The sequence below is a fragment of the Kitasatospora sp. NPDC056184 genome, assembly GCF_042268405.1.
Lineage (GTDB): Bacteria > Actinomycetota > Actinomycetes > Streptomycetales > Streptomycetaceae > Kitasatospora.
On record NZ_JBHJUI010000001.1, the window covers coordinates 471,488 to 583,571 of the forward strand.

98 protein-coding genes (2 of these 98 cut by a window edge) are annotated in these 112,084 nt (G+C 75.6%); 53 read left to right on the forward strand and 45 right to left on the reverse strand.

Features of this window, described 5'->3' with window-relative positions; genetic code table 11:
• The 7 genes from ACFC0B_RS01525 to ACFC0B_RS01555 all read left to right on the forward strand — a co-directional run.
• A protein-coding gene (locus ACFC0B_RS01525; RefSeq protein ID WP_376080574.1) for an ROK family transcriptional regulator crosses the window boundary here: on the forward strand, window positions 1–451 show its 3' end. Its footprint begins 758 nt before the window's first position; 451 of the gene's 1,209 nt are visible here — the last part of the coding sequence; its start codon lies off the left edge, out of view; it ends in the stop codon at window positions 449–451.
• Window positions 452–574: 123 nt separating this feature from the next.
• Window positions 575–991, forward strand: coding sequence for a molybdopterin-binding protein (locus ACFC0B_RS01530; protein WP_376080577.1), 417 nt, complete (start codon window positions 575–577; stop codon window positions 989–991).
• Between the two features lie 37 nt (window positions 992–1,028).
• Complete coding sequence (locus tag ACFC0B_RS01535) at window positions 1,029–1,478, forward strand: hypothetical protein (protein ID WP_376080579.1); 450 nt, start codon at window positions 1,029–1,031, stop codon at window positions 1,476–1,478.
• A gap of 57 nt (window positions 1,479–1,535) precedes the next feature.
• The gene (locus ACFC0B_RS01540; RefSeq protein ID WP_376080581.1) at window positions 1,536–2,264 is read left to right on the forward strand and encodes a glycerophosphodiester phosphodiesterase; all 729 of its coding nucleotides are present in this window, start codon (window positions 1,536–1,538) and stop codon (window positions 2,262–2,264) included.
• Complete coding sequence (locus tag ACFC0B_RS01545; protein ID WP_376080583.1) at window positions 2,261–3,385, forward strand: winged helix DNA-binding domain-containing protein; 1,125 nt, start codon at window positions 2,261–2,263, stop codon at window positions 3,383–3,385. The genes ACFC0B_RS01540 and ACFC0B_RS01545 overlap by 4 nt, the downstream gene beginning before the upstream one ends.
• Window positions 3,386–3,566: 181 nt before the next feature.
• Window positions 3,567–3,995 carry a hypothetical protein gene (locus ACFC0B_RS01550; protein ID WP_376080585.1) on the forward strand — a complete coding sequence of 143 codons (429 nt, stop codon included), beginning with the start codon at window positions 3,567–3,569 and terminating at the stop codon, window positions 3,993–3,995.
• A 136-nt stretch (window positions 3,996–4,131) separates the two neighbouring features.
• Complete coding sequence (locus ACFC0B_RS01555; RefSeq protein ID WP_376080588.1) at window positions 4,132–5,271, forward strand: AI-2E family transporter; 1,140 nt, start codon at window positions 4,132–4,134, stop codon at window positions 5,269–5,271.
• Here ACFC0B_RS01555 and ACFC0B_RS01560 read toward each other — a convergent pair.
• A complete protein-coding gene (locus ACFC0B_RS01560; RefSeq protein WP_376080591.1) occupies window positions 5,262–5,834 on the reverse strand; it encodes a hypothetical protein in 573 nt (190 codons plus the stop codon). The two genes, ACFC0B_RS01555 and ACFC0B_RS01560, sit on opposite strands and share 10 nt — an antisense overlap.
• 116 nt (window positions 5,835–5,950) lie before the next feature.
• Here ACFC0B_RS01560 and ACFC0B_RS01565 point away from each other — a divergent pair, with 116 nt between their 5' ends.
• The gene (locus ACFC0B_RS01565) at window positions 5,951–6,817 is read left to right on the forward strand and encodes a virginiamycin B lyase (protein ID WP_376080593.1); all 867 of its coding nucleotides are present in this window, start codon (window positions 5,951–5,953) and stop codon (window positions 6,815–6,817) included.
• Window positions 6,818–6,823: 6 nt separating this feature from the next.
• On the opposite strand, the gene ACFC0B_RS01570 is transcribed toward ACFC0B_RS01565, so the two are convergent.
• Window positions 6,824–7,573: a helix-turn-helix transcriptional regulator gene (locus ACFC0B_RS01570; protein WP_376080596.1), complete on the reverse strand. Its 750-nt coding sequence runs from the start codon at window positions 7,571–7,573 to the stop codon at window positions 6,824–6,826.
• Between the two features lie 54 nt (window positions 7,574–7,627).
• Here ACFC0B_RS01570 and ACFC0B_RS01575 point away from each other — a divergent pair, with 54 nt between their 5' ends.
• Window positions 7,628–8,878, forward strand: coding sequence for an MFS transporter (locus tag ACFC0B_RS01575; RefSeq protein ID WP_376080598.1), 1,251 nt, complete (start codon window positions 7,628–7,630; stop codon window positions 8,876–8,878).
• Between the two features lie 61 nt (window positions 8,879–8,939).
• Here ACFC0B_RS01575 and ACFC0B_RS01580 read toward each other — a convergent pair whose 3' ends face one another.
• The 4 genes from ACFC0B_RS01580 to ACFC0B_RS01595 all read right to left on the reverse strand — a co-directional run bounded on the left by ACFC0B_RS01580 (window position 8,940) and on the right by ACFC0B_RS01595 (window position 16,784).
• Window positions 8,940–11,954, reverse strand: a complete 3,015-nt coding sequence (locus ACFC0B_RS01580; RefSeq protein ID WP_376080601.1) for an AAA family ATPase — start codon at window positions 11,952–11,954, stop codon at window positions 8,940–8,942.
• 218 nt (window positions 11,955–12,172) lie between these two features.
• Window positions 12,173–12,364 (reverse strand): hypothetical protein, encoded by a 192-nt coding sequence (locus ACFC0B_RS01585; RefSeq protein WP_376080602.1) that lies wholly within the window; start codon window positions 12,362–12,364, stop codon window positions 12,173–12,175.
• 206 nt (window positions 12,365–12,570) lie between these two features.
• The gene (locus tag ACFC0B_RS01590) at window positions 12,571–15,591 is read right to left on the reverse strand and encodes a type 2 lanthipeptide synthetase LanM family protein (protein ID WP_376080604.1); all 3,021 of its coding nucleotides are present in this window, start codon (window positions 15,589–15,591) and stop codon (window positions 12,571–12,573) included.
• 548 nt (window positions 15,592–16,139) lie between these two features.
• A complete protein-coding gene (locus ACFC0B_RS01595; protein ID WP_376080607.1) occupies window positions 16,140–16,784 on the reverse strand; it encodes a class I SAM-dependent methyltransferase in 645 nt (214 codons plus the stop codon).
• Window positions 16,785–17,003: 219 nt separating this feature from the next.
• On the opposite strand from ACFC0B_RS01595, the gene ACFC0B_RS01600 reads away from it, so the two are divergent.
• From ACFC0B_RS01600 to ACFC0B_RS01630, 7 genes are all read left to right on the forward strand, one after another.
• Window positions 17,004–17,816, forward strand: a complete 813-nt coding sequence (locus ACFC0B_RS01600) for a sigma 54 modulation/S30EA ribosomal C-terminal domain-containing protein (protein WP_376080610.1) — start codon at window positions 17,004–17,006, stop codon at window positions 17,814–17,816.
• 53 nt (window positions 17,817–17,869) lie between these two features.
• A complete protein-coding gene (locus tag ACFC0B_RS01605) occupies window positions 17,870–18,355 on the forward strand; it encodes a pyridoxamine 5'-phosphate oxidase family protein (protein ID WP_376082341.1) in 486 nt (161 codons plus the stop codon).
• Window positions 18,356–18,853: 498 nt separating this feature from the next.
• Window positions 18,854–20,524, forward strand: a complete 1,671-nt coding sequence (gene ctaD, locus ACFC0B_RS01610; protein ID WP_376082344.1) for a cytochrome c oxidase subunit I — start codon at window positions 18,854–18,856, stop codon at window positions 20,522–20,524.
• Window positions 20,525–20,705: 181 nt separating this feature from the next.
• Window positions 20,706–21,236, forward strand: a complete 531-nt coding sequence (locus ACFC0B_RS01615; protein ID WP_376080613.1) for a hypothetical protein — start codon at window positions 20,706–20,708, stop codon at window positions 21,234–21,236.
• 149 nt (window positions 21,237–21,385) lie between these two features.
• A complete protein-coding gene (locus tag ACFC0B_RS01620) occupies window positions 21,386–21,826 on the forward strand; it encodes a nuclear transport factor 2 family protein (protein ID WP_376080614.1) in 441 nt (146 codons plus the stop codon).
• Window positions 21,827–21,996: 170 nt separating this feature from the next.
• Window positions 21,997–22,722, forward strand: a complete 726-nt coding sequence (locus ACFC0B_RS01625; RefSeq protein ID WP_376080617.1) for a response regulator — start codon at window positions 21,997–21,999, stop codon at window positions 22,720–22,722.
• A 222-nt stretch (window positions 22,723–22,944) separates the two neighbouring features.
• Complete coding sequence (locus ACFC0B_RS01630; protein WP_376080620.1) at window positions 22,945–23,403, forward strand: pyridoxamine 5'-phosphate oxidase family protein; 459 nt, start codon at window positions 22,945–22,947, stop codon at window positions 23,401–23,403.
• 126 nt (window positions 23,404–23,529) lie between these two features.
• On the opposite strand, the gene ACFC0B_RS01635 is transcribed toward ACFC0B_RS01630, so the two are convergent.
• Window positions 23,530–25,266, reverse strand: coding sequence for a GAF domain-containing protein (locus ACFC0B_RS01635; protein WP_376082347.1), 1,737 nt, complete (start codon window positions 25,264–25,266; stop codon window positions 23,530–23,532).
• Between the two features lie 586 nt (window positions 25,267–25,852).
• Between ACFC0B_RS01635 and ACFC0B_RS01640 the strand changes: the two genes are divergently transcribed.
• Together ACFC0B_RS01640 and ACFC0B_RS01645 are read left to right on the forward strand one after the other, a co-directional pair.
• Window positions 25,853–26,761: a universal stress protein gene (locus ACFC0B_RS01640; RefSeq protein WP_376080622.1), complete on the forward strand. Its 909-nt coding sequence runs from the start codon at window positions 25,853–25,855 to the stop codon at window positions 26,759–26,761.
• A gap of 195 nt (window positions 26,762–26,956) precedes the next feature.
• Window positions 26,957–27,991, forward strand: coding sequence for an Acg family FMN-binding oxidoreductase (locus tag ACFC0B_RS01645; RefSeq protein WP_376080625.1), 1,035 nt, complete (start codon window positions 26,957–26,959; stop codon window positions 27,989–27,991).
• A 292-nt stretch (window positions 27,992–28,283) separates the two neighbouring features.
• Here the strand turns inward: ACFC0B_RS01645 and ACFC0B_RS01650 are convergent, their stop codons facing one another.
• The 8 genes from ACFC0B_RS01650 to ACFC0B_RS01685 all read right to left on the reverse strand — a co-directional run bounded on the left by ACFC0B_RS01650 (window position 28,284) and on the right by ACFC0B_RS01685 (window position 40,171).
• Window positions 28,284–29,525, reverse strand: coding sequence for a hypothetical protein (locus tag ACFC0B_RS01650; RefSeq protein ID WP_376080628.1), 1,242 nt, complete (start codon window positions 29,523–29,525; stop codon window positions 28,284–28,286).
• 202 nt (window positions 29,526–29,727) lie between these two features.
• Entirely contained in the window at window positions 29,728–30,225 is a 498-nt protein-coding gene (locus ACFC0B_RS01655) for a copper chaperone PCu(A)C (RefSeq protein ID WP_376080631.1), read from the reverse strand.
• 56 nt (window positions 30,226–30,281) lie between these two features.
• Complete coding sequence (locus tag ACFC0B_RS01660) at window positions 30,282–32,597, reverse strand: heavy metal translocating P-type ATPase (protein ID WP_376082350.1); 2,316 nt, start codon at window positions 32,595–32,597, stop codon at window positions 30,282–30,284.
• A gap of 80 nt (window positions 32,598–32,677) precedes the next feature.
• Window positions 32,678–32,836 (reverse strand): hypothetical protein, encoded by a 159-nt coding sequence (locus ACFC0B_RS01665; protein WP_376080634.1) that lies wholly within the window; start codon window positions 32,834–32,836, stop codon window positions 32,678–32,680.
• A 280-nt stretch (window positions 32,837–33,116) separates the two neighbouring features.
• Window positions 33,117–35,240: a TerD family protein gene (locus tag ACFC0B_RS01670; RefSeq protein ID WP_376082352.1), complete on the reverse strand. Its 2,124-nt coding sequence runs from the start codon at window positions 35,238–35,240 to the stop codon at window positions 33,117–33,119.
• Between the two features lie 207 nt (window positions 35,241–35,447).
• Window positions 35,448–37,811 carry a lamin tail domain-containing protein gene (locus tag ACFC0B_RS01675; RefSeq protein WP_376080637.1) on the reverse strand — a complete coding sequence of 788 codons (2,364 nt, stop codon included), beginning with the start codon at window positions 37,809–37,811 and terminating at the stop codon, window positions 35,448–35,450.
• 274 nt (window positions 37,812–38,085) lie between these two features.
• Window positions 38,086–38,514, reverse strand: coding sequence for a PPOX class F420-dependent oxidoreductase (locus ACFC0B_RS01680; protein ID WP_376080639.1), 429 nt, complete (start codon window positions 38,512–38,514; stop codon window positions 38,086–38,088).
• Between the two features lie 31 nt (window positions 38,515–38,545).
• On the reverse strand, window positions 38,546–40,171 hold the full coding sequence (locus ACFC0B_RS01685) for a D-alanyl-D-alanine carboxypeptidase family protein (protein WP_376080642.1): 1,626 nt from the start codon (window positions 40,169–40,171) through the stop codon (window positions 38,546–38,548).
• Between the two features lie 246 nt (window positions 40,172–40,417).
• Here ACFC0B_RS01685 and ACFC0B_RS01690 point away from each other — a divergent pair, with 246 nt between their 5' ends.
• Window positions 40,418–41,749, forward strand: coding sequence for an MFS transporter (locus ACFC0B_RS01690; RefSeq protein ID WP_376080645.1), 1,332 nt, complete (start codon window positions 40,418–40,420; stop codon window positions 41,747–41,749).
• A 10-nt stretch (window positions 41,750–41,759) separates the two neighbouring features.
• Window positions 41,760–41,975, forward strand: a complete 216-nt coding sequence (locus ACFC0B_RS01695) for a hypothetical protein (RefSeq protein WP_376080648.1) — start codon at window positions 41,760–41,762, stop codon at window positions 41,973–41,975.
• Between the two features lie 10 nt (window positions 41,976–41,985).
• Here the strand turns inward: ACFC0B_RS01695 and ACFC0B_RS01700 are convergent, their stop codons facing one another.
• Window positions 41,986–42,834: a TetR/AcrR family transcriptional regulator C-terminal domain-containing protein gene (locus ACFC0B_RS01700; RefSeq protein ID WP_376080651.1), complete on the reverse strand. Its 849-nt coding sequence runs from the start codon at window positions 42,832–42,834 to the stop codon at window positions 41,986–41,988.
• Between the two features lie 92 nt (window positions 42,835–42,926).
• Here ACFC0B_RS01700 and ACFC0B_RS01705 point away from each other — a divergent pair, with 92 nt between their 5' ends.
• The gene (locus ACFC0B_RS01705; protein WP_376080653.1) at window positions 42,927–43,799 is read left to right on the forward strand and encodes a siderophore-interacting protein; all 873 of its coding nucleotides are present in this window, start codon (window positions 42,927–42,929) and stop codon (window positions 43,797–43,799) included.
• A gap of 192 nt (window positions 43,800–43,991) precedes the next feature.
• Here ACFC0B_RS01705 and ACFC0B_RS01710 read toward each other — a convergent pair whose 3' ends face one another.
• Window positions 43,992–44,813, reverse strand: coding sequence for a hypothetical protein (locus tag ACFC0B_RS01710; protein ID WP_376080655.1), 822 nt, complete (start codon window positions 44,811–44,813; stop codon window positions 43,992–43,994).
• A 45-nt stretch (window positions 44,814–44,858) separates the two neighbouring features.
• Window positions 44,859–45,392 (reverse strand): SigE family RNA polymerase sigma factor, encoded by a 534-nt coding sequence (locus ACFC0B_RS01715; RefSeq protein ID WP_376080658.1) that lies wholly within the window; start codon window positions 45,390–45,392, stop codon window positions 44,859–44,861.
• Window positions 45,393–45,748: 356 nt separating this feature from the next.
• Between ACFC0B_RS01715 and ACFC0B_RS01720 the strand changes: the two genes are divergently transcribed.
• Entirely contained in the window at window positions 45,749–49,072 is a 3,324-nt protein-coding gene (locus ACFC0B_RS01720) for a S8 family serine peptidase (protein ID WP_376080661.1), read from the forward strand.
• 152 nt (window positions 49,073–49,224) lie between these two features.
• A complete protein-coding gene (locus ACFC0B_RS01725) occupies window positions 49,225–50,220 on the forward strand; it encodes an alpha/beta fold hydrolase (protein WP_376080663.1) in 996 nt (331 codons plus the stop codon).
• A gap of 81 nt (window positions 50,221–50,301) precedes the next feature.
• Here the strand turns inward: ACFC0B_RS01725 and ACFC0B_RS01730 are convergent, their stop codons facing one another.
• From ACFC0B_RS01730 to ACFC0B_RS01745, 4 genes are all read right to left on the reverse strand, one after another.
• Window positions 50,302–50,763, reverse strand: coding sequence for a hypothetical protein (locus ACFC0B_RS01730; protein WP_376080666.1), 462 nt, complete (start codon window positions 50,761–50,763; stop codon window positions 50,302–50,304).
• A gap of 41 nt (window positions 50,764–50,804) precedes the next feature.
• Window positions 50,805–52,397, reverse strand: a complete 1,593-nt coding sequence (locus ACFC0B_RS01735) for a VWA domain-containing protein (RefSeq protein WP_376080668.1) — start codon at window positions 52,395–52,397, stop codon at window positions 50,805–50,807.
• Window positions 52,394–53,266 carry an AAA family ATPase gene (locus ACFC0B_RS01740; RefSeq protein WP_376080671.1) on the reverse strand — a complete coding sequence of 291 codons (873 nt, stop codon included), beginning with the start codon at window positions 53,264–53,266 and terminating at the stop codon, window positions 52,394–52,396. Before ACFC0B_RS01740 ends, ACFC0B_RS01735 begins: the two co-directional genes overlap by 4 nt.
• 205 nt (window positions 53,267–53,471) lie before the next feature.
• Window positions 53,472–54,179, reverse strand: coding sequence for a Tat pathway signal sequence domain protein (locus tag ACFC0B_RS01745; RefSeq protein ID WP_376080674.1), 708 nt, complete (start codon window positions 54,177–54,179; stop codon window positions 53,472–53,474).
• A 483-nt stretch (window positions 54,180–54,662) separates the two neighbouring features.
• Between ACFC0B_RS01745 and ACFC0B_RS01750 the strand changes: the two genes are divergently transcribed.
• The 3 genes from ACFC0B_RS01750 to ACFC0B_RS01760 all read left to right on the forward strand — a co-directional run bounded on the left by ACFC0B_RS01750 (window position 54,663) and on the right by ACFC0B_RS01760 (window position 56,872).
• The gene (locus ACFC0B_RS01750) at window positions 54,663–55,373 is read left to right on the forward strand and encodes a TetR/AcrR family transcriptional regulator (RefSeq protein WP_376080677.1); all 711 of its coding nucleotides are present in this window, start codon (window positions 54,663–54,665) and stop codon (window positions 55,371–55,373) included.
• Window positions 55,374–55,640: 267 nt separating this feature from the next.
• Window positions 55,641–56,297 (forward strand): DUF6230 family protein, encoded by a 657-nt coding sequence (locus ACFC0B_RS01755; RefSeq protein WP_376080680.1) that lies wholly within the window; start codon window positions 55,641–55,643, stop codon window positions 56,295–56,297.
• Between the two features lie 2 nt (window positions 56,298–56,299).
• On the forward strand, window positions 56,300–56,872 hold the full coding sequence (locus tag ACFC0B_RS01760; RefSeq protein ID WP_376080682.1) for a DUF6114 domain-containing protein: 573 nt from the start codon (window positions 56,300–56,302) through the stop codon (window positions 56,870–56,872).
• A 233-nt stretch (window positions 56,873–57,105) separates the two neighbouring features.
• Here the strand turns inward: ACFC0B_RS01760 and ACFC0B_RS01765 are convergent, their stop codons facing one another.
• A complete protein-coding gene (locus tag ACFC0B_RS01765; protein ID WP_376080685.1) occupies window positions 57,106–58,272 on the reverse strand; it encodes an NAD(P)-dependent alcohol dehydrogenase in 1,167 nt (388 codons plus the stop codon).
• 128 nt (window positions 58,273–58,400) lie between these two features.
• Between ACFC0B_RS01765 and ACFC0B_RS01770 the strand changes: the two genes are divergently transcribed.
• Window positions 58,401–59,333: a helix-turn-helix domain-containing protein gene (locus tag ACFC0B_RS01770; RefSeq protein WP_376080686.1), complete on the forward strand. Its 933-nt coding sequence runs from the start codon at window positions 58,401–58,403 to the stop codon at window positions 59,331–59,333.
• Window positions 59,334–59,532: 199 nt separating this feature from the next.
• Window positions 59,533–60,882, forward strand: coding sequence for a globin domain-containing protein (locus ACFC0B_RS01775; protein ID WP_376080689.1), 1,350 nt, complete (start codon window positions 59,533–59,535; stop codon window positions 60,880–60,882).
• Window positions 60,883–60,993: 111 nt separating this feature from the next.
• Here ACFC0B_RS01775 and ACFC0B_RS01780 read toward each other — a convergent pair whose 3' ends face one another.
• Both ACFC0B_RS01780 and ACFC0B_RS01785 read right to left on the reverse strand, forming a co-directional pair.
• A complete protein-coding gene (locus ACFC0B_RS01780; RefSeq protein WP_376080692.1) occupies window positions 60,994–62,427 on the reverse strand; it encodes a selenium-binding protein SBP56-related protein in 1,434 nt (477 codons plus the stop codon).
• 183 nt (window positions 62,428–62,610) lie between these two features.
• Window positions 62,611–63,570, reverse strand: coding sequence for an alpha/beta hydrolase (locus ACFC0B_RS01785; RefSeq protein ID WP_376080695.1), 960 nt, complete (start codon window positions 63,568–63,570; stop codon window positions 62,611–62,613).
• A 121-nt stretch (window positions 63,571–63,691) separates the two neighbouring features.
• Between ACFC0B_RS01785 and ACFC0B_RS01790 the strand changes: the two genes are divergently transcribed.
• A complete protein-coding gene (locus ACFC0B_RS01790) occupies window positions 63,692–64,648 on the forward strand; it encodes a spermidine synthase (protein WP_376080697.1) in 957 nt (318 codons plus the stop codon).
• Between the two features lie 146 nt (window positions 64,649–64,794).
• Window positions 64,795–65,634, forward strand: a complete 840-nt coding sequence (locus ACFC0B_RS01795) for a class I SAM-dependent methyltransferase (RefSeq protein WP_376080700.1) — start codon at window positions 64,795–64,797, stop codon at window positions 65,632–65,634.
• 153 nt (window positions 65,635–65,787) lie between these two features.
• Here the strand turns inward: ACFC0B_RS01795 and ACFC0B_RS01800 are convergent, their stop codons facing one another.
• A complete protein-coding gene (locus tag ACFC0B_RS01800; protein ID WP_376080702.1) occupies window positions 65,788–67,587 on the reverse strand; it encodes a hypothetical protein in 1,800 nt (599 codons plus the stop codon).
• A 420-nt stretch (window positions 67,588–68,007) separates the two neighbouring features.
• On the opposite strand from ACFC0B_RS01800, the gene ACFC0B_RS01805 reads away from it, so the two are divergent.
• The gene (locus ACFC0B_RS01805) at window positions 68,008–68,688 is read left to right on the forward strand and encodes a DedA family protein (RefSeq protein ID WP_376082355.1); all 681 of its coding nucleotides are present in this window, start codon (window positions 68,008–68,010) and stop codon (window positions 68,686–68,688) included.
• Window positions 68,689–68,840: 152 nt separating this feature from the next.
• Window positions 68,841–69,740: a Gfo/Idh/MocA family protein gene (locus tag ACFC0B_RS01810; protein WP_376080704.1), complete on the forward strand. Its 900-nt coding sequence runs from the start codon at window positions 68,841–68,843 to the stop codon at window positions 69,738–69,740.
• Between the two features lie 64 nt (window positions 69,741–69,804).
• Here the strand turns inward: ACFC0B_RS01810 and ACFC0B_RS01815 are convergent, their stop codons facing one another.
• Window positions 69,805–70,311 carry a DUF2199 domain-containing protein gene (locus ACFC0B_RS01815; protein WP_376080706.1) on the reverse strand — a complete coding sequence of 169 codons (507 nt, stop codon included), beginning with the start codon at window positions 70,309–70,311 and terminating at the stop codon, window positions 69,805–69,807.
• Between the two features lie 61 nt (window positions 70,312–70,372).
• On the opposite strand from ACFC0B_RS01815, the gene ACFC0B_RS01820 reads away from it, so the two are divergent.
• The gene (locus ACFC0B_RS01820) at window positions 70,373–70,798 is read left to right on the forward strand and encodes a helix-turn-helix domain-containing protein (RefSeq protein WP_376082357.1); all 426 of its coding nucleotides are present in this window, start codon (window positions 70,373–70,375) and stop codon (window positions 70,796–70,798) included.
• Window positions 70,799–70,803: 5 nt separating this feature from the next.
• The gene (locus tag ACFC0B_RS01825) at window positions 70,804–71,220 is read left to right on the forward strand and encodes a VOC family protein (RefSeq protein WP_376080708.1); all 417 of its coding nucleotides are present in this window, start codon (window positions 70,804–70,806) and stop codon (window positions 71,218–71,220) included.
• 74 nt (window positions 71,221–71,294) lie between these two features.
• On the opposite strand, the gene ACFC0B_RS01830 is transcribed toward ACFC0B_RS01825, so the two are convergent.
• Window positions 71,295–72,392 (reverse strand): hypothetical protein, encoded by a 1,098-nt coding sequence (locus ACFC0B_RS01830; RefSeq protein WP_376080711.1) that lies wholly within the window; start codon window positions 72,390–72,392, stop codon window positions 71,295–71,297.
• Between the two features lie 173 nt (window positions 72,393–72,565).
• Between ACFC0B_RS01830 and ACFC0B_RS01835 the strand changes: the two genes are divergently transcribed.
• The 3 genes from ACFC0B_RS01835 (at window position 72,566) to ACFC0B_RS01845 (ending at window position 76,361) form a co-directional block, all read left to right on the forward strand.
• Window positions 72,566–73,648 (forward strand): phosphotransferase family protein, encoded by a 1,083-nt coding sequence (locus ACFC0B_RS01835; protein ID WP_376082360.1) that lies wholly within the window; start codon window positions 72,566–72,568, stop codon window positions 73,646–73,648.
• Between the two features lie 3 nt (window positions 73,649–73,651).
• The gene (locus ACFC0B_RS01840) at window positions 73,652–74,863 is read left to right on the forward strand and encodes an acyl-CoA dehydrogenase family protein (protein WP_376080712.1); all 1,212 of its coding nucleotides are present in this window, start codon (window positions 73,652–73,654) and stop codon (window positions 74,861–74,863) included.
• A gap of 178 nt (window positions 74,864–75,041) precedes the next feature.
• Window positions 75,042–76,361, forward strand: coding sequence for an alpha/beta hydrolase family protein (locus ACFC0B_RS01845; protein WP_376080715.1), 1,320 nt, complete (start codon window positions 75,042–75,044; stop codon window positions 76,359–76,361).
• 7 nt (window positions 76,362–76,368) lie between these two features.
• Here ACFC0B_RS01845 and ACFC0B_RS01850 read toward each other — a convergent pair whose 3' ends face one another.
• Window positions 76,369–76,797, reverse strand: coding sequence for a winged helix-turn-helix transcriptional regulator (locus tag ACFC0B_RS01850; protein ID WP_376080717.1), 429 nt, complete (start codon window positions 76,795–76,797; stop codon window positions 76,369–76,371).
• Window positions 76,798–76,893: 96 nt separating this feature from the next.
• Here ACFC0B_RS01850 and ACFC0B_RS01855 point away from each other — a divergent pair, with 96 nt between their 5' ends.
• Complete coding sequence (locus tag ACFC0B_RS01855; protein WP_376080720.1) at window positions 76,894–77,760, forward strand: NAD(P)H-binding protein; 867 nt, start codon at window positions 76,894–76,896, stop codon at window positions 77,758–77,760.
• 18 nt (window positions 77,761–77,778) lie between these two features.
• On the opposite strand, the gene ACFC0B_RS01860 is transcribed toward ACFC0B_RS01855, so the two are convergent.
• Window positions 77,779–78,537 (reverse strand): SDR family oxidoreductase, encoded by a 759-nt coding sequence (locus tag ACFC0B_RS01860; protein WP_376080722.1) that lies wholly within the window; start codon window positions 78,535–78,537, stop codon window positions 77,779–77,781.
• Window positions 78,538–78,715: 178 nt separating this feature from the next.
• On the opposite strand from ACFC0B_RS01860, the gene ACFC0B_RS01865 reads away from it, so the two are divergent.
• Window positions 78,716–79,345 (forward strand): TetR/AcrR family transcriptional regulator, encoded by a 630-nt coding sequence (locus tag ACFC0B_RS01865; protein ID WP_376080725.1) that lies wholly within the window; start codon window positions 78,716–78,718, stop codon window positions 79,343–79,345.
• A 12-nt stretch (window positions 79,346–79,357) separates the two neighbouring features.
• On the opposite strand, the gene ACFC0B_RS01870 is transcribed toward ACFC0B_RS01865, so the two are convergent.
• Both ACFC0B_RS01870 and ACFC0B_RS01875 read right to left on the reverse strand, forming a co-directional pair.
• Window positions 79,358–80,215 carry a class I SAM-dependent methyltransferase gene (locus tag ACFC0B_RS01870; RefSeq protein WP_376080728.1) on the reverse strand — a complete coding sequence of 286 codons (858 nt, stop codon included), beginning with the start codon at window positions 80,213–80,215 and terminating at the stop codon, window positions 79,358–79,360.
• A 155-nt stretch (window positions 80,216–80,370) separates the two neighbouring features.
• On the reverse strand, window positions 80,371–80,703 hold the full coding sequence (locus ACFC0B_RS01875; RefSeq protein WP_376080730.1) for an ArsR/SmtB family transcription factor: 333 nt from the start codon (window positions 80,701–80,703) through the stop codon (window positions 80,371–80,373).
• Between the two features lie 188 nt (window positions 80,704–80,891).
• On the opposite strand from ACFC0B_RS01875, the gene ACFC0B_RS01880 reads away from it, so the two are divergent.
• A complete protein-coding gene (locus tag ACFC0B_RS01880) occupies window positions 80,892–82,091 on the forward strand; it encodes an MFS transporter (protein WP_376080732.1) in 1,200 nt (399 codons plus the stop codon).
• A gap of 70 nt (window positions 82,092–82,161) precedes the next feature.
• On the opposite strand, the gene ACFC0B_RS01885 is transcribed toward ACFC0B_RS01880, so the two are convergent.
• A complete protein-coding gene (locus ACFC0B_RS01885; protein ID WP_376080735.1) occupies window positions 82,162–82,821 on the reverse strand; it encodes a ScbR family autoregulator-binding transcription factor in 660 nt (219 codons plus the stop codon).
• A gap of 194 nt (window positions 82,822–83,015) precedes the next feature.
• Between ACFC0B_RS01885 and ACFC0B_RS01890 the strand changes: the two genes are divergently transcribed.
• The 3 genes from ACFC0B_RS01890 to ACFC0B_RS01900 all read left to right on the forward strand — a co-directional run bounded on the left by ACFC0B_RS01890 (window position 83,016) and on the right by ACFC0B_RS01900 (window position 85,970).
• Window positions 83,016–84,062, forward strand: coding sequence for a ScbA/BarX family gamma-butyrolactone biosynthesis protein (locus ACFC0B_RS01890; protein WP_376080737.1), 1,047 nt, complete (start codon window positions 83,016–83,018; stop codon window positions 84,060–84,062).
• Complete coding sequence (locus ACFC0B_RS01895) at window positions 84,056–85,189, forward strand: oxidoreductase (protein WP_376080739.1); 1,134 nt, start codon at window positions 84,056–84,058, stop codon at window positions 85,187–85,189. The genes ACFC0B_RS01890 and ACFC0B_RS01895 overlap by 7 nt, the downstream gene beginning before the upstream one ends.
• A gap of 118 nt (window positions 85,190–85,307) precedes the next feature.
• On the forward strand, window positions 85,308–85,970 hold the full coding sequence (locus ACFC0B_RS01900; RefSeq protein WP_376080742.1) for a TetR family transcriptional regulator: 663 nt from the start codon (window positions 85,308–85,310) through the stop codon (window positions 85,968–85,970).
• On the opposite strand, the gene ACFC0B_RS01905 is transcribed toward ACFC0B_RS01900, so the two are convergent.
• Window positions 85,945–87,900, reverse strand: coding sequence for a hypothetical protein (locus ACFC0B_RS01905; RefSeq protein WP_376080744.1), 1,956 nt, complete (start codon window positions 87,898–87,900; stop codon window positions 85,945–85,947). The two genes, ACFC0B_RS01900 and ACFC0B_RS01905, sit on opposite strands and share 26 nt — an antisense overlap.
• Before the next feature lie 182 nt (window positions 87,901–88,082).
• Window positions 88,083–89,399: a BTAD domain-containing putative transcriptional regulator gene (locus tag ACFC0B_RS01910; RefSeq protein WP_376080747.1), complete on the reverse strand. Its 1,317-nt coding sequence runs from the start codon at window positions 89,397–89,399 to the stop codon at window positions 88,083–88,085.
• A gap of 170 nt (window positions 89,400–89,569) precedes the next feature.
• Here ACFC0B_RS01910 and ACFC0B_RS01915 point away from each other — a divergent pair, with 170 nt between their 5' ends.
• On the forward strand, window positions 89,570–90,532 hold the full coding sequence (locus tag ACFC0B_RS01915) for a GNAT family N-acetyltransferase (RefSeq protein WP_376080750.1): 963 nt from the start codon (window positions 89,570–89,572) through the stop codon (window positions 90,530–90,532).
• A 165-nt stretch (window positions 90,533–90,697) separates the two neighbouring features.
• On the opposite strand, the gene ACFC0B_RS01920 is transcribed toward ACFC0B_RS01915, so the two are convergent.
• Together ACFC0B_RS01920 and aroA are read right to left on the reverse strand one after the other, a co-directional pair.
• Window positions 90,698–92,257: a hypothetical protein gene (locus ACFC0B_RS01920; protein ID WP_376080753.1), complete on the reverse strand. Its 1,560-nt coding sequence runs from the start codon at window positions 92,255–92,257 to the stop codon at window positions 90,698–90,700.
• Window positions 92,258–92,568: 311 nt separating this feature from the next.
• Window positions 92,569–93,813, reverse strand: coding sequence for a 3-phosphoshikimate 1-carboxyvinyltransferase (gene aroA / locus ACFC0B_RS01925; protein ID WP_376080756.1), 1,245 nt, complete (start codon window positions 93,811–93,813; stop codon window positions 92,569–92,571).
• Window positions 93,814–94,099: 286 nt separating this feature from the next.
• On the opposite strand from aroA, the gene ACFC0B_RS01930 reads away from it, so the two are divergent.
• The 3 genes from ACFC0B_RS01930 (at window position 94,100) to ACFC0B_RS01940 (ending at window position 98,983) form a co-directional block, all read left to right on the forward strand.
• Window positions 94,100–94,675 carry a GNAT family N-acetyltransferase gene (locus tag ACFC0B_RS01930; protein WP_376080759.1) on the forward strand — a complete coding sequence of 192 codons (576 nt, stop codon included), beginning with the start codon at window positions 94,100–94,102 and terminating at the stop codon, window positions 94,673–94,675.
• A gap of 164 nt (window positions 94,676–94,839) precedes the next feature.
• Window positions 94,840–96,603, forward strand: coding sequence for a glycosyltransferase family 2 protein (locus ACFC0B_RS01935; RefSeq protein ID WP_376080762.1), 1,764 nt, complete (start codon window positions 94,840–94,842; stop codon window positions 96,601–96,603).
• A 139-nt stretch (window positions 96,604–96,742) separates the two neighbouring features.
• On the forward strand, window positions 96,743–98,983 hold the full coding sequence (locus ACFC0B_RS01940; protein WP_376080765.1) for an acyltransferase family protein: 2,241 nt from the start codon (window positions 96,743–96,745) through the stop codon (window positions 98,981–98,983).
• A gap of 156 nt (window positions 98,984–99,139) precedes the next feature.
• Here the strand turns inward: ACFC0B_RS01940 and ACFC0B_RS01945 are convergent, their stop codons facing one another.
• Together ACFC0B_RS01945 and ACFC0B_RS01950 are read right to left on the reverse strand one after the other, a co-directional pair.
• Window positions 99,140–99,580, reverse strand: coding sequence for an NUDIX domain-containing protein (locus ACFC0B_RS01945; protein WP_376080766.1), 441 nt, complete (start codon window positions 99,578–99,580; stop codon window positions 99,140–99,142).
• Between the two features lie 164 nt (window positions 99,581–99,744).
• Window positions 99,745–100,401, reverse strand: a complete 657-nt coding sequence (locus ACFC0B_RS01950) for a hypothetical protein (RefSeq protein ID WP_376080769.1) — start codon at window positions 100,399–100,401, stop codon at window positions 99,745–99,747.
• Between the two features lie 506 nt (window positions 100,402–100,907).
• On the opposite strand from ACFC0B_RS01950, the gene ACFC0B_RS01955 reads away from it, so the two are divergent.
• The gene (locus tag ACFC0B_RS01955; protein WP_376080772.1) at window positions 100,908–101,147 is read left to right on the forward strand and encodes a hypothetical protein; all 240 of its coding nucleotides are present in this window, start codon (window positions 100,908–100,910) and stop codon (window positions 101,145–101,147) included.
• Between the two features lie 88 nt (window positions 101,148–101,235).
• Entirely contained in the window at window positions 101,236–101,856 is a 621-nt protein-coding gene (locus tag ACFC0B_RS01960; protein ID WP_376080775.1) for a class I SAM-dependent methyltransferase, read from the forward strand.
• Here the strand turns inward: ACFC0B_RS01960 and ACFC0B_RS01965 are convergent.
• On the reverse strand, window positions 101,846–102,634 hold the full coding sequence (locus tag ACFC0B_RS01965) for an SDR family oxidoreductase (RefSeq protein WP_376080777.1): 789 nt from the start codon (window positions 102,632–102,634) through the stop codon (window positions 101,846–101,848). The two genes, ACFC0B_RS01960 and ACFC0B_RS01965, sit on opposite strands and share 11 nt — an antisense overlap.
• Window positions 102,635–102,811: 177 nt before the next feature.
• Window positions 102,812–104,296 (reverse strand): tyrosinase family protein, encoded by a 1,485-nt coding sequence (locus ACFC0B_RS01970; protein ID WP_376080779.1) that lies wholly within the window; start codon window positions 104,294–104,296, stop codon window positions 102,812–102,814.
• 208 nt (window positions 104,297–104,504) lie between these two features.
• On the opposite strand from ACFC0B_RS01970, the gene ACFC0B_RS01975 reads away from it, so the two are divergent.
• Window positions 104,505–104,927 (forward strand): hypothetical protein, encoded by a 423-nt coding sequence (locus ACFC0B_RS01975; protein WP_376080782.1) that lies wholly within the window; start codon window positions 104,505–104,507, stop codon window positions 104,925–104,927.
• A gap of 330 nt (window positions 104,928–105,257) precedes the next feature.
• Here the strand turns inward: ACFC0B_RS01975 and ACFC0B_RS01980 are convergent, their stop codons facing one another.
• Complete coding sequence (locus ACFC0B_RS01980) at window positions 105,258–105,866, reverse strand: DUF5134 domain-containing protein (protein ID WP_376080785.1); 609 nt, start codon at window positions 105,864–105,866, stop codon at window positions 105,258–105,260.
• A gap of 79 nt (window positions 105,867–105,945) precedes the next feature.
• Window positions 105,946–106,626 carry a DUF1775 domain-containing protein gene (locus ACFC0B_RS01985; RefSeq protein ID WP_376080788.1) on the reverse strand — a complete coding sequence of 227 codons (681 nt, stop codon included), beginning with the start codon at window positions 106,624–106,626 and terminating at the stop codon, window positions 105,946–105,948.
• 375 nt (window positions 106,627–107,001) lie between these two features.
• On the opposite strand from ACFC0B_RS01985, the gene ACFC0B_RS01990 reads away from it, so the two are divergent.
• Window positions 107,002–107,373, forward strand: coding sequence for a hypothetical protein (locus ACFC0B_RS01990; protein WP_376080790.1), 372 nt, complete (start codon window positions 107,002–107,004; stop codon window positions 107,371–107,373).
• A gap of 348 nt (window positions 107,374–107,721) precedes the next feature.
• On the opposite strand, the gene ACFC0B_RS01995 is transcribed toward ACFC0B_RS01990, so the two are convergent.
• Both ACFC0B_RS01995 and ACFC0B_RS02000 read right to left on the reverse strand, forming a co-directional pair.
• Window positions 107,722–109,329 carry an SDR family oxidoreductase gene (locus tag ACFC0B_RS01995; protein ID WP_376080792.1) on the reverse strand — a complete coding sequence of 536 codons (1,608 nt, stop codon included), beginning with the start codon at window positions 109,327–109,329 and terminating at the stop codon, window positions 107,722–107,724.
• Window positions 109,330–109,551: 222 nt separating this feature from the next.
• Window positions 109,552–110,154: a TetR/AcrR family transcriptional regulator gene (locus ACFC0B_RS02000; RefSeq protein ID WP_376080795.1), complete on the reverse strand. Its 603-nt coding sequence runs from the start codon at window positions 110,152–110,154 to the stop codon at window positions 109,552–109,554.
• Between the two features lie 110 nt (window positions 110,155–110,264).
• On the opposite strand from ACFC0B_RS02000, the gene ACFC0B_RS02005 reads away from it, so the two are divergent.
• Together ACFC0B_RS02005 and ACFC0B_RS02010 are read left to right on the forward strand one after the other, a co-directional pair.
• Window positions 110,265–111,773, forward strand: a complete 1,509-nt coding sequence (locus ACFC0B_RS02005) for a glycerophosphodiester phosphodiesterase (RefSeq protein ID WP_376080798.1) — start codon at window positions 110,265–110,267, stop codon at window positions 111,771–111,773.
• Between the two features lie 150 nt (window positions 111,774–111,923).
• On the forward strand, window positions 111,924–112,084 hold the 5' end (the start) of the coding sequence (locus tag ACFC0B_RS02010) for a hypothetical protein (protein WP_376080801.1). It continues 223 nt past the right edge of the window; only the first 161 of its 384 coding nucleotides appear in the window; the start codon lies at window positions 111,924–111,926; its stop codon lies off the right edge, out of view.

Here is a 112,084-nt window from a genome sequence, read left to right on the forward strand (position 1 = left end):
CACCACCGCCCTGCCCTCCGGGACCAGCTGCGAGGGCGGCTTCCACGACCTGGCCGGCAGCGCCGCCGTCTGCGCGCTGGCCCGCGACCACGGGCTGCCCGCCGGCCCGGCCGACGACGCCCCCGCCGCCGAGGCCGCCGTCCGCGCCGCCCTCGACGCGCTCGGCGAGGGGCAGCCCGGCGGACCGTTCCTGGACGCGCTCGCCGAGCGGGTCGCCGTCGGCGTCTCGGCGGTCTGCGTGGTCCTCGACCCCGGCTGCGTCGTGCTCGGCGGCGAGATCGGCCGGGCCGGCGGAGCCGAACTCGCCGCCAGGGTCGAACGGCGGCTGGCCGACCTCTCCCCGCTGCGCACCGAGGTCCGCGCCGGCGAGGCGGGCGGCGGGGCGGTGCTCAGCGGCGCCGTGCTCACCGCCGGGGACGCCGTCCGCCGTGACCTCTTCGGCGAACCGTAAGGGCGTGTGCGCCCCCGGCGGGGCGGTACGGCAGGATGGGCCGCGGGGCCGGGACCGGGCGGGGGCGAACCACGGCCGTCCCTCCCCGGCCGACCGATCGCACCACCGTCAGGAGTCGCAACCATGGGCCAGCCCGGGGCACCGGCCAACCCGTACCGCATCGGCGAGGCCGCGGCGCTGCTCGGCGTGAGCGCCGACACCATGCGGCGCTGGGTGGACGCCGGCCGGATCGCCGCCGAGCGCGACGAGCACGGCCACCGGATCATCGCCGGCGCCGAGCTGGCCGGCTTCGCGCGCGAGCTGGCCCGCCCCGAGACCGCCGCCGCCGAGGGCCGCCCCTCCTCGGCCCGCAACCGCTTCCCGGGCATCGTCACCGACGTGGTGCTCGGTGACGTCGCCGCCCAGGTGGAGATCCAGGCCGGGCCGTTCCGGGTGGTCTCGCTGATCAGCCGGGAGTCGGCGGAGGAGCTGGAGCTGGTGCCCGGGGCACCCGCCACGGCCGTCATCAAGTCCACCAATGTGATGATCGAACGGCGCTGAACGCTGCCAGAGCCGAGCGCCGACGAGAGGACCGCCGATGCCCCACGACCCGCTGCCGTCCACCCAGAGCGCTGTCCTCGCCGTCGAGGCGATGGCCGCCCGGCACGGCCGCTCCGTGCGCACCAGCCACGACATCGGCCGTGACCAGACCTTCGCCGGCCTGGTCGGCAGCGACGCCCCCGGCACCGACGAACTGGCCGCGATACCGCACGAGGCGCTGATCGAGATCGCCGGACCGCCCGAGGTGACCGTCCGTCTCTTCGTCCACGACGAGGCCGTGGTCACCGTCGACACCATCGCCTTCGACGTGCTGCGCGACAGCGTCCCGGCCTTCCTGAACGCGGTGTGGACCGGCCTGGTCCACCTCAAGCAGCGGGTCTTCCCGCCCTCCTGCACCATGATCGTCACCGTGCCGGGCGAGTCGAGCTACCGTGAGGCCGTCACCCTGTACACCCTGACCCCGTGGCTGGCCGGCCGGCTCCGCTGACCACGGCCCCGCGAAGACCGCCGCTCCGACCCGATGAACGGACCGAAGAACGGACCGATGAACGGACCGATGACCGCCTCCGCCGCCCGCCGCCCCGTCCTCGCCGTCGCCCACCGCGGCGACCCCTACCGCCACCGCGAGAACACCCTGCCCTCCGTGGAGTCCGCGTTCGCCGCCGGCGCCGACGCCGTCGAGGTGGACGTCCGGCTGACCCGCGACCGGGTCCCGGTCCTGCTGCACGACGCCACCCTGGAACGCCTCTGGGGCGACCCGCGCCCGCTCGCCCGGCTCACCGCCGAGCAGCTCGACGCCTTCGACGACGGCCACCACCGCGTCCCGACCCTCGCCGAGGCGCTCAAGGCCACCGCCGCCGCCGCTCCCGGCGCCAAGCTCCTCATCGACCTCGACGACGCGGGCCCGGCCGCCGCCACCTGGGAGGTCGTCACCGGACTCGGCGCCGAGCGGCGGGTCGGCTTCTGCGGCCCCGCCACCGCGATGCTGGCCGTCCGGGCGCTCGCCCCCGAGGCCGAGATCGCGCTCACCTGGAAGCAGCCCCGGCTGCCCGTGCGCGCCCTGCTCGACGACCTGCGCCCGCAGTACATCAACCCGCCGTTCGGCCTGGCCACCCCCGGGTTCACCGCCGCCGCCCACCAGGCCGGGCTGGCCGTCTCCACCTGGACCGCCGACCTGCGCCGCACCATGCGCAAGCTGAGCGAGGCGGGCGTCGACTCGATCACCAGCAACCGGATCGCCCTGCTGCGCGCGGTCCTGGACGGCCGCCGGTGACCGAGGGCACGCGGGGGGAGGACGGCGGGGTGCTGGGTCCGCGGGCGCTCGGCCGCGCGCTGCTGGCCCGTCAGCACCTGCTGGAGCGCACCGCCGCCACCCCGGCCGCGATGATCGGGCACCTCGGCGGCCTCCAGGCGCAGGCCGCCCCGCAGCCGCCCTACCTCGGGCTGCTCGCCCGCCTCGGCGACTTCACCCCCGAGGCGCTCACCGAGCTGATCGAGACCCGGCGGGCGGTGCGGATCGCCCTCCAGCGCGGCACCATCCACCTCGTCACCGCCGAGGACTGCCTGGCCCTGCGGCCCCTGCTGCAGCCGCTGCTGGACCAGCAGCTGCGCACCACCTACGGCAAGCGGCTGGCCGGCCTCGACCTCGACGCGCTCGCCGCCGAGGCCCGCGCCCTGGTCGAGGCGGAGCCGCGCACCTTCCAGCGGCTGGGCGCCGAACTGGCCGCCACCCGCCCCGACCGCGACCCGGCCGCCCTCGCCCAGGCCGCGCGCTGCCTGCTGCCGCTGGTGCAGGTCCCGCCGCGCGGCCTGTGGGGGCGCGGCGGTCCCGCCGCGCACACCACCGCCGAGGCCTGGCTCGGCCGGCCGCTCGACCCGGCGCCCCCGCCCGACGGCCTCGCGCTGCGCTACCTCGCCGCCTTCGGCCCGGCCACCGCCGCCGACCTGCAGAAGTGGTGCGGCCTCAGCCGGCTCGCCCCGGTGCTGAAACGGCTCGCCCCGGGCCTGGTCACCTTCCGCGACGAGCGGGGCCGGCTGCTGTACGACCTGCCCGACGCGCCCCGGCCCGACCCGGACACCCCGGCTCCGGTCCGGCTGGTCGCGCCGTTCGACAACCTGCTGCTCTCGCACGCCGACCGCACCCGGGTGCTGCCCGAGGCGTACCGGCCGCGGGTGATGACCCAGAACGGCATCGTGCTCGGGTCCCTGCTGGTGGACGGTCTGGTCGCCGGGAGCTGGCAGCTGGCCGAGGAGGGTGCCGGGGCGCGGTCGGTGACGGTCCGCCCGTTCGCGCCGCTCGCCCGGGCCGACCGGGACGCGGCGCGGGCCGAGGCCGAACGGGTGCTCGCCTTCGCGGGCGGCGGTGGCGAGGTCCGCTTCGAGGAGGCCGGGTAGGAGCGCGTTCGACGGCCGGACGGACGTGCGGGGCGCCGTGACTCGTTGGGGTGGTCCCACGGCGGTGCTCTGCGCCCGTACCGCCGCGGCTGGCTTGAATCGACCCACCCTTGCGGAGGGCGGCGCCGGCTGCGGCGGCCGCCCCCGTTCACCAGCGTTCCGCATCGAAGTGGAGTCGGCCGTGGCCCCTGTGAACAATGGCGTCTACGCGATCGCCAAGCCCGAGGAGCAACTGCTCACCCTCCAGACCGCCAAGGAGTTCGTGGTGGTGCTGACCCCGACCGGCGAGCCCGGCGAGCAGGAGTGGGAGGTGACCGGCTGCGACAACGGAAACGTCGTCATCAGGAACCTCCGGCACGGCTCCTACGTCGGACTGGACGGTCCGCCGGAGGTGGACCAGCAGGTCAGGGGCACCGCCGAGCCGTTCGAATGGGCCCTGTACCAGGCCGCCGAGCCGTTCTCCTTCCATGTGGTCCTCCCGGGGGGTCCGGTCGACGGCCAGGAACTGGCGCTGGACCTGAGCGTGCTGGACATCTTCCCGCAGCGCACCGCGCTGCGGCCGCTGGAGCGGGACGGGCAGCAGGCCTGGCTGTTCCAGTTCCACGAGTGAGGGGCGGGTGCGCCCGCGCCGGTCGTGCCCGTGGCCGCCGGGGCGGGCGCGCCCGAAAGCCAACAAGCCGGGCATATGATCACACCATCTGCTGAGATAGGGCAGACCTGGACCGATCGACCGGACGGAGGAACGGATGCCGGGGGAGACTCCACCCGAACGGCGACCCGCCGACCACCGACGCCCCTACCTCATGCTGCCGGCGCCGGTCCGGGCCGCGGCCGCCTGGTCGGCGGCGCTCGTACTGCTCATCACCGTCGCCTCGCTGATCGTCTTCGCGCTCGTCGAACTGCGGGCCGCCACCGTCCCGGTGATCCTGGCCCTGCTCGGCACCTCACTGCTCCAGCCCGTGATGCCGTGGATGGTCCGACGCGGGGTCAGCCGCTCGGTCGCCGCCGGGCTCACCTGCGCCGTGCTGGTGGCCGCCGTCAGCACGGTGATCGCCCTGCTGGTCAACTCCCTGGTGCACAGCGCCCCGCAGATCGCCTTCGCCCTCCAGGAGGCCGGCGACCGGCTCGCCGAATGGCTCGGGCCCTTCGGCGAGAAGCTGCGGCACGTGCTGGACAACGCCCAGGGCGAGACCAACACGCTGGTGACGACCCTCACCGACAGCGTGCTCTCCGGCCTCGGCCTCGCCACCCAGATCGCCACCGGCAGCGTGCTCGCGCTCGCCCTGGTCTTCTTCTTCCTGCGCGACGGCCACCGCACCGGCGAGGTCGTCCACTCCTACCTGCCCCGCCGTAGCGCCGACATGGTGGTGGCCTGCGGCGAGCGGGCCTTCGAGGCGATGGCCGGCTTCATGCGCGGCACCACCCTGATCGCCCTCATCGACGCCTTCTTCATCACCGTCGGCCTGCTCGTCCTCAGCGTCCCCGGCGCGCCCGGCCTCGGCGCGCTGGTCTTCATGGGCGCCTACATCCCGTTCGTCGGCGCCTTCCTCTCCGGTACCGTCGCCGTGCTGGTCGCCCTCGCCGACGGCGGCCTGGGCACGGCGCTGTGGGCGCTCGGCGTGGTGGTCGCCGTCCAGGTCATCGAGGGCAACGTCCTCCAGCCGCTGATCCAGAGCCGGACGGTGGAACTCCACCCGGCCACCATCATGGTCGCCGTGGTGGCCGGCTCCGGGATCGCCGGCATCATCGGCGCGCTGCTGGCCGTCCCGGTCTGCGCCGCCGGGCTCGGGGTGGTCTCCGTGCTGCGCGGCGACCCCGGCCGACGGCGCCGCGCCGACCGGAACGGCGGCGGGCCCGCGGCCCTCGCCGACGCGGCTCAGGAGTAGGCGAGCGGGCGGCCGCGCCGCAGCGTGTACTCGGCGGCGCGCAGGAAGAGCGCGGCGTAGAAGGCGACGTCCAGGTCCTCCGTCCACCGGCCCGGTGAGGCGGCCGCCGCGGCGGCCGCGTGCCGGTCGAACCAGAGGCCGATCTCCAGGTTGTCGCAGTGCACGGGTATCCCGGGCGGCAGCGCGAGCAGCTCCGCCACGCGCCGGGCGGCGGCCAGCGTCCGGTGCACGTCGCCGACCGCCGTCACGTCGTTGTAGGCGCACTCCACCGGCAGCACCAGCGGCGCGTCCAGCTCGACGGGCAGCAGCACGTCCCAGCCGAGCAGCGCCTCCACCGTCCCGTCGGCCAACGCGTCGCAGAACCGCTCGAAGCCGGAGATCGGGCGGTACAGCTTCTCCTCGAAGTGCAGCCCCGAGCCCGCCCGGAACGCCGTCACCGGCGGGCAGGCGAACGGCGGCAGCCCGCGCCCCGCCAACGCGGCGTCGATCGCCCGCCCGACCGGCCCGAGCACCTCGTCGTCGAGCCATTCGTCGGCCTCGACACTCACCAGATACACACCCATGCCGGGGACGTTAGACGACCGCACTGACAATTCCTCGGCCCGAAAACCGGTTGCCGTCGCGGGACCGGTGGGGGAGAGTGCCGCTGGTGCGGAGCGGGGCGGAGCGGAGGACGACGATGGAGCGGATCGCGGTGGCGGATGCGGCGGCCGGGCCGTACGGGATCACCGTCGGGCCTGACGGCGCCCTCTGGTTCACCCTGGTGCACGCCGGGGAGATCGGGCGGCTGGCGGCCGACGGGACCGTCACCCGGTACGGGCTGGACGCGCCCGGCTGCGGGCCCTCGGTGATCGCGGCGGGCCCCGACGGCGCGCTCTGGTTCACCTGGATGCGCGACCACCGGATCGGCCGGATCACCGTCGACGGCACGGCCACCTCCTACGCCCTGCCCGACGGGTCCGGGCCGTACGGGATCGCGGCGGGCCCCGACGGCGCGCTCTGGTTCACCGAGCTGAACGCCGACCGGATCGGACGGATCACGGTGGACGGCGAGGTGACCGGGTACCCGCTGCCGGTCTCCGGCGGCTACCCGTCGATGATCGCGGCCGGGCCGGACGGCGCCCTCTGGTTCACCCTCAACCAGGCCCACGCGGTCGGCCGGATCACTGTCGACGGCGAGGTCGCCCTGCACCCGCTGCCCACCGAGGGCGCCGCGCCGGTCGGCATCACCCGCGGCGGCGACGCGCTCTGGTTCGTCGAGATCGGGGCCGGCCAGGTCGGCCGGATCACCCCGGACGGCGAGGTGACGGAGTACCCGCTGCCCGATCGCGGCGCCCGCCCGCACGCCGTCGCCGCCGGCCCGGACGGCCGGATCTGGTTCACCGAGTGGGCGGCCGGCCGGATCGGCTCCCTCACCCCCGACGGCGACTACGCCGCGCACCCGCTCCCGGTCGAGGGCGCCGAGCCGCACGGCATCACCGTCGGCCCGGACGGCGCGGTCCACGCGGCGCTGGAGATCGGCGAGATCGTCCGCTTGCGGCCGTAGGGCCCGTCACCGCCGGTGGTGGGCCGCCGGGGTGTGGCCGAAGGTGCGGCGGAAGACGTCGATGAACGCGCTGGCCGAGGCCCAGCCGCAGCGGTGGGCCACCGCGGTGACCGGGACGTCCTCGGCCAGCAGGCGCAGGGCGTGGTGCAGGCGCAGCTGGGTGCGCCACTGCGGGAAGGTCATGCCCAGCTCCTCGCGGCAGAGCCGGCTGAGCGTGCGCTCGCCGGCGCCGGCCGCCCGGCCGAGCTCGCCGAGGGTGCGGCCGTCGGCCGGATCGGCGTCGAGCAGGGCGGCGACCGCCGCGAGCCGGGGGTCGCGCGGCACCGGCAGGTGCAGCGGCCGCTCGGGGGCGCGGCGCAGCTGGTCCAGCAGGACGGCCAGCATCCGCCGCCCCTCGGGCGTGCCCTCGGTGCCCGGACCGCTGTAGGCGATCAGCAGCTCGCGCAGCAGCGGGCCCACCGCCAGCACCGCCGGGCGGGTCAGGCCCAGCGGATTGTGACCCAGCGGGAGGCCGACCGTGTGGAGCACGGTGGGCCCGTAGGCGCGGTGCCGGTGGCCGGTGCCGGCGGGGATCCACAGCGCCCTGGTCGCCGGGGCGACCCAGGTGCCGGCGGCGGTGGTCACCGCCAGCACGCCCCGGCCCGCGTAGACGATCTGGTGCGACTCGTGGCGGTGCTCGGAGACGGTCGAACCGGCGGGCAGCGGGCGGGTGACCGTCAGATCCGACGGCGGGCGGGATTGGCGGGAATTCGGCATCGTCCGGCACTTTATCGGAAGTCCGCCACGGCCCGGCGGGCCGAGGATCGCTGCGTGACCACTCTCCGATCCCGTCCCGCCCCCGGCGCCGCCCCGATCGCGGTGCTGGCGGCCGGCCACGCCGCCGTCGACCTCTACCAGGGCGTCGTGCCCGCCCTCGTCCCCTTCCTCGTCGCCGAGCGCGGCCTCGACTACGGCTCCGCCGCCGGGGTCGTGCTGGCCGCGACCCTGCTCTCCTCGATCGTGCAGCCGCTGTTCGGCGCGCTCACCGACCGCTGGGCGATGCCCTGGCTGATCCCGGCCGCCACCGCCGCCGCCGGGACCGGCGTCGGGCTGGCCGGGCTGTTCGGCCCGTACGCGCTGGTCTGCGCGGCGGTCGCGCTCTCCGGCGTCGGGGTCGCCGCCTACCACCCCGAGTCCGCGCGGCTGGCGCGCGCCGCGAGCGGCGACAGCCACACCCGGATGGGCTGGTTCTCGCTCGGCGGCAACATCGGCTTCGCCCTCGCCCCGCTGCTGGTCGGACCGGTGCTGGCGGTCGGCGGGCTCGGCGCGACCCCCTGGCTGGCCCTGCCCGCGCTCGCCGCGGCCCTGTTCACCGCACCGGTGGTCCGCGCGCTGGCCGCCCGCACCGCGGCCGGGACCGCCGCCGACGGCGCGGGCGGCGGGCGGCGCGACGACTGGGCGGCCTTCCGGTGGCTCTCGGCGGTGATCGGCTGCCGCTCGGTGGTGTTCGTCGGGCTGAGCTCCTTCGTGGCCCTGTACGCCCAGCAGCGGCTCGGCCGCACCGACCCGGCGGTGGGGACGGCGGCGCTCTTCACGCTGTTCGCGGGCGGTGCGGTCGGCACGGTGCTCGGCGGCTGGTGCGCCGCGCGCTGGGGCCGGGTGCGGACGGTCCGGCTGTCGTACGCGGCCGCGGTCCCGGCCGTCGCCGGACTGCTGCTGGTGCCCGGTCCGGTCGCCCTGTACGGCTTCGCCGCGCTGGTCTCGCTGGCCCTGTACGTGCCGTTCTCGCTCCAGGTGACGCTCGGCCAGGACTACCTGCCGAACCGGATCGGCACCGCGAGCGGGGTCACCCTCGGACTCGCGGTCAGTGTCGGCGGCCTGGCCGGTCCGGCCGTCGGACTGCTCGCCGACCACACCGGCCTGCGGACCGCGCTCGCGCCGCTGGCCGTCCTGTGCGCGCTGGCCTGGGCCCTCGCCCGTCGTCTGCCCGAGCCGGTCGGGCTGGTCGGGCCGGTCGGGCCGGACGCGACCGTGGCGGCACCGGTGCCGGTGGCGCCGGCGGGGAGGGCCGGTCGGCCCTGACCGCCGTGCGCCCAAGGACGCTCAAGGACGCCCAAGGACGATCAGGGGTGCTCAGGGGTGCTCAGGGCGCTGCGCAGAGTTCGGCCGCCAGGGCGCAGAGCGCGGCGCGGTCGCGGCGGCCGGTCTTGGCGAGCAGGTTGGCCAGGTGCTTCTCCACCGTGCGCGGGGAGATGGAGAGCTTGCGGGCCAGCTCCTGGTTGCCCGGGCGGTCGGCGAGCAGGACGAGCACCTCGTACTCGCGGACCGTCACCCCGCAGGTGCGCAGTCCAGCCGGCACGGCGTCGCGGCCGCCGCGGTGCTGGGCCACGCTCGCGCCCGCCCGCCGCAGCAGGGTGCGGCAGGCGGCGGCCACCGGCTGGACCTCCAGCTGGTGGAAGTACTCCTCGGCGGTGCGCAGCCAGGCCACCGGCTCGCCCCAGCCGTCGGTGAGCGCGGCCTCCGCGGCGAGCCGCAGCGCCAGGTGGTGGGCGAGCGGGAAGTCCTCGGCGGCCGGCCGGGCCTCGGTGAGCGCGCGGACGGCCTGCTCCGGGCGGCCCTCGCGGCCCAGCACCACCGCGTCCGCGAAGCGCAGGAACTGGCGGTTCCAGGCCAGTTCGGCGGCCGGCACGGCGGCGGCCCGGTCCAGCTCGGCGCGGCCCCAGCGGCCCTCGACCACCTCCAGCAGCGGGTGCAGGCCGTGCCGGCCGGCCAGGTAGAACACGCTGGGGTGCTCCTCCTCCCAGGCCAGCCCGGCGTCCAGTTCGGCCCGGGCGCCGGCGCGGTCCTCGGTGAGCAGCGCGCCGACCGCCCGGCAGAGCCCGTAGCGCAGCGGCGTCAGGAAGGACTCCTCGCCGCCGGCCTGGCGGAACCGGGCGAGTTCGCGCTCCATCTCCCGGGAGCGGCCGAGGTGGGCGGCGAGGGTGGCGGAGGAGAGCAGCAGGTAGCGGTGGGCGGCGAGGTTGTGCAGGCGGGCGGTGGCGTCCAGGCAACGGTCGACGGTGGTGCGGGCGGTGTGCCACTCGCCGCGCATGACGGCGTTCATCGCGAGCAGGCCGTCGAGGGTCTGGGTCAGCACGATCGCGCCGAGCCCGGCGGCGGCCTCCCGGGCGCGCTCCAGGCGGGTGCCGTCGCCGGTGCGCATGAAGGCGTTGGCGCCCAGCCGCAGCATCGCCTCGACCCGCCAGACCGGCAGGGCGTGCGCCTCGGCGACGGCCAGCATCCGCTCCAGGCAGGCGTCGGCGGCGTCGAAGCCGCGTTCGCGAGCGAGCAGGGCGAGCAACTGCCAGGCCTGGCAGGCGACCACCGGCAGGCCGGCGCGCTCGGCCACCTTGGCGGCGCGGCGGGCGCGGTGCTCGGCCTCGGCGAGCCGGGCGGCGGTGTCCTGGAGGCGCTCCGGGAACGCGCCGTCCTGAGCGCCGTCCGGGCCCGGTGGCGCGTGGTCCGCCGGCGCGTGGTCCGGCAGCAGCGCGAGGTGGCCCTCGACGACGGCCAGCGCGGCGTCCTGCTCGGGGCGGGGCCGTCCCGCGGTGAGCGCCCGCACGGCGGCCACCTGGGCGACCGCGTCGGCGCCCCGCTCGGCCATCACGGCCGCCCAGGCGAGCCGGGTGTGCAGCTCGATCCGGCGTTCGACGGCCGGGACGGTGCCGGTGGGCGGCGCGGGCGCGACCGGCGGCAGGGTGCGGACCAGGTCGAAGGCCCGGTCCAGCTGCCCGGACTCGGCCAGCGCGGGCAGCAGCCGCTCGGTGATGCCGGCCCGCTCGGCGTCCCCCGCGAGCTCGTGCGCGCGCTCCAGCAGGACCACCGCGGATCCGGCCGCGCCCGCCTCCAGCACCCGCCGGCCGGCCTCCGCGAAGTGCACCGCCGCGCCCGCCCGGTCGCCGCTGGCCAGCAGCAGCGAGGCAACCAACTGGCGGCGCTCCTCCGCGAGTTCTGGATCGGCCCGGAGGATGGCCCGGGCCGCCCGGCGGGCCAGCGCGGCCCGTTCGGCGGGGGCCAGGGCGGCCGTCACCGCGTCGGCCGTGAGCGCGTGCCGGAAGGCGTAGCGGTCCGGGGCGGCGCCGTCCGGCACGATCACATTGGCCTCGGAGGCCGAGCGCAGATGGCTGAACAGGGTGCGGTCGTCGTACCCGGTGATCAGCTGCACGGTGGTGACCGAGAAGCGGCTGCCCAGGGTGGCCGCGGTCACCAGCAGATCCCGCACCTGGGGGTCGAGTTGGTCGATCCGGCGGCCCCAGCTGTGGACGATGGTGCTGGGCACCCCGGGGCGCGAGCCGTCGGCGAGTGCCCAGCGGCCGTCCTCGGCCCGGCGCAGCGCGCCGGAGTCCAGCAGGTCGGCGAGCAACTCCTCGACCAGGTAGGGGCAGCCGTCGCCGCGCTCGGTGAGGTGCTCGACCAGCGCGGTCGGCAGGTCGGCGGCCTCGCCCTCCAGGATCGCGGCGGCCAGCACGGCCACCTCGGCGGGCGGCAGCGGCCGCAACTCGGTGACGGTGGCGGCCCGGCGGCGCTCGGCGGCGCGCACCAGGTCCAGGGCGGGGCCCGGTTCGGCGCGCAGGGTGGCGAGCAGCAGCACCGGCAGCCCGGCCAGGTTGTCGACCAGGTACTCCAGGACGGCGACGGTCTCCGCGTCGGTGTCGTGCAGGTCCTCCAGGAGCAGGACGCAGCCCTGGCCGCGGCCGAGCACCGCGAGCAGCCGCAGCAGCGCCTCGGCCAGTTCGACCACCGTCTCCGGGTAGGCGCCCGGGCCGGTCGCCGCCGGGTTGTCCCGCCACTCGGGGACCAGCCGGGCCAGCGCCGGGCGGTAGGGGGAGAGTTCGGGGTCGGTGGGCGGGCCGGCGGCCCGGAACCGGGAGGAGAGCGCCTCGATCAGCGGCCGGAACGGCGTCACGGTGCCGGTCGAGCTGCCCCGCCCGCGCAGCACCGGAAGGCCCAGCCCGTAGGCCTGGTAGGCGCATTCGCCGGCCAGCCGGGACTTGCCGATGCCGGCCTCGCCGAGCAGGAAGACCGCCCCGCCGCCCTGCTGCCGGGCGGTGGCCAGCGCGCCGCCGAGCATGGCCAGCTCGGTGGCGCGGCCGACGGTGATCGACGACGTGGTCCGCATGGCCGCAGGCTACTTGACAGGGTGTCGGTTCTGAAGAGTGGTGGGTCGGACACGGAGCGGACACGGCGTCGCCGCCGGGTGGTTACGGTACGACCACATGCGGAGCGCGGCGCCGTGCGGCGGGCCCGTCCGGTCCGCCGCCGAGGGGCTGCCCGTTCCTCGGCGGCGGACGTTCCGGCCGCTCAGGGCCGGTGGTGGTGCGGTGGCGCGGGCCGTTCTCAGAAGGGCGTGGTCATGGTCGGGAACTCGATGATCGGCGGGATCGCGCCGCCGGTTCCGGCGAGCAGGCGGGAGCGCAGGCCGAGGCCGCTGCCCGGGCGCAGCCGGATCTCGCCGGCCGGGTGCTCGGCCGTCTCTCCGGGGCGGGCGGCGGCCTGCGGCGGGGTGAGTCGTTCGTCGTGGTCGGACATGGTGCGGAACTCCGTTCGTGGTCGTGGTCGTGGTGGACGGTTCGGACGTACGGACGTCCGGTGGGGAGGACGCCGCACGGGGTGGCTCCGGTTCGGTCGGGACGGTCGGGGCCGCGGGGGCGGATGGTACGGGCCGCGCCGGTGAGCGTGGGGGCGTGGAGGGTCGTGCGGTGGGGCGCGTGGGGCGGGCGGAGGCGCCCGGGCGGTCAGCCGAGCGCGGCCGGGCTGCGCGGCCCGGCGGCGGCGCGCGGCCCGGCGCCCGCGCGGAAGGCGGCCGGGGCGGCCGGCGAAGGGCGGGCGGCCGCCGGGAGCCGGGGGCGCAGCAGCAGCGCGGGCGGCACCTGGTCGGGGAAGCCGAGGCGGAGCAGCCCGTGGCCGATCCCGGCCAGCCCGGTGAGCAGCCCGGGATGAGGGACGTGGTCGGGGGTGCCCGAGCGCGCGCCGTCCTGGTCGACGGCGGCCAGCAGCGCCCCGGCCCGGCGGACCCACGGGGTGCGGCCGGCGGCCGGACCGTGCCGGCCGAGCAGCTCCAGGACGCCCGACTCGCCGTGGCAGAGGCTGTGGTCGCCGAGCGGCGCGGCGCGGGCGGTGTTCCGGACGGCGCGCTGGGCCCAGTCGGCGAGCTGCCGGTCGGCGAGCGCGAGCGGGCTGTCCACGACGGCGAGCGCGATGCCGGGGCGGCCCCGGCACCAGGAGCCCTCGCGGGAGCGGACGGCGGTGGCGGCGTGCAGGGCGGCCAGGCCGGCCCGGTGGTGCGGGCCCTCGGGGGGTTCGCCGACGGCCTCGGCGTAGCGCAGCAGGGCCCAGCCGACGCCGGCCGAGCCGTGCGCGAACCCGGTGGCCGCGGTGGCGGGATGGGCGGCGAGCCGCTCGGCGCAGCGGCCGGCGGCGATCAGCGCGGCGGCGGCCGTGGCCCGTCCGTCCGGTCCGTGCGCGGCGGCGCCGTCGGCGCCCGCCGCGTGCACGGCGAGCAGCGCGGCGAGCCCGCCCGCGGTGCCGCTGTGCACTCCGGGGTCGTCCTCCCGCTCGGCGGCGGCCGCCGTCAGCGCCACCGCCGGGCCGATCCACGCGGCGACCGGCGGATCGTCGAGCAGCCGGGCGAGTTCGGTCAGCGCGTAGGCGATGCCGCCGAGGCCGGCGTACCCGCCGGAGCCGACGGCGGCCGGGTGGTCGGGGTGGGCGGCGAGCGAGTCCAGCAGCCCGGGGACGGGCACCAGCGCCCGGCGGGCGACCTCGGCGTAGCGGTCGGTCCCGGTGAGCGCGGCGAGCTGGGCGAGGAACAGCGCCGTGCCGGTGTAGCCGCCGGCCAGGTCCGCGCCGAGCGGCCGCACCCGCCAGTAGCGGTCGGCGAGCAGTTCGAGCCCGAGCCAGTTGGTGCGGGAGCGGCCCTGGTAGGCGGCGGCGACGAGCTGGTCGCCCAGGCCCCGGGCGGCGGCCAGCAGCCGTTCCGGTTCGGGGGCGGTGGCCCAGACGTTCTCGGGGCCCGGGCGGCCGGGCCGGTGGGCGGGGGTGCCGGCGGCGCCCGCCATGGCCGCGCGGACGATCCACTCCTGGTCCTTGCGGTCGACGGCGCCGAGCGCGGCGAGCTTGACCTCGGCCCGGGCCAGCCCCGCCTCGGCCAGTTCACCGGGCAGCCGGCGCCCGTCGGACGTCCACAGGTCGCGCGAGCCGGGCCGGGTGGTGAAGAGCGGGACGTCGCCGGCCCACAGGTCGGCGACCTCGTGGCCGGCCAGCCCGGGGTGCCCCGGATCGTCGACCGCGTCCGTGCGCAGGAGGTCGAGCACGGCCTGCCGGGCGCCCGCCTCGCGCAGCACGTCCGGGTGGGTGGACTCGTCGAGCAGCCGGGCGTAGACCCGGGTGGCCCGCGGCACCACCCGCACCTCGGCGTCCGCGAAGCAGCGCAGCAGCCCGCGCGGGCCGGTGAGTTCGTCCCGGCCCTCGGCGAGCGCGGTGTACCCGGCGCGGAAGCCGGCCACCAGCGCTTCGGTGTGCTCGGCGGGTTCGACGGGCGCGCCGCCCAGCCGGGGCCGGTTGTGCGCCTCGCCGAACGGTCGGGGGCGGCGCACCAGGCGCATCTCGTCGGTGCCGGCGGCCGCCCAGTCCACGCCGTCGACCGGGGACAGCCGCCGCCCGGTGCAGCCGCCGCCGATGCCGGAGACGTCCACGGCGCCGTCGTCGCCGATCAACAGCTGCGGCAGCAGGCCGACCCGGTGGACGGACCCGGCGAGCGCGCGGGCCGCCGGGTCCCCGGCGAACCCGGCGGCGGAACCGGGGACCGCCGGGTGGAACAGCGTCTCGACGTCCACCAGCACCGGCTGGTCCCCGCAGGCGACCAGGTTCTCGAAGTGCAGGTCGGTGCTGTCCAGGACGTGCAGCAGGGCGAGCAGCGCGCCCAGGCGGCGGTAGAAGCGCTCGACGTCGTAGCGGGTCAGGCAGGGGCGGGCCTCGGCGTACTCGACCCAGCCGTGGGAGCCGCGGTCGATCACGCCCAGCGCGCGCAGCCGGGGCACCCCGGGCCGCCCGCCGTACCAGCCGAGCAGCGTGTTGAAGTGCCGGTGCGCGGCGGGCGGCCGGGGCCGGTGGACGACGGCGGCGCCGTTGGCGAAGTGCAGGACGGCGACGGCCCGGCCGCGCCGGTGGCGGTCGCCCGCGTCGGCGGTGACGGCGACCAGCGCGCCCGGGTCGCGGCCGCGCAGCAGTCCGGCGACCAGCAGCGGCCGGTCGGCGGTGAACCGGTCGAGCAGCTCGGCGTGGGCGTCGGCGGCGTCCAGGCAGGCGCGGGCCAGCAGCCGGGCCAGCACGGGGTAGTCGCGCAGCAGCGCGGCCAGGCCCTCGCGGCGGGCGGTCAGCGCGAGGAACGAGCGGAACCGCTCCTGCGGGGTGCCGCCGGCCAGCCGGCCGGCGCCGCGGGCGGTGTGGAGCTCCAGGACGAGGGCGCGCGCGGCGATCCGGGCCAGCCGCTCGGTCAGCCGGGCGGTGAACTCGGCGCGCAGGGCGGCCAGGTCGATCCGGCCCAGCTGGTCGGCGGCGCGCACGGCGGGGGAGAGCGAGGTCAGCAGCCGCACCTGCGCCCGGTCGGCGAAGGGCTGCAGGACGAGCGCGAAGCCGCTCAGGCCCGGGTAGGCGGCGCGAGGCACCATCGGGCGCACCGGCGCGGCGGCCACCGCGGCCTCGGTGAAGGCGGCCCAGTCCGGGCGGGCGGCCGGGACCGGCCGGCCCGGTGTCAAGCCCCGCTCCCACCACGGGGGGCCGCCGGCACGGGGGGACCGGAGACGGCCGGGGTGGGAGCGGGGAGCCTGGGCGGGGGCGGGGTGGAGCCGGTGCGGTTCCGGCGGCCCGGACGGTCCGGGGCGGGCCGGTCCCGCGGGTGGTGCGGTCGGTGCTGTGCTCGGTTCTGCGGCCCTCGTTGCTGATCCTGTCTCCGGTGCGGCCGTCGTCGGTGCGGCCGTCGGTGCGGTCGTCGGTGCGGGGAAGTCGCCGGGCATCGGAGTGTGCGGGAACGGTGTGGTCGAGCGGACTGCCGCAGCGACCGGGCCCTGAACCGGTCCTGCGCCCCCGTCGAGGCGCGTGCTGCGCACGGCGTCCACCTCTGCCACCACCGCACCTCCGATGCCGGGAGAGGGCCGCGCTGCCGTCGAAGGCGCTGCCCTCGTTGCTGATCCTGTCGCCGGTGCGGCCGTCGGGGCATGGGGGACGGGCCCCCATCTTTGTGACGGTCGGCCCGCACGATCCGCCGCGCCCCCGCCCATCGGCGGGGGCGGGCCCACTCCGGGTCCTACCTGCGGGCGAGCAGCAGCTGGGTGGCCACCGCGGGGCGGCCGTTCATCGTGAGCACCGCGAGCTCGCGCTCGTCGACCGGCTCGAACGCGGTGAACAGCCCGTCCAGCCACGCCCGGGTGTGGTGGCGGCAGACCGCGCCGTCGCTCGTCGTGAAGACCCCGAAGCGGCCGTGGGGCGCCTCGAACCGCCGGTAGCGCTCCTGGTTGCGCTCGTCCGGCTGGAGCAGGTAGTCGCTGACCTGGAGCAGGCCGCCGGGGCGCAGCACCCGGTGCAGTTCGGCGACCAGCGCCCGCTGCGCCGCGTCGTCCGGGACGCAGGTGAGCACGGCGAACAGGAAGGCCGCGTCGTAGCCGCCGTCCGGCCGCTCGATCCGCGGAGGGTCGGCCAGCACGGTGAAGCGGGCGGCGGGCTGCTCGGCGCGGGCGCGGGCGACCAGTTCGGGCGCCGGGTCCACGCCCTCGACGTCGGTGAAGCCGAGCGCGGTGAGCTCGCCGGCCAGCCGGCCGTAGCCGCACCCGTAGTCGAGCAGGGCGGCGCCCCGGTCGAGGCCCGCCGTCCAGGCGCGGTGCAGGGGATGGCCGAAGGTCTTGGTGGTTCCGGTGGAGTTCCAGTACGCGGACTGGTCGTCAGGGGCCGACATGGGCCGATGATGCCACGGGTGAACGGCCGCTGCGCGGCCGGGGTGCGGCGGGGGTGCGGCGGGGGTGCCGGGGCCGGTGGGCGCGGGCCGATGGGGCCGTTCGGCCCTTGTGAGCGGGGTGCCGGGGAGGGATGGTGATCGCCGCGTCGCAGTGCGGGGCCGCCGGGGGCGGGTCGGCGCGGCAGGACCAGAGTGTGGCGGAACGGGAAGAGGCCTGAGGTGGGCGAGTTGGTCACGGTGCGGGTGTGCGAGGGGATTTCGCGGGGCTTCGCGGCCGATGCGAGGGCCCGGATCGCCGCCGTGGTGGGAGGGGCGGACGCCCTGGTGGAGTCGCTGCGGGTGCGGGTCGGGACGATCGGCGCCGCGCCGTCCGCGGGCGGGGTGGACCGGGCCGGCGTGCTGACCCAGGTCAACGCCGAGGTGGACGGCCGGCGGATCCGCGTCCAGGAGGCCGCGGCCGACCTCGGCGAGGCGCTGGACCGGCTCGCCGACGGACTGCGCGCCCGGATGACCGCCGCCGCCTCGGGCTGGACGCCCCGGCCGTGGCCGCGCCGGGTCCGTACCCGGGCGCTGCTGCCGGTGGTCGACTCCGGGGCGCCGGCGGCCGCGGAGGCCGCCGTCGCGCGGGTCGGACTCCCGTACCCCGCCCGGCCGCAGTCCGTCGTGCGGCGCAAGCAGGCCCAGCTGGTCTGGTGCTCGCCGGACGCCGCGGCCCGCACGATGGACGCGATGGACTACGACATCCACCTGTTCACCGACCCGGCGACCGAGACCGACGCGGTGGTCTACCGGGTCGGCCCGACCGGCTACCGGCTGGCCCGCACGGTGCCGGCCGGACCGCCCACCAGCCCGGCCGTGCCGCTGACCCTCAGCCCGTGCGGCGCCCCGGAGTTGACGGAGGACCGGGCCGTCGAGCGGCTGACCGCCGCCGACCTTCCCTACCTGTTCTTCGCCCACCCCGGCTCCGGACGCGGCCGGGTGCTCTACCGGCGCTTCGACGGCGGCCTCGGCCTGATCGCGGCCGCCTCGTGAGCGACGACACCTTCCGCCGCCGGCTGCGCGCCCGGCGCCGTTCCGGCGGCGCGGTGCCGGCGCCCCGCCGCCCCGGGGCACCGGCGGGCCGGCGGCCGCCCGCCGAGGCGCCGCCGCGCGAGCTGGTGCCGCTGGAGCGCGGAGAGGCGCTGCGGCTGCTGGGCAGCGCGCCGTTCGGCCGGATCGTGTTCACGGTCCGGGCGCTGCCCGCGATCAGGCCCGTCAACCACCTGTTCGTCGACGACGCCATCGTGATCCGCACCCACGACGGCGCCGCGCTGACCGCGGCCACGCTGGGCAGCGAGGACGCCGGGGTGGTGGTCGCCTACGAGGCGGACGCGATCGACCCGGTGACCCGGCTCGGCTGGAGCGTGGTGGTCACCGGCTTCGCCCGGCCGGTCACCGACCCCGCCCGACTGGCGCGCTACCGCGCCCTGTTGAGCCCCTGGGTGAACGCCTCGATGGACCACACGGTGGCCATCCAGCCCGACCTGGTGGCCGGCTACCGGCTCATCGCGGGCACGGCCGCCGCCTCCTGACCAGGGGCCCGCGATCCGCCCCGACGCGGGCCCCGACCCGGGTCCCGGTCCCGGACGCCCCCCTCCCGGGCGGGGTGTCCGGTCCACCGGGACCCCGGCGCGGAAGAACGGTTCCGCGCCCCGCCGGCGCGGCCGGGAGAACGTCAACTCTCCCGGCCGCGCCGGTATTTCGTCTTCCCTCGCCCCCCGGGGACCCGCCGGGCGGCTGGGCGACGCCCGGGCGGACAGTGGTCCCGGCCGGGGGCCCGGATCCGAGGCCCACCGGCCCGGGCCCGCTGGGTCCAACGGCCCTAGGGCGCACGGGTGGTGCGTTCCGATCATGGATCGCTATCCATCCGCAGAAGTTTTCGAAGGAGTGCGTCCTTGAGCGCCATCGAGGCACGGGGCGACAGCGCGCCGCCGCCGTCCGCCGCCCGACCGGGACAGGCACGGGTCAAGCGACCCGGCTCGTCCGTGGTCCGGCTGCTGACGACCACCGACCACAAGACGATCGGCACCATGTACCTGGTGTCGTCGTTCGGTTTCTTCCTGATCGGCGGCATCCTCGCCCTGGTCATGCGCGCCGAACTCGCCCGGCCGGGGACGCAGATCCTCTCCAACGAGCAGTTCAACCAGGCGTTCACCATGCACGGCTCGGTGATGCTGCTGCTCTTCGCCATGCCGCTGTTCACCGGTTTCGCCAACTGGATCATGCCGCTGCAGATCGGCGCCCCCGACGTCGCCTTCCCGCGCCTGAACATGCTGGCCTACTGGCTGTTCATGTTCGGCTCGCTGATCGCGGCCGCCGGCTTCGCCACCCCGCAGGGCGCCGCCGACTTCGGCTGGTTCCTCTACGCGCCGCTGTCCGACGCGATCCACTCGCCCGGCGTCGGCGCCGACATGTGGATCATGGGTGTGACGCTGTCCGGCTTCGGCTCCATCCTCGGCGCCGTCAACTTCATCACCACGATCATCTGCATGCGGGCCCCCGGCCTGACGATGTTCCGGATGTCCATCTTCTGCTGGAACGTCCTGCTCACCTCGGTCCTGGTGCTGCTGGTCTTCCCGGTGCTGGCCGCCGCGCTGCTGGCCCTGGAGTGCGACCGCAAGTTCGGCTCGCACGTGTTCGACCCGGCCTCCGGCGGGGCCATGCTCTGGCAACACCTGTTCTGGTTCTTCGGCCATCCCGAGGTGTACATCCTGGCGCTGCCGTTCTTCGGCATCGTCTCCGAGGTCATCCCGGTCTTCAGCCGCAAGCCGATGTTCGGCTACTCCGGCCTGATCGCGGCCACCATCGCGATCGCCGGCCTGTCCGTGACGGTGTGGGCCCACCACATGTACGTCACCGGGCAAGTCCTGCTGCCGTTCTTCTCCTTCATGACCTTCCTCATCGCGGTGCCCACCGGCGTGAAGTTCTTCAACTGGGTCGGCACCATGTGGAAGGGCTCACTGAGCTTCGAGACGCCGATGCTGTGGACCGTCGGCTTCCTGGTCACCTTCCTGTTCGGCGGCCTGACCGGCGTGCTGCTCGCGGCCCCGCCGATCGACTTCCACGTCTCCGACTCCTACTTCGTCGTCGCGCACTTCCACTACACCCTGTTCGGCACCGTGGTGTACGCGATGTTCGCCGGCTTCCACTTCTGGTGGCCCAAGATGACCGGCAGGATGCTCGACGAGCGGCTCGGCCGGATCACCTTCTGGACGCTCACCATCGGCTTCCACAGCACCTTCCTGGTCCAGCACTGGCTCGGCGCCGAGGGCATGCCCCGCCGCTACGCCGACTACCTGGCCTCCGACGGCTTCACCACGCTCAACACGGTGTCCACCATCGGCTCCTTCCTGCTCGGCCTGTCGATCCTGCCGTTCCTCTACAACGTCTGGAAGACCGCCAAGTACGGCGAGAAGGTCACCTCCGACGACCCGTGGGGCTGGGGCCGCTCCCTGGAGTGGGCCACCTCCTGCCCGCCGCCGCGCCACAACTTCACCAAGCTGCCGCGGATCCGCTCCGAATCCCCGGCCTTCGACCTGCACCACCCGGAGATCGCCGCCCGCGACTACCTGGACCACCACGGCGAGCGGGCCAAGCACCTGGTCGGGGTCGTCCCCGCCGCGTACGACGTGCCCGGCGGGCGCGGCTCCCGCGCGCTCGACGGCGGCGCGGCGACCGGCCGTCCGGACGACGGCGGCTGACGGCCGACCGCTGACGGTCGACCGGCGACCTCTGACCGCCGACCGCTGACGGCCGACCACCGATGGCTGACGGCCGTTGACGGCCCCAGCCCCCAGAACGCCGCTCCCGCCCGCGCGTCGCCCCCGGGCGGGCGGGAGCGGCCCCTCCGAACCGCCCGAGGCTTGAGGAGTGCACGGCCCCATGTCCCACATCGTCCTGGCCATCGGCACCGCCGCGATCACCGCGTCCGGCTGCGTCTGGTACCTGCCCGCCATCGCCGACCTCCAGGCCGGCGAGGACCGCCCCCGCTCGGCCCGCACGGCCGCGGCCGCCTGCGTGACCTGGTGGGCCGGCCTGGCCCTGGCCGGCGGTCTGCTGCTGGCCGTGCCCGACTGGGAGCCCGCCGCCCAGATCGCCCTCGCGGGCCTGGTCGCCGGCGTCCTGCTGCGGGTCCGCGCCCACCTCCAGAGCCGGCTCGAACAGCGCGAGGAGGCCGTGCGCTGGGCCCTGATCGACCCGAGCCCCGCGCCCCTGCCGGTCCACCCCTCGCCGCGGGCCCTGCTCGGCTGGCTGCTCGTCGGCCTGGCGATCGCCTCGCTCGGCGCCGTCTCCATCCTGCTCTCCGGCGGGCCGCTCGCCCCGCGCCTGGCCGCCGCCGCGGGCAGCGCGGTCGCCGTCTCCACCGCCTTCCTGCTCATCGGTCTCGGCAACGCCCGCCGGCACCGCGCCTGACCACCCTTGACTGCACTTGAAGGATTCTGACTGATCGTCATCTTTCTTTCTTCATGCCCTTGCTGGGGCGTGTCCGGTGCGGATATCAATCATCCGGAGATCGATCAGGTGACCGGGGTTTCGCCCCGGACCGTCGAGAGGAGTGTTCGATGACCGCCACCGCCGCCCCGAGCGAGGTGCTCCGGCAGTTCGTCCAGCTCATGGGCAAGGGCCCCGACGAGGCGGTGGCCGACCTGGTCACCACCGACGCCGTCTTCGAACTGCCCTACCTGCTGCCGGGCGTTCCCCCGCAGCGGCCCGGTCGGGAGGCCTTCGTCGAGCACCTGCGCCGGGGTGCGGCGATGCAGCGCTTCGACGCCGTGGACCGGGTGAGCGTGCACGGCACCACCGACCCCGAGCTGGCCGTCGCCGAGTACCGCCTGCACGGCGAGGTCCTGGCCACCGGCAAGCGCTTCACCCTCGACATGGTCGTCTTCGCGCGGGTCCGGGGCGGGCTGATCACCTGGTCGCGCACCTACTCCAACCCGCTGGACAGCGCGGTCGCCTTCGGCGCGGTCGAGCGGGTGCTCTCCTCCCTCACGGAGAAGTAGCGCCGCCCGCGCGCCCGGATCCGGGCGCGGATCCGCGCCCGGATCTGCTTCCGGGGTGCGAGCGTGGCCGGAATGGGGCCGTTCGACCCTGGGCTGGGCCCGGACGGTGCGGCATGATGCGATGGACCCGGTGTGTGGTGTGCCGGGCGAGAAGAGGGTGGAGCCGCGACATGGCGAGCGAGACGACCGGGACCGAGACTCCGGCACCGGTCAGGGTGTTCCTGCTGGACGACCACGAGGTGGTGCGCCGCGGCGTGCACGACCTGCTGGACGGCGAGCCCGATCTGGAGGTGGTCGGCGAGGCCGGCACCGCCGAGCAGGCGCTGGTCCGGATCCCCGCGCTGCGCCCGGACGTCGCCGTTCTGGACGTGCGCCTGGGCGACGGCGACGGCGTGGCCGTCTGCCGCGAACTGCGCTCCCGGATGCCCGACCTGGCCTGCCTGATGCTCACCTCCTTCGACGACGAGGAGGCGCTGCTCGACGCCGTCATGGCGGGCGCCGCCGGCTACGTGCTCAAGCAGATCAGCGGCACCGACCTGGTCGCCGCCGTCCGGACCGTCGCCTCCGGCCGCTCGATGCTCGACCCCGGCGCCGCGACCCGGCTGCTCAACCGCCTGCGCAGCGAGGCCGAGCCCGCCCAGCCGTCCAGTGGCGGCCCGGAGCTGACCGCGCGCGAGCAGGAGGTGCTCGCGCTGATCGGCGAGGGGCTGACCAACCGGCAGATCGGTGAACGGCTCTTCCTCGCCGAGAAGACGGTCAAGAACCACGTCTCCCGGCTGCTGGCCAAGCTCGGCGTCGAGCGGCGGGTGCAGGCGGCGCTGATCGCCACCGAGCTGCGCCAGTCGGCCGCCGCAGACCGGTCGGCGCACCACCCGCGCGTGCTCGGCCGCGGCTGACGCCGCCGCCCCCCGACCCGGCCCCGGTCGCCCGCCCGCCTGCGGTGACCGGGGCCGTTCGCCGTCCGGGCGGTCGCCCACCGGTCGGCCGCTCGCCCTCGGGCCGTTCGCCCTCCGGCTGGCCCCCTTCGCCCCCGGGACGTTCGCCGTAGGCCGGGCGGGACTCTCGGCGGGACCATCGGCCCTCGCCCGGATCGGGCCCCGGGGGCGACGATCGCTGCTATGAACGCCGATCCTGAAGCCGCGCCCGTGCAGGTCGAGCCACGGGTCCGGCCGCACCCCCGCCGCACGCGGGAACTCGACGAGACGCGGGCGCTGGAGCTGTTGGGCCGAACCGGGGTGGGCCGCGTGGTCTACACCGTGGGCGCCCTGCCGGCCGTCCTCCCGGTCCGCTTCCGGCTGGACGCGCTCGGTGGCGTCCTGCTCTCCACGGCGGCCGACTCCGAACTCGCCCGGGCCGTCGACGGCGCGGTGATCGCGTTCGAGGCCGACGAGGTGGACGGCACCGACGGCACCGGCTGGTGCGTCACCGTCCTCGGCCGGGCCGAGCTCCGCGAGCCGTCCGCCACCCCGTCCCCGTCCCCGTCGGTGTCCCCGTCCTCGGCCGCCGGCGCCCGGGTGGAGATCCGCATCGCCCCCGAGCTGGTCGTCGGCCGCGACCTGATGCCCGATCCGTCCTGAGGCCGGGCGTCGCCGGCGGCGCCCTCGGCCCGGACGTCGAAACGCCGCCCGGTGATCCGCCGGGCGGCGTTTCGCTGCCGCCTCCGGGGCGGCTCGCTGCGGCGGGTCCCTGTCGGGCCCCGTGGCTCACAGGTTCAGCGGTGCCTGCCAGACCAGGCGGGTGCCGCCGCCCTCGGCCGGGAGCAGCTCGAAGGTGCCGCCCGTCCGGTCGGCGCGCTCGGAGAGGTTGCGCAGGCCGCTGCGGCGCCCCCCGGCGGGCACGCCCACGCCGTCGTCGGTCACGGTGAGCGTCACCGTCCCGCCGACCGCGCGCAGTGCCACCTCGACGCGGCTCGCCCGGGCGTGCCGGGCGGCGTTGCTGAGCGCCTCGCCGAGCACAGCCATCACGTGCTCGGCCAGCTCCTGCGGCACGTCGGTGTCCAGCAGGCCCTCCATGCTGAGCCGCGGCGCGAAGCCGAGGGTGGCCTGCGCCTCGCCGACGACCCGGGTGGCGCGGGCGCGCAGCCCGCGGTCCGGCTCGCTGTGGGCGCGCAGGCCGAAGATGGTCGAGCGGATGATCTTGATGGTCTCGTCCAGGTCCGCGACCGCCCGGCTCACGCGGTCGGCCGCGCTCTGGCTCTCGATCAGCCGGCCCGCGCTCTGCAGCGTCATCCCGGTCGCGAACAGCCGCTGGATCGCCAGGTCGTGCAGGTCCCGGGCGATCCGGTCGCGGTCCTCCAGGAGGGTCAGCTGCTCGGCGTCCCGCCGCCGCTCGGCCAGCTCCAGGGCGAGCGCGGCCTGGTCGGCGAAGCCCAGCAGCGGGCCGGTCTCCTCGGCGGTGAAGGGCGGGCGCCCGCTCTCCCGGGCCAGCAGCAGCACACCGCGTCCGAAGCCCTCGCCGGTGCCGAGCGGCACCGCCACGGCCGGTCCCAGCCCGGTGAACCGCCCGGGCGGCCCGGCCGGGAACCGCTCGTCGCCCTCCAGCTCGTCACTGCTCGCGAGGGAGCCCGAGGCGTACGCGGCGCCGGACAGCGTGCCGTCCACAGGCACCGTCACCCCGAGCCGGGCCTCCGGTCGGCCGCCCAGCGCCACCTCCACGGTCAGCTCGGCGGCCCGCTGGCCCGGATCGGCCAGCGCCACCGACACATCGGCCAGCTCGGCGCCCGCGATCTCCCGGGCCCGGCGCGCGATCAGCTCCACGACCTCCAGCCGGGGCGCCCCCGACAGCAGGCTGCGGGTGATCTCGGCGCTCGCCTGCAGCCACCGCTGCTGGCGCTGCGCCTCCTCGTACAGCCGGGCGTTGTCGATCGCGACCCCGGCGGCCACCGCCAGCGTCGAGATGACCGCCTCGTCGTCCGCGTCGAAGTCCAGGCCGCCGCGCTTGTCGGTCAGGTAGAGGTTGCCGAACACCTCGCCCCGCACCCGCACCGGCACCCCGAGGAAGGTGTGCATCGGCGGGTGGTTCGGCGGGAAGCCCACCGAGGCCGGGTGCTCGGAGAGCATCGGGCAGCGCAGCGGCTGCGGGTCGCGGATCAGCTCGCCGAGGATGCCCTGGCCGGTCGGCGGCGGGCCGATCGCGTCGATCTCCTCCTGGCTGAGTCCGACCGTCAGGAACTGGGAGAGCGTGTAGCCGTCCGCGCCGATCACGCCGAGCGCGGCGTAGCGGGCGTCGACCAGGTCGGCGGCGGCCTCGACGATGCGGTGCAGTGCCTGGGAGAGGTCCAGCTCGCGGCCGACCGCGAGCACCGCCTCCAGCAGGCTGTGCACCCGGTCCCGGGTGCCGCGCGCCGCGTCGATCCGCCACTGGAGCTCCTCCAGCAGCTCGTCCAGGCGCAGCTGCGGTATCCGCGGGCCGCCGACGGCGGCGGGCGCGGGCGCGGGCACGGCGGCGTTCACGGCCCCGGCCCCGGCCCCGGCGCGGGCGTCGGCGGGTATCGCCGGGGCGGCTGCCGCCGGAGCCTGGGCAGCCGCGGTGGTCGGGGCGGCTCCGGTCCGGGCGGTTCCGGCGTGGGCGGGGCAGCCGGGCGGCGGGGCGCCGTCCGCCCGTTCGCGCTGGTCTCCGCCGGTGCCCGCCCGCGTGTTCTCCGCGCCGCCCACCGGCGTCCTCCTCGTGTTCCCGTGCTGCTGGTCCGGTCCGTGACCGGTCGGCGACCGGTTCGGATTGTCGGATTCACGTTAGTGCCGTGGGCATGTGCGCGGAACGCCGGGGTCGGTCATGAACGCGCCGGACGGAGTGCGATCGGCCACTCGCGCGCCGGTTTCACGCCGCCCGCGCCGCCCGCGCCGTCCGGCGGCCGGGTCGTGGGACCTACGGCCCTGGTCCAAGGGCCCTGCGGCCTCTGGTGGGCCGCCCGGCCCGGGACCAGGGTGGTGACAGAGGCCGACGGTGCGTCAGCGCACCCCGGCCGCCCCGACCGGAAGCCACCCGAAGGCCCGCCCCGCGCGGTGGGCCGCAGCGGAAGGAACCCCCATGACGCCCGCAGTCCTGGCCGGAGTCGACGGATCGCCCGAGAGCACCGCCGCCGCCCACTGGGCCGCCGAGGAGGCGCTGCGGCGCGGGGCCCCGCTGCGGCTGCTGCACGCCTGGCCCTGGCTCACCGACGGCCGCGCCTCCTTCGCCGGCCCCGAGGACCTGCCGGTCGCCGCCCAGCGGATGCTGACCGGGGCGGCCGAGGAGGTCCAGGCCCGGTACCCCGGCCTGACGGTCCACACCGACGTGGTGCTGGACGCCGCCGTGGACGGCCTGGTCGCCGCCGCCGAGGACGCCGGCCTGCTGGTGCTCGGCTCGCGCGGCCTGGGCGGCTTCACCGGGCTGCTGGTCGGCTCGGTGAGCATGGCGGTCGCCGGGCGCGCCACCGTGCCCGTGGTGGTCGTCCGGCCGACGGGAGAGGCCGCCGAGTCGGGCGCCGAGCCGGCTGCGGAGGCGGCCGGAGAGCCCTCGCAGGAGGCCGCGCCGGCCGAGGTGCTGGTCGGCGTGGACGCCACCGCGCCCGACGACGCGGTCCTCGACTTCGCCTTCCACGAGGCCGCCGTGCGCGGCGCCCGGATCCGCGCCGTCCACGGCTGGGACCTGCCGCCCTCCTTCGCGGTGGTCGGCTTCCTGCCGTCCGGCACCGAGATGGCCCAGCTCCAGGCGGCGGAGGAGAAGTCCCTGGCCGCAGCCCTGGCCGCGCACCGCGAACGCCACCCCGCCATCGAGGTCGTCGAGCAGGTCCGCCTCGGCGCCGCCCGCACCCTGGTCGAGGACTCCGCGAGCGCGGCCCTGGTCGTGGTCGGCCGCCGGCGCCGCCCGTACGACCTCGGCCCCCGGCTGGGCCGCATCGCCCACGCCGTGCTGCACCACGCCCAGGCGCCGGTGGCGGTCGTCCCGCACGACTGACCCCCTGGGCGCGACCCCTGGACGCACGGCCGGCCCGTTCGGGGCGGGACCGGCCGTGCACCGCCCGGACGGCATCCGGGCCGTTGGACCCTGTCGCCGGTGACCCGCCCGGCGCACCCTCGGGAGTACCGGGACTCGCGTCCGCGCCGACCGTGGCGACCGGCTCCGGAGCGTCGAGGCAAGGAGAGGATCACCATGACCCAGTCAGCCCTCACTCCGGCCGACCTGCGACTGCTCGCCGCCGCGGGCGGCGCGGCGCCCTCGCTGCACAACAGCCAGCCCTGGCGGTTCCGCCCCACCCCGGACGGGGGAGGGATCGAGGTGCTCGCCGATCCGGACCGCTCCGTCCCGCTCGCGGACGCCAACGGCGCCGCGCTGCACATCGCGGCGGGCGCCGCCCTGCTCAACCTCCGGGTCGCGGCCGCCCGGCTGGGCCGGCGGGCCGCCGTCCGGCTGCTCCCGGACCCGGCCGAGCCGCGGCTGCTGGCCGTCCTCGACCTCGCCGGGCCCACCGCCGGCGAGGACTCCCCGGCGGCCGGGCCGTTCGGACGGGACCTCTACCCGGCGATCGCCGAGCGCCACTCCAGCCGTCAGCCGTTCACCAACCGGGACGTCCCCGAGGCGGTCGCCGCGGAGCTGATCGCGGCCGCCCGGGAGGAGGGCGTGGCCCTCGCCGTGCTGGAGGAGGGCGGGGTGCGCCGGGTGCTGGAGGTCACCGCCGAGGCCGAGGACCGGATCGCCCACGACCCCGCCCGGCAGGCCGAGACCCGTTCCTGGCTGCGGCCGGACACCGGCGAGGCCCCCGCCGACGGCCTGCCGTACGCCGTGCTCGGCCCGCAGGACCACGACGCCCGGGTCCCGATGCGCGAGTTCGCCGGACGCCCGCCGCACCACGAGGGGCCGCTGCAGCCGTCCCAGCGCTTCGAGGCGCTGCCCCAGCTGTGCACGCTCGCCACCGCCGGGGACGGCCCCGCGGACTGGCTGCGCACCGGGCAGGCGCTGGAGCGGGTCTGGCTGCTGGCCACCGTGCACGGGCTGCGGCTGACGGTGCTGCACCAGGCGGTCGAGTGGCCGGATCTGCGCTGGCGGCTGCGCGACCCCGCCGAGGGGCCCGGCCACGTCCAGCTGGTGCTGCGGGTGGGCTACGGCCCGCCCGGGGCCGCCACGCCGCGCCGGCCGCTGGCGGACGTCCTCGACCCGCCGGTGTCCGGCGGTCCGGCCCCGGCGTAGCGACGACCCGGGAGCGCGCCCGCCCGGCGGACGCGCTCTCCCGGGGCCGCCGGGACCCGAGGGGGCGGACCCGGGAGATCCGGGCCGAAGCGGTCCAGTGCCGTCCGCGCTGCGCGCCGGCGCCGCGGGTCAGGTGGCCGCGCAGGGAGGACCGGTCGCTCTCCCCGCGCCCTCGACGGGGAGGACGGACGCGCGGCCCGGCGGGTTCACCGCACACGACGTCCGCCCCGCCGCCACCCGAACGGGCGGCGGCGGGGCGGACGTCGTCGTGCTGCGCGGGTGCGGCGCGCGGTCAGGAACCCATGCTCGCGAGGTCCTTGATGTCCTGGTAGCTCATGCCCAGCTTGTTGTAGAGGCGCACCTGCTCCTCGCTCATGGCGCCACCGGCGGTCAGTTCCTTCACCTGGGCGTCGGTGAGCGGCGCGGCAGCCGCGTCCGGGCCGTCGGCGCCGGGTCCGTCGGTGCCCAGCGGGCCGCCGCCGAGGAACCCGCCGAGCAGGCTGCCGAGGTCCTCCGACGTGACGGTGGCGGCGCCGGCGGGGGCCTGGACCGCCGGGGCGTCCTTGCCGAACGCGATCCTCAGCGGCAGCGGGGTGCCGGGGCCGGCCTTCTCGGCCAGCTGGGCGAGGTCGAAGGTCACGGCCGACAGCGCGCCGCCGTCGAGGAAGAGGTCCAGGGCCAGGTTGCGGTCCGGCACGTCCTTCGGGGCGGTCTTCGGCAGCTTGCCGAGGTCCGGGATCTCCTTGGTGAGCGGCTCGAAGGCCTTCAGCAGGTCGTCCGCGAGCTTGCGGGCCGGGGCGGTGACGGTGATCCGCTCCTTGCCGTCCTGCTTCCCCTTGTCCTCGAAGGACAGGTCGTGGCTGAGGATGTCCTTCAGCGACGCGGCCAGGCCGTCGGAGAGCTTGGGGTCGAGGGTCGGGGTGGGGGAGGCCCCGTTGGCGCCCGTGCCGCTCGCCCCGCCGGCCCCCTTGAGCTCCTTCGTGTCGAAGGAGACCCAGGTGCCCTCCAGCGCGCCCTTCAGGGTGGCGGGCAGGTCCTTGGTCAGTTCCTTGACCGCGGAGGGGTCCTCGCCGACCAGGCGCGCGAAGCTGGGGAGGTCCGCCCGCGCGTAGGCCCGGTTGCCGATCTGGCGCAGCTCGAAGAGCGACGCGTCGCCCTTGCCGGTGAGCGCGACCGAGGTGGAGAGCGAGGCGTCGGCCGCCGCGGTGCCGTCGGCGCCCTTGGACGGCTTGACGTCCTTCAGCGGCTTGTCCGCGCTGACCGCGACGGACAGGCTCACGGCGGACAGCGCGGCCGCGCTCTCCTTGTCGATCTTCTCGCCGGTGGCCGCCCCGAACGCCTCGATCTGGTCGGCGGTGGCCTCGACCGACAGCTTGGCGCTGAAGGACTTGCCCCGGCCGAGCTTGTCGAAGGCCGTCGACACCTTGTCGGCGGCGCTGAGCTGCTGCACGGTGCCGCAGGCGGCGAGCCCGGTGGCGAGAACGGCGCTGCAGGCTGCCGCGACCAGGGTGGTGCGGGCGGACCGGCGTATCACGGTGTTGATGGCGGTGCTCCTGGGTGTGACGGCGGGTGCGCGAGTGCGTCCGGCACGACGTGACGACGTGACGCGTGACGACGTGGCACAGACAAGCACAGGCGGATCGGTTCGGGCACCCCATTTGCCGGCGCCCTCCTCGGGACGGGCACAAACTACCGGACCGCACCGACAGCAGCCCGGCCCCCCTCGGCGGAGAGGCTCAGCCGCCTCCCCGCCGCCCGCCGGGAGGCCGTACCTCCGCCTTGACCCGCAGCTGCGGGCTGTTGCGGAAGCTGAGGGTGAACTCCACCCACTGTCCGACCTTCAGCGGGGGCGGATTGGTGATCATCAGATCGGCGTCCTCCGGGGACATCACCAGCTCGCCGCGCTCCGGCACCGGCAGCGCGGGGGCCGCCTCCCACCGGCCCGAGGCGCCCTGGTGCAGGTGCCGCTTCAGCGTCACCTTGCCGCCGAACTCCCAGCTCGCGGCGGTGAGCTCGTCCGGTATGTCGCCCGGGTTGCGCACGGTGAAGAAGGCGGCCGTGGCCGGAACCCCGCCCGCCGCGGGCAGCAGCAGCCAGCCCGGTTCCACCTCGACCGGGCGCGCCGTCCCGGCCCCGCCGATCGCCGTCCACCCGGAGAGCAGAGCGAGCGCCACCGCGGCCGCCGCCACCGGCGGCCCAGCCACCCGCAGCCGCTCCGCGGTCCGTCCCGACATCCGTCCCGCCATCCGTTCCTGTGCCCGTCCCACCGGCCGCCCCGCCGTCGGCCCGCTCACCACGCCGCACCCGCCGAACGCCGCGCCCGGGCCGGCCGTCGCGCCGCGCCGCCGGTGGCATCGCGGGCGCCGGGACCGCCGCCGCGACCGCCGTCCCCGTGCCCGTTCCCGCGCCCGTCCGCGCCGCCGCGCCCGGGGCGCCACGTCCGCAGCCGCAGGCTGTTGCCCACCACCAGCAGCGAGCTCAGCGACATCGCCACCGCCGCCAGCATCGGGTTCAGCAGCCCCACCGCCGCCAGCGGGATCAGCACCACGTTGTAGCCGAACGCCCAGAGCAGGTTGACCCGGATCGTGGCCAGGGTGCGCCGGGCCAGCCGGACCGCGTCCACCACCGCCTCGATCTCCCCGCGCACCAGCGTCAGCCCGGCCGCGCCGATCGCCGCGTCACTGCCCGAGGCCAGCGCCACCCCGAGGTCCGCCGAGGCCAGCGCGACGGCGTCGTTGACCCCGTCCCCGACCACCGCGACGGTCCGCCCGGCGGCCTTCAGCTCCGCGACCACCTCGGCCTTGCGCTCCGGCGAGGCCGAGGAGTGCACCGCCTCGATGCCCAGCTCCGCCGCGACCGACCGGGCCGCGCCCGGTCCGTCCCCGGTCAACAGCACCGGCTCCAGACCCATGCCGCGCAGCCGGTGCAGCGCGCGCCAACTGCCCGAGCGCAGCGTGTCGCCGACCGCCAGGACGGCCGCCGGCCGCCCGTCCAGCTCGACCACCACCGGTGTGCGGCCCGCTTCCGCGGCGTCCGCCAGCGCCCGCTCCAGCTCCTCCGGCAGCGGCCCGCCGGCGTCGTCCGGGCGGACCACCCGCACCCGGCGGCCCTCGACCTCGCCGGACACCCCGACTCCGGCGGTGGCCGTGAAGTCGGCCACCGCCGGAAGGGGCTCGGAGCCGCACCGGGCCCGGGCCGCCCCCACGACGGCCCGCCCGATCGGGTGCTCCGAACGGTGCTCGACGGCTCCCGCGAGCCGCAGCACCCGCTCCTCGTCCACCCCCGCGCCGGCGGCCACGGCCACCGCGGCGAGCTCCATCCGACCGGTGGTCAGCGTGCCCGTCTTGTCCAGCACCACGGTGTCGACCCGGCGCAGGCTCTCCAACACCTCGGGGCCGCGCACCAGCACGCCCAGCTCGGCGCCGCGCCCGGTCGCCGCCAGCAGCGCGGTCGGCGTGGCCAGGCCCAGCGCGCACGGGCACGCCACCACCAGCACGGCGACCGCCGCCGTCACCGCCGCCTGCGGGTCGGCGCCGGCGCCCAGCCAGAAGCCCAGCACGCACACCGCCACCGTCAGCACGCAGGGCACGAACACCCCGGCGACCGTGTCCGCGAGCCGCTGCGCCCGCGCCTTGCCCGCCTGGGCGTCCGCCACCAGCGCCGTGATCCGGGCCAGTTGGGTGTCCGCGCCGACCGCCGTCGCCCGCACCACCAGCGCCCCGCCGACGTTCACCGTGGCGCCCGCGACCTGGTCGCCCGGGCCGACCTCCACCGGCACCGACTCGCCGGTCAGCAGGCTCAGGTCCAGCGCCGAACCGCCCTCGACCACCACCCCGTCGGTGGCCACCCGCTCGCCCGGCCGGACCACGAACTCCTGCCCCGGCAGCAGCCGCTCGATCGGCAGCAGGCGCTCCTCACCGTCGCGCGGATCGCGGACGCAGACCTCCTTCGCGCCGAGTTCGGCGAGCGCCCGCAGCGCCGAACCGCTGCGCTGCCGGACCCGCCCCTCCAGCAGCCGCCCGGCCAGCACGAACAGCGGCACCCCGACGGCCGCCTCCAGGTAGACGTGCGCGGTGCCGCCGCCGTCCGCGGTCAGCGAGAACGGCATCCGCATGCCGATCTCGCCCGCCCCGCCGAACAGCAGCGCGTACGCGGACCAGCCGAACGACGCGAGCACGCCGAGGCTCACCAGGGTGTCCATGGTCGCCGCGGCGTGCCGCAGGCCCTGCCAGGCCCGGCGGTGGAACCCGGCCGAGCCCCAGCTCACCACCGGCAGCGCCAGTCCGAAGCAGACCCACTGCCAGGCCGCGAACTGCAGCGAGGGCACCATCGACAGCACCACCACGGGCACGGCCAGCAGGGCCGTGACCAGCAGCCGCGTGCGGTCCGCGGCGTCCTCCGCCACCGGACCGGCGGACGGCACCCCCTCGGGCGCCGGCTCGGCCGTGTACCCGGCCCGTTCGACCGCCGCGACCAGCTCCTCGACACCGACCCCGGCCGGGTGCAGCACCCGCGCCCGCCCGGTGGCCAGGTTCACCCCGGCGCTCACGCCCTCGATCCGAGCCAGCCGCTTCTCGACCCGGCTCACACAGGCCGCGCAGGTCATCCCGCCGACCGCCAGGTCGGTGCTCACGAGCGCCCCGGCGTCCCCGCTGCCCGCGCTCCCCGGACTCTCCGTCAAGGACGTCACCGGCCCGCCCCCATGTCGTGCCCCATCCCGGGCTTGGCGCCGCCCCCGCCGCCGGGCGTCAGCCCTGGCGTCACCGGCCCGGCCCCGCGCCCCACGGCGAAGGCCACGACGAACACCACCACCAGCAGCAGGGCGAACCCCGCCAGCACACTCAACGGCCGGCCACCCGGCGTCATCCCACTCACCCCCCACCAGTCGTCCCATCGACCCGCGGAGTTCCCGAACACCCCGAATGACCCGAATCACATACCCCCACCCCGTTGCTCCGCCCGTTGCCCCGCCCCCGTTGCGCCCCGTCCCCGTTGCGCTCCGTCCCCGTCGTGCCCCGTCCTGTTCTGCCCCGTCCCGTTGTGCCCCGTCCGGACGCGCGACGGGCCGGGGCGCGCCCGGTCTCCCGCGCGCACCCCGGCCCGTCACGGCCTTCCGCCTACCGGGTCACGGCGCCGCCCGACGGCCCGTCCGCTGGTCGAGGTGGACCAGGACGCCCGAGTGGAACCGCTCGACGGCGGCGTCCACGCTCCGGATGAACCCGCTCTCGGCGTTCCCCCGCGTGCTCCCCGTGCTCTTGGACAGCGAGAGCCGGAAGCCGGTGATCTTCGAGGAGTCCTTCGGCAGCAGGTCGCCCGGCTCGGGCCGGAGCTTCTCCAGGGTGCCCCGGGGACCGGCCGCGGCGCCGTCGGTGAGCGTCTCGACGTGCAGATCGGCCGGGGCCTCGCCGAGCTGCCGGACCAGCCGCTTGACCCAGCTCAGCGGGTAGCCCTGCTCGGGGGCCGGGATCTCGGTGGAGGTCCGCAGTTTGCCGACCCGCAGGTCGGCCGCGATGGCGATGGTGCCGGCGGCGTCCTCGACCCGGATCTCCGCGTTCAGCCGGCCGTCCGCGCAGAGCCGGTCGGCCAGCGCGGCCCGCCGCGTCCCGGCGTCCTCGCCGCGCCGGGCCCGCTGGACCGGCAGCACCTTGACGCCGAGTTCGCCGCCGAGCTGGAAGCAGACCTGGCGGATCAGCCGCTCCCAGCTCTCCACCACCTGGGTGGCGCGCTCGTCCCCGGCGGTGAGCGTCTCCTCGTCGATGGCCTTGCGGACCGGGACCCAGGCCGGGCCCATGTTCTGGAAGCCGTGGCAGCCCGAGTTCTCGTGCTGCAGGTAGTGCAGCAGTTCCTGGAGCAGCCAGGCGTGCGCGGGGTTGCCGACGCCCTCGTGGCGGATCAGCATCTTCGCCTGGTAGGCGACCTCGGCCCAGGAGAGGTGGCCGAGCAGCACCTTGTGCTTGCGCCGGCCGTCGACCTTGACCTGGACGAGCGGACTCCCCTCCAGGGCCACGTCGTTGGACAGGGTGATGACGGCCTCGTAGCCGCGCCGGGCGGCGATGTCCATGTAGTCCTGGACCTGCTCGGCCTTCAGCGGGTTGCCGTTGGTCTTGCTCTCGACGAGCGCCGTCCAGAGCCGTCCGGCGCGCTCGACGCGGATGACGCCGTCGGGCCGCTTCGGCGAGTCCCCGTGCGGGAGCGAGACCTCGGTGAAGGTCTCGGTGCGGCCGGCGGGGGCGCCGAAGGCCGCGGTGAGGCGGCGGCCGAACTCCGGCACCTGGGCCATCACGGAGAGCAGGACGGAGGTGGCCCGGACCTCGCGCTCGCGGTCGCTCTTCAGCGTGGTGGCCGGGAAGAGCCGAGCGGTGTGCCAGCTGTCGTTCTCGGCGAGCGAGGGCTTGGCGGCCTTGGGGAGGGTGACCTTCTTCCTGGCCGTGCGCAGGCGCTTGGGCGCGGTCGGTGCCGCGGGTTCCTGGTCCGGGACGGCGGCGGCGTCCGGCGCCGCGGCGGGCGTGGCCGCGGCTTGCGGCGCGGGGGCCGGGACCGGGGCGGGCACCGGCGGCTTGGTCATCGCGCCGGCCGTTGCACCGGCTGCCGGGTCGGCCTTCGGCTCGGCCTGGCCGGGGGCCTCGCCGGCGGTGGCAGTCGCGGCGGACTCGTCGCCTTCGCCGTCGACGTGGTCGCCCTCGGCGTACTCGTTCTCGGCGTCGTCGTTCTCGTCGTCCTCGATCTCGATGCCGAAGTCCGTGGCCAGCCCGGCGAGTCCGGTGGCGTAGCCCTGGCCGATCGCGCGGAACTTCCACTCCTCGTTGCGGCGGTAGATCTCGCCGAAGACGAAGGCGCTCTCGGAGTCGGCGTCGGTGATGGAGAAACCGAGCAGCCGCTCGCCGCCGGGGCCGGCCAGTTCGAGCCGGAGGTCCTCCAACTGGCCGAAGGGTGCGCGCTGATGGCGGCTCGCGGCGACCACCAGGCGCTCGATGTCGGCCGGGACGGCGGTGAGGTCGAGCTGGATGCGGTCCTCGGTGCCGACCTCGGTCGGGCTCTGGCCGAGCAGGTGGACGCTGCCGTCCTCGGCGGTGGGGTTGTTGTAGAAGAAGAAGTCGGCGTTGTCGCGGACCTTGCCCTCACCGGTCAGGAGCAGGACCGAGACGTCCGCGTCCCCGTCGCCCCCGGGACTGCTCCATCCCAGGATCACCGTGACGGCGTCGGTGCTCTCGCCCAGCGCCGCGAGTCCGACGTTGGCGCCCTTGACCATTTCCTGCACGAATGTCCCCCAGAGGAGCGGGTCGCGCCATCGGCGTGGGCGCAACCGCGATGTGTGGTGACCGGTTGATATGACGGGATTGCGAGGAGATTGTATGCAGCCAATCGGTTCTGCCCGGGCGCGGGGTACGACGCTGCCCCGGCGTCGGGGAGGTGACGCCGGGGCAGCGGGAGCCGGGTGGGTGCGGGGCGTGGGGCGCTACGGCAGCGGGATGCGGACGACCTGCGGGTCGTGGTCGCTCAGCTGGGTGGCGAACTCGCTGTTGAGGTGGACGATGTCGTAGCTGTACGCCTTCGCGGCGAGGGAGGGGGAGATGAGGATGTGGTCCAGCACCTGGGAGTTGCCCTCGTAGACGTAGGTGTAGCGCTCGGCGAGGGGGAGGGTGCGGGGGAGGTCGACCAGGGAGCCGCCGGCGGTGAGCAGGTCGGCGGTCTGGGAGAACTCGAAGTCGTTGAGGTCGCCGAGGACGATGACGGCGGCGTTCGGGTCGACGGCGAGGATCTGGTCGGTGAAGTTCTTCACCACCGTGGCCTGGGCGTGCCGCTGGGTCTCGGAGGGGCGGGTCGGCTGCTGGTAGCGGCCGAAGAGGGGCTGGTCGCCGCCCTTGGAGTTGAAGTGGTTGGCGATCACGAAGACCGGGCGGCCGTTCCAGCGGAACTCGCCGGCGAGCGGCTTGCGGCTGGCGTTGAAGGCCGAGTTGGCCGGGTCGATCCGGCCGGGGGAGTAGGCCAGGGCGGGCGTGCCGGCGTTGTTGACGACCGAGTCGGCGGTGGTGGAGCCGGCGCCGGGGCGGTCGGTGAAGCTCAGGCCGCGGTCGGTGCGGTAGAGGAAGACCTGGCGGATGTTGCCGCCGGGCTGGCCGCCGTCCTGGTCGTTGACCGGGTCGATCTGGCGGTAGGAGTAGGCCGGGCCGCCGGCCGCGGTGATCGCGGCGACCAGCTTGGCCACGGTCTGGTCGGCCGCGACCACCCCGTTGTCGGTCGCGCCGGAGTTGTCCTGGATCTCCTCCAGGGCGACCAGGTCGGGCGAGCGGAGGTTGTTGACGACGGCCGCGGCGAGGCCGTCGAACTTGCTCTGCGGGTCGCTCGGGGCGAGGTTCTCGACGTTGAAGGTCGCGGCGGCGAGCTGGCCGGCCGTCGGGGCGGCGGTGGTCTCGGCGGTGAGGCCGCCGGAGGCGACGGTCGGGGTCGCGGTCACCAGCAGCTTGAAGTTGCCGAAGGAGTAGTCGAGGACGCCGACGGTGGCACCGGAGAGGGTGTCGCCCACGTTGGCGGTCGGCGTCGGGGCGAGCACGTCGTCCAGCAGGACCCGCTCGGGGTTGCCGTCGGCGGCCTGCAGCAGGATGCCGCCGCGGGTGGTGCGGGTGGTCGAGCCCTGCGGGACGACCGGGATCTCGCGGAAGGAGGTGGTCGGGCCGACCACGGCCGCGTTGTTCAGCTGGACCCGCATGCCCTCCAGCGACTCCCAGAAGTCCAGGCCGTCGGTGGCCGGCTGGAAGTTTCCGGCCGTCTCGACGTCGCCCGTGGTGACGCTGGAGATCACCGCGGCCGGCGGGACCCGGCCGCCCGCGCCGACCACGGTGGCCGCGGGCAGCGCGACGTTGTGGGCGAGGACGCTGGTGGTGGGCGCGGTGAGCTCGGTGATGGTGAGGTTGGTGGTGCCGCCGGTGCCGCCCGGCCGGAACTCGCTCACCGTTCCGCTGACGGTGACCGAGTCGCCGACGGCCACGCCCGGCGCGCCCGCGGTGTAGACGTAGACCGCCTCGCTGGTGGCCGGGTCGGCGTCGGGCTGCGGGTCCTGGAACCAGTAGCCGCTCGGGCCGACCGCCGTGACCACACCGGGGACGGCGCTGACCGCCTGGCCGGCCAGCGGGGAGGTGCGGGCCGCGCCCTGGATGGTGCGGATGCGGGTGCCGCCGGTCCCGCCGCCGGAGGAGGAGTTGCGCGGGGTGGGCGCGGTGACGGCGAAGTCGGCCGCGTTGTTGTCGGTGTCGGTGGCGCCGCCACCGGCCCGCAGTGCGGCGGTGGTGTTGGCGAGGTTGCCGGTCGGCGAGCCCTCGGCCGAGCTCGCGGTCGTGCCGTAGCCGACGAAGTCCTTCACCCCGGGCTGGGTGGCGCAGCCGGTGGAGCAGGTCAGCGCGGTGGAGTTGGTGACCAGCGCGACCTTGCCGGCGTTGGCGCCCAGGGCGATCGTGCCGGTGGCGTCCGGGGTCGGCAGGGCGGCGCCCGTGCCGGCGCCGGCCGCCTCCTGGACCAGGTAGTACTTGCCGGGGGCGATGGTGCCCGACAGCGTGGTCTTCGCCCACGACGAGCCGGCCGCCGAGGCGTACTGGACGGTCCAGCCGGTGACCGTGACCGGCGCGGTGCCGCGGTTGTACAGCTCGATGAAGTCATTGGCGTACGGGGCGCCGGAGTTGCCGCCGCCGCCGTACACCTGGCTGATGACGATGTCCGGCGACACCGCGTGCGCGGTGCCGGCCGGCAGGGCTATCAGCGCTCCCACGACGGCGGCGGCCGATGCCACCGCCAGCGCACGGAGCCGGACTCGATCGGTTCGCCGCATGGGGCGTCCTCCTGATGCGTGAACGGTTGATGGTGGGGCGCTGTGTGTTGTAGCAGCGCCACCGTTGCCATACCGCACGCTCTGGCGGACGGCCAGGCGTACAACGGGAGAACGTTTTGCTGACATGTACCGGATGAGGCGCCCGTGGCTCAGGGGGGCGGATGTGACCGGTGCTGCGGGGTCGGACGGGGAGGGGCCGGGTGGTGTCGGGCCGGGCGGTGCAGGGCTGGGCGGTGCAGGGCTGGGCGGTGCGGGGTCCGGGGGTGGTGGCCCGTCAGCCCTCGGTGAGGGTGAGCCGGATGCCGACGGTGCCGCGCTCGCCGCGCCGCAGCCGGCTGCCGAGCAGGGTGAGGACGCCGACCAGTCCGTACTTCTGCCGCAGCAGCGTCCGGTAGGCGGCGGTGCGCTCCGGGCCGAGGATCTCGGCGGTGGCAGGGAAGGACTCGCCGGTCGGGTTGCCGCGCACGTCGCAGGGGCCGACCAGGACGTCCGGGCGGTTGCGGATCCGCTTGACCTTCCAGGAGTCGGCGACGGTCCAGACGCCGAGCGCCTCGCCGTCGCGCACCACCCAGACCGGGGTCGGCACGGCGGTGCCGTCCTTCTTGAAGGTGGTGACCAGCAGATAGCTTCCGGAGGAGAGGCTGACGAGGCGTTCGAGCCGCTTCTGCCGGTGCGGGTCGGGGTGGGGGGTGGCGGCGCTCATGCCGGGCATTCTAGGGCGCCTACCGGGAGCGTCATGACGGCTGCCGGCAGCGGGCGGAGCGGGCCAGGCCCCGGACCCGGCGGGCGAGCCGACGTCGGCGCCGGCCGCCCACGGCGGTCGACCCGCCCACGGCGGTGGCGCCGCGCGGGGCGGGGGCGTACGGCGTGGGGGTATGCGGGGCGGGGGCGGGGGCGGTGTACGGGAGGTCGGCGACGTGCGGGGCGGGGGCGACGTACGGGGCGGCGGGAATGCGCGGGGCGTACGTCGGGCGCGGGGGGATGGCGGGGGCGCCGAGCAGCGCCGGCGGCGGGGCGGTCGCGATGGTCTCGGCGGTCGGCGCGTGCGGGCGCCGGCGGACCCGGATCCGGGCCGCCGCCCAGAGCGCGAGCGCCCCGCACAGGGCGGCCGCCGTCCACCCGGCCGGGCCCAGCGCGTGGTCGGCCTGCCGGACGGCCCGCGGCAGTACCCCGGCGGCCGGTGCCTCGGTCGCCGGGGTGGCCGGCGCCGACGGGTCGGAGGGGCCGGTCGGCTGCTCCTCGTCCACCAGGGTGCCGACCGGTTCCACCTTGTCGGCCGCCGCGAAGCCCCAGTCCAGCAGTGCCGCCGCCTCGTCGTAGACCTTGGACTGCTGCTCCGGGTGCATCACCGTCACCAGCAGCGTCCGGCCGCCGCGCTCGGCCGCGCCGGTGAAGGTGGCGCCCGCGTTGGTGGTGTAGCCGTTCTTCACCCCGATCAGGCCGGGGTACCTGCCGAGCAGGCGGTCGGTGTTGGCGATGTCGAAGGCGGTGCGCTGCCCGGTCGTCAGGTCGAGCCCGCCGGGGAAGCGCGCGGTGCGGGTCGCGCAGTAGCCGCGGAAGTCGGGGTTGCGCAGCCCGGCCCGGGCGAACAGCGTGAGGTCGTAGGCCGAGGAGACCTGGCCGTCCTGGTCGTAGCCGTCCGGGGAGACCACCCGGGTGTCCCGGGCCTGGAGGGCGCGCGCCCGCTCCTGCATCTGTGCGACGGTGCGGGCCAGCCCGCCGTTCATGTGGGACAGCACGTGCACGGCGTCGTTCCCGGAGGCGAGGAAGACCCCGCGCCAGAGGTCCTCGACCCGGTAGGACAGGTTCTCCTTGATGCCGACCAGGCTGCTGCCCGCACCCACCCCGGCCAGCTCGGCCGGGGTCACCCGGTGCTCCAGGGAACGGTCGAACTTGGGCATCACGGTGTCGGCGAACAGCATCTTGAGCGTGCTGGCGGGCGGCAGCGGCAGGTGCGCGTCGCGCGCCGCCAGCACCGCGCCGGTCGCGGCGTCGGCGACCAGCCAGGAGCGACCGGTCAGTCCGGCGGGCAGCTCCGGCGCTCCGGCGCGGGGCGTCACCTGGACGGCGGGCCGGCCCAGCCGCTCGCCGCCGATCACCAGGGCCGAGTCCTGCGCCGTGCCGGGTGCGACCGGGGCGGCGGTCGCGACCGGGACGGCGGTGGCGGCGGGGGCCGGGGTGGCGGGCGGGGAGGTGGTGGCGGTCGGGGTGGCAGGGGAGGCTGCCGTGGCGGTGCCCGGCAGCGGGCCCGCCAACGCGGCGGGCGAACCGGCCGCGAGGACCAGCGCGGCGGCGGCGCCGGCCGCCGCCGGTCGTCCGGCCCGGGGGCGCCTGCTGACGTGGGGTGACCTCTGCTGCACACGGCGAACGTACCCGGGCGCCCGCCGCCCCGCCCTGCCCGCTGCTCCGTCCGGGCCCCGCCCCTCGGCCGGGCCGGTGCGGGCCGGGCTGGTACGGTGCGGACCATGTTCGTTCCCTGTGCGTAGCCGACCCCGTCGCGATCGCCCCGGCCACCGCCGTCGGCGCGGTCCTCCGGTGTCCCCGCACATCTCCGGCGCCGCTGGGCGTTGCCCGCCCGCCGCCGGTCTTCACCGAGGAACGTTCCCATGCCCTCCTCCGCCTCCGTGCCTTCGCACGCCTCCGCCACGCGCCCCGGATACCGAGCCGTGCTCGGCGCCCCGCACGCCGGCCGCACCTTCTCCGCAGCCCTGCTCGGCCGCCTGTCCTACGGGGTGGTCCCGCTCGCGCTGCTGCTCGCCGTCCGCGACTCCACCGGCTCCTACTCCGCCGCGGGCACGGCGATGGCCCTGTTCGGCCTCGCCAGCGTCCTCCTCTCCCCGGCCCGGGCCGCGCTGATCGACCGTCACGGCCCCCGACGGGCGCTGCCGCCGATGGCCGCGCTGTACAGCGCGCTGCTGCTCGCCGTGGCCGCCGCCACCGCGCGGCCCGGCATGCCGCCGGTGGCCCTCGCGGCGCTGGTCGTCGCTGCGGGTGCCTGCACCCCGCCGCTCGGCCCGGTGATGCGCATGCTCTGGCGCCGGCTCCTTCCCGACCCCGACCTGCTCCGTCGCGCCTACAGCCTCGACGGTGTCGCCGAGGAACTGCTCTTCGTCAGCGGGCCGCTGCTGGTCGGCGTGCTGCTGCCGCTGGTCGGCCCCTCCGGTGCCGTCGTCGCGGGCGCTGCCCTGCTGCTCACCGGCGCGCTGTTGCTGGTCGCCTCGCCGCTCGCGGCGGTGGACGCCCAGGACGGCGGACGGGCTGACGGCCGGGCGGGGCGGGCGGACGGTGCGGACGGCGCGGCCCCGGGTGCGGCCGGTGGCAGGCGAGGGCGGCGCGCCGGGCGGCTCGGCGGCGGGCGGGCGCTGCGGCGCGCGGTGCTCGCGGCGGCCGTGACCGGGCTGGCGCTGGGTGCGCTCGACCTCATGGTGGTCGCCTTCGCCGAGCGGCAGGGCCGGCCGGAGGCGGTCGGCTGGGTGCTGGCCGCGCTCTCGGTCGGCAGCGCGGTCGGCGGTCTCGGCCTCGGTGCGCTGGACCGCCCGCTGCCGAACGCCGTCCGGCTGCCGCTGTTCACGGCCGGCCTCGGGGTGGCACTGACCGCCGCCGGATTCGCGCCGAACCTCCTCCTGCTCGGCGCGGCCGTCGCGCTCGCCGGGCTCTTCGTCTCACCCGCCCTCACCACCGCCTACCTGGTGGCGGACGAGGCGGTGGCCTCCGACGCCCGCACGCGCGCCGGTGCCTGGGTGAACACCGCCGTCAACGCCGGGTCCGCGGCCGGCGGCGCGACCGTGGGCCTGCTGGTCGGCCACCTGCCGCTGCCGCTCTGCTTCGCCCTGGCCGCCGCCCCGGCGCTCGCCGCCGTGCCGGTGCTCCGTACGCGCGACTTTGGTGGCGCCCGGTCGCGCCGAAAGTCGGATCCCGCCCCGGACTCGGCTGCCTAACGTCGTGACCATGAAGAACTTCCTCGGCTTTGTGAGCTTCGTCCTGATCGTCGGCGGGATCAGCGGCCTGCTCGCCGATCACCTCTGGGGTCTGCACGTCTTCGGTTTCGTCCGCTTCCTCGTTCCCGCCGACCACCAGACGGTGGGCTACTTCGCGATGATCGGACTGGGCGTTCTGCTCGCGCTCGGCGCCGCCCTGCTGGACCGCCTGGGCGACGGCGACTGAGGTCGGTCCGTCAGTCGCCATCCCCGGGACCGCCCTCGGGATCGCCCCCGGGCCCGCCGCCGGGAGCGGCGGACGGGTCGTGCCGGGCGGCCGTCGCGGCGATGCCGTCCAGCAGGACGGCCAGCCCGGTGCGGAAGGCCTCCCGGGTACGGTCGGGGGCGGGGTTCCCGGGGCCGGCCTCGGCGGCGTCGGACCGTTCGAGGGCGGTGAGCAGGGGGAAGCGTTCGGCGAAGTCGGGGGCCAGATCGGCGAGCTGGGCGGCCCGGGCGTGCCACCACTCCTCGTCCGGCACGCCGGTGGCGGCCGCGGCGGCCCGGGCCTCCGCCGCGGTCTGCGCGGAACCCCGCACGAACTGCCACAGCGCCGCGACCGCGCCCCGCAGCTGCCGGGGGTCGAGGCGCGCCCCCTGGAGGATCCGCAGCAGGGTCTCCATCGCGCCCAGCTCGGCGGGTCCGAGGATCGGGCGGGCCTGGGAGATCTGGAGGACCCAGGGGTGGCGGAGGTAGCAGGACAGGGCGTCCTCGGCCCAGGCGGTGACCGCCGGCCGCCAGTCCCGGACCGGGTCGGAGGCGGCGGGAAGCTCGGCGAGCACCCGGTCGTGCATGAGGTCGAGCAGCTCGGCCTTGCCCGGGACGTAGGTGTAGAGGGCCATGGCGGTGCGGCCGAGGCGTTCGCCGACCGCGCGCATGGAGAGCGCGGCCATCCCGTCGGCGTCGGCGACGGCGATTCCGGCGAGGACGATCGCGTCCACGCTCAACCCGGGCTTGGGCCCGCTGCGTCCGGAAGGCGGGGCCGCGGGCGCGCGCCAGAGCAGCGCCATGGAGCGGCGGGCGTCGCCCTGTCCGGCGAAGACGGTCACGAGAGAACTCCTTATCGCATAAGGTAACCTCGGTCCGAGGAACTCTTTATGGCATAAGGTATCAACGGGGGATCGAAACCGGAGGTTGAGCCATGAGCCTTCCCGTCACCTACGTCCAGGTCATCGAGGTCGCGCGGATCACGCCTCGGACGGCCCGGATCACCTTCCGGGCCGATGAGCTCGACACGAGCGTCGGCACCTCACCGGACCAGCAGGTCAAACTCTGCTTCCCCCGCCCCGGCCAGGCCGCGCCCGTCCTGCCCGCGCCGAGCGAGGACGCCATGGGCTGGTACCAGGCGTACCTGGCCATCCCGGAGCCGGAGCGGCCGTGGATGCGCAGCTTCACCATTCGGCAGCGCCGGCCCGGGACCGAGGAGGTGGAGATCGATTTCGTGCTGCACGGTGACACCGGACCTGCGAGCGCCTGGGCCGAACGGGCCCGGCCCGGGGACCGTCTGGGCATGGTCGGACCCTCCGCGCTGTACGCCTCCCCTCTATCGATCACGTCCGCCGCCGAGGCGGCGGACTGGGTCCTGCTGGCGGGCGACGAGTCGGCGCTGCCCGCGATCGGCACCCTGCTGGCCGCGCTGCCCGAGGGCACCCGGACGGTGGTGTTCGCAGAGGTCGCGGACCGCGCCGAGGAGCAGCCGCTGCCCGGCCCGGCCGGAGCGGCCGTGCGCTGGCTGCACCGTGACGGTGCCGCGCCCGGCCGACGGCTGGTCGAGGCCGTCGCCGCCGCCGACCTGCCGAGCGGCACGCCGTTCGCCTGGCTGGCCGGCGAGGCGTCCGCGGTGCGGACGCTCCGTCGTCACTTGGTCGAGGAGCGCGGCCTGCCGAAGGCGTCGATCGAGTTCAGCGGCTACTGGCGGCACCGCTTCACCCAGGACGACGCGCCCACGGCGGAGGACCTGGCGGACGCCCAGGAAAAGCTGGCCCAGGTGCGGGCCCAGACCGAGGCCCACTGACCCAGACCGGCTCACCCCGACCCGACGCGCTGACCTGACGCACCGGGCCGACGTGCTGGGCCGACGTGCTGGGCCGCAGCCCGGGTCGGGGGACGGGTCGGGGCCCACACCCCGTCCCCCGATCTGCACCCCGCGATCCTCACGGCCTCCCGTCGGTCGACCGGCTGCCGACCGGCGGGAGACGGCCCGTGCTCAGAACCGCCAGGCCGGATCATTGGCGATCGTGAGCAGCGCGGTCGTGGCCAACGAGCCCTCCGGACGCTCCGGGAACTGCTGGAGGGTGACCGTCCGGCCGTCGGCCCGCAGGACGCGGACGTACTGCGAGGTGCGCCCACCCTGCGGGAAGGTGAGCGTCACCGCCTCGGCCCGGCCGCCGTCGGGCAGGTCGACGACCTCGCACCGGTTGGTCGGCGACACCTCCTCGGGGCTGGGGCGGCCGGGAAGCGGGGTGATCTTCGGGAAGGCCACCGTGGCGCAGAGCGGGACCTTCGGGGCGTCCGCCGTCCGCTCGGCGCCGCCGATGAACCTCACCGGGCCGCCCGCGCCGCTCCAGGCGACCCGGAAGGTGCGCCCGGCGATGTCCCCGGCCTGGACCTCGGAGGCACCGGGCGGCAGCAGTCCGGCGAGCGTCGCCCCGAGCCGCTCGCTGGTCCAGCCGCTCGGCCGGTCGGCGCCCGGCCCGAAGGAATCGGGCCGCAGCGCCTGCGGGGCCTCGCCGGCCTCGCCGACCAGCGCCACCGGGCCGGTCAGGGGATCGGCGACGGTGGCCGTCGGCGCGGCGACGGGCGCGGAGGTGGGAGTTGCCGAGGCGAGGCAGACCACCACGGTGGCGAGGGTGGCGGTGACGCCCGCGCCGGCCCCGGTCCGGGCCAGCCGCCGCGCCCCGTTGCGGCGGCGGCCGGCGGCCATCGCCGCCTCGACCGTCCCGGCCCGCAGCGGCGGTTCGGCGCCGAGCCCGGCCGCGAGGAGGAGGCGGATGTCGTCCTGGTCGTCATGGGTGTCGTGGTGTCTCACGGGGTGTCCTTCACGGGGTTCGTCGGATGTCCTTCAGGGGGGTGCTCATCGAGTGCGCGTCGCGGGAGCGGGCGCGGTGGTGAGCTGCTCGAACGGATCGGTCTCGCCCAGCAGCTCGCGCAGCTTGGCGAGGGCCCTGGCGGTGTGGCTCTTGACGGTGCCGACGCTGCAGTTGAGCGCCCGCGCCGTCGTCGGGATGTCCATGTCGACCCAGAACCTCAGGACGACGACCGCGCGCTGACGCGTCGGCAGGGCGTTGAGCGCCGTCCTGACCTGCAGGCTGAGCGACGGGTCCGTCACCGGTCCGGCGGAGTCGGGCAGCTGCTCGGTCGGCCGCTCCCTGCGCCACCGTCGTCTGCAGTGGTCGATGCTGGCGCGGGTCACCACGGTCTGGGAGTACGCCTCCAGGTTGTCGATCCGGTGTCGGCGGTCCCAGTTCGCGTAGAGCTTGGTCAGCGCGATCTGGGTGATGTCCTCGGCGTGGTGCCAGTCGCCGCAGATCCAGTAGGCGGTACGCCGCATGTCCTCCAGCCGCTCCTCGGCGAAGGTGCGGAACTCGTCCAGGTCAGAGGTGCGCATGGGAGGCCTCCGTTCGTTTCTGTACACATCGACGGAACGGGCAGGCCGCGGAGATGACACGGCTCGACGATTTTTTCCGAGGGATTTTTCCTGACGACTCATGACATCCTCCGTCGGCATCCGTTCCGTCGATCCCCACGACAGACCGATCACGCGGGGACCGGGTCCGACCCGGGCCCCGCCGGAGGGGACGGGTGCGCATGCGCAGGACATCGAGGACGGGGCGGCTGACGGCCGTTCTGCTGGGAGCGGTACTCGTGGGGGCGGTGGCGACACCGGCCGCCTGGGCGCGGCCGGCCGCGGCGCCGGCCGCCGGTACACCGGGCGCGGCGGCCGGACCGGGGAGGTCGGTCCAGGTGACCCTGATCACCGGTGACCGGGCCACCGCCCGGGTCGGTGCCGACGGCACGGTGGCGTTGGTCGGGGTCCAGCCCGGCCCCGGCCGGGCCGAGCTGGCCTTCAGCCGGGCGCCGGGCGCCCCCGGCAGCGTCAACCTGGTCCCGCAGGACGCCGAGCAGCCGCTGCGCGCGGGGCGGCTCGACCCGCGGCTCTTCGACATCGCCGGGCTGATCGCCCAGGGCTACGACGACGGCCGCAGCCGGGAACTGCCGCTGATCGTCGGCCGCGAGCCGGGGGCAGGCCCGGCCCCCGGCCTCGCCGCCGCCGCTCCGCCGCCGGGCGTCACCGCCGTCCGCGAGCTGGAGAGCGTGCACGGTGCCGCGCTGCGCGCCGACAAGCAGCACACCGGGGAGCTCTGGCAGCAGCTCGGTCCGGCCGCCGCCGCGTCCACCGCGGGCCTCGCCGAGCCGGCGGCCGGGCTCGCCCCGGGCGTCGCGAAGATCTGGCTGGACGGCAAGGTCGGCGCCGCCCTGGACCGTTCCACCGCGCAGATCGGCGCGCCCGAAGCCTGGCGCTCGGGCCTCACCGGACGGGGGGTCAAGGTCGCGGTGCTGGACACCGGGATCGACTCCGGCCACCCCGACCTGGCCGGCTCGATCGGCGAGAGCTCCGACTTCACCGGCGGGGCCGCCGGGGTGAAGGACGCCGACGGGCACGGCACCCACGTCGCCTCGATCGTCGGCGGTGACGGCGCCGCCTCCGAGGGCCGCTTCAAGGGGGTCGCCCCCGACGCCGAGCTGCTGGTCGGCAAGGTCCTCGACGACGAGGGCAACGGTCAGGAGTCCTGGGTCCTCCAGGGCCTGGAGTGGGCGGCCGCCCGGGCGCCGATCGTGAACATCAGCCTCACCGGCCCGCCCACCGACGGCACCGACCCGATGGCCCAGGCCGTCAACACGCTCGCCGACCGCTACGGCACCCTGTTCGTCGCCGCCGCGGGCAACAGCGGCCGCGCCGGGACGGTCGGCACCCCGGGCTCGGCCGACGCCGCGCTCACCGTCGGCTCGGTCGACCGGACGGACCGGCTCTCCCGGCTCTCCAGCCAGGGACCGCGCACCGGTGACCACGCCGTCAAGCCTGACCTCACCGCGCCGGGCGGCGACATCGTCGCCGCCCGGGCCGCCGGCACCACCGGGCAGAGCCCGGTCGGCGACCAGTACACCGCCATCTCCGGCACCTCGATGGCCGCCCCGCACGTCGCCGGCGCCGCCGCCCTGCTGCTGCAGCAGCACCCGGACTGGACGGGACCGCAGCTCAAGGCGGCCCTCACCTCCTCGGCCCGGCCCGCCGCCGAGCAGAGCAGCTACCAGCAGGGGGCCGGCCGGCTGGACGTCGCCCGCGCCACCGTGCAGACCGTCCTCGCCACCGCCGAGTCCACCGGGATCCGCTTCACCGACCAGCGGACCGGCCCCGCGGTGACCCGCACCGTCACCTACCGGAACACCGGCTCGGAGCCGGTCACCCTCGACCTGACCACCGCGGTCACCGGCACCGACGGGGCCCCGGGGCCGGCCGGCGCGCTCACCGTGTCTCCGGCCCGGCTGACGCTCCCGGCGGGCGGCAGCGGCCAGGCCACGGTGACCGCCGACCCGGCCGCGGTCGCACCGGGCGCCACCCTCAGCGGGCGGGTCACCGCGGGCATCGGCGGCCCCGGCACGTCCCCGGCGGCGCCCTCCGTCACCACGGCCTTCGCCCTGAGCCGGGAGGCCGTGCAACACGAGATCACCGTCCAGGCCGTGGACCGCGAAGGAGCGGCGCTCGGCCCGGGTGACTGGCAGACCGGTTTCTCCCAGCTCCACCTCGTCGACCTCGACACCCGCGCGGCGTACGCGCTGCGGTTCACCGACGGCACCGCCACCGTCCGCGTCCCGGAGGGCCGCTACAACCTCGCGGGCAAGCTCGTCACCCCCGGCCGGAACGGCGGCCGCCCCAGCGCCACCCTGCTGCTCCAGCCGGAGCTGGAGTTGCGCGGTGACACCCGGCTCTCCGTCGACGCCCGCCAGGGCCGGCAGATCACCGTCGCCGTGCCGGACCGGGATGCCGTGCCGTTCTCCCTGTCGGCCGGCTTCTGCTACCGGAGTGCGCAGGGCGCCCCGTGCACCGGCGAGGCGCTTACCCTCGGCACCCCCGGCAACCTCTATGTGATCCCGGGCGGCCGGCCGGCCGCCGGCACGGTGGACTTCGCCGTGCAGAGCCTCCAGCGCGGACCGGACCGCAAGGACGGCCGGCTGCCCGACCGCTACGACCTGTTCCTGCACACCGAGGGTGCCCTGCCCGACCCGGCCTTCCGGGTCGGCCGGGACGAGCTCGTCGCCGTCTCCACCCTCTACGCCGCCCAGTCCGCCGGCACCAGCGGTGTGATGAGCAGCTACGCCGAGGCCGACGGCGTCGGCGGGCTGACCTACGGCGAGCCGACCTTCCCGCTTCCCGCCGCCCGCACCGAGTACTTCACCACCCGGGGGCAGCAGCGCGAGACGTACTTCGGCCAGGAGGCGGGCCCCGGCGGGGAACTCTTCCCGCCGGCCGTCACCCAGAGCGGCGTGGTGCCCTGCGCCGCCGGCGCGTCCTGTGTCGAGCGGTGGAACGGTGCGGTCACCGGTCCGGGCCTCGCTTCCGGCAAGGACGGCGCCGCCACGATGGCCCGGAGCAGCGACCACTTCCTGACGGTCTTCCCGCAGTTGTTCAGCGACTCCGCCCCGGGGCACTACGGCTCGCCGCTCCCGTTGCGGATGGACGACACCGTCCACCTCGAACTGGCCCGCGACGGCCGGCGGATCGGCGCCGCCGACACCCCGACGGCGACCTTCGCCGTCCCGCCGGCCGAGGGCTCCTACCGCCTGACGGCCAAGGCGACCCGCGCCGAACCGTGGGCGCTCTCCAGCACCGTCGAGGCGGTGTGGACCTTCCGCTCGGGCGCCGTCGCGGCCGGTCCCGGTGGCGCGGTGCGCACCGCGCCCCTGCCGGTCGGCGTCGTCCGGCTGAGCGCCCCGGTGGACGCCGAGAGCCGGGCACCGCGCGACCGGCACACGGTCACCGCCAAGGTCGAGCGCCAGAGCGGCGCCCCCGCGCCCGCCACTGCGCGGCTCACCGCCGAGGTCTCCTTCGACGGCGGTACGACCTGGCAGAACGCCGCCGTGGGCGGAGCGGGCCAGAACTCCCGGCGAATCACCGTCGACCCGCCCGCGCAGGGGGACGCGGACGTCTCGCTGCGGGTCACCGCCCAGGACGCGGACGGTTCGTCGGTCGAGCAGACGATCCTGCACGCCTACCGGCTGAAGCCGTGACGGGCGGAAGGACGGCACCGGAGCGGAGGGAGGGGAGCGAAGTGACGGGACGGTAGCCGTGCTTCCCGGGGCGCCCCGGTGGGCAGGGAAGGGACGAACGGTCGGACGCTGTCCGTTGGACCGGTTGACGAGTCGTCGATGAGGAGGGCCGCATGACCAAGCAGGCGTACGGACAGATCGCGCACCGTCACGTCGAGGTGAACGGGGTTCGGCTGCACGTCGCCGAGCAGGGGGAGGGGCCGCTGGTCCTGCTGCTGCACGGCTTCCCGGAGAGCTGGTACTCCTGGCGGCACCAGTTCGCCCCGCTCGCCGAGGCCGGTTACCGGGTGGTCGCCGTCGACCAGCGCGGCTACGCCCGCAGCGAGCAGCCCGAGTCGGTCGACGCCTACACCCTGCTCCACCTGGTCGGCGATGTCACCGGCTTGATCCGGGCGCTCGGCGAGGAGCGCGCGGTGCTGGTCGGCCACGACTGGGGCGCCCCGGTCGCCTGGACCACCGCGACCCTCCGCCCCGACCTGGTGCGCGGGGTGGCGGGGCTCAGCGTCCCGCCGCTGCCGACCCTCGGCCTGCCGCCGCTGGCGCAGGCCAGGGAGCGGTTCGGCGACGGCTTCTACCAGATCTACTTCCAGCGTCCCGGCGTCGCCGACGCCGAACTCGCCCGGGACCCGCATGCGACGTTCCGCCGGATGTTCTACAGCGGCTCCGGCGACCGCCCGCGCGGGGCGGGGCCGCAGGCCTGGGTGGTCGGCGAGGGCCAGAGCCTGCTGGACGGCGTCGTCGACCCGGAGAAGCTGCCCGACTGGCTGTCGGAGGCGGACATCGAGGCCTTCGTCGCCGACTACGCCGAGCACGGTGAGCGGGCGTTCACCGGTGGCCTCAACTGGTACCGCAACATCGACCGGAACAACGAACTGCTCGCCGGGCTCGTCGGCCGGCCCGTGGAGGTCCCCGCCCTCTATGTGGCCGGCGACCAGGACATGGTCGCGGCCGTGATCCCGGAGGACGCGATGCGGCTGCTGCTGGAGCACCTGACGCCCAAGCTCCACCGGCGGATCACCCTGCCGGGCATCGGTCACTGGACCCAGCAGGAGAGCCCGGCGGAGGTCACCGACGCCCTGCTGGACTTCCTCCGGCACCTGGACGGCTGAGGCCCACCGGGCGGGCGGGGTGGGCGGGGCCGGTCCCTTTGGGCTCCTGCCCGGTCCGCCCGCCCGGTCCGGGCGGCCTCCTCAGAGACCCTCAAGACGTTCATGGAGGTCTTCGGCAAAACGTGAGCGGTAGACGCCGTGGACGATGCTTCCGGGGGACTGGTAGCCCCGGTGCGCCGGGTTCGCGACCTCCGCGTCCCACGGCACGACATGGTCCGGAGGCAGCGGCGCCCGGCCCAGATACAGCCGCGCCGCCTCTTCCAGCGACCGTTCCCCCGAGAGCACCGAGCCCCAGAGCCCGCGGCCCTGCCCGACCACCCAGAAACACAGATCCTCGGTGTCGTCCTCGGACCAGGCGTCCCCCTCCACACGCACGCCTTCCGAGAAGTCGGCGAGCGAGTCCGCCGCGGCCTCGTACGCGAGCGCGAAGGCTTCGAGGACTTCCCTGGGCCGGGACTCCAACCACAACTCAAGAGCGGACAGACGCGGTCGCGTCGCCTCCAGGACGTCCCAGAACCAGTCGGGAACATCGTCCGATTCCATGGCGGCTCCTGTGGTGACGGCTTCGGTCGGCAAGTCGGCGCTCAGACCGGGAGGAGCCGGGCGATGAACTCGCCCAGCCGGCGGGCGTTGCGGCAGCAGTGCATCTCGACCACCTGGGCGTAGGCGGGGGCGGCCGAGTCGCCGGTGCCCCAGAGGCCGGGCTGCTCCGGGTTGAGCCAGTACACCCGGTGGGCGCGGGCGGCGATGCGGTGGAGGGCGGGCAGACGGGGATCCCGGTAGTTGTTCCGGGCGTCGCCGAGGATCAGCACGCTGGTCCGCGGGCCCACGGCGTCCAGGTGGCGGTCGACGAACTCGCCGAGTGCCGAGCCGTAGTCGCTGTTGCCGTGGTAGCCCGTCACCTTGGCCTCGGTGAGGATCCGTCGGGCCAGGGCGGCCGGGTCGCCCCCGCCGCGGGTGAGCAGGTCGGTCACCTCGGCGGTGCGGTTGACGAAGGCGAACACCCGGATCCTGCTGAACTGGTCGCGCATCGCCTGGACCAGCAGCAGGGTGAAGTCGGAGAAGCCCGCCACCGAGCCGGACACGTCGCAGAGCAGGACCAGCTCCGGCCGGGCCGGGCGGCGCAGCCGGTGGGCCGGGCGGAGCGGGACACTGCCGGTGGACAGCGAGCGGCGCAGGGTGCGGCGCAGGTCGATGTGCCCGCGTGCCGCCCGGCGCCGGCGGGCGGCCAGCCGGGTGGCCAGCTTCCGGGCCAACGGGTGCACGGTGCGGCGGAGTTCGGCGAGCTGGTCGCGGCCGGCCGCGAGGAAGTCGATCCGGTCGATGCTGGGCGCGACGGCCCGTTCGGCGACGTGCTCGGTGCCGCGCAGCTCGGCCGCCCGCCGGCGGGCCTCCGTGGCGACCATGGCACGGAAGCCCTGGATGCGGCGGCGGATCTCGTCGGGAAGGAGGTGGTCCGCCAGGTCGGCACCGGGGCCGGGACCGGGACCGTGGCCGTGGCCGTTCCGGCCGTCGGCGCCCGCGCGCAGCGCGGCCAGCACCCGGGCCAGCAGGGTCTCCGGGGCGAGTCGGCCGAGGGTCTGGTAGGCCGACCAGCCGTCGCTGCCGGGCCGGCCGGAGCCGCCCGCGGTGCCGTACCGGCCGAACGCGGCCACCGCCTCGCCCGCGAGGCCGGCCTGGGCGGCCCGGTCGTCGGCGGCGAGCGCGGCCGCGAGCCGCGCCCGGAGGTCCTCCCGCAGCGCGGCCGCGAGCCGCGCCCGGAGGTCCTCCCGCAGCGCGGCCGGGTCCGACACCGCCGGGTCCGCCGCCGGGTCCAGGGCCGGATCCGCTGCGGCGGACCCGGCCGCGGGCTCGGGCTCGGACGGGACCGCGGCCCGGCGCACGGCCTCCGGATCGCCGACGCCGAGCGGGAAGAACAGGTCGAACGCGGCGTCGAAGACCCCGCGCTGCCCGTCGGAGCGCAGCAGGGCGGCGGCGAGCCCGGCCCTGACCTGCGCGCGGTCGGCGAGGCCGAGCACCTCCAGGACGGCCGCGGCGTCGACCGTCTCGGAGGGGCCGATCCGCAGGCCGTGGGTGCGCAGTGCGCGCACGAAGCCGGTCAGCCGGGCGGCGAGGTCGGCGGGCGGGCCACCGGCGGCCGTCGCGGCGCCGTCGCCGGGCCGGGGCGGGACGGTCATGCGAGGGTGAGCTTCTGTGCGGCCTTCAGCACGTCGTCCTGGTGCTTGAGGATCACTCCGAGGGTGGCGCGCACGACCGGCTCGTCGAGGGTGTCGGCGCCGAGGGCGAGCAGGGTGCGGGCCCAGTCGACGGTCTCGGCCACCGAGGGGGCCTTGCGCAGTTCCATCGCCCGCAGCGCGCCGACCACCCGGACCAGCGACTCGGCCAGCGCCTCGTCCAGGCCGGGGACGCGCAGCCGGACGATCCGGCGCTCCAGCTCGGCCTCCGGGTAGCCGAGGTGGAGGAAGAGGCAGCGCCGGCGCAGCGCCTCGGAGAGCTCCCGGGTGGCATTGGAGGTGAGCAGGACGAACGGGCGGCGGCCGGCCGTGATGGTGCCCAACTCGGGCACGGTGACCTGGAAGTCGCTGAGCACTTCGAGCAGCAGCGCCTCGACCTCGACGTCGGCCTTGTCCATCTCGTCGATGAGCAGCACGGTCGGCTCGTCGCCGCGGATGGCGGTCAGCAGCGGCCTGGTGAGCAGGAACTCCTCGCTGAAGATGTCGGTGCGGGCCTGGTCCCAGCCCTCGTCGCGCCCGGCGGTGATCCGCAGCAGCTGCTTGGCGTGGTTCCACTCGTAGAGGGCGCGGGCCTCGTCGATGCCCTCGTAGCACTGGAGCCGGACCAGCCGGGCGCGGCCGATCGCGGCGACGGCCTTGGCCAGTTCGGTCTTGCCGACGCCGGCCGGTCCCTCGACGAGCAGCGGCTTTCCGAGCCGGTCGGCGAGGAAGACGGCGGTGGCCACCTCGGTGGAGGCGAGGTAGTCCGCCTCGGCCAGCCGGGCGGCCGTGTCGGCCACCGACTCGAAGAACTGCGTGCCCTCGCCGCCCATGCGTGCCCCACATCCCCGTCGTCCGGTGCCTGTGGGCAGCACCCTACCCGTGGGTCACTTCGCTGTCCCGGCCCGTGTGTTCCTGACCGGTCAGGAACACACGGGCCGGACACGACGGGACACGACGGGGCACGGCCGGCACGGCGGGAGCCCGGTCGGCGCCCGAGGGCCGCCGACCGGGCGGGTCACCGGCGCCGCGGGGGCGTCAGTTGACGAAGACGACCGGGTTCCCGGCCACCGAGACGTCCCGGACCGGGCCGTAGGTGGCGGTGAAGTAGCCGACCGGGAAGCAGGTGCTCGGGCCGGAGAACTTCGGCAGGGCCTGGGCGTTGAATCCGATGGTCTGGCCGACGTTGTTGGTGGTGCCGGCGAGGCCGGCGGGGGCGCGGTAGACGCAGGTGATGGTGCCGAGGACGGTCTTCAGCACCACCGTCGTCTGCACCGGGCCGGCCGTGCCCGGGTCGAGCGAGACCGGGTTGCCGGCGGCGTCGCTCACCGAGTTGACGTAGGCGAGGTTGTTGACGGTGATGCTCTGCACACCGGTCACGCCGATCACGTTCGCGGTGCAGGAGCCGAAGGTCTGGGTGTTGAGCGACTCCGTGGCGGTCCCGGGCGCGGCCGGGTTGGTGATGACCGTCGCGGAGAACGCGGAGGTGGTGCACTTGATGCCGGTCGTTCCGGTGGCGCTGGAGTAGAAGTTGGCGGTGGTGCCGCTCACCAGGTTGGCCGCGAGCACGTCGCCGACCGAGACGTTCGGGCCGCCGAGCGAGCCGGGCGCGGTGTGGGTGAGCACATCGATGGTGCCGGCGGCCGGGGCGGTGGCGTCGGCGGCCTGGGCGGGGGCGACGGTGCCGGCGGCCAGCATCGCGGCGGCGGCGAGGGCTGCGGTTCCGAGGGTACGGCGGATGCGCATGAGGGTGTGCCTCTCCGGGCGATTCGGGTGGGGGAGCCCCGTGCGGCCGGGTGCGGGGGTGCGCGCGGCGGCGTCGGCCGCGGTGTGACCGCGACGGGGGTGGTACGGGGTGGGGCGCCGCGGACGGCGACTCGGCGGGCCCGGCGCCACGGGCCCGCCCGTACGGGCGGCGGTACCGGCGGCACGACGCTGTGCGGCGGGTACGGCGCGGCCCGGGTCGACCGCTCACGGCCACACGGGGCCGGCCGCGGTCGAGTACGGCTGAGTACGGCGGGGTGGAACGGTGGTGGAGCGGAGGTGGGGCAAGAGGGTACGTGCGGTGCAGGGTGCACGTCGGCGGCTGCCACCGCCGGGCATGCGTTCGCCATACTGAGCAGTCGGAACGCGTGCGGGCTTCCGGCGGCGTCCGCCGCGTATTGGAAACCCGCCAGTGTTGTAAACCGGACGTCGCGTCAATGTCAAGAAGAAGCACAGGAGTTGGCGATGAAACCGGAAACCCGCCGAAACGCCGAGACCGCCCTGCTGCCCGGTGCGCGCACCGGTCGAGACCCCGCCCGCTCGATCAAGCGAGGCCCGAGCCGGCTCCCGCCGGGGGTGGTCGCCGCCACCCAGCGCGAGCGCCTGCTCGACGGGCTGGTGCTCACCGTGGCGCAGCACGGCTACCAGCGCGCCACGGTCAGCGACATCTGCCGCGCCGCCGGGGTGACCAGGCCGGTGTTCTACGAGCTGTTCACCGGCAAGGAGGACGCCTTCCTGGCCGCCCACCGCTACGGCACCGGCGTGGTGATCCGGCGGATGGCGGCGGCGTTCGCGGCGGCGCCGGACTGGTGCGCCGGGATCCGCGAGTCGCTGCGGGCGATGCTCGGACTGCTGGCCGGGGTACCGGCCTTCGCGACCATGGCGGTCATCGAGCTGGACGCGGTCGGCCCGGCCGGGCGCCGCGAGCGCGACCACCTCCTCACCCGGTTCCGCGCGTTCTTCGCCGAGGTGCCCGAACTCCCGGCCGGGGTGACGGCGGAGGCGATGGTGGACGCGGTGGTCGGCGGCGTCTACTGCACCCTGCAGCGCTGCGTCGGAGCCGACCGAACCGCCGAACTCCCCGATCTCCTCCCGACCTTGAGCCTCTTCTGCCTGGCTCCCTTCCTCGGTCCGGCCGAGGCGGCGCGGCGCCTCGGCCTGGACCCGCTCCCGTAGGGCCGTCCGGCCGCCGGGAGGACTGTCGGGCCGGCGGCCGGGATCGGGCACCGCGCCGACCGCCGACCGGGAGAAGCGGACGATGATCCTTCGTGCACCCGTATTGACCCGCTCAATACCGGGCAGTAGCTTCCCAGTTACCCGCTGCGGCCCGACCGGCCCGCCCCGCTGCCGAGGGGCGGTCCCTCCCGGCCGTGCCGCAGAACGCTGTCCGCGCCAGGACAACGTGCCAGTGACTGCCCGTCCCCACCACCCGAGGGAGCACACATGGCCACGTCCGAGGACGCCGCCCACACCGCCGAGAGCACCGCCGGTACCGAGACGCCCGCGCAGCACAAGGGCCGGGTCCGGCTGAAGCGCACCGCGCTGATGGCCGTGCCCGCCGTCGTCGCCGGCGCGGTGCTGATGACACTGACCGCGCAGGGCGTGCTCGCGGCCCAGTTCTCGATCTCCGGCATGCCCTTCACCGTCACCGCCGAAAGCCTGGACGGCGTCGGATTCGAGCAGTTCGGCAGCCTGGACCATATGATCGACGACAGCCCCAACGCCGGGGACACCGGCGGGCAGGTGCTGGTCGCGGTCTCCGCGATCAAGGAGGCCTCGCTCACCAAGCTCTGCCAGAGCGTCGAACTCGGCGGCATCAACCTGCTGATCAAGGCCGGTGACGCCGGGACACCGGTGACCGCCACCAACCTCACCACCGACTCCGACGTGCTCACCGGCGACGCCGAGTTCACGAACATCGAGATCGGCGGCGACGCGAGCACCTACACCAAGGCCGGCGTCAAGGGGCTGCCCGGCGTCTTCGGTCAGCAGGCCGACACCGTCAAGATCCGCAACCTGCGGCAGCACAACTACGCCAGCACCGCCGCCCTCTTCAAACTGCCCAACCTGCACCTGAGCTTCAGCTCCGAGGGCTGCTGACGGTGGCCGAGCACGACCCGACGCCCGATCACGGCCCGACGCCCGGGCCCGCACCCGCCGCCGCGCCGGTGCCCGAGCCCGGACCGGAGACCCCGGCCGCCGCCGCAGCAGCCACAGCCGCCGCAGCCGCCGCTGCACCCGCGGCCACGGCGGCACCCACGACCCGGACCCGCCCGTCCTGGCGCGGTTGGCGGGGCCGGCGGCCGTTCTGGGGCGGCGTCCTGGTCCTCTTCGGCGGCGTGGAGATCCTCTTCACCCTGCGCGCCCCGCTGCCCGTCGTCCTGCACATCGGGCTCCAGGGGCTGTCCGGCTACCTCGTCCCGACCGTGATGGTGGTCTGCGGCCTGCTGGTCCTGTTCAACCCGGCGCAGCGCCTGTTCTACTCGATCGTCGCCGTGCTGGCGTCGCTGGCCAGTTGGCTCACCTCCAACCTGGGCGGCTTCCTGATCGGCATGCTGTTCGGCCTGGTCGGCAGCTGCCTCACCTTCGGCTGGATGCCCGACCAGCCCCCGCGCCGCCGCCTGCTGCGCCGGGGCCAGGGCCGCCGGAAGGCCGCCGGCACGGCCGGCGTCTGAGGCGGTCGCGGCCGGCGTCCGACGCAGACCCCGCGTCCGGCGCGGCCGTGACCGGCCGACCCGCCTGCCGACACACCCGCCGACCCGCCGGCCGACCCGCCGGCTCGCCGCCCGGCCCGCCCGTGGTCCCGGTGGCGGCAGGTCCAGGTGGCGGCAGGCCAGGGACCGGCGCCCCGCCCCCGGCGAAGGGAGAGCACCGGGGACGGGGCGTCGTACGCGTGCCGCCCGGACCGTCAGATCGTCGCCGCGTCGATGACGAACCGGTAGCGCACATCGCTCCGCAGGACGCGCCCGTACGCCTCGTTGATCTGATCGGCCCGGATCAGCTCGATCTCCGCGCCGATCCCGTGCTCGGCGCAGAAGTCCAGCATTTCCTGGGTCTCCGGCAGACCGCCGATCATCGAGCCGGCGATCGACCGGCGCCCGGTGAGCAGCGCGTGCGCGCCGACCGCGACCGGCTTCTCCGGCGCGCCGAGCTGGACCAGCGTGCCGTCGGTCCGCAGCAGCCCCAGGTAGGCGCTCAGGTCCAGGTCCGCCGAGACCGTGTTGAGGACGAGGTCGAAGCGGCCCGCCAGTTCCGTGAACGTCGCCGGGTCCGAGGTGGCCCGGTAGTCGTGGGCGCCGAGCCGGAGCCCGTCCTCGCGCTTGCGCAGCGACTGGCTGAGCACGGTGACCTCGGCCCCCTTGGCGCGGGCGATCCTCACCCCGAGGTGGCCCAGTCCGCCGAGGCCGATCACCGCGACCTTCCGGCCCGGACCGGCGCCCCAGTGGTTGAGCGGGGAGTACAGCGTGATGCCCGCGCAGAGCAGCGGCGCGGCGACGTCCAGCGCCAGGGCGTCGGGGATGCGCAGGGCGTACTGCTCGTCGACCACCAGCTGCTTGGCGTACCCGCCGTAGGTCGGCGCGCCGTCCCGCCCGCGGGCGTTGTAGGTGAGGACGGAGCCGCCCTCGCCCGTGCAGTACTGCTGCAGCCCGGCGCGGCAGTTGTCGCACTCCCGGCAGGAGTCGACGAAGCAGCCGACGCCGACGCGGTCGCCGACCGACCAGCGGGAGACCCCGTCGCCGACCGCCGCGACCACCCCGGCTATCTCGTGGCCCGGGACCATCGGGAAGATGCCCGGGCCCCAGTCCTCGTCGACCTGGTGGATGTCCGAGTGACAGATGCCCGCGAAGCGGATGTCGATGAGGATGTCGTGGGCGCCGAGCGCCCGGCGCGGCACGGTGCTCCGCTCCAGCGGCGCCTTGGGGGCCGGGGCGGCGTAGACCGCGATCCGGCCGGCCCCGGCGTCCGGCAGCGGGGCGTCCGACAGCGAAGCGGTGGCGCCGGTGCCCGTCGCACTCGTGCCACTCGTCCCACTCGTCGCACCCGCCGCGCTCTTCACACTCGTCGTGTTCGTCATGCCTCAAGGCTCGGCGCGCCGAACGGGGCCAGCCAGGCCATCGGCCGTCGTACGTTCCCTGGTCCTACCACCGCCAGTATCACCCTGCCCGCCCCCGCGCCCCGGGGGGCGGGCCCATACTGCTGTGCATGGACCAGCGCACCGAGCTCAGCGACTTCCTGCGGTCCCGTCGGGCCCGGCTGCGGCCCGCGGACGTCGGGCTGCCCGACTACGGGGGCCGGCGGCGCGTCCCCGGGCTGCGCCGCGAGGAGCTGGCGCAACTGGCCGGTGTGAGCACGGCGTACTACGTGCGGCTGGAGCAGGGGCACGGCGAGAACGTCTCGGCGGCCGTCCTGGACGCGATCGCCCGCGCCCTGCGCCTGGACCCCGCCGAGCACGACCACCTGTGCCGGATCGCCAAGCCGGCCCGCCGCGGCCCGGGGCGGGCCCGCGCGGCGCGGGCGCAGCGGGTGCGCCCCGAACTGCAGCAGCTGCTGGACGCGATGGAGGGCGTCCCGGCGTACGTCCTCGGGCGGCGGCTCGACGTGATCGCCTGGAACCGCCTCGGCAACGCCCTGATCGGCGACGTCGCCGCGCTGCCGCCGGACCAGCGGAACCTGGCGTGGCAGGTCTTCCTCCCCCGGCCCGCCCGCGAGCTCTACCTCGACTGGGAGGCCAAGGCGACCGACCTGGTGGGGATGCTCCGGGTCGAGGCCGGCCGCGACCCGGACGACCCCCGGCTCGCCTCGCTGATCGGCGAGCTGTGCGTCAAGAGCGAGGACTTCCGGCGGCTGTGGGCCGCGCACGACATCCGGGACAAGGGGCACGGGGTCAAGGAGCTGCACCACCCGGTGGTCGGCCGGCTGACCCTCAGCTACGAGACGTTCCGCCCGGCCGGGGACGCGGACCAGGTGCTGGTCGCCTACCACGCCGATCCCGGTTCCCCCTCGGCCGAGTCGCTGCGGCTGCTGGCCAGCTGGACGGCGGCCGAGCCGGCGGCGGCACCGGGAGCGTCACCCGCCCAGGCCCCGGACCCGGCGGCCGCGACGGAAGCCGGACCCGGTTCGTCGACAGGTCGGTAGTCCTCTTCCCGGGGCGCGACCCGGTCCGGTGGTCCCGGTGCACCAGGGACCACCGGCCCTGTCCGGGCCCCCGCGCGGGGCCGTTTACTGGGCCTGGCCCCGGTCGGGCCACCCCCTGCCCGAAACCGGGCCGGAAGCCGTCCGAACGGTGAACAACCGCGGTCGGGGCGGTGTCTGACAGGTGATTAGGCTGCGGTTCATGGACATGGACACCCTCAGCAGCACCACCGAGTACGACCGGTTGATCGCGCGCCACCACGCCATGCGCCTACGCCGGCAGATCCTGGCGCCGGCGCCGTCCTTCGCCGCAGCGCCCGCCGGCCCGGACGGCGCGCCCGGCGGCGGCCCCCGTTCCGGCGCCGGCCCCGCGGCCGGCGGGTACGGCGGTCGCGGGGCGTACGGCGCGCAGGAGGTCTACCACCGGGACCACGACGGCGCGGCCGATCAGCGGGTGATCCTCGGCGGCCTCGGTCTGGTCACCCCGTTCGCGGACCTCATCGACCACCTCTACACGTTCATGTTCCGCCGCCGCCCCTTCCTGCGCGCGCTGTTCCCGGAGTCCATGGAGTTCCAGCAGGTCCACCTGGAGCGGATGTTCGACTACCTGATCGAGCACCTGCACCAGCCGGACCGGCTCTCCGCCACGCTCACCCAGCTCGGCCGCGACCACCGTAAGCTGGGCGTCCGCCCGGTCCACTACGAGGCCTTCGAGGAGGCGCTCTGCGAGGCGATCCGGCTCCGGTCGGGCGCGCACTGGACCGCCGAGCTGGAGGCGGCCTGGACGCGGATGCTGCGCTTCGCCGTCCGGTCGATGGTGGCGGGCGCGGAGTCGGCGCTCACCGAACCCCCGTACTGGCACGCCACGGTGGTCGGCTACGAGCGCCGCCGGGCCGACCTCGCCGTGCTCCGGGTGCGCACCGGTGAGCCGTACCCGTACCGGGCCGGCCAGTACGGGACCGTCGAGCACCCGCTGCTGCCGCACACCTGGCGGCAGTACTCGATGGGCTGCGCGCCGCGCTCCGACAACGAGCTGGAGTTCCACGTCCGCCGCACCGGGCCGGGCGGGGTGAGCGAGGCGCTGGTGGAGCACACCGCCGTCGGCGACCGGCTGCGGCTCGGCCCGCCGCGCGGCACGCTGATGCCGGAGGACGACACCCGGGACCTCCTGCTGGTGGCCGGAGGCACCGGGCTCGCCCCGATGAAGGCGATCGTCGAGGAGCTGGTGGAGCACCGTCCGCGCGGGCGCCGGGTCCACCTGTTCGTCGGGGCGCGGGCCCGGGCCGACCTCTACGACTGGCCGGCCCTCACCGAACTCGGCGGCCGCAAGCCCTGGCTGGAGCTGGTCCCGGTCGCGGACGACGCCGCCGACGGCCCCGCGGGCCCGGGCGGCCGACTGGCCGAGGCGGTCAGCCGGGCCGGCGACTGGTCCCAGCACCTGGCCTGCGTCAGCGGCCCGGCGGGCCTGGTCGACGAGGTCCGCACCCGGCTGACCGCCTCCGGCCTGCCGGCCACCCGGATCCACCACGACCCGGTGCTCGGCCGCCTCTGAAACCGGCCGGAAGGACCGAGCCGGAAACGACCGAGCCGGCAACGACCGAGCCGGATCGATCCGGACCGAACCCGACCCGACGCCGCTGACGCCGCCGGCGCCGCCGCTCCGCTAGCGGTAGCAGTAGGAGTCCGAGGAGGCGTCCCCGCCCGCCAGGTGCGTCTGGTGCACCCGCAGCCCGCGGAACTCCTCGCCGTGCGGGAAGAACCGCGGGTCCACGGTGAGCCCGCCCCGCTCCGGGTCGGCGTCCAGCTTGACGATCCACGGCTCGATGCCGTCCGGGTAGAACTGGTCGTCCCACGCCCCGTACAGCGAGTTGGTGAGGTAGAGCCGCCGTCCGTCCCGGCTGATCTCGACCATCTGCGGCGCACCGCTCAGCGGGCGGTCCGGCTCGGCCGGGTGGGGTGTCCGGGCCGTCACCCCGCCGAGCCGCACCGAGGCGGTGAGGCGGGGGTGGAACGGGTCCGCGACGTCGTACTGCAACAGCTCGCCGGTGCCCCAGGCGGAGACGTACAGCCAGCGGTCGTCGACCGACAGGTTGATGTCGGTGACCAGCGGCGGTACGGCGCCGAACGGCTGGAGGACGGGCGGCAGGTCCTCCGCCTTGGCCGGCTCGGCCGGGATCTCGATCACCTTGCGCGCGGTGAACGCCTCACCGTCCCGGTACCAGAGCCAGACCGAGGCCGAGAGGTCCTCCACGTTGGTGACCACCCCGGCGAACCCCCACTCGGCCTGCGGGTCGTGGGCCGGGCGCAGCTCCAGCACCATCTGGTACTGGTCGCCCAGGTCGATCCGCTGCAGGTGCCGCCCCGAGTCCAGTTCCCAGAAGTGCAGGGCGTGCCCGTACTTGCGGCCGAGCAGCAGCTCCGGCACCACGCCGTCCTCGACCATCCAGGGCGTGCCCCACTCGCTGGTGACGCCCACGTTGGTGCCCAGGTGCCACCACACGTCGTAGGAGAAGTTCTGCGGGCCGCGCTCGGTCTCCCAGGGGCGCAGCACGTCGAAGGTGGTGTGGTCGAGCAGGGCGACCCCGCCGGGGCCGTCGCCGCCGGCCGCCGCGCCCAGGCAGGACAGGAAGACGCCGTCCGGCCCGCAGTGCAGGGTGTGCGGGCGCGAGTACCCGGCTCTCGCCGCCAGCTCCTCCGCCGTCACCGTCTTCACCAGTCTCGGGCGGACCGGGTCCGGCCGGGTGTCCAGGACGTGCAACTGCGAGGAGCGCAGGCCCGGCAGCAGCAGGTAGCGCCGCTCGGCGCCGTGGTGGCCGGCGTGCGCGAGGGCGCTGGAGCACGCGTTCCAGCCGAAGTGGTGCAGCTCGTCGCCCACCCCGGGCATGTCGGTGACGTTGAGCACGCGCCCGTAGCTCGCCGACGCCGGGTCGGTGTCGACGGTGATCAGCGCGTCCGGCCGCTGCGCCGACCGGTCGAAGCCCGCCACGTAGGCGAGCTTCTCCGGCGGAGCGGCGATCGCCTCGGCGGGCGTGCGGTAGAGGGAGGGATCGCTGTGGCCGGGGTGCCGGTCGTCGTGCGGGCCGTGTTCATGCGGCATGCTGGCTCCTCAACTCGCCTGTTCGGCAAGGGAAGTGACAGGGGCCCGGGTAGCCTTCCACAGACTCGCGGGCGCACAGCAGGCGCACGGGGAGCGGGGCGGGGGCCGGGGGCGGCGCGCCCCGCTCCCCGAGGGAGCGCGGACAGCTCCGTGCACGGACCGGTGCGCGGCCCGGACGAGGGCTCAGTGCACGGCGAGCGGGAAGTACGCGCCGAGCCAGCGGTCGAGCTCGGCGAACACCTGGGTGCGGGCGGTCTCGCCGGACAGCACCAGGTCGTGCATGCCGCCCTTGATCCGGACGATCGTCACGTGGCGGCCCAGGTGGGGGCCGGCGGCCGCGATGTCGTCGGCGCGCAGGACGGCGTCCGCGTGGTGCAGGGCCGCGTGCCAGCGGGTGGTGGAGATGGAGGCGGTGGAGGCCATCAGCAGCACCGGCGCGTCGATCCCGAGCCCGCGCCGCAGCTCCCGGTGGCCGCGCTGGACGGCCGCGAGCCAGCCGGCGAACAGCGGCACGCCCTCCGCCGGCTTGAGCGTGAGGTCGAAGTCCCACTCGCCGCGGAAGTCGCGGTGCAGGCTGTGCACGTAGTGCGGGTTGAGCGCGGAGGGCAGCACCCGGGTGGGTGCGAGGCGGCCGATCGCGTCCAGCGCCGGGGCGCCGAGGGTGCGGACGGCGGGGGCGGCCGGCATCGAGAGGAACGGACTGTTGAGGAACAGCCCGTCGACCAGGCCCCGCCCGGCGCGCCGCCCGGCCCACAGGGCGGCGATCAGCCCGCCGGTGGAGTGGCCGTTGACCAGCAGGTGGGCGTGGCCGTCCTGCCGCCGGATGATCCGCACCGCCTCGTCCAGCTCCTCGTCGTACGCGGCGAGGTCGCGCACGAAGTTCGGCGAGTGGTGCGGGCGCAGCGAGCGGCCGTACTTGCGCAGGTCGAGCGCGTAGAAGGAGAACCCGGCGGCGACGTAGTGGTCGGCGAGGTGGGTCTGGAACCAGTAGTCGTTGTAGCCGTGGATGTACAGGACGGCCCGCTCCGAGCCGGGGACCAGCCGGCGGACCAGGGTCGCCGAGACCTCGCCCTCCTCGTCCGGCCGCAGCGGCAGCTCGGCCGCCTCGTAGGGGGCACCGAGGATGTCTTCGCGGAACTCCATGGCGACGGGCACCCACTCTCTGCTCGGAATGTCGGGATGTCGGAATCTCGGGAACCCCGACGATACCGGCCGGTAGCCTCGGGCGTGACGGCGACTCGGGCCGGGCGCCTATGCTGCGGACATGCCCGAGATGCCCGACCCGCCCACCCCGCCCGGCGCACCCGCCCCACCGGGCGCGCCCGCCCCGCCGCCGGATCGGCCCGCCGTACCGGGGCCCCCGGCCGGGGAGCCCGTGCCGGTGGCGCGGCGCACCGACCTCGGGCAGGCGAAGCTGCTGCCCGACGTCGACCAGGACGGCGGCTGGCTGCTGACCCTCGACGACACCCCGCAGTCCTACGTCGACCTCGGCGACCCGACCCACCTGGAGTTCGAGTACACCCAGCGCCTCGGCCACCTCGTCGACGCCCTCGCCGAGCCAGGCCGCCCGCTGGACGCCCTCCACCTGGGCGGCGGCGCGCTGACCGTGCCCCGCTACCTGGCCGCCACCCGCCCCGGCTCGCGCCAGCGCGTGGCGGAGGTGGACGGCCCGCTGCTCGCCCTGGTCGAGCAGCACCTCCCGTGGCGGGGACCCGGCGTCGACATCACCGCCGAGGTCGGCGACGCCCGGGCCGCCCTCGCCGCGACCGCGCAGGCCGCGCCCGGCTCGCTGGACCTGATCGTCGCGGACGTCTTCCACGGCTCGCGCACCCCCGGGCACCTCACCTCGGTGGAGTTCCTGCGGCTGGCGGCGGCCGCGCTGCGCCCCGGCGGCTGCTACGCGGCGAACCTCGCCGACGGTCCGCCGCTCGCCTTCGCCCGCGCCCAGGCGGCGACGCTGCGCGCCGTCTTCCCGCAGACCTGCCTGATCGCCGAGCCGTCGGTGCTGCGCGGGCGGCGGTACGGCAACGTGCTGCTGGTCGGCTCGGCCGGGCCGCTGCCGGTCGCGGACCTCGCCCGCCGGCTGGCCGGGGACATCTTCCCGGCCCGGCTCACCGAGGGCGCCGACCTCACCGCCTTCACCGCCCGCACGGCGCCGGTCACCGACGCCACCGCCACCGACTCCCCGCCGCCCCCGGAGGGCGCGTTCAGCGTCGGCTGAGCGGCCGGTGCGTCGAGCGCCGGCCGAGGGGCCGCCGAGCGCCCGGCGCGCCGACACCGCGCGCACCGCCGTCCGCGCGCTCCCCGGTGTCAGAATCGGCGGGTCCGCGCGGGCACGCCCGCCACGTCCGAGGGAGCGAGCGAGAGATGAGCAGCGTGGAGCGGCCGGAGCTGGCGGCGGTGCCCGAGACGGCGCTGTGGACGCTCTGGCACCGGGCCGTGGAGGCCCGCCGGCCGGACACCGTGCTGCCCGATCCCAAGGCCCTCGACCTGGTCGAGCGGATCGACTTCCCCTTCGCGGAGCGGTTCGGCAGCAACCCCCTGGTCTCCCAGCTCCAGGGCCTGCGGGCGCGCTGCTTCGACCGCGAGGTGGCCGACTTCCTCGCCCGCCACCCGCGCGGGACGGTCGTCGGCCTCGGCGAGGGCCTGGAGACCCAGGCCTGGCGGGTCGACAACGGCCGCGCCCGCTGGCTCGCCGTCGACCTGCCCGAGACCGCCGCGCTGCGCGAGCGCCTGCTGCCGCCCGACGAGCGGCACCGCGTCCTGGCCGTCTCGGCCACCGATCCGGCCTGGATGGACGCGGTCGACCCGGCGGCCGCCGCCCAGGGCGTGCTGATCAGCGCCCAGGGCCTGCTGATGTACCTGCGCCCGGCCGAGGTGCGGGCGCTGCTCGCGGCGTGCGCCGAGCGCTTCCCCGGGGCGTCGTTCGTGTTCGACACGGTCCCGCGCTGGTTCAGCGCCCGGGCGGTGCGCGGCAAGCTGCGCGACCGCCACTACCAGGCGCCGCCGATGCCCTTCGGGATGGACGCGGACGAGCGCGCCAAGCTGGCCACCGCCCACCCGGGGGTCGTCGACGTGCGCGAGGTCTACCCCGAGGGCGGGCGGGGGATCGTCCGCGCCCTGCTGCCGGTCGCGGCCCGGGTCAAGGGCCGCCCGGCGGTGATCGCGCTGCGCTTCGCGGAGCGCGCGCACGCCGGGCGGGCGTAGCCGCGCACGCCGGCGCCCCCCGATCCGGGACCGCCGCCGCATCCGGGACCGCCCCCCGATCCGCGAAACGCCGGCCCCCCGATCCGGAGACGCCGACGCCCCCGGAGTCGGGGACTCCGGGGGCGTCGGCGTTCCGCCGGGACGTGCGGCGGCTCAGCGCTTGCGCCAGAGCACCCACTTCTTCGCGGGGTCCGTCCGCTCGACGTACCACTCGGCCGGGTGGCCGGGCCAGTAGTCCTCCGGCCGGCCCTCGGCGGGCACCGGGGTGACCAGCGCCGTCGCCTCGGCGGGGAGGGGCTGCCAGCGCGGGTCGCGGTACCAGACCCGGCCCAGGTAGACCTGGAACGCCTGGGTGCTGCGGAACGGCCAGTCGACGTCCCAGGTGAACACCACGCTGTCGTGCGGCTTCAACCCGGCGGCGCGGGTGAAGCCGCTCGCCGTCGACACCCGCTGCTTGTGGTGCGGCTGGGTGACCTGGTCGGTGATCGTGGCGGTCGCGAACGCGGCGAACGCGATGAGGGTGGCGCCGGTCGCCCAGAGCACCCGCCGGCCGCCGGCGATCAGCATCAGCACCAGGGCGGTGAGCACGATCAGCGCGGCCGCGGTCGTCCGGCCCATGGCGAGCTTGTTCCACTCGGCGGCCAGGAACGAGATGTCCGGTGCCCCCCAGATCACGAAGCGGTCGCTGTGCAGCTTGCCGCCCGCGGAGAGGATGACCGCCTCGGCGAGGACCACCGTCAGCACGGCCGCCGCCACCGCCACCTTCGCGAGGGCGCGCCGGCTGCACCGGTGGAGCACGGCGACGCCCGTCACGAAGGCCGCCGGCACGAGGTACGAGGTGTAGCGGGCGTAGACCCAGTCGTCGACGCGGCCGTCGTCGGGCAGCGCCGCGGCGGCGGCCAGGGCGGTGCCGACCAGCAGGGCCACCATCGTCCCGCCGGCGATCCGGTCCGCGCGGGCGAACCGGCTCCGGAAGACGGCCACCAGGCAGACGACGACGGCCAGGCCGCCGATGCCCCAGGTGGAGACGATGAAGGTCCAGATCTGGCCGACCGTCCTGGTCAGGGTCCGCTGGGCGGCCTCCGGATCGGTGAGGCCCCGCCACAGGTACCCGCCGGTGTCGCTGTTCTCGACGGTGAACTGCGCGTGCAGCCACGCCGCCAGCGCCTCCGCGCCGGCCACTGCCACGGCGAGCGCGCCCAGACCGGCCACGGTGCTGCGCCACGGGGCGAGCCGGAACACCAGGACCCCGAGGAACACGGCGGCGGTGAGGGCCACCACCACCCCGCCCCGGTCGTGGGTGGCCATCGCGTACCCGGCGGAGGCGCCCGCGCCGACGGCGTACCAGACGCGGCGGCGCAGCGGGCCGTCGAGCAGCCAGCCGTGCAGGCAGAGCAGCCAGGCCAGGATCAGCGCCGGCAGGAGCGCGTCCGTCATGGCGTGGTGGGCGTAGAAGACCACCGGCGGCAGCAGCGCGGTCGCCGCGCCGAACAGGTAGGCCAGCGGGCGGTCCAGCCCCAGGCGGCGCAGCGCGACGAAGGCGAGCGGCAGGACCAGCGCGCTGACCAGGGCGTTGATCCCCATGACCAGCTTGTAGGCGGTCGCCGGGTCGTCGGCGATCCACAGCGCGGGGGAGATCAGCAGGGCGTACCCGCCGGGGATGACCACGCCGACCGGCATCTCGGTGGACCCCCGGCCAGCCAGGACGCGCGCCAGGACCAGGTAGGACTCCTCGTCCGGGTGGACCGACGGGAAGGTCAGGCCGCGGGCCAGCACGAGCCGGAAGAGCACCTCCGCGACGTAGCCGGCCACGAGGGCGGCCGGCCAGAACCACCGGCGCCCCCGGAGCTCCTCGAAGCGGCGGGCCGCCCGCTCGGTGCGCCCGGGTGCCGGGGCGGTGGCGGAGTCGCCGCCCCGCTCCTCCGGCTCGGCGGGCGCTGTCAACTGTTGCATCGGTCCTTCTTCCTCCCTGTGGGCCCGGTCCGCGCCTTGCTCCTCCGGTCCCGGGTGCCTGCCGGCACACCGGTCCGCGGTGCGGTCCACGGCGGCCACTCTTGTATCACACGGCTGCATATGTCGTTGATCAGTCCATACGGCCGCCGGGGGCCGCACGGTTCGCGGGCGACCGGACGGCCGGCCCGTCGGAAGCGGACCGAGGGGCGGTTCCCGGAACCGCGGGACGGCGCCGTACGTCGTAAGCAGGGGTGATCGGCCGGGGGGACAGGCCGCCCGGCACGTTAGGCTGCACCTTCGGGGAGCGGCCTGGTGCCGCCATTCGGACGACGTCGGGACGGCGTGCGGACCGCGGGGACCGGATCGGGTCCCGGCCGGGGCCGCGGCGGGTCCCGTTCTGCCACGGAGGTACTGGCCTTGCTGCACATCGACGCCTGGATCGAAGGCGTACCACCGGGCGCGGTGTACGCCCTGGTCGCGCTGATCATCGGACTGGAGTCGCTGGGTATCCCGCTCCCCGGGGAGATCGCCCTGGTCTCCGCCGCCCTGCTGTCCGCCCGCGGTGTGGTCAGCCCGGTCTGGGTGGCGGTCTGCGCGATCCTCGGCGCGATCATCGGTGACTCGATCGGCTACTCGATCGGCCGCAAGGGCGGCAAGCCGCTCTTCGAGAAGCTCGGACGGAGGTTCCCCAAACACTTCGGCCCCAGCCACCTGGCCACCGCCGAGCGCTCCTTCCAGAAGTGGGGCATGTGGGCGGTCTTCTTCGGCCGCTTCATCGCCCTGCTGCGCATCTTCGCCGGGCCGCTCGCCGGCGCGCTGAAGATGCCGTACTGGAAGTTCCTGATCGCCAACGTCCTCGGCGGCATCGTCTGGGCCGGCGGCACCACCCTGCTGGTCTACCAGGTCGGCAAGGTCGCCGAGCAGTGGCTGTCGAAGTTCTCCTGGATCGGCCTGCTGGTCGCCGCGGCCGGCGGCGCCCTCTCGGCGTGGCTGATGAAGCGCCGGGCGGCCAAGGCGGCCGCGGCCCAGGAGGCCGAGGACGCGGCGGCGCAGAGCGAGGCCGCCGCCTCCCCGACGGTCACCGCGCCCGCCGCGGACTGACCGCCCCGACCCGGCCCGGGCCGCCTTCGGTCCACCCGGCCCGGGCCACCTCGGTCCACCCGGACCGTCACGCCCGCCGCTGCCCGGACATCCTCCCGGCAGCGGCGTTCGCGTGGACCGACGCCCGAACACGACGGAGAAGTGGGAACAGCATGCGGATCGGACTCCTGGGCACCGGCACCTGGGCGGAGCGGGTGCACGCGCCCGTTCTGGCGGAGCACCCCGGCGTCGAGTTCGCGGGCGTCTGGGGCCGCCGCCCCGAGGCGGCCGAGGCGCTCGGCGGGCGGTACGGCGTCCCCGGCGGCGCCGACCTCGACCGGCTGCTCGCCGAGGTCGACGCCGTCACCATCGCGCTGCCCCCGACCGTGCAGGCCGACCTCGCGGTGCGCGCCGCCGAGGCCGGCTGCCACCTGCTGCTCGACAAGCCGGTGGCGTTCACCGTCCCCGACGCCCGCCGGGTGGTCGAGGCGGCCGAGGCGCACCGCGTCGCCTCGGTGGTCTTCTTCACCGTCCGCTTCGGTGGCGACCAGCTGCCGTGGATCGAGGAGCAGGCGGCCGTCGGCGGCTGGTTCACCGGCCGCTCCGACTGGCTGGGCTCGGTGTTCGCCCCCGACTCCGCCAGCCCGTACGCGGCCTCGCCGTGGCGCCGGGAGAAGGGCGCGCTCTGGGACGTCGGCCCGCACGCGCTCTCGGTGCTGCTGCCCGTCCTCGGCGACGCCACCGCCGTCACCGCCGTGGCCGGCCCGCTGGACACCGTCCACCTGGTGCTGCGCCACGCCGGCGGTGCCTCCAGCACCCTCGCGCTGAGCCTGACCGCCCCGGTCGCCGGCGGCGGGACCGGCATGGAGCTGCGCGGCGAGTCCGGCACCGTGCAGCTTCCCGCGCGCGGGGAGGGCCCGGCCGCGGCCTTCCACCGGGCGCTGGACGCCCTGATGGCCTCCGCGCGCACCGGTGAGCCGCACCCCTGCTCGGCCGCGTTCGGCCTGCGCACCGTCGAGATCCTGGCCGCCGCCGAACGCTCGCTGGCCACCGGCGCCACCGTCGAGGTCTGACCGCCGGGACCGCTGGGACCGTCGCGACCGCTGGGACCGCCGGGACGGGCGGGCCCGTCCGCCGTCAGCCGCCGAGCAGCAGGTCGGCGAACTCGCGGACCCGGTCGCCGGTGATGCCCTCGCGCTGCTCGACGGCGAGCGGGTGGTCGGTGGGCTCCAGCTCGATCAGCGGGCGCAGGCCGACCGCCCGGGTGCGGACGTGGGTCTTGAGCAGCAGGGTGGGCTCCGGGTAGACCGGCAGCGCGGTCATCAGCCAGCCGAAGTACGGGGGCTCCTGCTCCCGCGCCGGGTCCTCCCACAGGTCGTGCGCCCGGGCGAAGTTCGGCTCGCTCAGCGACACCCAGACGCCCCAGGAGAAGGGGTCGCCGCCGTCCAGCACCGGGATCTCGATCAGGCCGTGGACGTAGAACTCCCGGCCCTTGATCACGCACTGGTCGGTGGTCAGCTCGCTGTCCCTGCGCCGGGCGTAGCGCGGCTTCCAGTTCACCGGGGCCGGCGCGCCGTAGGAGCGCGGCGGGCCGTCGTGCCGCCCGTTGCAGCAGGCGCAGTCGAAGGAGTGTTCGGTGGGCATGGCGCCGAGCATAGGGGAGCTGGTGAGGACCGCTGTCACCGCCCTGTGCCAGGCTGGAAGGGTGAACCTGGAGGACCTCGCCCGGCTGCGTCGGGCCCGTGACGCGATGGACCGCGACTACGCGCAACCGCTGGACGTGCCGGCGCTGGCGCGGGTGGCGCTGATGTCCCCGGGGCACTTCTCGCGCAGCTTCCGGGCGGCGTTCGCCGAGACGCCGTACAGCTACCTCATGACCCGGCGGATCGAGCGGGCCAAGGCGCTGCTGCGGCGCGGGGACCTGTCGGTCACCGAGGTGTGCTTCGCGGTGGGCTGTACGTCGCTGGGGTCGTTCAGCTCGCGGTTCACCGAGCTGGTCGGGGAGAGCCCGAGCGCCTACCGGGCGCGCGGCCACGAGGACGGCGCCGCGATCCCGGCGTGCTACGCCAAGCTCTACACCCGACCGGTCAGGAACGGAGAAGCGGGATCCCCCGTCCCACCCGTAGCGTGAGTCCCATGGACATCAAGCTTTCACAGTGCTTCATCGCCGTCGACGACCACGACAAGGCGCTCGCCTTCTACCGCGACGTCCTCGGCCTGGAGGTGCGCAACGACGTCGGCTTCGAGAACATGCGCTGGGTCACCGTCGGCGCCCCGTCGCAGCCCGACGTGGACATCGTGCTGGAGCCGCCGCTGGCGGACCCGAACGCCTCGCCGGCCGACCGGCAGGCGATGGCGGAGCTGCTGGCGAAGGGCCTGCTGCGGGCGGTCATCTTCGCCACCGAGGACTGCGACGCGACCTTCGAGCGGATCCGCGCCGCCGGCGGCGAGGTGCTCCAGGAGCCGATCGACCAGCCGTACGGCGTGCGCGACTGCGCCTTCCGGGACCCGGCCGGCAACATGCTGCGCTTCACCCAGCGCAAGGCCGGGTGACCTCCTCGCCCCGCCGCGCGGCCACCGGTGATCACCCCTGATCGCCGGTGGCCGCGGTCGTGTCCTCACCGCGCTCACGGCCCGTGCTCGACCGGGGGCCGGCGGTCGGCGGGGCGCGCCGGGGGGATGGACGGGGCCCGGAAGTCCCGCGGGCCGGTCCACAGCGCGGGGACGGCGTCGCTGCGGCGGGCCAGTTCGTAGGCCAGCGACTCGTAGTTGACCCGCCAGCCGTGGAAGTGCGGCCAGGCCTCGGTGGCGGGCCGCTCGTGCGGGAAGCCGGCCGCGGCGAGCATGGCCACGGCGGCGTCGAACTCGGTGTAGCCGAGCCGGATCGGCGCGTCCGGTGCCGGGTCGGGTTCGAAGTCGACCCGCAGCGAGCGGCCGATGTCGCGCAGCGCGGTGAACCCGGCGCGCAGCACCAGCCGGGCCTCGGGCGGGGCGGTGCGCGGGCAGACGGCGAGGTGGACGGCGGCGGCGTCCATCACGGCGATCAGCCCGACCACCCAGCTGCGGTTGGGCCGCGGGGAGCGGAAGGAGATCAGCACCGGGTAGTTGGAGTGGCTCTCGCCGATGTCGGCGGCGAGCCGCTCCCAGTCCCGGTAGAGCTGGGGGAGGGCGGTCTCGGTGTCCACCAGCGACTGCCGGGCGAGGAGTTCGGGGCCCCAGGCCGGCTCCCCGGCCCGGGACTGGAGGAGCGTCACCTCCAGTTCGCGCCGGTTGTAGGCGGCGTAGAGGGTCGGCAGGTAGGCGATCTGCAGGGCGATCACCAGCGGGCCGCTGGCGGCGGCGAGGAAGTCGATCAGCGAGAGGTGCAGCCGCTCGCCGCTGGCGAAGCCGAGGGTGAAGAGGCTGGAGCCCGCCTCGCGGATGGAGATCGCCCAGTCCAGCTCGGAGGTGCCGTGCAGTATCAGCGTGTAGGCGAGGAGCATGCCGCCGAGCCAGACCGCCAGCATGCCGGTGAGCATCAGCGGGGCCAGCCAGGTCTGTGCCCGGTCCTGCGCGCGGTAGGTGCCGAACGGCGCTGCGGCGAGCCGCAGCGCCGCCCGCAGGAACCGCCACAGGCCGTGCACCAGGGAGGAGTACAGGCCGCGCGGGACGACGAGCGTGCGCAGGATGCTGGCGATGACGAGCAGCAGGAGCAGCACGCCGAGGACGGTGTGGATCAACCTCATGGCGCTCATTGTGGCGGTCCGCCGGGGCCCGGTGGGGCGGTCGGCGGGGATCGGCGGGAACGGGAGCGGGGCCCGGAGCGCCGGCGGCGGTCGACGGCGGGGATTGACAGGGCGGCGCCGTCGGCTGAATGCTGAGCAAGCGCTTAGTCAGCGACGGCGCCGCCGACCCGCGAATGGGCCGCCGACCCGTGAATGGAGAGTGCCTCGTGCCCGAGACCCCGCCGGAGCCCCCCGCCGCCCCGCCCGGGCCGGACCTGGGACGGCTGCGCGCCCACCTCGACCGCGAGCTGCCCGGCACGGTCGCCGGACCGCTGCGCGCCGAGCTGATCGAGGGCGGCCGCTCCAACCTCAGCTACCGGCTCACCGACGGCGCCACCGCCTGGGTGCTGCGCCGGCCCCCGCTCGGGCACGTGCTCGCCACCGCGCACGACATGGGCCGCGAGTACCGGGTGATGACCGCCCTGCGCGACACCGGGGTGCCGGTGCCCGCCACCGTCCACCTCGACCCCGGGACGGAGGTGCTCGGCGCCCCCTGGTACCTGATGGCGTACGTGCCCGGCACCGTGCACCGGGACACCGCCCCGCTCGCCGCACTCGGCGAGCGGCGGGTGCGCGGCATCGGCGAGGCCCTGGTGGACACCCTCGCCGCCCTGCACCGGATCGACCCGGCCGCCGTCGGCCTCGCCGACTTCGGCCGGCCCGAGGGCTATCTGGACCGGCAACTGCGCCGCTGGTCAGCCCAGTTGGACGCCTCGCGGAGCCGCGAGCTGCCCGGCGTCGACCGGCTGCACGCGCTGCTCACCGCCGCCCGCCCGGCCTCCCCGGCACCGGCCCTGGTGCACGGCGACTACCGGCTCGACAACGTGCTCATCGCCGAGCGGGACGGGCGGGACGCCGTCGCCGCCGTCCTGGACTGGGAGATGTCCACACTCGGCGACCCGCTCACCGACGTCGGGCTGCTGGTGATGTACACCGAACTGGCCGGCGTCGGCGGCGGCCTGATCCCCTCCGCCGCGAAGGCCCCCGGCTTCCCGAGCAGCGCCGAACTGGTCGCCCGCTACGCCGGGTCGACCGGGCGGGACGCCGCCGCGCTCGACTGGTACGTGGCCTTCGCCTGCTACAAGCTCGCCGTCGTCGCCGAGGGCATCCACGTCCGGTACCGGCAGGGGCGCACCCTCGGGGCCGGTTTCGAACGCGCGGGCACCATGGCGCCCGTCCTCGTCGAGCACGGCCTCACCATCCTGAAGGGACACTGACCGATGGACTTCGCCTACGACCGGCGCACCCTGGAACTGCGCGAGCGGCTCACGGAGTTCATGGAGCGGCAGGTCCACCCCGCCGAGCCGGTGCTGGCCGCCCAGCTCGCCGACCCGCGGCGGCCCGCCTGGGAGGTGCCGGCGGTGATCGCCGACCTGCGGGCGGAGGCGCGCAAGCAGGGGCTGTGGAACCTGTTCCTGCCCGGGGAGCACGGCGCCGGGCTGACCAACCTCCAGTACGCGCCGCTCGCCGAGATCACCGGCCGCAGCCCGCACCTCGCCCCGCCCGCCCTCAACTGCGCCGCCCCCGACACCGGGAACATGGAGCTGCTGGCCGAGTTCGGCAGCGCCGAGCAGCGCGAGCGCTGGCTGGAGCCGCTGCTGGACGCCCGGATCCGCTCCGCCTTCGCGATGACCGAGCCCGACGTCGCCTCCTCCGACGCCGCCAACATCGCCACCCGGATCGAGCGCGACGGCGACGAGTACGTGGTCAACGGCCACAAGTGGTACATCAGCGGCGCGATGAACCCGGACTGCCGGATCCTGGTCGTGATGGGCAAGACCGACCCGGACGCGGAGAGGCACCGGCAGCAGAGCATGGTCCTGGTGCCGCGCGACACCCCCGGGGTGACCGTGCGGCGCGGGATGACCGTGTTCGGCTACGACGACGCCGACCACGGCGGCCACGCCGAGATCACCTTCGAGGACGTCCGCGTCCCGGCCGCGAACCTGATCGGCGAGGAGGGCTCCGGCTTCGCCATCGCCCAGGCCCGGCTCGGCCCGGGCCGGATCCACCACTGCATGCGGCTGATCGGCATCGCCGAGCGCGCGCTGGAGCTGACCTGCCGGCGCGTCCTGGGGCGGACCGCCTTCGGTGCCCCGCTCGCCGAGCAGGGCGTGATCCAGGACTGGATCGCCGAGTCCCGGGTCCGCATCGAGCAGCTGCGGCTGCTGGTGCTCAAGACCGCCTGGCTGATGGACACCGTCGGCAACCGGGGCGCGCACACCGAGATCCAGGCCATCAAGATCGCCACCCCGCGCACCGTCGAGTGGATCCTGGACAAGGCGGTCCAGGCGCACGGAGCGGCCGGTGTCAGCCAGGACACCCCGCTCGCCGCGCTGTGGGCGTTCAATCGGACGATCCGACTGGCGGACGGGCCGGACGAGGTCCACAAGCGCTCGCTGGCCCGGCGGGAGCTGCGCCGCTACCGCTGAACCGGGGCCGGGACTGCTCCCGGAGTGCGACGCCCCCGGCCGGGTCATACCCGGGTAGCACCCGGCGGGTTGGCACCGCGGTATGACGCCCGCGCACCGGCCCGGTCCGTACCGTCGCCGTACGGGCCGGCCGCGACGGGCGGCGGGCCGCCACGCGGGAGACGGGGAGTTGGGGGCCATGCGCGAACGGGGCCGGGGACAGGACGCAGGGAGCCCGCGGAGCCTGCGGGGACTGCGCAGGGGCGTCGCCGTCGCGCTGGCGGCCGGCACCGTGCTGGGCGCCGCCGGGGCGGCGGCCGCGCCCGCCTCCGCCGCCCCGGCCGCCACCGTGCACCGGGCCGGTGCCGCCCTGCCGCGGCCCACCGGTCCGTACCCGGTCGGCACCACCGCGCTGCGCCTCGTCGACCCCGGCCGCGAGGACCCCTGGAAGCCGGGGCGGGCCCGCGAACTGATGATCAGCCTCTGGTACCCGGCCACCCGCCCGGCGTCCGGCGGCGAGCGCGCGCCCTACATGGTGCCGAGCGCCGGCCGGCACTTCGGCGGCCCGGACGGCGCCGCCGTCTTCACCTACGGCGCGGCGCCCGACCGCACCGACTGGACCTGGGTGCGCACCCACGCCCGCCCGGACGCCCCGCCGCTGCTCGGCGCCGGCCCGCGCCCGGTGGTCCTCTGGTCGGCCGGGCTCGGCGACCCCCGGACCTGGGGGACCGGCCTGGTCGAGGACCTCGCCTCGCGCGGCTACGTCGTGGTCACCGTCGACCACCCCTACGAGGCCTCCGAGGTGGCCTTCCCGGACGGCCGACTCGCCACCTCGGTGTTCCCCGCGCTGGCGGCCCGGCCCGGCCTGGACATCGGGGCGCTGCTCCGCGAGGCGATGGCCGTCCGGGTCGCCGACACCCGCTTCGTCCTGGACGAGCTGGCCGCGCTGCGCACCGACGGCCGGCTCCCGGCGGCCCTGGCCGGCTCGCTGGACCTCGGGCGGATCGGCATGGTCGGCCACTCCGCCGGCGGCTTCACCGCCGCCCAGGCGATGCACGACGACCCCCGGATCAAGGCCGGCGTCAACCTGGACGGCCAGCTGCACTTCCCGGGCCCGGACGGCACCGGGGTGCACCTGAGCGGCGTCGCCGAGGACGGCCTGGACCGCCCGTTCCTGCTGATGGGCACCGAGAACGCGGATTCCGGCCCCTACGCCGACCAGCCCGGCTGGGCCGCCTTCTGGCACCACACCCGAGGCTGGAAGGCGGACGTCACCCTGCTCCGCTCCCGGCACGGCTCCTACACCGACGCGCAGTGGCTGCTGCCCCAGCTCGCCCGCCAGGGCGCGGTGCCGGAGGAGGCCGTCCGCGGCGACCTCGGCGACGTCCGGCCGGCCCGGGCGGTGCTCGCCACCCGCGCCTACGTCGGCTCCTTCCTCGACCGCTGGCTGCGCGGCCACGACGACCACCTGCTGGACGGTCCCTCGCCGCGCTTCCCGGAGGTCCGCTTCGAGAGGTGACGGACCGTCAGCGGACCAGTTCGGAGTCCGGGTTGGCCGCGTCCCAGGCCTGTCGCGCGCCGGCGATGGCGTCGTGGTGGTCGTAGGACCAGTCGGCCATCGCCCGCACCAGGTGGGTCAGGCTGTGCCCGAGCGGTGTCAGCTCGTACTCCACCTGCGGCGGGACGGTCGGGTGGACGGTGCGGGAGACCAGGCCGTCGCGCTCCAGACGGCGCACCGTCAGGGTCAGCATCCGCTGCGAGATCCCCGGCACGGCGCGCTGCAGCTCGCGGAAGCGCCGTACGCCCTGGGCGAGTTCGACGACCACCAGGACCGTCCACCGGTCGCCGAGCCGGTTCAGCAGGTCGCGGATCCCGCAGTCCACGCCGTCCTCGCACCAGACCACCGGTCGGTCGGTGCCGGTCGGGGTGGTTACCGCGGTGTGCCCCACTGACATCGAAGTGCCTCCTTACGCCGAACGGCCAGGGTACCGAGGATGGTCGTCGGGCCGCCGAGCAGGGCGCGGGCCCGCTACCGAATTCTCGGAGGAACGATGCTTCTCGTCACGGGTGTCAACGGCGGTCTCGGATCGCTGGTGCTGGAGCGGCTGGCCGGACGGCCCGGCGGCCCGGAGGGCGTGCTGGCGGGCAGCCGCACGCCGGAGCGGGCGCCGCGGACCGGCGTCCCGGTGCGGACGGTGGACTTCGACCGGCCGCAGACGCTGGACGCGGCCTTCGCCGGCGTGCGGACGCTGCTGCTGATCTCGGCCGGCTACGGCGAGGACGACGTGGTGGTGGCCCGGCACCGGGCCGCGATCGAGGCGGCCGAACGCGCCGGCGTCGAGCACGTCGTCTACACCAGCCTCTCCGGCGACGGCGACCACCTCGCCTACGCGGCGGCCCACCGCTGGACCGAGCGGCGGCTGCGCGAGTCGGCCACCCTGCGCTGGACGATCCTGCGCAACGGCCTCTACGCCGAACTCCTGGGCTTCCTGGCCCGGCCCGGCGCCGACGGTGTGATCACCGCTCCGCTGGGCGACGGCCGGCTGGCGGCGGTGGCCCGGGCGGACCTCGCGGAGGTCGCGGCGACGGTGGCCCTGGCGCCGGACGGGCACGCGGGCCGGGTCTACGAGCTGGTCGGCGAGCGGGCCGTGGGCGGCGCCGAGATCGCCGCCGCGCTCGGCCGCGGCACCGGCCGCCCCGTCGAATACCGGCCGGGCACCCTCGCCGAGGCCCGGGCGGCGGCCGCGGCCTCGGGCGCCGAGGCCTTCCAGGTCCCGATGCTGGTGGGCACCTGCGCGGCGATCGCCCACGGCTTCCTGGCCGGCCCCGGCAGGCCCGGCGACCTCGCGGCCCTGCTCGGCCGCGCCCCGCTCCCGGCCCTGGACGTCATCGCGGCCGGCGCCGACGCGGCCTGGTGAGCCGCCGCCCGTCGCCGGTCACAGGCCGCCGGCGAGGGTCACGCCGCCGTCCAGCACCACGGTCTGCCCGGTGATCCACGCGGCGTCGGGGGAGAGCAGGAAGGCGACGGCGCCCGCGACGTCCTCGGGCACGCCGAGCCGGCCCAGCGGGTACGCGGCGGCGACCCGCTCCTCGCGGCCCTCGTACAGGGCCGCGGCGAACTTCGTCTTCACCACGGCGGGGGCGACGGCGTTGACCCGGATGCCCTGGCCGCCCAGCTCGGCGGCGAGTTCGGCGGTGAGCCGGATCAGCGCGGCCTTGGAGACCCCGTACATGCCGATCCCGGGCGAGGCGCGGATCCCGGCCACCGAGGCGACGTTGACCACCGAGCCGCCGTGCTCGCCCATCCACGCGGCGTGCGCGCGGCGGGTCCAGGCCAGCGGGGCGAGCACGTTGACGGCGAGGATCTTGGCCGCGGCGGCCTCGTCGACGGTCAGCACCGGGCCGTGGACCGGGTTGATCCCGGTGTTGTTGACCAGGTGGTCGAGCCGGCCGAAGGCCTCCAGGGTCCGGCCGACGGCCTCCTCCTGGTGGGCGGGGTCGTCGGTGCGCCCGGCGATCCCGATGGCGACCTCCGGGCCGCCGAGGTCGCGGACCGCCTCGGCGAGCGGCTCCGGGGTGCGCGCGGTCAGGCAGACCCTGGCCCCCCGGGCGACCAGCTCGCGCGCGATGCCGAGGCCGATGCCCCGGCTCGATCCGGTGACGACGGCCACCCGGCCCTTGAAGGAGTTCACCACGGGGTCCTTTCGGGGTGGAGCGCGGCGGGCCGAGCCGCTGACGGTGGTGCCGGCCGCGCACTGACTGAGCGCTTGCTCAGCATGGTGGCGGTGCGGGACCCTGTCAACAGCCCGCGACGGCCCCGCGGGTCGAACGCCCGTCCGGCTGCCCGGCCGGCCGATCTGCGAGGATGGCGCCATGACCAGCACGCCCATCGCCGACCTCTGGCCCGCCCTGCCCGGCGGCGCCGACGCCCGCCCGGAGGCGGCGTACCGGCTGCTCCAGGCCGCCGTGGAGTCCTTCGCCGAGCGCGGCTTCCACGCGACCACCACCCGCGACATCGCCACCGGCGCCGGGATGAGCCCGGCGGCGCTGTACATCCACTACCCGTCCAAGGCGGCCCTGCTCGCCGAGATCAGCCGGGCCGGGCACGCCGCGACGCTCGCGCTGGTCCGCGCGGCGGCGGCCGGCGAGGGCGACCCGGTGGAGCGGATGCGGCGCCTGGTCGAGGAGTTCACCGCCTGGCACGCCCGGGCGCGGACGGTCGGCCGGGTGGTCAACTACGAGCTGCACGCGCTCCCGCAGGACGCCCACGCGGTGGTCGCGGAGCTGCGGCTGGACATCGAGCGCGAGGTCACCGCGCTGATCGAGGCGGGCCGGGCGGCCGGGGCCTTCGAGGTCGCCGAGGTGCGCACGGCCGCCCGGGCGGTCACCTCGCTGGGGATCGACGTGTCCCGCTGGTACACCGGCCGCAGCAGCGAGACGCCGGAGGAACTCGGACGCCGCTACGGCGAGTTGGTGCTCAGGATGCTGGGCGCGGTGCGCTGATCGCGGGACCGGTCAGCCGTCCTTGACGGCGGTGTGCACCATCCAGGCGACGTGCCGGCGCAGCTCGTACATCTCCACCGTGGACCGCAGCCCCAGCCACCGCTCGGTCGCCCCGAACCGCCGCAGCGCCGCGTACGGCAGCCGGAAGTAGGCGTACAGCGCCTCGGTGGTCGGCAGGTAGTGCGCGGTGGCGTCGAGCTCCTCCTCCAGCCGGAACCCGGCGCCGGTGACCAGGGCGCCGAGCGTGCGGGTGGTGTACTGCCGGGCGCCGGGCAGCGCCATCGCGTCCATGAACGGCTCCAGCAGCTCCCGCTGGCGGTCGGGCATCTCCGCGCGCGGGACGGCGACCGGGCCGAGCAGCACCAGCCGCCCGCCCGGGCGCAGCAGCCGGTGGAACTCGGCCAGCGCGCGGGCCGGGTCGTGGGCGTGGCAGAGCGTCTCCATCGAGTAGACGCCGTCGAACGAGCCGTCCGCGTACTCCAGTTCGTGGAAGTCGCCCCAGGCGAAGGTGGTGCGGTCCTCCAGGGCGGCCCGGGCGCTCAGCCGGCGCGCCTCGCGGACGTGGAAGTCCAGCAGGTCGACGCCGGTGACCCGCAGTCCGCGGCGGGCGGCGAGCCGGCGGGCGACGACGCCCGAGCCGCAGCCGGCGTCCAGCACCCGGGAGCCGGGCGGCAGCGCGAGCTTGCGGCCGAGCACGTCCTCCAGCCGGCGCTGCGCCCGCCAGCAGCGCCACTTGGACTGGCCGGGCTCGGTCCAGCCCCAGTGCCGGGCCCGGCGGCAGACCAGCAGGTAGAAGAGCCGGTGGCCGGGGGTGCCGTAGACCCGCCGCATCCCGTCGAGATCGAGTTCGCCGCCGAGGTCCTGGACCATCGCACCCGCCCGGCCTTCCGCTGATCCGCGCCCTCGCTGTGCCGGCGCGCCCTTGCCGTCCCGGCCACGCTACCGAGCGGCCCGGTGCGGCGCCGGTCCGGTGCGGCCGGACGGGCGGTCCGCGGGGCAGGGGCGGCTCCGCGGGGCCGTGCCGGTCAGGGCGCCGGGGCCCGGGAGGCGGTGAGCAGGGCGTCCAGCAGGCCGGGGAAGCGCGCGTCGAGGTCGGTGCGGCGAAGGGAGACGTAGCGGTTGCGCCCGGCGACCCGGGTGGTGGTGACGCCGGCCTCGCGGAGCACCCGCATGTGGTGCGAGACGGTCGACTTGTGGAGGTGTTCCAGGCCGAGGTGGCGCGGGTCGCAGGAGTGCTCGGCGCCGTCCGCGTAGCTGGTCAGCAGGCGCAGCCGGACCGGGTCGCCGAGCGCGTGCAGCACGGTGACCAGGTCGATCTCGGCGGGGGAGGGCTGGGGCAGCCGCTCGTCGGTGGACATGGCCGGCGGCCTCCTCGGGGTCGGGCGCGGGGCGGGGTGCGCAAACGGGACGGTTTGACAATCATCCACCAATCCGTACTGTTTGGCGAGCATCAAACTGTTGCCCTGGCGTCCAACAATCCGGCGCCCGGCAGTGCGGCGTCCCCGGCGGCGCCGCGTCCGACCACGTCCGCTCCTGGGGGATCGCCGTGCCCGTCCGCCTGCTCCTGCTCGCCCTCGGCACCTTCGCCGTCGGCACTGACACCATGGTCACCGCCGGCATCCTCGGCCCGGTCGCCGACGACCTCGGGGTCTCGGTCACCGCCGCCGGCCAGCTGGTGACCGTCTTCGCCCTCGGCTACGCCCTGCTCGCCCCGCCGCTCGCCGCCCTCACCGCCCGCTGGCCGCGCCGGCGGCTGCTGCTCGTCGCGCTCACCGTCTTCGGCGCCGCCAACGCGCTCAGCGCGCTCGCGCCCTCGTACGGGACGCTGCTGGCCACCCGGGTGCTGGCCGCCGCCGGCGCCGCGCTCTACACCCCGACCGCCAACGCGGTCGCCACCACCCTGGTCGCCCCCGAGCGGCGCGGCCGGGCGCTGGCCACGGTGCTCGGCGGCATGACGGTCGCCACCGCGCTCGGCGTGCCGCTCGGCACCTGGGTCGGGCGCACCGACTGGCGGCTGACCATGTGGCTGGTCACCGCGTTGAGCGCGGCCGCCCTTGCCGGTCTGGCGCTGCTGCTGCGCGAGCTGCCGGTGCCCGCCGCCGCGCCCGGCCTGCGGGACCGGCTGGCGCCGCTGCGCGACCGGCGGGTGCTCGGCGCCGCCTCCACCACGCTGGTGTTCTTCCTCGCCTTCCAGTCCGTCTACATCTACCTGGCCACCGCGGTCGCCCCGGCCACCGGAGGGCGGGCCGACCGGCTGAGCCTGATCCTGCTGGCCTCGGGCCTCGCCTCGGTGGCGGGCAGCTGGCTGGGCGGGCGGCTGGTGGACCGGGTCGGCGTCCGGCGGGTGCTGCTGGTCGGCAGCACGGTGGCGGCGGCCGCGTTCCTGGCCCTGCCCTGGGCGGGGCGCTCGATGCCCGGCGCGCTCGCCTACGCCGTGGTCACCCCGCTGGCCGGATGGGCGGTCTCGGTGGCGCTGCCGCACCGGCTCGCCTCGCTGGACCCGGGCAACGCCCAGCTGCTGATCTCGCTCAACAGCAGCGCCCTCTACCTGGGCATGGCCGCGGGCGGCGCCGTCGGCAGTGCGGCGATCGCCCTGCTCGGCGGGCGCTGGTTCCCGCTCGCCGCGACCGCGCTCGCGCTGGCGGCCGCCGCCACGGCCTGGGTCACCACCCGGGGGGCCGGACCCGTCCGCGAGGGTGCCGCGGTGGCGCCCGCCGTGCCGCGGGCGCGCGCGACCGAGCGGTAGCGGTCCGGGCGGACGGGGCGGGCCCGCCCCGCTGCCTTGCCCTGCGTGGCCGGGGCAGGGGGAGCGGTGGTCACGGCGTGGGGGCGGCACGGATCGCCAGGAACAGCAACTCGGCCGTCTCCGCCCAGCGTTCGGCGATGTCCGCCCGCTCGTGCAGGACGTCCGAGATGTGCTGGGTGCCGAAGAACGCGGCCACCAGCGACCTTGCCGCCGCCTGCGGGGAGACCCCGGCGCGCAGCTCGCCCGCCGCCTCGGCGCGCAGCAGCAGGGTGGCCAGCAACCGGGTCCAGTCCACGTAGGGCGTCGGCAACTCGGCGTCGATCTGCGGCCGTTCGATCTGCAGCCGGGCGCCCGCCTGGACGACGATGTCGTCCCGGAAGGCGGTCGCCGCTCCCTCCAGCAGGCGGACCGCCGTCTCCAGCGGCCCGTGCCCCTCGGCGGTGACCGCCGCCAGCAGCGCCGGCCAGCGCGCGTAGTGCTGTTCGACCACGGCCACCGCCAGGGCCTCCTTGGTCGGGAAGTGGAAGTAGACCGCGCCCTTGGTCATCTCCACCCGCTCCGCCACGTCCTTGACCGAGGTGTGGCGGAAACCGTGGGCCGCGAACAGCTCGGCGGCCGCGGTGAGCACCAGCAGCTTGGTGCGGGCCGACCGGTCCTGCTTCGGATCGGGGCCGCGCCGGGTGGTGATGGGTCGCACCCGGAACGGGGTCGCCTGGTCGGGTTCGGGCATGGTCGGCTCCTGAGGGATGGGGTCGGCTTAGGGTCAACTAGGCTTCGGTCGGGGCGATTTGGACATGATGGCGGGAATCCCCACCTCGACGGCAAACCTTCCAGAAGGTATGTTCCTGAGCTGTCGCACCGGTCGGGGCACCGCAATGTAGCGGGCTCACCGCGGCCTCCGCGACCGTGGGGGAGGGAGATTGCATGAATGTTCTGTCTTCGGTCGTGTCCGCGAGGCAGCGGCTGCCGCTCCGCGCGGGGTGGCGGGGCCTTCGCTTCGACCGGCACCTACCGCGCGAGGCGGTGCACAAGGCGGCGGACGCCGAGGTCCTGCTGACCGACTCGGCGCGGCTGGGCGAGGAGCGCTTCGCCGTCGCGGCGTTCTGGGAGCGCGACCACCACCTCGGCCACCGGGACGGGCCGGCCGCCGACCCGGTGCTGCTGGCCGAGACGGTCCGCCAGACCGCGATCCACCTGGCCCACCGCTTCCACGGCAGCACCTACGGGCACCCCTTCGTCCTCCACGGCCTCGCCGTCGAACTCGACCGGCCGCTGCCGCCGATCGGCCCGGAGGGGCTGGACGTCGGGCTGGACCTGGACTGCCGGGCCGTCGCTCCCCGGCGGCCCTCGCCCGGTCGTGAACGGTTCGCCCTGGACGGCGTCGCCTGGGCCGGGCACCGGCCGGTGGGGCGCGTGCGGCTGCGCTGGGAGGTGCTGGCGCCCGAGCGCTACGCGGTCCTCCGGCGGCGGTCCGCCGAGGGCGCCGCCGCCCGGGAGCGGGCGCCGGCCGCCGTGCCGCCGCCGGACGCCGTCCGGACGGGGCGGGCGTGCGCGCGGGACGTGCTGCTTGCGGCCGATCCGGAGCGGGCCGACCGGTGGTGGCTGCGGCCGTTCGAGGACCACCCGGTCCTCTTCGACCACGCCGTGGACCACGTGCCGGGCATGGTGCTGCTGGAGGCCCTCCGCCAGGCCGCCGCCGGCACGCTCGGGGGCGGCGCGACGGACACGGAACTCCGCACCCTCGAAGCCGAGTTCCTCGCCTTCGGGGAGCGGGGCTCCCCGATCGCCGTGCTCGCCGACCCCGGCCCCGACCCCGCCTCCAGCCGCGGCACCGCCCCCGCCTCCGTCCCCGCCCCCGCCCCCGCCCCCGCCTCCGTCCCCGATCCGGACGGCACCGTACGGGTGCGCGCCGTCCAGGACGGCCGCCCGATCGCCGAGGCCCGCCTGCGCTTCCCGGAGGCGGCATGCTGAACCACCGCGACGAGGTGAGCGGCGGCGGCCTCACCGGCCCCGCCCTCGCCCAACTCGCCGACCTCGCCCGGCGGGACGCCGCGCGGGCGGAGGCCGACCGCCGGCTCACCGAGGAGGTCGCCGCCGGGATCCGGCGCGCGCACTTCCCCCGCCACTTCGTGCCGAGCCGCTGGGGCGGCACCGCCGGGGAGTTCGGCGCCCTCGTGACCGCCGTGGCGGAACTCGCCGAATCCTGCGCGGGCGCGGCCTGGTGCGCCGCGCTGTACGCCTCGCACGGGCGGCTGGCCGCCTACCTCCCGCCCGAGGGACAGCGCGACCTGTGGGGCGAGGGACCGGACGCGCGGATCGCAGCGTCAGTCGTCCCGCCCCAGGGCCGGGCCGAACGCTGCGGCGACGGCTGGCAGTTGGACGGCGAGTGGCGGCTTGCCAGCGGCGCGGACCACGCCGAGTGGATCCTGCTGGCGGCCTGGACGGGCAGCGACACCGCCCGGGAGCACCGCGTCCTCGCCGTGCCCCGGGCCGAGCTGACGGTCCTGGACACCTGGCACTCCGCCGGCCTGCGCGCCAGCGGCAGCACCTCGGTGGCCGCCAAGGCGGTCCACGTGCCCGGCCGGCGCACGCTCGTCCTGGAGACGCTGCTCGCCCCGCAGGAGGGCGCCGCCCGCTGCCACACCGTGCCCTACCCGATGGTCGCCGCGCTGGTCTTCGCGGCCCCGCTGCTCGGCATCGCCCGTGCGGCGCTGCGCGAGTGGACCGCCGGGGCCCGGTGCGCGGCCGCTCCGCACCCGGCCGCGCACACCGTGCTGGCCGGGGCGTCCGCCCGGATCCGGATGGCCGAACTGCTGCTGACCGCCGCCGCCGACCGGGCCGACCGCGGCGAGGTCACCCCCCTGGCGGTGGCCGAGAACCGCCGCGACGCCACGACGGCCGCCGCGCTCTGCCGGGAGGCGGTGGACACGCTGTTCCTCGCGGCCGGGGCCGGCGCACAGGACCCGGCCTCGGTCCTGCAGCGCGCCTGGCGGGACGCGACGGCGGTGGCCGTGCACCGCACCCTGGACGCCGACGCCGCGGCGCGCGGCTACGCGCAGGCGGTGCTCGCGGCGGAGGGCGGCGGGCGGGTCGGCTGACGGACGGTCACCGATCGGATTCCGCCGGATGTGCGGGGAACCTGACGACACGGGGCCGCCCGCTGAGAACATTCGTTCAGAAAGGTATGTTCTTATGTTCTTCCCCCAGGGAGGGCACATGTTGAAGCAGGAGCGGGCGCGGCGCACCAGGGAGCTGGTGCTGGACGCCGCGGCCGAGGAGTTTTCCACCCAGGGCTACAGCCGGGCCACCCTCAACGCGGTGGCGCGGCGGACCGGGATGACCAAGGGCGCGCTGTACGGGCACTTCCCGTCCAAACGCGCGCTCGCCGGTGCGCTGATGTCGCAGTCGCGCACGGTCTGGGAGGAGATGCGGCTGGCCCGCGACGTCCCGGGCGCGGAGGCCGCCGTCGTCCTGGAGGAGCTGGTGCTGGACCTCGCACACCGGCTGCAGGAGGACGTCCGCCTGCGGGCGGCGCTCCGGCTGGCCACCGACATCCCGGACCCGGCGTGGCCGCAGCCCGTCCGGCCGTCCCCGGCCGAGGCGCCGGACATCTTCGAGGACGTGCAGCGCGGCCTGGTCGCCCTGATCCGCCGGGCCCAGGGCGAGGGCGGCATGGCGCCCCGGCCGCCCGAGCTGGTCGCCCAACTGCTGCTGGCCGTGCTGCACGGCGCCCCGCACGTCTCCTTCGGCCCCCCGGAGGGCACCGGCCCGGGCGCGTACGACGCGGCCTGGCGCCTGCTGCTGGAGGCGCTGACCGGCGCCGACCACGGAGCGTCGTCCCCCGGCCGACCGCTCACTGGCGCCGCACCACGCGCGTGACGCTCACCAGCACGGTCGCCCCGAGGAACCACCCGGCGACGACGAGGGACGAGGCCAGGAAGGCGGTCCAGCTGTCCGAGGGGTGCCAGCGGTCCTTCTCCCCGAACCCGACCAGGGGGATCAGCAGATCGGCGGGATAGGTGAGGTGCTCGACCCAGTTCATCCGGGGGAGCTCCGCCGCCTTGTCGGTGATCACGGTCTGCCGGGCGTACGGGTCGGGCGGGACGGCGAAGAATGTGACGACACCGATGGCCCAGAAGGCCAGCAGGGAGAGCAAGGCGCGCAGCGGCCGGTAGCCGTAGCCGATGAAGAAGTTCTGGAGGAAGTTCCAGACGGAGGTGAGGGCCGAGACCGTCGCGTTCTTGGCCCTCAGCCGCCGGGAGAGCGAAAGGTCGCGCGGAACGGCACGACGGTGCCTTTCGACCTCCTTGTTCTTCTTCTTGAGGATGCTCCGGTAATCCTCGTCCTTGCCCGCGGCGGCATAGGCCGCGGCGAACTGGTCGTACGGCTGCGGCGCCGGCGCGCCCACGGTGTAGCCCGCGATCTCCCGATCGGGCCGGCTGCCCGAGCGCGCGTAGCAGGCGCTGGCGGCCAGCCATCGCAGCCGGGGATCGAACGGGACGTCGTTGGCGTGCACGGCTTCGTACCGCAGGCCCTTGAGGACGTAGTGCAGGCCGCCGGGCGCCCCCGTGTTCGGGTCGGCAGCCTGCCAGACCGCGTCCTGGTCCCAGAGCACGACGAGTTCCGCCTGGCTGAGATCGATCAGCCCGCCGTCCCGGGCACGCCGGGCCGGGCCCCGTTCGGCGGAGAGGCGCAGGATCGTGGTCCGCAATCGGGTCAGGTCGGCGATCACCGTCGCGCGCTTGTCCTCCCCGGACTCGACGAGCTCGGTCTCGGTGCCCGCGACACCGGTGACATCGAGACGGACGTCCAGACCAACCTGCGCGCCGGTCAGCGTTACCGCGCCGTCGGTCCAGAACCTCAGCCTCTCGTCGACGGGTTCCTCCGGGGCGGCCCTCTGGCGGTAGCGCCTCGCATAGCGGTCCGCCCGGTGCCTCGCGCTGCTCCGCTCCAACGAAAGCACCGCGCCGACCACCGCCCGGTCGAGTTGCACCGCGGCTCCGTCGGCCTTGGCGCTCGCGGTGATCGTGGCGCCGTTGAACCACGCGGAGGCGCTCACCCGCATGCCCTTCGCGTGGAACGTGCCCCGGCAGACGAATCCGCCGTCGCAGTACAGACTGCCGTCGATGCCCGCGCGGTCCAGCAGGACGGCGCCCTCGTACCGTCGGGCTCTGGCGTCGCTGCGGTGGACCCTGGCGCCGCGGAAGTTGCACGGGCCGCCGATGGTGGCGTCGACCAGCCTGATCTGGCCGTGGGCCTTCAGCCCGGACGCGTGGAGCGAGCCGCCCACGGTCAGGCCGTCCGCGGAGACGGCGTACTCCGGCTCCTTCCGGGCGCGGCCGAGCGCCGCATTGATGAGGTAGACCGAGCCGTCGATGCGCGCGTCCTCCAGCAGGAGCGTTCCGCGCGCCCTGAACCGGGCCTGGCGCGAGCCGGAGTCGTGGGAGGCCTCCTCGCTCGTGCTGCAGCAGAGATTGCCGCCGAGCCGCATGTTCGTCGCTTTGAGCGAGTAGGTGTCTCCCGGCTTGGTCGCCAGCTGCGCTCCTTCGAGGTGGAGGTCGTCCCGGATGTGGGCCCCGCCGACGTCGACCACGCCGTGGAACCCGGTCAACCGCAGGTCCCCGTCCGTGATGCCGAGATGGCTTGCCTCCAGCTCACCCGTCCAGTGATCGGGTTCGCCGACCTTGCAGTCGACCAGGTGGAGCTGCGGGAAGCTGGCCTCCGTCAGCACGATCCGCTCGAAGGTGCAGCCGGTAAGGGTGACCGGATACCGGACCTTCGCCTGGGCGAGGTCCAAGGGCCCCGTCACCCGGAGGCCGCTGAGAGCGTGGCGCCGACGGCCCGGCGGCGGTGCGAGTAAGCGGCCGGCCAGGTCGTCCCCGGAAATGGTTCGCGACATCCCGGCATCACCACCCCTGTGGTACGTGTGGGGGCTTCGGTTGCAGGACGGCGTCCACTGACGATCCTACCGCTGCCGACGGCCGCCGCCCCTCACCCGGGGGCGGGCGGCCAGGGGTCGGTGCGGCCGGGGCGGGCGACGCGGTGCCAGGGCCAGCGGGCGGGGAGCCAGTGGTCGAGGGCGGTGGAGAGCTCGCGGTCGAGGGCGGAGCCGGGGCCGTCGCCGGTCCAGAAGAACAGGTCGGCGTCGTGCCGGGGGTCGCCCGGGGGGTCGAGGTGGACGCAGCCGAGCAGGCGCTCGTCGGCCGGTGACACCACCGCCAGGGCGAAGGACGTCCGCCGGGTGAACTCGTGCTGGTGCCAGGCGAGCTGGACGAGGTCCTGCTCCTCGGTGAGGTCCGGCGGGGGCCAGTTCCAGGCCTGGCCGAACTGCTGCCGGAGCTGCACCTGGGAGGCGGTCACCAGGGCGTGGTCCTGCGCGAGGTCGCGGATCGTGATCGGGCGCAGCAGGAAGCCCGGGCCCGCCAACCGCTCGGGCACCTCGAAGCGGTGCGGGACGAACGGTCGCGCGGCGGCGGTGGCGGCAGGGGCGGTGGAGAGGTCCGGCCGGGGCGGTTCCTGGCGGAGGACGGCCCGGTGGACGGCGGTGAGGCCGGCGCCCGGCTCGACGCCGAGTTCGCCGACCAGCCGGCGCCTGGTCCGGTCGTAGAGCGCCAGCGCCTCCGCCTGCCGCCCGGTGCGGTACAGCGCGCTCATCAGCAGGGCCTGCGGGCCTTCGCGCAGTGGGTGCTCGGCGGCCGTGCGCCACAGCCGGTCGACGGCCTCCGCCGGCCGTCCGCAGGCGAGTTCGGCCTCGGCCGCCGTTTCCACGGCGGCCAGCCTGAGGTCCTCCAGACGGACCGCCTCGGCCTGGAGCCGCGGCACCGCCGGCAGGTCGGCGAGCGCCGGCCCGCGCCACAGGCCGAGCGCCTCGACGAGCCGCGCGCGGGCGCCGTGCGGGTCGCCGTCGGCCAGCCGTGCCCGGCCCTCGGCGGCCAGCCGCTCGAAGCGGCGGACGTCGAGGACCTCCTCCTGCCCGCAGGCCCGCTCCCCGGTCGGATCGAGGTCCAGGCGGTAGCCGCCGGCGGTGCCGAGCAGCCGCGGCGCCGACGGGTCGGCGCCCGCCGAGGCGTCGCCGAGGACGGTGCGCAGCCGCGAGACGTAGCTCTGCAGCGTGTTGACCGCGCTGGCGGGCTCGCGGCCGTCCCAGACGCTCTCGACCAGGCTCGCCACCGGGACCGGCCGCCCCTGCGCCAGCAGCAGCGTGGCGAGCACGGTGCGCTGCCGCGCCCCGCCCAGCGGCAGCGCCCGCCCGTCGCGGTGCACCGCGAGCGGCCCCAGCACGCCGAACCGCCATCCCCGACCGGTCATCCGCCGCCCCTTCCCTCGTACCGCCCCGCCGTCGCACCGTCGCGCCGCCCCGAGCGGTGCAGCGTACGCGGCGCTGCACGCGTACTGCACGCCGGGTCGGGCAGGCTGTCCGGACGGCTCTCCGGCACCCGCCGGCCGCACCCCGGGCCCCGACCAGGAGAACGACCAGGATGACCACGACACACCTCCCGCCCGCCGGCCTCACCGTGCGGCCCGCCGTGCCGGACGACGCCCCGGCCGTCCGCGACCTGCTCAACCGGGTGGACCTGCTGGAGATCGGCCGGGCGGAGACCGAACTGTCCGAGGTCCGGGCGGATCTGGAGCATCCGGACACCGACCTGCGCCGCGACTCCTGGCTGCTCGCCGACGGGGACGAGCTGGTCGGCTACGGCCTCGTCCGGGACCGCTCCGGCGGCGAGCGGATCGACCTCGACCAGTACGTACTGCCGGAGTACCAGGCCGGCGCGCTGCACCTGTTCGCGCTGATGGAGCGCCGGGCGGTGGAGCGGGCGGCGGCCAACGGCGCCTCCCGGGCCGTCCTCCACCTGCTGCTGAACACCCGGCCCACGCTCGACACCGGGGCGATCCGCGGGCGCGGCTGGGAGCGGGTGCGCCGCTACCACGTGATGGCGCGCCCGGTCGACCCGCGGGCCGACCCCGTCCCCGCGCCGCCGCCGGGCGTCACCCTGCGGGACTGCCGCCGGGAGGAGGACCGCCGGGCCGCCCACCGGCTCCAACAGGAGACCTTCGCGGGGGACTTCGACTTCCGGCCGCGCACCTTCGAGCAGTGGTGGGAGGACCTCGACGGCGACCGCCTCGACTGGTCGCTGACCTGGATCGCCGCCCTGGACGGCGTCGGCGACGTGGCCGTGCTCCGCACCCGCGACGACCGCGCCGGCCGGGGGTGGGCGGACCGCCTGGGCGTCCTGCCCGCCGCCCGGGGACGCGGCCTCGGCGGCTACCTGCTGCGCCACTTCTTCGGCCACTACGCCGCCCTGGGCCGCGAGCGGGTCGCCCTCGGCGTCGACACCGCCAACGCCACCGGGGCGCTCGGCCTCTACGAGGCGCACGGGATGGCGGCGGACTTCGCGGTGGACACCTGGGAGCTGGTCCTCCCGGTGCCCGCGCGCTGAGCACCACCGGGCCCGGGCGGGTGCGGAAGCGGTTCTGCACCCGCCCGGGCCCGGTGGACGGGTTCCCCGGGTGCCGGGATCAGCCGTTGGCGAGGGCCCGGTCTCCAAGGGGAGGGGGCCTGTGGTCACGCGGGGTGGTGGAGTGGGTAGTACGGCTCAAGGCGCCTACTCGGGATCCTCACGCAGGTCGCCGGAGGTGGAGGGCTTCTGCTTGTCCGACTTCGGGGGCCACGCGTACGGGGGGAGCCTCCGGTGCAGGGGCCGTCCGGTCCCGCCGTCCTTCTCCTCGAACGAGGCGGCTCGGATGGTACCGAAGGACACCTCGCTGTCCCGCATCACGTCCACCCCTTCCACCCGGAAGGCGATCCATCCCGCGCCGGGCTGGGGCCCCGAGACCCAGGGGGTGACGACGCTGCGGACGTTGGTCTCGCCCGCCACGATGGTGCCGCGGTGGCCGTCAGGGTCGGTGATCTTCACGCCCGTGTCGGTGAAGGCGAGGCGGCTCTTCGTACCGCTGGGGCCCTCGGCCCACTGCGCGGTCACACTGTTCAGGTCCGCCTTGTCGGCGGCGACGGTGCCCCATTCCTGGCCGCCGTCCTTGCGGACGCCGATGCCCGCCGACGGGAACTCGATCCAGCCCTTGCCCGTGGTGCGGTCGCCGACCCATGTGGTGTTGACGCCCTCGGCGTCGATGCGCTTGGCGACGACGGCACCGAGTTCCGGCCCGGGGCCATGATGGACGGTGATGCCGGCGTCGGGGAGCTCGATCCAGCCGGCGTTCGCGCCCTTCCCCCTGACCTTCTCGGTCCTCACCTCATGGACGTCGGCGGTCCCGGCCAGGACCGTCCCCGGGGTGCCGTTGTCGTTGTCGACCCTCACGCCGCCCGCGGTGAACGTGACCCGGCCCTGCTCCTCCGTTCCTTCGACCCACGGGGCGCGCGCGCCGCTCTCGAACTCGGGGATGCCCGCATGAACGGTGGTGGTGAGGAAGTACCCCTCCTGAACCTCTCCGCCACTGTCGGTCGTCCCGGCCACGAGGGTGTAGGTGGTGCCCCGTTTCAGGGCGAGGGCGGGAGTGTGCTGGTGCGGCCCGAACGGTACGGGAGCGGGACGCGCCGGCGGGTCGACGGGCTCCAGAGTCCCGTCCGGATAGCGGATCCAGTACCTGAGGCTGTCCGGACCGTCCCAGCGCAGGACCACGTCATCGCCGGCGTCCACCAAGGCGATCTCCGCACGGAAGTTCTGCGGGACCAGTGGCGTCTGCTTCACCAACGCGAGGTTGGTGACGAAGGGGTAGCGATTGATGGAGGTGCCGCCGTTGGCCGCCTTCTCGTTCATCCCGATGACAACCAGCCCTGGCCGGTCGGAAATCGGGATGTTCTCCAGTTTCAGGACGAAGGACTCCTGTCCGGGCAGCTTCACCCGCTTCTCCGAGGCGAAGGTGAATCGGAAGCGGCCCCCACTGTGCCAAACGAAGCCCGGCTCCGCACCCGACGGCTTTTCGTAGGTCCCGGTGACACTCGCCTTGATCGCCGACACGTTGTCCGTCAGGTCACCGCTCCCGGTGCCGACCGGAATCAGCACATCAATGTGGTCGATCTTCACCTCGGACAGGCTCGTGTTGGAGACGACCACGTACACCGCCCCTACGGACGGCGAGCCGGGACGCGAGACTTGAAGCGGTGTCGGATCCGTGACGATCTCATAGTGCAGCACAGAGGGCACGGGTACGGACTCCCTACCTTGGCTTTCACGGGATGCGGGCAGAAGACGCGCGTTCGACTCGGGCTGTTGCCGGGCGCCACTGAGGTCCCGCGACGGTCACATGTCCCGCTGGGGAATGCCGGCAGCCCCATCGACAGTAGGCAGCCCCTGTTGTCCGAACCCTGCTGTCCTCGGGCTCTGTCCCGAATTGGCCCCTGTCTGACCAGAACCACGTAGCAGCCCGCGGCCCGCCCGGAGCGCCGGCCGGGGCGGGGACCGCTGCGGGAGCGCCCGGCCCACCGCGGCCGGACCGCCGGGTCCTTCCGTCGCGGTCAGCCGGTCGTCGCCCACTCCTCGCGCAGCCGCCCGAACACCTCGTGGAAGCCGGGGAAGGTCTTCCGCACGCAGCCGGGGTCGTCGAAGGTGATGCCGGGGGTGCGCAGCGCGGTGACGGAGAACGCCATCACCATCCGGTGGTCGCCGTGCGAGGCGAGTCCGGTGCCGCGCGGGGTGCCCGGCCGGATCTCGATCCAGTCGTGGCCGGTGGCGACGTCGATGCCGAGCCGGCGGAGGTTCCCGGCGCAGGCGTCCAGGCGGTCGCACTCCTTGATCCGGGTGTTGGCGACGTTCTCGATCCGCACCGGTCCGTCGGCGAACGGGGCGATCGCGGCGAGCGTCGGCATGGTGTCGGAGATGTCGCGCATGTCGACGGTCAGGCCCGACAGCCGGCCGCCCCGGGGGCCCTCGACGGTGACCCGGTCGGTGCCGATCTCCACCCGCGCACCCATCCGGGCCAGGACGTCGGCGAACCGCAGGTCCCCCTGGAGCGCGTCCTTGCCGAGCCCGGGGACGGTCAGCTCCCGGCCGGTGAGCGCGGCGGCCGCGAGGAAGTAGCTCGCCGTCGAGGCGTCCGGCTCGACCGGGTAGGCGGTGGCGCGGTAGCCGCCGGGCGCGACCTCGTAGATCCGGCCGGTGCGCGTCACGGTGGCGCCGAAGGCCCGCATCATGGCGGTGGTGATCTCCACGTACGGCGCCGAGACCAGATCGGTGACGGTGATCCGCAGGCCCTTTTCGGTGAGCGGGCCGAGCAGCAGCAGCGCGGTGAGGTACTGCGAGGACAGGCCCGCGTCCAGGCTCAGCTCACCGCCGCGGACCCCGTCGGCGGTGATCCGCAGCGGGTGGTGGCCCTCGGCCTCCTCGTGCCGCAGCTCGACGCCGAGGGCGCGCAGCGCCCCGGTCAGCGGGCCGAGCGGGCGCCGGCGCATCTGGGCGGAGGCGTCGAAGCGGAAGGTGCCGCGGCCGGCCGCGGCGAGCACGGGCAGGAAGCGGGCGGTGGTCGCGCCGTCGCGGCAGTAGACCTCGGCGTCGCGGGCCGGGCCCTGCGGGCGGCCCTCGACCGTCCACCGGTCCGCCTCCTGGGTGAGCGTGTAGCCGAGCGCGCGCAGGCCCTCGGCGAAGCCCTCGGTGTCGTCGGAGCGCAGCGGCCGCAGCAGGGTGGTGGTGCCGTCGGCGGCGGCGGCGAGGAACAGCGCCCGCGCGGTCACCGACTTGGAGCCGGGGATCTCGACGGTCGTCATGGGGCCTCCGTGATGAGTGGGCCGGGTGGGAGGGCGGGGTCGTCCCGGCCATCCTGCCGGAGGCGGAGCGGCTCCCGGGGGGCCGTCCGGCTGCTGGACGGGCCCCCGGACGGCTGCCCCGACCGTTGCCCGGACGGACCTCCGCCGGCCGGTCCGTCCGGACCGCGTCGGGCGGGCGTCCGGGCAGGTCGGAGGCCCGGGCGGCTGTGGCACGATGCCAGGGATCGGCCGCAGCGGCCGCCGCCCCGCCCGGCCACCGTCCGGGCCCGCCCGAGAAGAGGCCCCCGTGCCCGAGAGCAGCACCCGAGCGGCCGCCGAGGCCGTCGACACCGACCGGCTCGGCTTCCGCACCGCGACCACCGCCGACGTGCCCGCCCTGCTCGCGCTGGTCGAGTCCGCCTACCGGGGCGACGCCAGCCGGGTCGGCTGGACCACCGAGGCCCATCTGCTGGAGGGCCAGCGCACCGACACCGAGGGCGTCACCGCGGCCGTCACCCACCCGGACGGCGTGGTGCTGATCGCCGAACTGGACGGCGAGCTGCTCGCCTGCTGCCAGCTGGAACGCCGGGGTGAGCGCGCCTACTTCGGCATGTTCTCGGTGCGCCCCGGCCGCCAGGGCGGCGGCCTCGGGAAGGCCGTGCTCGCGCGGGCCGAGCGGTACGCGGCCGAGGAGTGGGGCGCGGTGGAGATGGAGATGACCGTGATCGAGCAGCGCGCCGAGCTGATCGCCTGGTACGAGCGCCGCGGCTTCCACCGCACCGGCGACCACACGCCATTCCCGTACGGCGACGAGCGCTTCGGCATCCCGCTCCGCCCCGACCTCCGCTTCGAGAAGCTGATCAAGGCGCTTACCGTCCGGTAGCGGTGACGCCGTGTCAGATTGTGTACGAAACTGACGCGGCGTCAACTCCCTGACCTGGGGCGATGCGTGATCATCGGGCCCGATGGCCGTTTGGTCCAGACCACCATGAGAGGGTGACCGGAGAAAGGCCACGTTCCGACCCAGTTCAGGGGGGTCATTTCCGCATGCCCGCACTCCATGGCACCGCCATGTCCGCACCCGACCGGGAGCCCCGCCACCCCCGCCGAATACCCGGCGGCCGGCCCGGCGGCGCACCCTCCCGACTGCCGAGCCCGCCCGACGACCAGGAGCTCTACTGGTACTTCGGCCCGCAGCGCCGCTGGGTGCTGCTCTGCGCCACCCTCTCCTACGCCGGAGCCACCGCGACGCTCGGCCTCTTCGCGCTCAGCCGTCCGCTGCTCTGGCCCTTCCTCGCCCTGACCGTGCTCAACGCCGTCACCTGGCTGCTCTCGGTGGCCGACGGCCAGCGCTCGCGCCGCTTCACCCGCGACTCGCACGACCTGCTGGTCCGGGCCTGGCGCCCCGCCCGCCACCCGGGCGTCGACCTCCTGCTGCCCACCGCCGGCGAGCCGCTCGACGTCCTGGACAACGCCTACCGGCACACCGCCGCCGTCCACTGGCCCGGCGCGCTCACCGTCCTCGTCCTCGACGACGCCGCCCGCCCCGAGGTGCGCGAACTCGCCGAGTCCTACGGCTTCCAGTACCGCAGCCGCCCCGACCGGGGCCGCTTCAAGAAGGCCGGCAACCTCAACCACGGCCTCGCCGAGGGCAGTGGCGACATCATCGCCGTCCTCGACGCCGACTTCTGCCCGCGCCCGGACTTCCTGCAGCACCTCGTGCCGTACCTCGACGACCCGAACGTCGGCATCGTGCAGAGCCCGCAGTGCTTCGACACCGACGCCGGGATGTCCTGGCTCGAACGCGCGGCGGGCGCCACCCAGGAGATCTTCTACCGCTGGATCCAGCCCTCCCGCGACGCCCAGGACGGCACCGTCTGCTGCGGCACCAACGCGCTCTACCGGCGCGCCTCCCTCGAACGCGTCGGAGGCTTCGCCGAGATCGACCACAGCGAGGACCTCTACACCGGCCTCTCGCTCGCCCGCGCCGGGTGGACCACCCGGTACGTGCCCGCCCTGCTCGCCAAGGGCATGTCGCCCACCGGCCTGCCCGCCTTCATCAGCCAGCAGTACCGCTGGTGCCTCGGCTCGCTCGCCCTGGTCGGAGACCCCGGCTTCCGGCGCGGCCCGCTCTCCCGCTCGGCCCGGCTCTGCTTCTGGAACGGCATCCTCGGCTACCTCACCAGCGCGGTGAACGTCTTCGCCGTCCCGCTGCCGGCGCTGATCATGCTGTTCTTCCGCCCCGACGAGATCGCCCCCTGGCAGGTCCTGCCCTTCCTGCCGCCCATCTGGGTCGCGCTCGTGCTGCTCCCCGCGATGTCCCGCACCCACTGGCGCTTCGAGGTCACCCGGGTCCAACTCCTGGGCGGGCTCTGCCACGTGGTCGCCATCGCGCACGCCCTGCGCCGGCGCAGCGCCGACTGGGTGCCCACCGGCGCCGTCTCCGGCGGCAGCACCCTGGCCCGCACCGTCGCCAGGATCGGCGTCGGCTGGCTCGGCCTGGTCGTCGTCGCCGGGGTGATCGGCCTCGTCCGCGCCGTCGCCCTGTACGGCTGGCAGCCCTTCTGGGCGCTCGCCGGGCTGCTCGCGCTGACCACCTACACCGTGGTGCCGCTGATCGGCGCCCTCCGGCCGCTGCTGCGGGGCGGCGACGGCGCCGCCGCCGTCACGGACCTCGCCCGGCCCGGCGCCCGGGCCGGCGACGGTCCCGCCGACCTGCGGTTCGGGCGCGCCGAGGCCGTCGCCGTCACCGCCGTGCTGCTGCTCTGCGGCCTGCTGGCGTCCGGCTGGGCCGACCCGCTGATGTTCTGACGATTCGTCACGAACCGTATTCGCACAGCTCTTTCCTCCCCTTCCTTGCGCGTCGCCCCACCGGCGCGGACAGCCGGCCGGCCGCCCCATCGGCCCGCCGGCCCCGACCACCGCTGCCAGCCCTGCAAGGAGCTCCGCCGTGTCCACGGCCGTACCACCCGGCGCCGATCCCTCGCGCGCCATCGTTCCGACCGACATCCTCTCCTCCTCGCCGTCCTCGACCGCCCCGGTGGCGGCCGCCCGGCCCGGGCGCGCCCCCGTACCGGCCGAGCGCGCCTCCGCCTCCGCCTCCGTTGAACGGAGCACCGAACGTGCCGTGGAGCGGACCGCCGAACCGGCCGCCGAACCGCGGAGCCGGACCGGATTCCGCCCCGACATCGAGGGCCTGCGCGGCGTCGCGGTGCTCTCCGTGCTCGCCTTCCACGCGGCCGTCCCCGCCTTCACCGGCGGCTACGTCGGCGTCGACGTCTTCTTCGTCATCTCCGGCTTCCTGATCACCGGCCTCCTGCTCGCCCGCCCGATCGGCCTGTGGGACTTCGCCGCCCGCCGGGCCCGCCGCATCCTGCCCGCGGCCGCCGTCGTCCTGGTCGCCACCGCGCTCGCCGGCGGCGCCCTGCTCGACCCGCTGCGCGGCACCGACCTCGCCCGCGACCTCATCGCCGCCGCCGGACAGGTCGCCAACTGGCGGTTCGTCGGCCAGCAGACCGACTACCTGGCCGCCGAACGCGACCCCAGCCCGCTCCAGCACTTCTGGTCCCTCGGCGTGGAGAACCAGTTCTACCTGCTCTGGGGCGTCCTCCTGATCGGCCTCGCCCGCCTGCTGGCCGGCCGCCGCCGCACCGCCGCGATCACGGCCTCGACCCTCGCCGTCGGCGGGGTCTCGCTGCTGCTCTGCATCCGCTGGACGGCCGGCTCCGCGCCGCTCGGCTACTTCTCCACCGCGAGCCGTCTGTGGGAGTTCGCCGCCGGCGGCTGCGCCGCCCTCGCCGCCCCCGCCCTGACCGCCCGGCTGGCCAGGGGCGGCCGGGCGGCCCGCCTCGGCGGCCCGGCGCTGCGCGTCCTCGGCTGGGCCGGCGCCGCCGCGCTCGTGGTCGCCGTCCTCCGGTACGACCGCAACACGCCGTTCCCCGGCGCCGCCGCCCTGCTGCCCGTGCTCGGCACCGCCGCCCTGCTGCTGGCCGGGCCGGCCCACCGCCCGCTGGGCGCCGCCGACGCCGGCCGGCTGCTCGCCACCCGTCCGCTGCGCGCGGCCGGACACCTCTCCTACGCCTGGTACCTGTGGCACTGGCCGGTGCTGACCATCGCCCAGGCCCGCTGGGGTGCGCTGCCCTGGACCACCCTGGTCGCGCTCACGGCCGCGAGCGCTGTGCCCGCCTGGCTCACCATGCGCCTGGTCGAGCAGCCGCTGCGGTACGGCAGCAGCCCGGCCCCGCGCCGCGGCCTCGCGGTCGGCGCCAGCGCCCTGGTCATCCCGTTGATCGCCGGACTCACCCTCGGCGGCGGCACCGTCCGCGCGCTCGGCGATCCCGAGAGCGCCTCCGTCGCTCCGGCGGGCGCCGTCGACGGCCCCGCCCTGTTCGGCCCCGGCAGCCGGGTGCTCGCGCTCACCCCCTCGCTCGCCCGGGCCCGGGAGGACTTCCCGCCCGGCAAGGGCTGCGAGATCCCGCTCGGCGCCGACGCCAGCCCGCGCTGCCTGTTCGGCACCGAGTCCAGCCCCGACCGCATCGTCCTGATCGGCGACTCGCACGCCGGGCAGTGGATCTCCGCCGCCCTCGCGATGGCCGACCAGCGGCAGTGGGCGCTGGAGGTGCTGGTCAAGCCCGGCTGCCCGCTGGCCACCCTGACGGTGCGCAACAGCGTGCTCGGCCGCACCTTCGACGAGTGCGACCGCTGGCGGGAGAACACCCTCACCCGGCTGACCGCCGGTCCCAGGCCGCGGCTGGTCCTGATGGCCGGCCTCAACCGGTACGGCGGCCAGGACGAGCGCACCGAGGGCTGGACCCGCACCCTCGACCGCCTCTCCGCGCTCGGCGCCCCGCTCGCCTACCTCGGCGACACGCCGATGCCCGGCAAGGACATCCCGACCTGCCTGGCCGGCTCCGACGGGCGCTCGGACGCCTGCTTCTTCCCGCGCGACACCGCCTTCGAGCGCGACCCGCTGATCGACGGCGGCCTCGCCGACCGGTACGGCGTGCGGGTCCTGGACCTCGGTCCGCTGCTCTGCCCCGGCACCGGCCCGTCCTGCCCGGCTGTCCTGGAGAGCGTCATCCTCTACCGCGACACCGGCCACATCACCGACACCCTGGCCCGGGTGCTCGCCCCGCGCCTCGACCACGCCCTGCTGGGGCCGGGCGCGGGACCCGGACCGTCGCCGCGCTGAGCCGCCGGCCCGCGGGCCTGCCGCTCTGCCGAGCCGCTGCTCTGCCGACGCGCTGCTCCGCGGACGCGCTGCTCCGCGGACGCACGCCGCGCCCGCCCCGGCGGCCGTCCGTCCACCCGTGCGGTGGGCGGGCGGCCGCCGGGGCCGTTCCGTCGATCAGCCCCGGGCCGGCTCCGGCAGCAGTCCGCGCTCGCGCAGCAGGGGCACCAGGTGGTCGCGGACGGCCGGAGCCAGCCGCAGCGCCGGGTCGAGGCCGTCCGTCCAGCGCAGGTCGGCGAGTTCGGCGGCCGGGGCGGGCGCGCGGTCCAGTCCGGCCCGGTACACCGCCATCCGCATCGGCACGCCCTCCAGCGCCGCGACCGCCTCGATGTCGACGAGGTGGCGCGGTCCGACGGGCGCCGCGCCCAGTTCCTCGGCCAGCTCGCGGGTCAGTGCCGCGAGCGGTTCCTCCCCGGCGTCCGGTTTGCCGCCGGGGAGGTAGAAGACGTCCGGCGCCGCGGTCTTGCTGACGACCAGGAGCCGGCCGTCCTCGACCACGGCGGCGGCCACGACGACGAGCGGTGCGGGAGCGGTCTGCGGTGTTTCGTGCTCGAACATGGCCGTGATTGTTCCAGCCGGCGATCACGCGGTTCCGTGCGGGGGCGCGGGCCGGACCGGCCGAGCCGGTGCCTTCCGCCGGTCGCGGCCGCCGGCCGCCTTCCACGGCCGCGCCCGGTCGACGGGCCCCGACGGACGGGATCCACCCGTTCAGTGGCAGATGCTCAGTGGTAGATGCTGCGGCAGAGCCGGGCCTGCTCGGAGCCGGCCGCCCACCGGCCGAACCGCTCGGCCTGGTCGCAGATCGTGCCCGCCTCCGCTCCCGGTGCCGCCCCTGCCGCAGGCGCACCCGCGGTCGAGGAGGGCGCGTGCACGCCGCCGGGCGCCGGAGCGGACGCCGGGGCGGCGCTGCCGGTCGGGGCGCCCGCCGTCCGGGTGGGCGCCGGGCGCGGTGAACGGCTCGCCTTCGGCCGGGGCGACACGGAGCGGTCCCCGCCGTCGGTCCGGGGAGCGGCTTCCGGCTGAGGCGCGCCCGCCGCATCCGCCGCATCCGCCGGGGCGGCGGGCCGCGGGCCCTCGCCGCTCGTCGTCGGCGGCGGCAGCGGCGACGGAGCCGGTACCGGCAGCCGGTCGGCCGCCGGTGAGGCGGCCGGGGACGGCGGGAGCGGCGGGGCGGTGGACGGCCCCGGGAAGGCCACCACCCCGGACGACTCCTCGCCCGGGCCGGGCCCGCACATCGCCAGCACGGCCGCCAGCCCGGCGACGATCCCCGCCGAGCCCGCCACCCACATCCGGCGCCGACGCCGCCGGCCCGCCTCGGCGGCCGCCGCCATCGCCTCCCAGGCCGGTGGCTCACCGGGCGCCGCGGGCGGCGCCGGCACCGGCGGAGGCTGCCACGCCTGCGCGGGCCACTGCCACTGCACGGTGCCGGACGGCTTCCGGACACCCGTACCGGAGCCCGGTCCCGGGCCCGCGCCGGGGCCCGCGCCGGAAAGCGGTCCCGGCCCCGCGCCCGTCGGCCGACCCCCGCCCGCCCGGGCCGACCCGCCCGTCACCGGTCCGCCCACCACCGGTCCACGCGGCGGCGGACCGCCGCTCGCCGGTGACCCGCCGCCTGCCGCTTGCCCGCTCATGTCCTGGTCCTCCTGCCATCGCCTGCTCCGGCTCCCCGGCGGCTCGCCCGTCGCCGCCACCCGGTCGTGCGGGAACGGGGCCGGTACGGCGCCGCCGCAGGGCCCCGCTCGCCGTACTCAACGAGCGCGCCGACGCCGGGACATGACCCGGACGAGGGCCCCGGGGCGCGACCGGCCCCGCTCACGCCCCCCGGCCGTACGCTGCCTGCCGTACCCCGGGTGCGCTCCCGGGAGGTCCGCCACATCCTGGGGGCATGGAAACCAACAGCCCGTCCGGCTCGGCGCAGCCCCAGGTCGAGGTCGCCGAGTTCCGCACCGACAGCCGCTACCGGCTGGTCCACTTCGAGGGCCACGGCTGGGAGCCGCTCGGCCCGGAGGAGTTCGAACCGCGGGTCCACCAGCTGTTCCCGGACCTCGACCCGCACGACCCGGTCCGCGTCCGGTGGGACGACCGCCCCTGGGAGTGGCCCGCCTGGCACCCGGGCGAGGCCTGACCGCAAGCGTGACACCCGTCCGGGTAAGGTTGACGCGATCCCTTGACGGCCGCCCACCGGCCGCCGGGACGGCGAAGGGGGAGCGGGCATGGGGGAGCCGCGCGCGGACCGCCCGGCGGGCACCGCCGGCTACGGCGAGGCGGCCGGACGACTGGCGGCGCAGTACGAGGCCGTCACCTTCGCCGAGGTCCACCGCGAGGCCCTGCAGCTGTTCCCGCCCGGGCCCGCCGACGTCCTCGACATCGGCGCCGGCAGCGGACGCGACGCCGCCGCGCTCGCCGCCCTCGGCCACCGCGTGGTCGCCGCCGAACCCACCCCCGAGCTGCGCCGGATCGGCGAGCACCTGCACGCCGGCAGCGGCGTCCGCTGGACGGACGACGCCCTGCCCGACCTGCCCGGCCTCGGCGCGGCGGGCGCGCGCTTCGACGCCGTCCTGCTGACCGCCGTCTGGATGCACCTGGCACCCGACCAGCGCCCGCCGGCGATGGACGCCCTCACCGGTCTTCTCGCCCCCGGCGGCCACCTCTTCCTCACCCTGCGCCACGGCCCCGTCCCGCCGGGCCGCCGGATGTACGACGTCCCGGCCGACGAGACCCTCTCGCTCGCCCGCAGCCGCGGCCTGCACCCCGTGCTGCACACCGAACGCCCCGACCTGCACGGCCGCTCGGGCGTCCACTGGACCGTCCTGGTCCTCGCGCTCAGCCGCTGAAGCCGCCGTTGCTCAGCAGCAGCTGCCCGTTGACCCACTGACCCTGCGGGGAACAGAGGAAGGCGACCAGGTTCGCGGTGTCCTCCGGCGTGCCGAGCCGCCCGAGCGGCGTCCGGCCGAGCACCTCCGCGCGCAGCCCGTCCGTCATCCAGCCCGTGTCCACCGGGCCCGGGTTGACCACATTGGCCGTCACCCCCAGCCGGGCGAGCTCCTGCGCGGCGGCGAGGGTGATCCGGTCGAGCGCCCCCTTGCTCGCGCCGTACGGCAGGTTGCCCGCCGTGTGATCGCTGGTGAGCGCGACGATCCGACCGCTGCCGGCCGGCCCGGCGAACCGGCGCCCGAACTCCCGGATCAGCAGCCAGCTCGCCCGCGCGTTGACCGCGAAGTGGCGGTCGAAGCTCTCCACCGTGGTGTCGAGGAGACCGGAGTCCACCGACTCGCAGTGGCACAGCACCAGCGCCGTCACACCCCCGAGCCGGCGCTCCACCTCGTCGAACACCCGCCCCGGGGCCTCCGGTTCGGCGAGGTCCGCCTCCACCCCCGCACTCGCCGCCCCCCGGTCGGCCAGCACCCGCGCGACGGCCCCGGCGGCGCCCGCCTCGGCGCCCCAGCTCATCCGGCGGTCATAGGGAGTCCAGTAGGTGAAGCCCACGTCCCAGCCCGCCCCGGCGAGCCGCTCCGCGATCCCGGCGCCGATCCCGACCGTCCGCCCGACCCCGGTGACCAGCGCGACCGGCCGGGTGGCGGGGAGGTGCGGGGGTTCCTGGTCGGTCTTCATGGCAGCGATCGTCGGTCAGCTCTGACGTGACGTCAAATCCATGGCCGGGGCGCCGTGGTGTCGGCGTCGGGCGAGTGCCGTCCGCTGTCCCGCGCCGTCCCGCGGAACGACCGGGCCGGCGGCCGCCGCGGCAGATCCGCAGCAGCCGCCGGCCCGGCTGATCGCCGGCCGGGCGCGTTAGATGCTGGTGAGGCTGACGCTGTCGAAGCCGGGCTTGGCGCCGGCCGTCGCCGGCTGCGGGATCGACGGCACGATCGAGACGGTGAGTGGGCCGTCCGGCAGCAGGCCCTGCTCGGTCAGCCGCTGGACCTGCTCGGTGACGTCGTAGCTCGCGTCGTGGCCGTCGGCCCCGGCCATCCCGAAGAAGGAGATCCAGCCGACGAAGTAGGGACCGTCCGGGTCGAGGTCGCCCTCGGGGCCGTTGAGGAAGACGTGGAACGGCGTCCCGGGCGGCAGGGTGGTGTGCACGTTGTGCACGGTGAGGATGAGGTTGGTCTGCGGCTCGTCGGAGGCGGCGAGCGAGCGCAGGGCTCCCTGGACACCGCTCGGCTCCAGGGACACCGTCGTCGGGGCCCGGACGTCGAGCGGCTGGCGCGGGTTGGCGGCGGAGGCCGCCAGGACCCGCTCGCCCGCGCGCGGGGCCGTGGCGGGCGGGACGAGGAGCGGACGGGTGCCGGTTCCGTCGGTCAGCGACTCGTACCGGTAGTTCTGCGCGTCGTGCAGGACCGCTCTGGCGGAGGTCTGCTTCCGCCCTCCGTCCTCGTCGAAGAAGACGAACTCGTGGTCCAGCCAGGAGGTGTGGTTCGGGTTCTTGTTCTCCTTGTCCAGCCAGCCCGACCAGAGGCGGTCGATGTTGGCGTGGTGCAGCCAGAAGATCGGGTCACGGGCGGAGCCCTCCACCCGTCCCATCCAGCCGCCCACGGCGCCGTGCACCTGGTTGTGCGGGACGTTCTCCAACTCGCCGAAGCCGCTCTGGAAGTGGGGCATGACGGTGAAGCTGATCTCGCTGCCGAAGGTCGGCTGGACGTTCGACCGGCTCTTCGTGGCGGAGAAGATCGTCTCGCTCATCGCCGTGAAGGGATTGATGTCCTTGTACTGGGTGATCTCCTTGGCGGAATTCTTCCCCAGGGCACGGTGCGGGGTCTGCCAGAACTCGTCCTCGCCCACCGGGGCGAGGTCGTCCCGGAGGAAGAGCGGGTTGTCGACCGTGAGGTTGGTGCCGCCCGGGCGGTCGGGCATCTTCGGGCTGCGGAAGGCCGCCGGAAGCGCACGCGAGGTGAACGTCGTGGCCGGGGTCGTGGTGGGCGCGTCCAGCGCGTAGTCCCAGTACGGCAGCGCCCAGTTCGTGGAGGGGTCGGGGGTGATGTTCTCCTGGGCGGCGATCTGCTTGATGGTGGCCCGGATGATCCGCTCGAAGTACCAGAGGTAGCCCCGGTGCCACGGCAGGAAGAACCAGCCGCCGTGCGGACACTGGCTGAAGGCCTCGTTCGTCTCCGTCACGGTCGGCGGGACACCGTGGATGCAGCCCTGGAAGACCCAACTGGTCGGGTCGAACTCGGGCCGCTGCTGCATCAGCCCCACGGCCCGGGCGTACCAGTACAGGACCGGATCCCACTCGGTCATCTTGCTCGCGTCTCGTCGCACGAACGTACCGTTCGACATGTCACTCCTGGGTTCGGGCGGGACGCCTTCGTCGGGCGCCCCGGATTCGTTCCGGCGGCGACGACCGCCGCACGTGGATGTCGCCTGCAGACGTTCGGGAGGGTGAACCGCGTGTGCTGTCCGGACGCGCGGGGCTGGCGGAGCGGGGCGGCGGCAGGACCCTGGAGCGAGATGCCCGATCCGCCTCACCGTGTCCAGGAGGGACGAAATGAACGTCATGGAGTTGACCGGCACGTACACGTACCGGAGCTTTCTGGAGCTGCCGGACCCCGTCGACGACTTCAACAGGCTCCGGTTCGCCCAGGCGGAGCTGAGGCTGGTGGCCGAACAGGACGGCACGGTCGGCGGCGAGCTGATCCTCTCGGATCCGGGGGAGGAGCCGGCGATCGTCATGGAGATGACCGGAAGGGCGTCGGCCTCGTCCCGGGTCTCGTTCACCCTGAGCGGCCGGGGCCGGCCGCCCATCGCGGACTTCCACTACGAATACGACGGCAGCGTCCTGCGCCACTGGGAGACCGGGATCGACCAGCGGATGGTCCTCGCCGGGACGGTGCTGCGGGCCGAGCCCCACGGCGGCGCGCCCGCCGGGCAGACCGCGAGCTTCCTCGCGGTGCGGCGCGACGACGCCTGACCCGGTCGACGGACGGCCCGCCGCCGGGCCGCTCCGTGCGGGCCGGGCCAATCCGGCCTTGCGTCGACCGGTCGGTGCGGTTCGCAGGGCAGTGGCGATCACGGGGTCTTGCACGGGAACCCCCGTTCCGGTGGCCGTACCCCCGTTCTCCAAGGTAGGCCCGGGTCTCGCGGGGCGCGCGGGGAGCCCGGCCGGGTCCCGCCGGCGGTCACGTTCCGTCCTCGCCGCCGTGGCGACCGGGAGTGACCACGACTGCGGTGCGTCACAACTGACGAGCGGTCGACGCCGCCGAACGGTTGGACCGGGCCCGCCGGTTCGGCCGAACCGCCGTCAGCTCATGGCGAGCAGCATGTAGAACATGCCCATCGCCATCACCGTGCGTCGCGCGGCGACCAGCCCGGACGAGGTCAGGGCGGCAGGTCCGCCCGCGCCGGTGGGTCGGGCCCCGTCGGCGGCCGGGCGCGGGAGCAACGAGCCGGCGCCGCGGACGGCGTAGCCCAGGAAGTACGCGGCCAGGGCGAGCAGCGCCCACGCCGGCACGGCGGAACCGACACCCGCGTGGGCGGCACCGCCACCGGCGTGCTGGTGCGCCGGTGCCGTGCACAGCACCAGCGCGGCCATCGCGGCCGCGCTGAGGAGGTGGTGGGGGTAGTGCCTCCAGGTGCCCGCGAACGCCGAGCGGGGCCGGCGGCACAGCCGGCTCACCAGGAGGAGTGTCGGCCGGAGCACCGACGCGGTGAGCAGGGCCGCCCACAGGGCGGGGGACAGCGGGTCGAACGCCGGTGCCATCATCCCGGCCATCGCGAGTGCCATGACGATCTCGGCCGGCTCCAGCCGGCGGTCCGGGCAGCCGCGTCCCACGACGACGAGGACGCAGTGAACCGTGCAGCAGACGGCCAGGGCGATCAGCAGGGCGGTGGCGATCACGGGTTCATGCACGGGAACCCCCGTTCCACGGGCTCCCTCTCCACGGTAGGCCGGGCCGCCGTGCGACGCTCGGGGAGAACCGGGAGACTGGTCAGCCCGCGGAACCCCGGCCCCGTCCGCGCCGCCACCACCAGCCACCGGCGGCAGCGGCGAGCACGACGACAACGCCGACGGCGACGGGGAGCGCGGGCGACGAGCCGCCGTCCTCACCGGCGGAGGCGGGCGTCACGCTCGGTGCGGCGGTGCCTTCGGCCGTGGAGCCCGTCGGGAGCGCGGTGGCACCCGGTGACGCCGGCGCGAGCTTCAGGACGGGCGCGGGATGTTCCGGCTCGACGCCGTTCTGCGGTAGTTCGATCCAGCGGTCGACGTGGCCGTCACCGTAGGTCTCCAGCGTCTTGAAGACCACCTCGCCGGTGTTGGGCAACTGCCTGATGGTGATCCTGTGCACGACGTCCTGGCCCACCGCCAGCGCGGGGCCGCCGACCGTGTAGCCGTCCGCGGCAGCGGTGAAACTCCAGCCGGCCGGGGCGTCGGCGAGGGCCACGTCGCCCGGGGTGATCCCCTCCGGCAGGACGACCTGCACCTTCGCGAATCCCGCGGTGCCCGACTCCGCCTCACCGGTGAAGGTGACCGTCACGTTCGTGGCCAGGGCCCGGGCGTCGTCCGACGCGACCTCGACGTGCGCGAGGGCCGTGGTCGCGCCGAGCGCGACCGCGGCGGCCGCCGACGCGGCGACCGTCACGGCGCGGGCGACAGAGTGTGAGCGGGACACGGACACCGAACCCTCCCGGCGACGGTGGCCGCCCTGGGCACGACCACGACTCAGCCATCGTGCACCAGCCGGGCCCGCGCCGCCCACGGAGTCGGCGTGGCGGCTGACCCTCTTGCAGGCCCCGCAGCAGTTCGTCGGCCCGTAGCTGTGGGACCGCACCCCGGTGCCGCGACAGATCACCGGAAGGGCGACCGCCAAGATCGCGCCCGAGCCATTGGCGATCGGTGACACGCAGACCCGGACGACCGGAGCCGTGCGGCATTCCCCGACAGGCGGTGACCGGCAGGAGCCGGGTGACGTCGTGGCGGTTGCCGCCGGTCGGCGTGATGGCGGGCGGAGCCCGCGCTGCCGCTCCGGTCGGGCACCATGAGCAGCGTGAATGCCAACGCAAACTCAGTATTCGAAGAACTCGTCCGCTGGTGCGGTGAGCTCGACGACCTCGTGAAAGCCGCAAACCGCGCAGATCCGTCGTCGCCCTGCGCCATCGTGGACCGCGCCGCTGTCGAGGCCGCGCTTGCCAAAGCCGCGGGCGGCCTCGTGCCACTCGGCGAGCTCACCACCTGGGCCCACGCTGTTCACCTCAGCGACGGCGTGGACATCGAGGACGGTCACGAAGACCTCGTGACACAGTTCCTCTTCGAGGCCTCCACGCCGGAACTCTTCGAACCGATCACACCTGAGTTCTGCCAACGCTGGCTGGACGAGGTTCGGGTCTCACTCGCGAACCCGCCGGGCATCGGGCGTTGAACGACAAGCTCAGCCGTGGGTGCGAGTTCACTCGAAGGCGCTGAAGAGCCGGGCCGTGCCGTCGAGACGCGCAGGTCGGTGGGTTGCGGAGCCGCAGTGCCGTCGTCGGACCCCGGTCCTGGTGCGGCCAGGCCGAGGGGACGATGACGCCCCGGACCGTGATTGTCGGCCAGTCGTCGCGCAGGTACGGGCTGTCGGCGCCGCCGGCCAGGAAGGCCGACGGCGCCTACCGCCAACGTGATTGGTAAGTCGGTGAGTCGGTCTCGTCAGGCGAATCGCCGACGAGCGCGACGCCCCGGGCGCTGTCGTAGCCGGGCCGTTGTCGACGACTTCTTGTTGATCGTGCGGCTACTCCGTGCCACCGGCGGGGCCGATGAGCTCGATGGGGACCGGGCAGGATGCCATGAGCCGGTCCAACTCCTCCTGAGCCGCGGGAGCTTGGGCCGCGCGCAAGCGGCTCCTGGTGTGGCGGGCGGCGCCGGGGCGGTGGCCCGGTGGGGTGGAGGCCGGGGCGGCGGGTGGTGCGGTGACGAGGAGGAGACCGGCCACGCGGTCGGGGTGGGCGGTCGCGTACCGCACGGCCGGTGCGGCGGTGGTCCGGTGGGTGACCAGGACGGGGCGGGTGCCGACCGGGGCGAGGAGAGCGGCGAGCCACGTCTCGTCCTGGGCGGGGGTGCCGGCGGTGCGGCCGGTCCCGGGGAGGTCCGCGGCGAGGGCGGGAGCGGGGAGGCTGGTCGTGACGTCCCGCCAGGCGGCGGTGTCCGCGTCCGCGTCCGTGCCCGTGTCCGTGCCCGGACCGCGGAGCAGGACGTGGCCGGGGTGCCGGCGCTCGCCGTCGAGGTAGGTGCGGATCCCGGCGATGTCGGCGAACGTGCCCGTCGTCGGGAGGGAGGGGGCGGCCTCGCCGAAGCCGTCGGCGACGAGTCGTGTGGCCCACCGGCGCAACAGCTCGTCCACGGGCGGGTGGTGGAGGCCGGCGGCGCGGGCCAGGCGGTCGGCGGACGCCGTGTCGTAGCGGTCCTCGGAGAGGAAGGTGAGGGTCTCCGGGTCGGCGCCGGTGAGTGCGCGGGGCAGCCGTCGGACGAGGCCGACCGGTACCCGTCCCCGGGGTGCGGGCACGCCCAGGTGGTCGGCGAGCAGGGCGACCAGCTCGGGGAGGGGCGGGGTGGCCGGGTCGAGCACGGTGTGGGCGTGGGCCGGTCCGCGGTCGTGCTCCGGGACGGCGGCGAGGAACCGGGTCAGGTGGTCGATCGCGACCACCGGGACGAAGGTGCGGGCCGTTCCCGGCAGCAACGGAAGGCGGCCGGACCAGAGTTGGCGGACCAGCCCGGCCAGGCCGAGGTACTGGCCGGCCTCGCCGGTGGCCGAGTGGCCGATGACGCTGCTCGGGTTGACCGTCGTCAGCGGTACGCCGAGCCGGTCGGCCGTCACCCGGACGGCGGCGTCGCCGAGCTGCTTGGACGCCTCGTACGCGCCGAGCCGGGCGTAGAGGGCGTCGGCCTCGGCGGGCGGCAGCGGGTGACGGGGCGCGGTGTCCCGGCCGACCCGGTACCCGGAGACGTGGACCAGCCGGCGCAGCCGCGGTCGTTCGGCGGCCCAGTGCAGGGCGGTGAGCGCGCCGTCGACGTTGGCGGTGTGGGCCGCTGCCCGGTCGAGGCCGAAGCTGTAGCGGGCGGCGAGGTTGTGGATGTCGCGGACCTCGGCGAGGCGGGCGTCGTCCTCGGGGGTGAGCCCGAGTCCGGGGCGGGTGAGGTCGGCGGCGACGGTGGTGAGCGGGTGGTCGTCGACGCCGTGTGCGCGTAGCCAGCGGCGGAGCTCGTCGGATCGCCCGGCGCCGGGGCGGACGGTGGCGGCCGTCGGCTCGCCGCGGCCGAGGAGTTCCAGGACCAGCCAGCGGCCCAGGAATCCGGTGGCGCCGAGGACGAGGGAGGTTGGCGGGGGCTGTGCAGTGCTCATGGTTGGGAGCTCCGATTCTGTAGACCGGTCTGCATATTTTTTCGGCATGGGGACTGGAGTGGGAGGGCTGCGGACCGGTCGGACGGTCAATCAGTAGACCGGTCTGCATATTTTGGCGCGAGGAGAGAGTGGGGGAGCGGTGGGCAGGCGGCCCATGAATCAGTAGACCGGTCTGCATATTTTTCGGGCGCGCCACCGGCCCGGCCCATCGCGGCCCTGGAGTCAGCGGGCGGGCTGCGGTGCCCGGTCGGCCTGCGCGGTGATCAGGTGGCGTACGGCGTGGGACGCGTCGAGCAGCGGTTCCACGGAGCGGCGCACCTGGGCGAGCAGAACGGCGCCCTCCAGCAGGGCGAGCGCCTGCCCGGCGGCGACGTCCGCCTCGGCGGGCCCGAAGCCCTCGGCCGCCAGCCGCTGCGCGAGCACGCGCTGCCAGCCCGCGTACACCTCCGCGCAGACCAGGCGCAGGCTCTCGTTGCCGCCCGCGACCTCCAGGGCGACGGTAGCGATCGGGCAGCCCTTGGTGAAGCCGGACTGCGTGAGGCGGTCGGCGAAGGCCTGGGCCAGGGCGGTGAGCACGGCTGCCGTGTCGGCGCCGCCGCGGGCGAGTTCGGCGAGCCGGTCCTCGACCTCCTGGCCGGCCTGGGTGAGCGCGGCGGCGACCAACTGGTCCTTGCCCTCGGGGAAGTGGAAGTACAGCGATCCGCGGGGTGCGCCGCTCTCCGCCACCACCTGGTTGAGGCCCGTGCCGAAGTAGCCGTGTGCCTCGATCAGGCTCCGGGTGCCGGCGATCAGCCGGGCGCGGGTCTCTTCGCCTTTGACTCCCATGCGGAAAACTGTAGACCGGTCTGCATATTTTTGTCGACGGGCTTTCTGCTGCACAGGGTTGACGGTTCGCCGGTTTCGCGGCCGGGCCTTGATCGCATACGGTTCCGCGCATGACAAAGAGTCACCCGTCGACCCCTTCCGCGCAGTACGACCGCACCGGTCGCACCGGCCTGATCGCCGCGCTGCTCGCGTCCGCACTCGGCGTCACCACCGTCGTGCTGACCGCCCAGCACGCGGCCTCCGCCGCCCGCCCGGCAGTTGCGGAAGCGGCCCCCGCGACCCCCGCCGCTCCCGCGACCCCCGCCCCCGGCGAGGTCGTCGTCGACGAGGGCTTCAGCGGCCCCGGCCTCCCCGCCGGCTGGACCGCCGTCGAGGGCAGCTGGAAGGTGGAGAACGGCCGCCTCGTCGGCGCCTCCACCGACTGGAACCAGCAGACCCGCATCACCTTCGGCCGCCACCTCACCGACTTCCGCATCGAGGTGACCGCCCGTTTCGAGACGGTCGTCGACGCCGCCCGCTGGACGGCACTCGGCCTGGACGTCCCCACGAGCGGCGCCACCCCGTGGTCGATCGCCACCATGCGCTCCGGCACCACCGCCGCCAACGGCCTGGAGTTCGCCCAGCGCACCACCGCCGACACCTGGAACGTCACCAACACCGCCACCGCCCCCTCCGCCGCGGGCACCGGCCGCGACGTCCGGATCGCCGTCGAGGTGCACGGCACCACCGCCCGCTGGCTGTTCGACGGCCGGGAGGTCATGCGCACCACCCAGACCGCCCGCAGCGCCGACGGCGGCCAGGCCCTGCTCGTCAACGGCTCGCAGGTGTCCTTCGACGACCTCAAGGTCACCGCGCTCGCCCCGGGGGCCTTCGTCCGCCGGCCGGGCGCGCCGCTCACCGTGTTCGCCCACCGCGGCGCCTCCTCCGCCGCACCCGAGAACACCCTCCTCTCCGACGAGGTCGCCCGCCGGGCCGGCGCCGACTGGATCGAGAACGACGTCCAGCCCAGCCGGGACGGCGTGCCGTACGTCCTGCACGACGACACGGTGAACCGCACCACCAACGGCACCGGTCGGATCCGCGACCTGACGTCCGCCCAACTGGACGGCCTGGACGCCGGCTCCTGGTTCGCCCCGGCCGCGGCCGGGGCACGGGTGCCGAGCCTCGCCGCCCAACTGGACGACCTGCGCGCCCGCGGCGGCAGCCTGCTGCTGGAGATCAAGGGCCCGCACACCCGCGACGAGGTCGCCCGGATCGTCAAGGACATCCGCGACCACGGCATGACCGGCCGGGTCCTGGTCCAGAGCTTCGAGGTCGACGCCCTGCGCCACACCCGCGAACTCGCCCCCGACCTGCCGCTCGCCCTGCTGCGCGGCGACCTCGACGCCGACCCGGTGGCGGTCGCCCGCGACCTCGGCCTGTCCGCCTACAACCCCGCCGACGCCGCCCTCGCGGCCCGCCCCGGTGTGATCGCGGCCCTGCACGCGGCCGGTGTCGCCGTCAACGTCTGGACCGTCGACACCGCTGCCCGCTGGAAGGCGCTGGACGCCGCCGGTGTCGACGGTGTCATCACCAACCGCCCTGCCGAGCTGGCCGGTTGGCTCGCCGCCCGCCAGTAGCCGCACACCGTACGGGCGCCTCGCCGGCCCGGTCCTCGTGCGGGGCCGGGCCGGTGGTACCGTTCACCACCGGGAACGACCGCCGCGAACGGCAACCTGGGACGACAGTCGGGGACGACAGCCGGGAACGACGGCCGCAACGGAGTGGCGATGGAACGCGCGACGACCGGCCGAACACCCGACGGGCGGCGCACGGTCGACTTCCACGCCCGGCAGGCCGTGGCCGACGGACGCGTCGTCGAACTGACCTACGTCGACTGCCGACTCCGGCTCGGGCTCATCGAACAGGGCGAGGACTTCCGCGACGCCGG

Bases quoted from the DNA above. Each gene is read 5' to 3' on its own strand.
- ACFC0B_RS01530 (WP_376080577.1), top strand. From the start codon at position 575: ATGGGCCAGCCCGGGGCACCGGCCAACCCGTACCGCATCGGCGAGGCC.
- ACFC0B_RS01535 (WP_376080579.1), top strand. From the start codon at position 1,029: ATGCCCCACGACCCGCTGCCGTCCACCCAGAGCGCTGTCCTCGCCGTC.
- ACFC0B_RS01540 (WP_376080581.1), top strand. From the start codon at position 1,536: ATGAACGGACCGATGACCGCCTCCGCCGCCCGCCGCCCCGTCCTCGCC.
- ACFC0B_RS01555 (WP_376080588.1), top strand. From the start codon at position 4,132: ATGCCGGGGGAGACTCCACCCGAACGGCGACCCGCCGACCACCGACGC.
- ACFC0B_RS01560 (WP_376080591.1), bottom strand. From the start codon at position 5,834: ATGGGTGTGTATCTGGTGAGTGTCGAGGCCGACGAATGGCTCGACGAC.
- ACFC0B_RS01565 (WP_376080593.1), top strand. From the start codon at position 5,951: ATGGAGCGGATCGCGGTGGCGGATGCGGCGGCCGGGCCGTACGGGATC.
- ACFC0B_RS01570 (WP_376080596.1), bottom strand. From the start codon at position 7,573: ATGCCGAATTCCCGCCAATCCCGCCCGCCGTCGGATCTGACGGTCACC.
- ACFC0B_RS01580 (WP_376080601.1), bottom strand. From the start codon at position 11,954: ATGCGGACCACGTCGTCGATCACCGTCGGCCGCGCCACCGAGCTGGCC.
- ACFC0B_RS01585 (WP_376080602.1), bottom strand. From the start codon at position 12,364: ATGTCCGACCACGACGAACGACTCACCCCGCCGCAGGCCGCCGCCCGC.
- ACFC0B_RS01595 (WP_376080607.1), bottom strand. From the start codon at position 16,784: ATGTCGGCCCCTGACGACCAGTCCGCGTACTGGAACTCCACCGGAACC.
- ctaD (WP_376082344.1), top strand. From the start codon at position 18,854: ATGTACCTGGTGTCGTCGTTCGGTTTCTTCCTGATCGGCGGCATCCTC.
- ACFC0B_RS01615 (WP_376080613.1), top strand. From the start codon at position 20,706: ATGTCCCACATCGTCCTGGCCATCGGCACCGCCGCGATCACCGCGTCC.
- ACFC0B_RS01620 (WP_376080614.1), top strand. From the start codon at position 21,386: ATGACCGCCACCGCCGCCCCGAGCGAGGTGCTCCGGCAGTTCGTCCAG.
- ACFC0B_RS01625 (WP_376080617.1), top strand. From the start codon at position 21,997: ATGGCGAGCGAGACGACCGGGACCGAGACTCCGGCACCGGTCAGGGTG.
- ACFC0B_RS01630 (WP_376080620.1), top strand. From the start codon at position 22,945: ATGAACGCCGATCCTGAAGCCGCGCCCGTGCAGGTCGAGCCACGGGTC.
- ACFC0B_RS01640 (WP_376080622.1), top strand. From the start codon at position 25,853: ATGACGCCCGCAGTCCTGGCCGGAGTCGACGGATCGCCCGAGAGCACC.
- ACFC0B_RS01645 (WP_376080625.1), top strand. From the start codon at position 26,957: ATGACCCAGTCAGCCCTCACTCCGGCCGACCTGCGACTGCTCGCCGCC.
- ACFC0B_RS01655 (WP_376080631.1), bottom strand. From the start codon at position 30,225: ATGTCGGGACGGACCGCGGAGCGGCTGCGGGTGGCTGGGCCGCCGGTG.
- ACFC0B_RS01660 (WP_376082350.1), bottom strand. From the start codon at position 32,597: ATGACCTGCGCGGCCTGTGTGAGCCGGGTCGAGAAGCGGCTGGCTCGG.
- ACFC0B_RS01670 (WP_376082352.1), bottom strand. From the start codon at position 35,240: ATGGTCAAGGGCGCCAACGTCGGACTCGCGGCGCTGGGCGAGAGCACC.
- ACFC0B_RS01675 (WP_376080637.1), bottom strand. From the start codon at position 37,811: ATGCGGCGAACCGATCGAGTCCGGCTCCGTGCGCTGGCGGTGGCATCG.
- ACFC0B_RS01680 (WP_376080639.1), bottom strand. From the start codon at position 38,514: ATGAGCGCCGCCACCCCCCACCCCGACCCGCACCGGCAGAAGCGGCTC.
- ACFC0B_RS01690 (WP_376080645.1), top strand. From the start codon at position 40,418: ATGCCCTCCTCCGCCTCCGTGCCTTCGCACGCCTCCGCCACGCGCCCC.
- ACFC0B_RS01695 (WP_376080648.1), top strand. From the start codon at position 41,760: ATGAAGAACTTCCTCGGCTTTGTGAGCTTCGTCCTGATCGTCGGCGGG.
- ACFC0B_RS01705 (WP_376080653.1), top strand. From the start codon at position 42,927: ATGAGCCTTCCCGTCACCTACGTCCAGGTCATCGAGGTCGCGCGGATC.
- ACFC0B_RS01715 (WP_376080658.1), bottom strand. From the start codon at position 45,392: ATGCGCACCTCTGACCTGGACGAGTTCCGCACCTTCGCCGAGGAGCGG.
- ACFC0B_RS01725 (WP_376080663.1), top strand. From the start codon at position 49,225: ATGACCAAGCAGGCGTACGGACAGATCGCGCACCGTCACGTCGAGGTG.
- ACFC0B_RS01730 (WP_376080666.1), bottom strand. From the start codon at position 50,763: ATGGAATCGGACGATGTTCCCGACTGGTTCTGGGACGTCCTGGAGGCG.
- ACFC0B_RS01735 (WP_376080668.1), bottom strand. From the start codon at position 52,397: ATGACCGTCCCGCCCCGGCCCGGCGACGGCGCCGCGACGGCCGCCGGT.
- ACFC0B_RS01740 (WP_376080671.1), bottom strand. From the start codon at position 53,266: ATGGGCGGCGAGGGCACGCAGTTCTTCGAGTCGGTGGCCGACACGGCC.
- ACFC0B_RS01745 (WP_376080674.1), bottom strand. From the start codon at position 54,179: ATGCGCATCCGCCGTACCCTCGGAACCGCAGCCCTCGCCGCCGCCGCG.
- ACFC0B_RS01750 (WP_376080677.1), top strand. From the start codon at position 54,663: ATGAAACCGGAAACCCGCCGAAACGCCGAGACCGCCCTGCTGCCCGGT.
- ACFC0B_RS01755 (WP_376080680.1), top strand. From the start codon at position 55,641: ATGGCCACGTCCGAGGACGCCGCCCACACCGCCGAGAGCACCGCCGGT.
- ACFC0B_RS01765 (WP_376080685.1), bottom strand. From the start codon at position 58,272: ATGACGAACACGACGAGTGTGAAGAGCGCGGCGGGTGCGACGAGTGGG.
- ACFC0B_RS01770 (WP_376080686.1), top strand. From the start codon at position 58,401: ATGGACCAGCGCACCGAGCTCAGCGACTTCCTGCGGTCCCGTCGGGCC.
- ACFC0B_RS01775 (WP_376080689.1), top strand. From the start codon at position 59,533: ATGGACATGGACACCCTCAGCAGCACCACCGAGTACGACCGGTTGATC.
- ACFC0B_RS01780 (WP_376080692.1), bottom strand. From the start codon at position 62,427: ATGCCGCATGAACACGGCCCGCACGACGACCGGCACCCCGGCCACAGC.
- ACFC0B_RS01785 (WP_376080695.1), bottom strand. From the start codon at position 63,570: ATGGAGTTCCGCGAAGACATCCTCGGTGCCCCCTACGAGGCGGCCGAG.
- ACFC0B_RS01790 (WP_376080697.1), top strand. From the start codon at position 63,692: ATGCCCGAGATGCCCGACCCGCCCACCCCGCCCGGCGCACCCGCCCCA.
- ACFC0B_RS01795 (WP_376080700.1), top strand. From the start codon at position 64,795: ATGAGCAGCGTGGAGCGGCCGGAGCTGGCGGCGGTGCCCGAGACGGCG.
- ACFC0B_RS01800 (WP_376080702.1), bottom strand. From the start codon at position 67,587: ATGCAACAGTTGACAGCGCCCGCCGAGCCGGAGGAGCGGGGCGGCGAC.
- ACFC0B_RS01810 (WP_376080704.1), top strand. From the start codon at position 68,841: ATGCGGATCGGACTCCTGGGCACCGGCACCTGGGCGGAGCGGGTGCAC.
- ACFC0B_RS01815 (WP_376080706.1), bottom strand. From the start codon at position 70,311: ATGCCCACCGAACACTCCTTCGACTGCGCCTGCTGCAACGGGCGGCAC.
- ACFC0B_RS01825 (WP_376080708.1), top strand. From the start codon at position 70,804: ATGGACATCAAGCTTTCACAGTGCTTCATCGCCGTCGACGACCACGAC.
- ACFC0B_RS01830 (WP_376080711.1), bottom strand. From the start codon at position 72,392: ATGAGGTTGATCCACACCGTCCTCGGCGTGCTGCTCCTGCTGCTCGTC.
- ACFC0B_RS01835 (WP_376082360.1), top strand. From the start codon at position 72,566: ATGGGCCGCCGACCCGTGAATGGAGAGTGCCTCGTGCCCGAGACCCCG.
- ACFC0B_RS01840 (WP_376080712.1), top strand. From the start codon at position 73,652: ATGGACTTCGCCTACGACCGGCGCACCCTGGAACTGCGCGAGCGGCTC.
- ACFC0B_RS01845 (WP_376080715.1), top strand. From the start codon at position 75,042: ATGCGCGAACGGGGCCGGGGACAGGACGCAGGGAGCCCGCGGAGCCTG.
- ACFC0B_RS01850 (WP_376080717.1), bottom strand. From the start codon at position 76,797: ATGTCAGTGGGGCACACCGCGGTAACCACCCCGACCGGCACCGACCGA.
- ACFC0B_RS01855 (WP_376080720.1), top strand. From the start codon at position 76,894: ATGCTTCTCGTCACGGGTGTCAACGGCGGTCTCGGATCGCTGGTGCTG.
- ACFC0B_RS01865 (WP_376080725.1), top strand. From the start codon at position 78,716: ATGACCAGCACGCCCATCGCCGACCTCTGGCCCGCCCTGCCCGGCGGC.
- ACFC0B_RS01870 (WP_376080728.1), bottom strand. From the start codon at position 80,215: ATGGTCCAGGACCTCGGCGGCGAACTCGATCTCGACGGGATGCGGCGG.
- ACFC0B_RS01875 (WP_376080730.1), bottom strand. From the start codon at position 80,703: ATGTCCACCGACGAGCGGCTGCCCCAGCCCTCCCCCGCCGAGATCGAC.
- ACFC0B_RS01885 (WP_376080735.1), bottom strand. From the start codon at position 82,821: ATGCCCGAACCCGACCAGGCGACCCCGTTCCGGGTGCGACCCATCACC.
- ACFC0B_RS01890 (WP_376080737.1), top strand. From the start codon at position 83,016: ATGAATGTTCTGTCTTCGGTCGTGTCCGCGAGGCAGCGGCTGCCGCTC.
- ACFC0B_RS01895 (WP_376080739.1), top strand. From the start codon at position 84,056: ATGCTGAACCACCGCGACGAGGTGAGCGGCGGCGGCCTCACCGGCCCC.
- ACFC0B_RS01900 (WP_376080742.1), top strand. From the start codon at position 85,308: ATGTTGAAGCAGGAGCGGGCGCGGCGCACCAGGGAGCTGGTGCTGGAC.
- ACFC0B_RS01910 (WP_376080747.1), bottom strand. From the start codon at position 89,399: ATGACCGGTCGGGGATGGCGGTTCGGCGTGCTGGGGCCGCTCGCGGTG.
- ACFC0B_RS01915 (WP_376080750.1), top strand. From the start codon at position 89,570: ATGACCACGACACACCTCCCGCCCGCCGGCCTCACCGTGCGGCCCGCC.
- aroA (WP_376080756.1), bottom strand. From the start codon at position 93,813: ATGACGACCGTCGAGATCCCCGGCTCCAAGTCGGTGACCGCGCGGGCG.
- ACFC0B_RS01935 (WP_376080762.1), top strand. From the start codon at position 94,840: ATGCCCGCACTCCATGGCACCGCCATGTCCGCACCCGACCGGGAGCCC.
- ACFC0B_RS01945 (WP_376080766.1), bottom strand. From the start codon at position 99,580: ATGTTCGAGCACGAAACACCGCAGACCGCTCCCGCACCGCTCGTCGTC.
- ACFC0B_RS01955 (WP_376080772.1), top strand. From the start codon at position 100,908: ATGGAAACCAACAGCCCGTCCGGCTCGGCGCAGCCCCAGGTCGAGGTC.
- ACFC0B_RS01960 (WP_376080775.1), top strand. From the start codon at position 101,236: ATGGGGGAGCCGCGCGCGGACCGCCCGGCGGGCACCGCCGGCTACGGC.
- ACFC0B_RS01965 (WP_376080777.1), bottom strand. From the start codon at position 102,634: ATGAAGACCGACCAGGAACCCCCGCACCTCCCCGCCACCCGGCCGGTC.
- ACFC0B_RS01970 (WP_376080779.1), bottom strand. From the start codon at position 104,296: ATGTCGAACGGTACGTTCGTGCGACGAGACGCGAGCAAGATGACCGAG.
- ACFC0B_RS01975 (WP_376080782.1), top strand. From the start codon at position 104,505: ATGAACGTCATGGAGTTGACCGGCACGTACACGTACCGGAGCTTTCTG.
- ACFC0B_RS01995 (WP_376080792.1), bottom strand. From the start codon at position 109,329: ATGAGCACTGCACAGCCCCCGCCAACCTCCCTCGTCCTCGGCGCCACC.
- ACFC0B_RS02000 (WP_376080795.1), bottom strand. From the start codon at position 110,154: ATGGGAGTCAAAGGCGAAGAGACCCGCGCCCGGCTGATCGCCGGCACC.
- ACFC0B_RS02005 (WP_376080798.1), top strand. From the start codon at position 110,265: ATGACAAAGAGTCACCCGTCGACCCCTTCCGCGCAGTACGACCGCACC.